At 57.4% G+C, this 112,917-nt stretch carries 107 protein-coding genes (1 of these 107 only partly in view); 56 read left to right on the top strand and 51 right to left on the bottom strand.

Going from position 1 to position 112,917, the window contains the following annotated elements; all coding sequences use genetic code 11:
- The 7 genes in view from arnB to arnF are tightly spaced (at most 1 nt apart) and all read left to right on the top strand, a layout consistent with a single transcriptional unit that may run on beyond the window.
- Positions 1–1,052, top strand: the 3' portion of a protein-coding gene (gene arnB, locus SPG90_RS19305; protein ID WP_047173972.1) for a UDP-4-amino-4-deoxy-L-arabinose aminotransferase. 88 nt of this gene lie to the left of the window's left edge; the window shows 1,052 of its 1,140 coding nt (coding positions 89–1,140); its start codon lies beyond the left edge, outside the window; the stop codon is at positions 1,050–1,052.
- A 1-nt stretch (position 1,053) separates the two neighbouring features.
- Positions 1,054–2,037, top strand: a complete 984-nt coding sequence (arnC, locus tag SPG90_RS19300) for an undecaprenyl-phosphate 4-deoxy-4-formamido-L-arabinose transferase (RefSeq protein WP_047173971.1) — start codon at positions 1,054–1,056, stop codon at positions 2,035–2,037.
- Positions 2,034–4,016, top strand: a complete 1,983-nt coding sequence (gene arnA / locus SPG90_RS19295) for a bifunctional UDP-4-amino-4-deoxy-L-arabinose formyltransferase/UDP-glucuronic acid oxidase ArnA (protein ID WP_063931064.1) — start codon at positions 2,034–2,036, stop codon at positions 4,014–4,016. Before arnC ends, arnA begins: the two co-directional genes overlap by 4 nt.
- Positions 4,013–4,915 carry a 4-deoxy-4-formamido-L-arabinose-phosphoundecaprenol deformylase gene (gene arnD, locus SPG90_RS19290; protein WP_023309538.1) on the top strand — a complete coding sequence of 301 codons (903 nt, stop codon included), beginning with the start codon at positions 4,013–4,015 and terminating at the stop codon, positions 4,913–4,915. Before arnA ends, arnD begins: the two co-directional genes overlap by 4 nt.
- Positions 4,912–6,567 carry a lipid IV(A) 4-amino-4-deoxy-L-arabinosyltransferase gene (gene arnT, locus SPG90_RS19285; protein WP_045403309.1) on the top strand — a complete coding sequence of 552 codons (1,656 nt, stop codon included), beginning with the start codon at positions 4,912–4,914 and terminating at the stop codon, positions 6,565–6,567. Before arnD ends, arnT begins: the two co-directional genes overlap by 4 nt.
- Entirely contained in the window at positions 6,567–6,902 is a 336-nt protein-coding gene (arnE, locus tag SPG90_RS19280) for a 4-amino-4-deoxy-L-arabinose-phosphoundecaprenol flippase subunit ArnE (protein ID WP_039263049.1), read from the top strand. The genes arnT and arnE overlap by 1 nt, the downstream gene beginning before the upstream one ends.
- Complete coding sequence (gene arnF / locus SPG90_RS19275; RefSeq protein WP_126304197.1) at positions 6,899–7,288, top strand: 4-amino-4-deoxy-L-arabinose-phosphoundecaprenol flippase subunit ArnF; 390 nt, start codon at positions 6,899–6,901, stop codon at positions 7,286–7,288. Before arnE ends, arnF begins: the two co-directional genes overlap by 4 nt.
- Here arnF and acpT read toward each other — a convergent pair.
- From acpT to SPG90_RS19175, 20 genes are all read right to left on the bottom strand, one after another.
- Positions 7,236–7,853: a 4'-phosphopantetheinyl transferase AcpT gene (acpT, locus tag SPG90_RS19270; protein ID WP_126304199.1), complete on the bottom strand. Its 618-nt coding sequence runs from the start codon at positions 7,851–7,853 to the stop codon at positions 7,236–7,238. The two genes, arnF and acpT, sit on opposite strands and share 53 nt — an antisense overlap.
- A gap of 2 nt (positions 7,854–7,855) precedes the next feature.
- Positions 7,856–9,085 carry a beta-ketoacyl-ACP synthase gene (locus SPG90_RS19265; RefSeq protein WP_126304201.1) on the bottom strand — a complete coding sequence of 410 codons (1,230 nt, stop codon included), beginning with the start codon at positions 9,083–9,085 and terminating at the stop codon, positions 7,856–7,858.
- Complete coding sequence (locus tag SPG90_RS19260) at positions 9,082–9,813, bottom strand: 3-ketoacyl-ACP reductase FabG2 (protein WP_032662188.1); 732 nt, start codon at positions 9,811–9,813, stop codon at positions 9,082–9,084. The genes SPG90_RS19265 and SPG90_RS19260 overlap by 4 nt, the downstream gene beginning before the upstream one ends.
- Positions 9,810–10,283, bottom strand: coding sequence for a 3-hydroxy-fatty acyl-ACP dehydratase (locus SPG90_RS19255; RefSeq protein WP_126304203.1), 474 nt, complete (start codon positions 10,281–10,283; stop codon positions 9,810–9,812). Before SPG90_RS19255 ends, SPG90_RS19260 begins: the two co-directional genes overlap by 4 nt.
- The gene (locus SPG90_RS19250) at positions 10,280–11,449 is read right to left on the bottom strand and encodes a beta-ketoacyl-[acyl-carrier-protein] synthase family protein (RefSeq protein WP_023309530.1); all 1,170 of its coding nucleotides are present in this window, start codon (positions 11,447–11,449) and stop codon (positions 10,280–10,282) included. Before SPG90_RS19250 ends, SPG90_RS19255 begins: the two co-directional genes overlap by 4 nt.
- Position 11,450: 1 nt before the next feature.
- Positions 11,451–12,029 (bottom strand): DUF3261 domain-containing protein, encoded by a 579-nt coding sequence (locus SPG90_RS19245; RefSeq protein ID WP_023309529.1) that lies wholly within the window; start codon positions 12,027–12,029, stop codon positions 11,451–11,453.
- Positions 12,026–14,350, bottom strand: a complete 2,325-nt coding sequence (locus tag SPG90_RS19240; protein WP_322408277.1) for an MMPL family transporter — start codon at positions 14,348–14,350, stop codon at positions 12,026–12,028. The genes SPG90_RS19245 and SPG90_RS19240 overlap by 4 nt, the downstream gene beginning before the upstream one ends.
- A complete protein-coding gene (locus SPG90_RS19235; RefSeq protein WP_126304207.1) occupies positions 14,319–14,924 on the bottom strand; it encodes an outer membrane lipoprotein carrier protein LolA in 606 nt (201 codons plus the stop codon). Before SPG90_RS19235 ends, SPG90_RS19240 begins: the two co-directional genes overlap by 32 nt.
- The gene (locus SPG90_RS19230; protein WP_023309526.1) at positions 14,921–15,343 is read right to left on the bottom strand and encodes an acyl-CoA thioesterase; all 423 of its coding nucleotides are present in this window, start codon (positions 15,341–15,343) and stop codon (positions 14,921–14,923) included. Before SPG90_RS19230 ends, SPG90_RS19235 begins: the two co-directional genes overlap by 4 nt.
- Positions 15,344–15,346: 3 nt before the next feature.
- Positions 15,347–17,038, bottom strand: a complete 1,692-nt coding sequence (locus SPG90_RS19225) for a glycosyltransferase family 2 protein (protein ID WP_126304209.1) — start codon at positions 17,036–17,038, stop codon at positions 15,347–15,349.
- Positions 17,029–17,382, bottom strand: coding sequence for a hydroxymyristoyl-ACP dehydratase (locus SPG90_RS19220; RefSeq protein WP_045403321.1), 354 nt, complete (start codon positions 17,380–17,382; stop codon positions 17,029–17,031). Before SPG90_RS19220 ends, SPG90_RS19225 begins: the two co-directional genes overlap by 10 nt.
- Positions 17,369–18,730, bottom strand: a complete 1,362-nt coding sequence (locus SPG90_RS19215) for an acyl-CoA synthetase (protein ID WP_126304211.1) — start codon at positions 18,728–18,730, stop codon at positions 17,369–17,371. The genes SPG90_RS19220 and SPG90_RS19215 overlap by 14 nt, the downstream gene beginning before the upstream one ends.
- Positions 18,723–19,310 (bottom strand): hypothetical protein, encoded by a 588-nt coding sequence (locus tag SPG90_RS19210; RefSeq protein ID WP_047173961.1) that lies wholly within the window; start codon positions 19,308–19,310, stop codon positions 18,723–18,725. Before SPG90_RS19210 ends, SPG90_RS19215 begins: the two co-directional genes overlap by 8 nt.
- Positions 19,311–19,316: 6 nt before the next feature.
- Positions 19,317–19,568, bottom strand: a complete 252-nt coding sequence (locus tag SPG90_RS19205; RefSeq protein ID WP_126304213.1) for an acyl carrier protein — start codon at positions 19,566–19,568, stop codon at positions 19,317–19,319.
- Between the two features lie 10 nt (positions 19,569–19,578).
- Entirely contained in the window at positions 19,579–19,836 is a 258-nt protein-coding gene (locus SPG90_RS19200; protein ID WP_008503081.1) for a phosphopantetheine-binding protein, read from the bottom strand.
- Positions 19,817–20,632 carry a lysophospholipid acyltransferase family protein gene (locus SPG90_RS19195; RefSeq protein ID WP_064791229.1) on the bottom strand — a complete coding sequence of 272 codons (816 nt, stop codon included), beginning with the start codon at positions 20,630–20,632 and terminating at the stop codon, positions 19,817–19,819. Before SPG90_RS19195 ends, SPG90_RS19200 begins: the two co-directional genes overlap by 20 nt.
- The gene (locus tag SPG90_RS19190; RefSeq protein ID WP_126304215.1) at positions 20,629–21,351 is read right to left on the bottom strand and encodes a beta-ketoacyl synthase chain length factor; all 723 of its coding nucleotides are present in this window, start codon (positions 21,349–21,351) and stop codon (positions 20,629–20,631) included. Before SPG90_RS19190 ends, SPG90_RS19195 begins: the two co-directional genes overlap by 4 nt.
- 69 nt (positions 21,352–21,420) lie before the next feature.
- Positions 21,421–22,485, bottom strand: a complete 1,065-nt coding sequence (locus SPG90_RS19185) for a methyltransferase (RefSeq protein ID WP_045355946.1) — start codon at positions 22,483–22,485, stop codon at positions 21,421–21,423.
- A 69-nt stretch (positions 22,486–22,554) separates the two neighbouring features.
- Positions 22,555–22,944: a hypothetical protein gene (locus tag SPG90_RS19180; RefSeq protein ID WP_023309518.1), complete on the bottom strand. Its 390-nt coding sequence runs from the start codon at positions 22,942–22,944 to the stop codon at positions 22,555–22,557.
- Positions 22,945–23,281: 337 nt separating this feature from the next.
- Complete coding sequence (locus SPG90_RS19175; protein ID WP_126304217.1) at positions 23,282–24,331, bottom strand: AI-2E family transporter; 1,050 nt, start codon at positions 24,329–24,331, stop codon at positions 23,282–23,284.
- Positions 24,332–24,476: 145 nt separating this feature from the next.
- Between SPG90_RS19175 and SPG90_RS19170 the strand changes: the two genes are divergently transcribed.
- Positions 24,477–25,772, top strand: coding sequence for an MFS transporter (locus SPG90_RS19170; RefSeq protein ID WP_322408276.1), 1,296 nt, complete (start codon positions 24,477–24,479; stop codon positions 25,770–25,772).
- A 4-nt stretch (positions 25,773–25,776) separates the two neighbouring features.
- Here the strand turns inward: SPG90_RS19170 and SPG90_RS19165 are convergent, their stop codons facing one another.
- Both SPG90_RS19165 and SPG90_RS19160 read right to left on the bottom strand, forming a co-directional pair.
- Positions 25,777–26,334, bottom strand: a complete 558-nt coding sequence (locus SPG90_RS19165) for a DcrB family lipoprotein (protein WP_023309515.1) — start codon at positions 26,332–26,334, stop codon at positions 25,777–25,779.
- 72 nt (positions 26,335–26,406) lie between these two features.
- Positions 26,407–27,072, bottom strand: coding sequence for a 7-cyano-7-deazaguanine/7-aminomethyl-7-deazaguanine transporter (locus SPG90_RS19160; protein WP_223605020.1), 666 nt, complete (start codon positions 27,070–27,072; stop codon positions 26,407–26,409).
- A gap of 167 nt (positions 27,073–27,239) precedes the next feature.
- Between SPG90_RS19160 and tusA the strand changes: the two genes are divergently transcribed.
- A complete protein-coding gene (gene tusA, locus SPG90_RS19155) occupies positions 27,240–27,482 on the top strand; it encodes a sulfurtransferase TusA (protein WP_008503071.1) in 243 nt (80 codons plus the stop codon).
- A gap of 64 nt (positions 27,483–27,546) precedes the next feature.
- Here tusA and yhgN read toward each other — a convergent pair whose 3' ends face one another.
- Positions 27,547–28,140: an NAAT family transporter YhgN gene (yhgN, locus tag SPG90_RS19150; RefSeq protein ID WP_003861574.1), complete on the bottom strand. Its 594-nt coding sequence runs from the start codon at positions 28,138–28,140 to the stop codon at positions 27,547–27,549.
- 179 nt (positions 28,141–28,319) lie between these two features.
- Between yhgN and asd the strand changes: the two genes are divergently transcribed.
- From asd to glgP, 6 genes are all read left to right on the top strand, one after another.
- Entirely contained in the window at positions 28,320–29,423 is a 1,104-nt protein-coding gene (gene asd, locus SPG90_RS19145; RefSeq protein WP_033146834.1) for an aspartate-semialdehyde dehydrogenase, read from the top strand.
- Positions 29,424–29,672: 249 nt separating this feature from the next.
- Complete coding sequence (glgB, locus tag SPG90_RS19140) at positions 29,673–31,859, top strand: 1,4-alpha-glucan branching enzyme (RefSeq protein WP_045403403.1); 2,187 nt, start codon at positions 29,673–29,675, stop codon at positions 31,857–31,859.
- Positions 31,856–33,829, top strand: coding sequence for a glycogen debranching protein GlgX (gene glgX, locus SPG90_RS19135; protein ID WP_045403335.1), 1,974 nt, complete (start codon positions 31,856–31,858; stop codon positions 33,827–33,829). The genes glgB and glgX overlap by 4 nt, the downstream gene beginning before the upstream one ends.
- Before the next feature lie 17 nt (positions 33,830–33,846).
- Entirely contained in the window at positions 33,847–35,142 is a 1,296-nt protein-coding gene (glgC, locus tag SPG90_RS19130) for a glucose-1-phosphate adenylyltransferase (protein ID WP_023309510.1), read from the top strand.
- Complete coding sequence (gene glgA / locus SPG90_RS19125) at positions 35,142–36,575, top strand: glycogen synthase GlgA (protein ID WP_023309509.1); 1,434 nt, start codon at positions 35,142–35,144, stop codon at positions 36,573–36,575. The genes glgC and glgA overlap by 1 nt, the downstream gene beginning before the upstream one ends.
- Positions 36,576–36,593: 18 nt before the next feature.
- A complete protein-coding gene (gene glgP, locus SPG90_RS19120) occupies positions 36,594–39,041 on the top strand; it encodes a glycogen phosphorylase (protein ID WP_163354612.1) in 2,448 nt (815 codons plus the stop codon).
- A 95-nt stretch (positions 39,042–39,136) separates the two neighbouring features.
- Here the strand turns inward: glgP and glpD are convergent, their stop codons facing one another.
- Positions 39,137–40,645: a glycerol-3-phosphate dehydrogenase gene (gene glpD / locus SPG90_RS19115; protein ID WP_213751869.1), complete on the bottom strand. Its 1,509-nt coding sequence runs from the start codon at positions 40,643–40,645 to the stop codon at positions 39,137–39,139.
- A gap of 250 nt (positions 40,646–40,895) precedes the next feature.
- Here glpD and glpE point away from each other — a divergent pair, with 250 nt between their 5' ends.
- From glpE to SPG90_RS19100, 3 genes are read left to right on the top strand one after another with little or no spacing between them, the layout of a single operon-like run.
- On the top strand, positions 40,896–41,228 hold the full coding sequence (gene glpE, locus SPG90_RS19110; protein ID WP_045403340.1) for a thiosulfate sulfurtransferase GlpE: 333 nt from the start codon (positions 40,896–40,898) through the stop codon (positions 41,226–41,228).
- 47 nt (positions 41,229–41,275) lie between these two features.
- The gene (gene glpG, locus SPG90_RS19105; RefSeq protein WP_045403342.1) at positions 41,276–42,106 is read left to right on the top strand and encodes a rhomboid family intramembrane serine protease GlpG; all 831 of its coding nucleotides are present in this window, start codon (positions 41,276–41,278) and stop codon (positions 42,104–42,106) included.
- Positions 42,107–42,122: 16 nt separating this feature from the next.
- Positions 42,123–42,881 carry a DeoR/GlpR family transcriptional regulator gene (locus SPG90_RS19100; protein WP_008503060.1) on the top strand — a complete coding sequence of 253 codons (759 nt, stop codon included), beginning with the start codon at positions 42,123–42,125 and terminating at the stop codon, positions 42,879–42,881.
- A 98-nt stretch (positions 42,882–42,979) separates the two neighbouring features.
- On the opposite strand, the gene malT is transcribed toward SPG90_RS19100, so the two are convergent.
- Positions 42,980–45,685 (bottom strand): HTH-type transcriptional regulator MalT, encoded by a 2,706-nt coding sequence (malT, locus tag SPG90_RS19095; protein WP_023309505.1) that lies wholly within the window; start codon positions 45,683–45,685, stop codon positions 42,980–42,982.
- Positions 45,686–46,271: 586 nt separating this feature from the next.
- On the opposite strand from malT, the gene malP reads away from it, so the two are divergent.
- Together malP and malQ are read left to right on the top strand one after the other, a co-directional pair.
- Positions 46,272–48,665 (top strand): maltodextrin phosphorylase, encoded by a 2,394-nt coding sequence (gene malP, locus SPG90_RS19090; protein WP_126304225.1) that lies wholly within the window; start codon positions 46,272–46,274, stop codon positions 48,663–48,665.
- Positions 48,666–48,674: 9 nt separating this feature from the next.
- Positions 48,675–50,753 carry a 4-alpha-glucanotransferase gene (gene malQ / locus SPG90_RS19085; RefSeq protein ID WP_322408275.1) on the top strand — a complete coding sequence of 693 codons (2,079 nt, stop codon included), beginning with the start codon at positions 48,675–48,677 and terminating at the stop codon, positions 50,751–50,753.
- Positions 50,754–50,863: 110 nt separating this feature from the next.
- Here the strand turns inward: malQ and gntT are convergent, their stop codons facing one another.
- The 3 genes from gntT to gntX all read right to left on the bottom strand — a co-directional run bounded on the left by gntT (position 50,864) and on the right by gntX (position 53,817).
- The gene (gene gntT, locus SPG90_RS19080) at positions 50,864–52,180 is read right to left on the bottom strand and encodes a gluconate transporter (protein ID WP_033146827.1); all 1,317 of its coding nucleotides are present in this window, start codon (positions 52,178–52,180) and stop codon (positions 50,864–50,866) included.
- Positions 52,181–52,496: 316 nt separating this feature from the next.
- Positions 52,497–53,072: a Fe-S biogenesis protein NfuA gene (gene nfuA, locus SPG90_RS19075; RefSeq protein WP_008503055.1), complete on the bottom strand. Its 576-nt coding sequence runs from the start codon at positions 53,070–53,072 to the stop codon at positions 52,497–52,499.
- Positions 53,073–53,133: 61 nt separating this feature from the next.
- Complete coding sequence (gene gntX, locus SPG90_RS19070; RefSeq protein ID WP_047173952.1) at positions 53,134–53,817, bottom strand: DNA utilization protein GntX; 684 nt, start codon at positions 53,815–53,817, stop codon at positions 53,134–53,136.
- Positions 53,818–53,853: 36 nt separating this feature from the next.
- Here gntX and bioH point away from each other — a divergent pair, with 36 nt between their 5' ends.
- Positions 53,854–54,627 carry a pimeloyl-ACP methyl ester esterase BioH gene (bioH, locus tag SPG90_RS19065; protein WP_047173951.1) on the top strand — a complete coding sequence of 258 codons (774 nt, stop codon included), beginning with the start codon at positions 53,854–53,856 and terminating at the stop codon, positions 54,625–54,627.
- A gap of 111 nt (positions 54,628–54,738) precedes the next feature.
- A complete protein-coding gene (locus tag SPG90_RS19060) occupies positions 54,739–55,008 on the top strand; it encodes a YdgH/BhsA/McbA-like domain containing protein (protein WP_023309499.1) in 270 nt (89 codons plus the stop codon).
- A gap of 33 nt (positions 55,009–55,041) precedes the next feature.
- Here the strand turns inward: SPG90_RS19060 and feoC are convergent, their stop codons facing one another.
- From feoC to greB, 5 genes are all read right to left on the bottom strand, one after another.
- Positions 55,042–55,278, bottom strand: a complete 237-nt coding sequence (gene feoC, locus SPG90_RS19055; protein WP_126304229.1) for a [Fe-S]-dependent transcriptional repressor FeoC — start codon at positions 55,276–55,278, stop codon at positions 55,042–55,044.
- A 10-nt stretch (positions 55,279–55,288) separates the two neighbouring features.
- The gene (gene feoB, locus SPG90_RS19050) at positions 55,289–57,607 is read right to left on the bottom strand and encodes a Fe(2+) transporter permease subunit FeoB (RefSeq protein WP_322408274.1); all 2,319 of its coding nucleotides are present in this window, start codon (positions 57,605–57,607) and stop codon (positions 55,289–55,291) included.
- A gap of 30 nt (positions 57,608–57,637) precedes the next feature.
- Positions 57,638–57,865: a ferrous iron transporter A gene (gene feoA, locus SPG90_RS19045; RefSeq protein ID WP_008503050.1), complete on the bottom strand. Its 228-nt coding sequence runs from the start codon at positions 57,863–57,865 to the stop codon at positions 57,638–57,640.
- 337 nt (positions 57,866–58,202) lie between these two features.
- On the bottom strand, positions 58,203–60,533 hold the full coding sequence (locus tag SPG90_RS19040) for a Tex family protein (protein WP_322408273.1): 2,331 nt from the start codon (positions 60,531–60,533) through the stop codon (positions 58,203–58,205).
- An 88-nt stretch (positions 60,534–60,621) separates the two neighbouring features.
- A complete protein-coding gene (gene greB, locus SPG90_RS19035) occupies positions 60,622–61,095 on the bottom strand; it encodes a transcription elongation factor GreB (RefSeq protein ID WP_047173947.1) in 474 nt (157 codons plus the stop codon).
- 232 nt (positions 61,096–61,327) lie between these two features.
- Here greB and ompR point away from each other — a divergent pair, with 232 nt between their 5' ends.
- Together ompR and envZ are read left to right on the top strand one after the other, a co-directional pair.
- Positions 61,328–62,047, top strand: coding sequence for a two-component system response regulator OmpR (gene ompR, locus SPG90_RS19030; RefSeq protein ID WP_001157751.1), 720 nt, complete (start codon positions 61,328–61,330; stop codon positions 62,045–62,047).
- On the top strand, positions 62,044–63,390 hold the full coding sequence (gene envZ, locus SPG90_RS19025) for a two-component system sensor histidine kinase EnvZ (RefSeq protein ID WP_023309494.1): 1,347 nt from the start codon (positions 62,044–62,046) through the stop codon (positions 63,388–63,390). The genes ompR and envZ overlap by 4 nt, the downstream gene beginning before the upstream one ends.
- A gap of 163 nt (positions 63,391–63,553) precedes the next feature.
- On the opposite strand, the gene pckA is transcribed toward envZ, so the two are convergent.
- The 5 genes from pckA to SPG90_RS19000 all read right to left on the bottom strand — a co-directional run bounded on the left by pckA (position 63,554) and on the right by SPG90_RS19000 (position 69,717).
- Positions 63,554–65,173 carry a phosphoenolpyruvate carboxykinase (ATP) gene (gene pckA / locus SPG90_RS19020; RefSeq protein WP_023309493.1) on the bottom strand — a complete coding sequence of 540 codons (1,620 nt, stop codon included), beginning with the start codon at positions 65,171–65,173 and terminating at the stop codon, positions 63,554–63,556.
- 357 nt (positions 65,174–65,530) lie between these two features.
- Positions 65,531–66,415, bottom strand: coding sequence for an Hsp33 family molecular chaperone HslO (hslO, locus tag SPG90_RS19015; RefSeq protein WP_161495995.1), 885 nt, complete (start codon positions 66,413–66,415; stop codon positions 65,531–65,533).
- 17 nt (positions 66,416–66,432) lie between these two features.
- Complete coding sequence (hslR, locus tag SPG90_RS19010; protein ID WP_023309491.1) at positions 66,433–66,834, bottom strand: ribosome-associated heat shock protein Hsp15; 402 nt, start codon at positions 66,832–66,834, stop codon at positions 66,433–66,435.
- Entirely contained in the window at positions 66,831–67,514 is a 684-nt protein-coding gene (gene yrfG, locus SPG90_RS19005; protein ID WP_032662264.1) for a GMP/IMP nucleotidase, read from the bottom strand. Before yrfG ends, hslR begins: the two co-directional genes overlap by 4 nt.
- Before the next feature lie 67 nt (positions 67,515–67,581).
- Complete coding sequence (locus tag SPG90_RS19000) at positions 67,582–69,717, bottom strand: intracellular growth attenuator family protein (RefSeq protein ID WP_047173946.1); 2,136 nt, start codon at positions 69,715–69,717, stop codon at positions 67,582–67,584.
- Positions 69,718–70,041: 324 nt separating this feature from the next.
- Here SPG90_RS19000 and nudE point away from each other — a divergent pair, with 324 nt between their 5' ends.
- Positions 70,042–70,602 (top strand): ADP compounds hydrolase NudE, encoded by a 561-nt coding sequence (nudE, locus tag SPG90_RS18995; RefSeq protein ID WP_008503041.1) that lies wholly within the window; start codon positions 70,042–70,044, stop codon positions 70,600–70,602.
- 88 nt (positions 70,603–70,690) lie between these two features.
- Here nudE and mrcA read toward each other — a convergent pair whose 3' ends face one another.
- Positions 70,691–73,243 carry a peptidoglycan glycosyltransferase/peptidoglycan DD-transpeptidase MrcA gene (gene mrcA, locus SPG90_RS18990; protein WP_047173945.1) on the bottom strand — a complete coding sequence of 851 codons (2,553 nt, stop codon included), beginning with the start codon at positions 73,241–73,243 and terminating at the stop codon, positions 70,691–70,693.
- Positions 73,244–73,363: 120 nt separating this feature from the next.
- Here mrcA and SPG90_RS18985 point away from each other — a divergent pair, with 120 nt between their 5' ends.
- The 12 genes from SPG90_RS18985 (at position 73,364) to trpS (ending at position 83,329) form a co-directional block, all read left to right on the top strand.
- On the top strand, positions 73,364–74,140 hold the full coding sequence (locus SPG90_RS18985; RefSeq protein ID WP_047173944.1) for a hypothetical protein: 777 nt from the start codon (positions 73,364–73,366) through the stop codon (positions 74,138–74,140).
- Entirely contained in the window at positions 74,137–74,631 is a 495-nt protein-coding gene (locus SPG90_RS18980; RefSeq protein ID WP_047173943.1) for a PilN domain-containing protein, read from the top strand. The genes SPG90_RS18985 and SPG90_RS18980 overlap by 4 nt, the downstream gene beginning before the upstream one ends.
- A gap of 3 nt (positions 74,632–74,634) precedes the next feature.
- The gene (locus SPG90_RS18975) at positions 74,635–75,090 is read left to right on the top strand and encodes a hypothetical protein (RefSeq protein ID WP_047173942.1); all 456 of its coding nucleotides are present in this window, start codon (positions 74,635–74,637) and stop codon (positions 75,088–75,090) included.
- Positions 75,080–75,484, top strand: a complete 405-nt coding sequence (locus tag SPG90_RS18970; protein ID WP_047173941.1) for a HofP DNA utilization family protein — start codon at positions 75,080–75,082, stop codon at positions 75,482–75,484. Before SPG90_RS18975 ends, SPG90_RS18970 begins: the two co-directional genes overlap by 11 nt.
- A complete protein-coding gene (gene hofQ / locus SPG90_RS18965) occupies positions 75,411–76,634 on the top strand; it encodes a DNA uptake porin HofQ (protein ID WP_322408282.1) in 1,224 nt (407 codons plus the stop codon). Before SPG90_RS18970 ends, hofQ begins: the two co-directional genes overlap by 74 nt.
- A gap of 286 nt (positions 76,635–76,920) precedes the next feature.
- Complete coding sequence (aroK, locus tag SPG90_RS18960) at positions 76,921–77,442, top strand: shikimate kinase AroK (RefSeq protein WP_003861630.1); 522 nt, start codon at positions 76,921–76,923, stop codon at positions 77,440–77,442.
- A gap of 57 nt (positions 77,443–77,499) precedes the next feature.
- Positions 77,500–78,588, top strand: coding sequence for a 3-dehydroquinate synthase (gene aroB / locus SPG90_RS18955; RefSeq protein ID WP_023309482.1), 1,089 nt, complete (start codon positions 77,500–77,502; stop codon positions 78,586–78,588).
- A 92-nt stretch (positions 78,589–78,680) separates the two neighbouring features.
- Positions 78,681–79,979: a cell division protein DamX gene (gene damX / locus SPG90_RS18950; RefSeq protein WP_126304233.1), complete on the top strand. Its 1,299-nt coding sequence runs from the start codon at positions 78,681–78,683 to the stop codon at positions 79,977–79,979.
- 67 nt (positions 79,980–80,046) lie between these two features.
- Positions 80,047–80,859 (top strand): adenine-specific DNA-methyltransferase, encoded by an 813-nt coding sequence (gene dam / locus SPG90_RS18945; RefSeq protein WP_023309480.1) that lies wholly within the window; start codon positions 80,047–80,049, stop codon positions 80,857–80,859.
- Between the two features lie 41 nt (positions 80,860–80,900).
- Entirely contained in the window at positions 80,901–81,578 is a 678-nt protein-coding gene (gene rpe, locus SPG90_RS18940) for a ribulose-phosphate 3-epimerase (protein ID WP_024907923.1), read from the top strand.
- A complete protein-coding gene (gene gph, locus SPG90_RS18935; RefSeq protein ID WP_047173938.1) occupies positions 81,571–82,332 on the top strand; it encodes a phosphoglycolate phosphatase in 762 nt (253 codons plus the stop codon). Before rpe ends, gph begins: the two co-directional genes overlap by 8 nt.
- A complete protein-coding gene (gene trpS / locus SPG90_RS18930; RefSeq protein WP_023309477.1) occupies positions 82,325–83,329 on the top strand; it encodes a tryptophan--tRNA ligase in 1,005 nt (334 codons plus the stop codon). The genes gph and trpS overlap by 8 nt, the downstream gene beginning before the upstream one ends.
- A gap of 143 nt (positions 83,330–83,472) precedes the next feature.
- Here the strand turns inward: trpS and SPG90_RS18925 are convergent, their stop codons facing one another.
- The 4 genes from SPG90_RS18925 to nirB form a co-directional block, all read right to left on the bottom strand.
- The gene (locus tag SPG90_RS18925) at positions 83,473–83,643 is read right to left on the bottom strand and encodes a YhfL family protein (RefSeq protein ID WP_008503029.1); all 171 of its coding nucleotides are present in this window, start codon (positions 83,641–83,643) and stop codon (positions 83,473–83,475) included.
- 143 nt (positions 83,644–83,786) lie between these two features.
- Positions 83,787–85,160 carry a siroheme synthase CysG gene (gene cysG, locus SPG90_RS18920; protein ID WP_047173937.1) on the bottom strand — a complete coding sequence of 458 codons (1,374 nt, stop codon included), beginning with the start codon at positions 85,158–85,160 and terminating at the stop codon, positions 83,787–83,789.
- A 135-nt stretch (positions 85,161–85,295) separates the two neighbouring features.
- A complete protein-coding gene (nirD, locus tag SPG90_RS18915; RefSeq protein WP_023309475.1) occupies positions 85,296–85,622 on the bottom strand; it encodes a nitrite reductase small subunit NirD in 327 nt (108 codons plus the stop codon).
- Positions 85,619–88,162 (bottom strand): nitrite reductase large subunit NirB, encoded by a 2,544-nt coding sequence (gene nirB / locus SPG90_RS18910; RefSeq protein ID WP_126304237.1) that lies wholly within the window; start codon positions 88,160–88,162, stop codon positions 85,619–85,621. The genes nirD and nirB overlap by 4 nt, the downstream gene beginning before the upstream one ends.
- A gap of 240 nt (positions 88,163–88,402) precedes the next feature.
- On the opposite strand from nirB, the gene SPG90_RS18905 reads away from it, so the two are divergent.
- A complete protein-coding gene (locus tag SPG90_RS18905; RefSeq protein WP_126304239.1) occupies positions 88,403–89,704 on the top strand; it encodes a cytosine deaminase in 1,302 nt (433 codons plus the stop codon).
- Between the two features lie 18 nt (positions 89,705–89,722).
- Here SPG90_RS18905 and tsgA read toward each other — a convergent pair whose 3' ends face one another.
- Complete coding sequence (gene tsgA / locus SPG90_RS18900) at positions 89,723–90,907, bottom strand: MFS transporter TsgA (protein ID WP_126304241.1); 1,185 nt, start codon at positions 90,905–90,907, stop codon at positions 89,723–89,725.
- A gap of 279 nt (positions 90,908–91,186) precedes the next feature.
- Here tsgA and ppiA point away from each other — a divergent pair, with 279 nt between their 5' ends.
- The 4 genes from ppiA (at position 91,187) to argD (ending at position 94,352) form a co-directional block, all read left to right on the top strand.
- Positions 91,187–91,759, top strand: coding sequence for a peptidylprolyl isomerase A (gene ppiA, locus SPG90_RS18895; RefSeq protein ID WP_127732464.1), 573 nt, complete (start codon positions 91,187–91,189; stop codon positions 91,757–91,759).
- Positions 91,760–91,865: 106 nt separating this feature from the next.
- A complete protein-coding gene (locus SPG90_RS18890; protein WP_322408272.1) occupies positions 91,866–92,450 on the top strand; it encodes a putative adenosine monophosphate-protein transferase Fic in 585 nt (194 codons plus the stop codon).
- Positions 92,451–92,480: 30 nt separating this feature from the next.
- Positions 92,481–93,044: an aminodeoxychorismate synthase component 2 gene (gene pabA, locus SPG90_RS18885; protein ID WP_045403387.1), complete on the top strand. Its 564-nt coding sequence runs from the start codon at positions 92,481–92,483 to the stop codon at positions 93,042–93,044.
- A gap of 87 nt (positions 93,045–93,131) precedes the next feature.
- Positions 93,132–94,352 carry a bifunctional acetylornithine/succinyldiaminopimelate transaminase gene (gene argD, locus SPG90_RS18880; RefSeq protein WP_171863420.1) on the top strand — a complete coding sequence of 407 codons (1,221 nt, stop codon included), beginning with the start codon at positions 93,132–93,134 and terminating at the stop codon, positions 94,350–94,352.
- On the opposite strand, the gene SPG90_RS18875 is transcribed toward argD, so the two are convergent.
- Positions 94,349–96,436 carry a YccS/YhfK family putative transporter gene (locus SPG90_RS18875; RefSeq protein ID WP_047173934.1) on the bottom strand — a complete coding sequence of 696 codons (2,088 nt, stop codon included), beginning with the start codon at positions 96,434–96,436 and terminating at the stop codon, positions 94,349–94,351. The genes argD and SPG90_RS18875 overlap by 4 nt on opposite strands.
- A 57-nt stretch (positions 96,437–96,493) precedes the next feature.
- A complete protein-coding gene (gene crp, locus SPG90_RS18870; protein WP_000242758.1) occupies positions 96,494–97,126 on the bottom strand; it encodes a cAMP-activated global transcriptional regulator CRP in 633 nt (210 codons plus the stop codon).
- Between the two features lie 311 nt (positions 97,127–97,437).
- On the opposite strand from crp, the gene SPG90_RS18865 reads away from it, so the two are divergent.
- Positions 97,438–97,842, top strand: coding sequence for an OsmC family protein (locus tag SPG90_RS18865; protein ID WP_047173933.1), 405 nt, complete (start codon positions 97,438–97,440; stop codon positions 97,840–97,842).
- Positions 97,843–97,908: 66 nt separating this feature from the next.
- Here SPG90_RS18865 and SPG90_RS18860 read toward each other — a convergent pair whose 3' ends face one another.
- The 4 genes from SPG90_RS18860 to SPG90_RS18845 all read right to left on the bottom strand — a co-directional run bounded on the left by SPG90_RS18860 (position 97,909) and on the right by SPG90_RS18845 (position 102,063).
- A complete protein-coding gene (locus SPG90_RS18860) occupies positions 97,909–98,778 on the bottom strand; it encodes a phosphoribulokinase (protein ID WP_023309465.1) in 870 nt (289 codons plus the stop codon).
- Positions 98,779–98,808: 30 nt separating this feature from the next.
- Complete coding sequence (locus tag SPG90_RS18855; protein WP_008503016.1) at positions 98,809–99,027, bottom strand: YheU family protein; 219 nt, start codon at positions 99,025–99,027, stop codon at positions 98,809–98,811.
- A complete protein-coding gene (locus SPG90_RS18850) occupies positions 99,024–100,046 on the bottom strand; it encodes a hydrolase (protein WP_039263094.1) in 1,023 nt (340 codons plus the stop codon). The genes SPG90_RS18855 and SPG90_RS18850 overlap by 4 nt, the downstream gene beginning before the upstream one ends.
- A 112-nt stretch (positions 100,047–100,158) precedes the next feature.
- A complete protein-coding gene (locus SPG90_RS18845) occupies positions 100,159–102,063 on the bottom strand; it encodes an ABC transporter ATP-binding protein (protein WP_023309463.1) in 1,905 nt (634 codons plus the stop codon).
- Positions 102,064–102,198: 135 nt separating this feature from the next.
- Between SPG90_RS18845 and kefG the strand changes: the two genes are divergently transcribed.
- The 4 genes from kefG to slyD all read left to right on the top strand — a co-directional run bounded on the left by kefG (position 102,199) and on the right by slyD (position 105,457).
- On the top strand, positions 102,199–102,753 hold the full coding sequence (kefG, locus tag SPG90_RS18840) for a glutathione-regulated potassium-efflux system ancillary protein KefG (protein WP_021242220.1): 555 nt from the start codon (positions 102,199–102,201) through the stop codon (positions 102,751–102,753).
- Positions 102,753–104,558, top strand: coding sequence for a glutathione-regulated potassium-efflux system protein KefB (gene kefB / locus SPG90_RS18835; RefSeq protein WP_023309462.1), 1,806 nt, complete (start codon positions 102,753–102,755; stop codon positions 104,556–104,558). The genes kefG and kefB overlap by 1 nt, the downstream gene beginning before the upstream one ends.
- 13 nt (positions 104,559–104,571) lie before the next feature.
- Positions 104,572–104,772: a YheV family putative zinc ribbon protein gene (locus SPG90_RS18830; RefSeq protein ID WP_033146793.1), complete on the top strand. Its 201-nt coding sequence runs from the start codon at positions 104,572–104,574 to the stop codon at positions 104,770–104,772.
- Positions 104,773–104,866: 94 nt separating this feature from the next.
- Entirely contained in the window at positions 104,867–105,457 is a 591-nt protein-coding gene (slyD, locus tag SPG90_RS18825) for a peptidylprolyl isomerase (RefSeq protein ID WP_014833521.1), read from the top strand.
- A 197-nt stretch (positions 105,458–105,654) separates the two neighbouring features.
- Here slyD and SPG90_RS18820 read toward each other — a convergent pair whose 3' ends face one another.
- On the bottom strand, positions 105,655–105,873 hold the full coding sequence (locus tag SPG90_RS18820) for a protein SlyX (RefSeq protein WP_023309461.1): 219 nt from the start codon (positions 105,871–105,873) through the stop codon (positions 105,655–105,657).
- A 238-nt stretch (positions 105,874–106,111) separates the two neighbouring features.
- Between SPG90_RS18820 and fkpA the strand changes: the two genes are divergently transcribed.
- The 9 genes from fkpA to SPG90_RS18775 all read left to right on the top strand — a co-directional run.
- Positions 106,112–106,930 carry an FKBP-type peptidyl-prolyl cis-trans isomerase gene (gene fkpA, locus SPG90_RS18815; RefSeq protein WP_023309460.1) on the top strand — a complete coding sequence of 273 codons (819 nt, stop codon included), beginning with the start codon at positions 106,112–106,114 and terminating at the stop codon, positions 106,928–106,930.
- A gap of 167 nt (positions 106,931–107,097) precedes the next feature.
- Positions 107,098–107,820 carry a helix-turn-helix transcriptional regulator gene (locus tag SPG90_RS18810; RefSeq protein ID WP_003861697.1) on the top strand — a complete coding sequence of 241 codons (723 nt, stop codon included), beginning with the start codon at positions 107,098–107,100 and terminating at the stop codon, positions 107,818–107,820.
- Positions 107,820–108,206 carry a sulfurtransferase complex subunit TusD gene (gene tusD, locus SPG90_RS18805; RefSeq protein WP_023309459.1) on the top strand — a complete coding sequence of 129 codons (387 nt, stop codon included), beginning with the start codon at positions 107,820–107,822 and terminating at the stop codon, positions 108,204–108,206. The genes SPG90_RS18810 and tusD overlap by 1 nt, the downstream gene beginning before the upstream one ends.
- Positions 108,206–108,565, top strand: coding sequence for a sulfurtransferase complex subunit TusC (gene tusC / locus SPG90_RS18800; protein ID WP_045357598.1), 360 nt, complete (start codon positions 108,206–108,208; stop codon positions 108,563–108,565). Before tusD ends, tusC begins: the two co-directional genes overlap by 1 nt.
- A gap of 7 nt (positions 108,566–108,572) precedes the next feature.
- Positions 108,573–108,860, top strand: coding sequence for a sulfurtransferase complex subunit TusB (tusB, locus tag SPG90_RS18795; protein ID WP_023309457.1), 288 nt, complete (start codon positions 108,573–108,575; stop codon positions 108,858–108,860).
- Between the two features lie 124 nt (positions 108,861–108,984).
- A complete protein-coding gene (rpsL, locus tag SPG90_RS18790; protein WP_000246815.1) occupies positions 108,985–109,359 on the top strand; it encodes a 30S ribosomal protein S12 in 375 nt (124 codons plus the stop codon).
- Between the two features lie 96 nt (positions 109,360–109,455).
- Complete coding sequence (gene rpsG / locus SPG90_RS18785; RefSeq protein WP_004106370.1) at positions 109,456–109,926, top strand: 30S ribosomal protein S7; 471 nt, start codon at positions 109,456–109,458, stop codon at positions 109,924–109,926.
- Between the two features lie 96 nt (positions 109,927–110,022).
- Positions 110,023–112,137, top strand: a complete 2,115-nt coding sequence (gene fusA, locus SPG90_RS18780) for an elongation factor G (RefSeq protein WP_008503004.1) — start codon at positions 110,023–110,025, stop codon at positions 112,135–112,137.
- Between the two features lie 69 nt (positions 112,138–112,206).
- Positions 112,207–112,917: elongation factor Tu (locus SPG90_RS18775; RefSeq protein ID WP_322408271.1), on the top strand; the 711-nt coding region annotated here is incomplete at its 3' end.

Here is a 112,917-nt window from a genome sequence, read left to right as displayed (position 1 = left end):
CCACCGGGCCAAAGAATCAGGAACTTGAAGGGGCATTCTGTCAGCTTACCGGGAATCAGCATGCGATTGCCGTCTGTTCAGCCACCGCGGGTATGCACGTCACGCTGATGGCGCTGGATATTGGCCCGGGCGATGAAGTCATTACCCCTTCCCAGACCTGGGTCTCCACGCTGAATATGATCGTGTTGCTGGGTGCCACGCCGGTCATGATTGATGTGGACAAAGATACATTAATGGTGACGCCAGAAGCCGTTGAAGCCGCCATTACCCCGCGTACCAAAGCCATTATCCCCGTTCATTATGCCGGCGCGCCGTGTGAAATCGACGCCATTCATGCCATCGGCGAACGTCACGGTATTCCGGTTATTGAAGATGCGGCCCATGCCGCCGGAACGTACTACAAGAACCGTCATGTGGGCTGGAAAGGAACGGCGATTTTTTCCTTCCACGCCATTAAAAATATGACCTGCGCGGAAGGCGGCTTAGTCGTCACGGATAATGCCCAGCTGGCACAGCGGATCCGCAGCCTGAAATTCCATGGCCTGGGCGTAGATGCCTATGACCGCCAGACGCACGGCCGCGCGCCGCAGGCGGAAGTGATCGCGCCGGGCTATAAATACAATCTGGCGGACATCAACGCCGCGCTGGCGCTGGTGCAGTTAGGCAAGCTGAAAGAGGCTAACAGGCGCCGCCAGGAAATTGCTGAACGCTACCTGCGTGAGCTTGCCGATACGCCGTTCCAGCCGCTCACCATTCCGTCATGGCCGCACGTGCACGCCTGGCACCTGTTTATTATTCGCGTTGACGAAGCGCGCTGCGGGATCTCACGCGACAACCTGATGGCGGCGCTGAAAGAGAAAGGCATCGGTACCGGCCTCCACTTCCGCGCGGCGCACACCCAAAAATACTACCGCGAGCGTTTTCCTGATGTATCGCTCCCGAATTCTGAATGGAATAGCGCGCGTATTTGTTCTCTCCCTCTTTTCCCGGACATGACTCATGACGACACAACCCGCGTCATTACCGCACTCCATCAGCTTGCAGGACATTGATATGTTCAGTGCACCGCCTGTACAAAAAGTTTCCGTTGTAATCCCGGTTTATAACGAGCAGGAGAGCCTGCCCGAACTGATCCGCCGTACAACCGCCGCCTGCGACACGATGGGCAAGGCCTACGAAATTCTGCTGGTGGATGACGGCAGTAGCGACAATTCCGCGCTGATGCTGACCCAGGCCGCACAGGCCGAAGGCAGCCACATTGTGGCTGTGCTGCTCAACCGCAACTACGGCCAGCACTCGGCGATTATGGCGGGGTTTAGCCACGTCACGGGCGATCTGGTCATCACCCTGGACGCTGACCTGCAAAACCCGCCGGAAGAGATCCCGCGTCTGGTCGCCAAAGCCGATGAAGGCTATGACGTGGTCGGCACGGTACGTCAGAACCGTCAGGACAGTCTGTTCCGTAAGCTGGCCTCGCGCACCATCAACCGACTTATCCAGCGCACGACCGGTAAAGCGATGGGCGATTACGGCTGCATGCTGCGCGCCTACCGCCGCCACATTGTCGACGCGATGCTGCACTGCCATGAGCGCAGCACCTTTATTCCGATCCTCGCCAACACCTTTGCCCGCAAGGCAACGGAAATTCCGGTTCTGCACGCCGAGCGCGAGCACGGGGAATCGAAGTACAGCTTTATGCGTCTCATCAACCTGATGTATGACCTCATCACCTGCCTGACCACCACGCCGCTGCGTCTGCTGAGCGTGTTCGGCAGCATCATCGCCGTGGCCGGATTTGCGCTGTCCGTTCTGCTGGTGGTGCTGCGCCTGGTCTTTGGCCCGCAGTGGGCGGCGGAAGGGGTCTTCATGCTCTTTGCCGTGCTGTTTATGTTCATCGGCGCCCAGTTTGTCGGGATGGGCCTTCTCGGTGAATACATTGGCCGTATCTATAACGATGTTCGCGCGCGTCCGCGCTACTTTATTCAACGTGTTGTCCGTCAGGAACACAAAGCATCTCAAGAGGAAATTCACCCATGAAAGCTGTTGTATTTGCCTATCACGATATGGGGTGCACGGGCACGCTGGCCCTGCTGGAAGCGGGCTATGACATTGCGGCAATCTTTACCCATCCGGACACGGCCGGAGAGAATAACTTTTTTGGCTCCGTGGCGCGTATCGCCGCCGAGCGCGGGATCCCGGTTTATGCTCCGGACGACGTCAACCACCCGCTGTGGGTGGAGCGCATCCGCGCGCTCGCGCCTGACGTAATCTTCTCGTTCTACTATCGCAGCCTGCTTTCCGACGAAATCTTAGGTCTGGCCGCAAAAGGCGCCTTTAATCTTCATGGTTCTCTGCTGCCCGCCTACCGCGGCCGCGCGCCGCTGAACTGGGTGCTGGTGAACGGTGAAACGGAAACGGGCGTAACGCTGCACCGCATGGTGCGCCGTGCGGACGCGGGCGCTATCGTGGCACAGCAGAAGGTCGCTATTGATGCGGACGAAACGGCGCTGCAGCTGCATCAAAAGCTGAATGCGACGGCGCAGACGCTGCTGCGTGATGCACTTCCAGGCATCCTCAACGGCACCTTCAGCGAGACCGCGCAGGATGAGAGCAAGGCAAGCTGCTTTGGCCGCCGCGCGCCGGAAGATGGTCGTCTGGACTGGAATAAGCCTGCCCGCCAGCTGCACAACCTGGTGCGCGCTGTGACCGACCCGTGGCCGGGCGCGTACAGCTTTGCTGGCGTAAGCAAATTTATCGTCTGGAAATCCCGCGTGCGTGACGATATTCCGGCTGCCAAACCGGGCACCGTCGTCTCTGTCTCTCCGCTGATTGTGAGCTGCGGCGAGCAGGCGCTGGAGATCGTCACCGGACAAACCGACAACGGCCTGTACGTTCAGGGCACGCAGCTGGCGCAGTCTCTGGGTCTGGTGGCCGGGGCGCTGATTACTAGCGCGCCGGTGGTTGCCATCAAGCGCCGTACCCGCGTGCTGATCCTCGGCGTGAACGGCTTTATCGGTAACCACCTGACCGAACGTCTGCTTAAAGACGACAACTACGAGATTTACGGTCTGGATATCGGCGCGGATGCCATCAGCCGTTTCCTCGACAACCCGCGTTTCCACTTCGTGGAAGGGGACATCAGCATCCATTCCGAGTGGATTGAATACCACATTAAAAAATGCGACGTGGTGCTGCCGCTGGTCGCCATTGCCACGCCAATCGAGTACACCCGTAACCCGCTGCGCGTGTTCGAGCTGGACTTCGAAGAGAACCTGAAGATCATCCGCGACTGCGTGAAATACGACAAGCGCATCATCTTCCCGTCCACGTCTGAAGTGTACGGCATGTGTACCGATAAGAACTTCGATGAAGACACCTCCAACCTGGTGGTCGGGCCGATCAACAAACAGCGCTGGATTTACTCCGTCTCCAAACAGTTGCTGGACCGCGTGATTTGGGCCTACGGTGAGAAAGAAGGCCTGCGCTTTACCCTGTTCCGTCCGTTCAACTGGATGGGCCCGCGTCTGGATAACCTCAACGCGGCGCGTATCGGCAGCTCCCGTGCGATCACCCAGCTGATCCTGAACCTGGTAGAAGGCTCGCCAATTAAGCTTATCGAAGGCGGGAAACAGAAACGCTGCTTTACGGACATCAGCGACGGTATCGAAGCGCTGTTCCGCATCATCGAAAACAAAGATAACCGCTGCAACGGTGAAATCATCAATATCGGTAACCCGGACAACGAAGCGAGCATTCGCGAGCTGGCAGAGATGCTGCTGGCCAGCTTTGAGCGCCATCCGCTGCGCGACAAGTTCCCGCCGTTTGCCGGCTTCCGCGAAGTGGAAAGCAGCAGCTACTATGGTAAGGGCTACCAGGACGTTGAGCACCGTAAGCCAAGCATTCGCAACGCGAAGCGCTGCCTCAACTGGACGCCGACGGTGAAGATGGAGCAGACCATTGACGAAACGCTCGATTTCTTCCTGCGCACCGTGGAGCTTTCGGAACAGGCCTCATGAAAAAAGTCGGTTTACGCATTGATGTCGACACCTTCAGGGGAACGCGTGACGGCGTACCCAAACTGCTGGAACTGCTGAACAAACACGATGTGCGTTCCAGCATTTTCTTCAGCGTGGGGCCTGACAACATGGGGCGCCATTTATGGCGTCTGATTAAACCGGCATTTCTGTTCAAAATGCTGCGCTCGCGCGCAGCATCCCTCTACGGCTGGGATATTTTGCTGGCCGGCACCGCCTGGCCCGGCAGACGTATCGGCGCGGGTAATGAAGCCGTTATCCGCGAGGCGGCGCAGCATCATGAGGTGGGTCTGCACGCCTGGGACCACCATGCCTGGCAAGCCTGGGCGGGCGTCTGGGATATCCCGCGCCTGTCCCGTGAGGTCGAGCGTGGGATGCTGGAGCTGGAGGCCATTACCGGTCAGCCCGTGCGCTGCTCCGCCGTGGCTGGATGGCGTGCGGATCAGCGCGTCGTGAAGGCCAAAGAAGCCTTTGCGTTTCGCTACAACAGCGACTGCCGCGGAACCGGACCTTTTTTGCCGCTGTTAGGCGAAAATCGCTACGGAACGGTGCAAATTCCGGTCACGCTTCCCACCTGGGATGAAGTGGTCGGGCGCGAGGTGAAGGCGGATGAGTTCAATCGCTACATTCTGGACCGCATCCATCGTGACGCCGGCACGCCGGTGTATACCATCCATGCCGAAGTGGAAGGGATTGCGTATCAGCATGATTTCGACGAACTGCTGACGATGGCCGCTCAGGAGGGCATTGAATTTTGCCCGTTGAGCGAGCTGCTGCCGGACGACCTCAGCACCCTGCCCGTGGGTAAAGTCGTCCGTAATGAAATGGCTGGCCGGGAAGGCTGGCTTGGCTATCAACAAACCGTGAGTCCGGTCCCATGAAAACAGCCCGTTATGGCTTAGCGCTTTTCGCACTGTTTATCGTTTACTACCTCATTCCGGTCGATGTCCGCCTGCTCTGGCAGCCTGATGAAACGCGCTATGCGGAAATCAGCCGCGAAATGCTGGCATCCGGAGACTGGGTAGTCCCGCATTTTCTGGGGCTGCGTTACTTTGAAAAACCGATTGCTGGCTACTGGATCAACAGCATCGGGCAGTTGCTGTTCGGGCACACGAACCTCGCCGTGCGCGCCGGGTCTATCTTCTCTACCGGCTTAGCCGCGCTGCTGGTCATCTGGATGGCATGGCGTCTCTGGCGAGATAAGCGGACCGCTATTTTCTCCGGTCTTATCTTCCTGACCCTGTTCCTGGTGTATGGCATCGGCACGTATGCGGTGCTGGATCCTATCATCACCCTGTGGCTGGTGGCGGCGATGTGCAGCTTCTGGCTGGCGTCGCAGGCCCAAACCGTTTCCGGAAAAGCGGGTGGCTATGTGCTGCTTGGGCTGGCCTGCGGGATGGGGGTGATGACCAAAGGCTTCCTGGCGCTGGCCGTTCCGGTGATTGGCGTGCTGCCGTGGGTCATTGCCCGGAAGCGCTGGAAAGAGGTGCTGATTTTTGGCTGGCTCGCGATCCTGAGCTGCGTGCTGATTGTTCTGCCGTGGGGGCTGGCCATTGCGCAGCGTGAGCCTGACTTCTGGCGTTACTTCTTTTGGGTTGAACATATTCAGCGTTTTGCCCAGAGCGACGCGCAGCATAAAGCCCCGTTCTGGTACTACATACCGTTCCTGATTGCGGGCAGCCTGCCGTGGCTGGCACTTTTGCCCGGCGCGATTCGTCTTGGCTGGAATGACCGACAAAACGCGGGTGGCGGGTTCTATCTGCTAGGTTGGGTGGTGATGCCGCTGCTGTTCTTCAGCATCGCCAAAGGCAAGCTGCCGACCTATATCCTGCCCTGCTTTGCCCCGCTGGCTATCCTGATGGCGCGCTATGCCTGCCTCGCGGCGGAAAAAGGTGCCAGAGCGTTACGCATTAACGGCGGGATTAACCTGGCGTTTGGCGTTATCGGCGTGGTGGCGGCGCTGGTGGTCTCGCCGTGGGGACTGTCGAAGCATCCGGTCTGGACGTCGGTTGAACTGTATAAAGTCTTCTGTGCGGTGGTGGCGTTCCTCATCTGGGCCGCGGTAGGCTGGTTTACGTTCAGACAGAGCCAGCAGCGCTGGTGGCTGGCGGCACTGTGCCCTGCAGGGCTGGCGCTGCTGATTGGTTTTGCCATTCCGAACCTGGTGGTGGATTCCAAACAGCCGCAGTCGCTGGTCGATACCGTGCGCGAGCCGCTTCAGGAAAGCCGATTCGTGCTGGCCAATAACGTTGGCGTGGCCGCGGGCCTGGCGTGGGAGCTGAAGCGCAATGACATCACGATGTTCGATCAAAGCGGCGAACTGCGCTACGGACTGGATTATCCCGATGCGAAAGATCGTTATGTTGATAAAGATGACTTCGCGCAGTGGCTGGCGGAGCATCGTCAGCAGGGGCGCGTATCGCTGGTGATTCTTCTGTCAAAACACGATGAAATCGCGCGCGCAAATCTGCCGAAACCGGACAGCCTGTATATTCAGGGGCGTCTGGCCCTGCTGGAGTATCTGCCGAAGTGATGACCTGGATCTGGCTGATACTGGCAAGCCTGCTCAGCTGCGCGGGACAGCTGTGCCAGAAACAGGCCACCCGTCCGGCGAAAGCCGGGCGGCGCGGGGCGCACATCGCGCTGTGGCTTGGCCTGGCACTGCTGGCGCTGGGCAGCGGGATGCTGGTCTGGCTGGTGGTGCTGCAACGCCTGCCTGTCGGTATTGCCTATCCTATGCTGAGCCTCAATTTTGTCTGGGTGACGCTGGCGGCGAAGGCGTTCTGGCGTGAGCACGTTGCTGCGCATCACTGGCTGGGGGTAGGGTTCATCATCATTGGGATTGTTATCCTGGGAGGGAGCCTGTGAAGGGTGCATTCTGGGCCATGTGCAGCGTGCTGTTAGTCAGCGCGGCGCAGCTGCTGCTGCGCAATGCCATGCAGGCACTGCCACCGGTCAGTGAGATCCTGGTGTTTGTTTCCGCGCTGTGGCACTTCTCGTCCGGCACGGGCGCGCTGCTGCTGGGGTTGACGGGGTATGTGGCGTCCATGGGCTGCTGGTATCTTGCGCTACACCGTATGGCGCTCAGCAAAGCCTATGCCCTGCTGAGCCTCAGCTATATTCTGGTGTGGGCCGCCGCGATCCTGCTGCCTGGCTGGGGGGAGCGCTTCTCCTGGCACGGGCTGGCGGGCGTCGGGTTTATTATTCTGGGCGTGTTAGTGATTTTTCTGCCCCGAACGTCCCAACGTGAATAATCGACTCGTGGGTCAGGGTATAAGGGGTCGATGTGCAGACGGCAAGGCTCAGCGAGCCGACCTGTAGCTGACTGACCGCGTGCGTCTGCGCCGTGCTGTCGATGCTGACAATCTGCCATGCGCTGCCGCCACGCTGTTTCACAATCGCTTCTTTCCGCGTCCAGATACGCCAGAACGCGGAAAGCCGTTCCTCGGGCGCTTCATGCTCCAGCTCGTCATGCTCCGTCATGCTGAACACCGCATTAGCCAGCGCCTGCCAGTTCTTCCTCGGGCGAATCACTTCGATATCGCAGCCGACTTCGCCTTCATCGCTCATCAGCAGGGCAATATCGTCACCGCTGTGGCTCAGGTTGAACCACAGCGGATGACCCTTCGCAAAGGCCGGTTTGCCCTGCTCGCCGTAAATGATGTCGGGGAGCGGGCGAGGGGATAACGTTCTGGCGAGCAGCGTCCTCCCGGCCAGCCAGGAGGCCTGTCGGGCACCCTGAGGCGCCCTGTCTGCGAGCGCTGACGCCATCGGGTCCGCGCAAAGAGTGGAGATTTTTCCCAGTAATAACTGGTACATAGCTACGCCCAGCGTTTAATGATAATCGAGGTGTTGATGCCGCCAAACGCGAAGTTATTGCTCTGCAGATACTCGCAGTCAATCTGACGGGCTTCTCCCATAATATAATCTAAAGCACCGCATTGCTCATCCGGCTGCGTTAAATTGAGCGTCGGGGCAAACCAGCCTTCACGCATCATCTGCAGGCTCATCCACGCTTCCAGCGCGCCGCAGGCACCCAGCGTATGGCCAAAATAGCTCTTCAGCGAGGAAACCGGCACGCTGTCACCATAGATAGCGGCGGTGGCCAGGCTTTCGGCGATATCGCCGCGATCGGTGGCGGTACCGTGCGCGGAGATATACCCCATATCCCGGCCGCTTAATCCCGCCATGGACAGCGACTGCTCCATGCAAATCTGCATGGTTTCACGCTGAGGCTGGGTGATATGAGCCGCGTCGCAGTTAGTGGCAAAGCCCACGATTTCGCCGTAGATCGTGGCCCCGCGCGCTTTTGCGTGCTCGAGCTCTTCCAGAATCAGGGTGCCTGCGCCTTCTCCAATCACCAGACCATCGCGCTGCGTATCAAATGGCGACGGGGTGTGCTTAGGGGCGTCATTGCGCTGGCTGGTGGCGAACAGCGTATCAAATACCGCCGCTTCAGACGGACAAAGCTCTTCCGCGCCCCCCGCGACCATCACGGTCTGATACCCGTGGCGAATCGCCTCCCAAGCGTAACCAATCGCCTGGCTGCCGGAGGTACAGGCGCTTGAGGTCGGGATGACGCGGCCGCGTAGTCCAAAGAACAGGCCGGTATTCACCGCCGTAGTGTGCGGCATCATCTGGACGTAGGTTGTCCCGGTGATGTTATTGGTGTGCTTTTCGGTGAGCATGGTCGCGAATTCGCTGACCGGACCGGTGCTGCCTGTCGAAGAACCGTAGGCGATACCGGTTTGACCGTTGGTGAGCACCGCTTCGCCAATCAGCCCCGCCTGCTCCAGCGCCAGCTCGGTGGCGCGGGTCGACATCAACGACACCCGGCCCATGGCGCGAATACGCTTGCGGGTGTAGTGTTCCGGCAGCGAGAAATCGTCGATCGGCGCGCCCAGGAGGGTATGCAGGCCATCATACACCTGCCATTCCGGCATTTTACGCACCGCGTTTTCATACGCCAGCAGCCTGCTGGACACGGAATGCCAGTTTTCGCCAAAGGCGGTCACGCCGCCCATGCCCGTAATCACCACGCGACGCGTCATAGCATTCCTCCGTTAATGGAAATGACCTGGCGGGTAACATAGCCCGCGATATCCGACATCAGATAGCTTGCCAGCCCGGCGACCTCTTCAGCCTGGCCCATACGTTTCATTGGGATGATGGACATGGCTTCCTTCAGGGCGGCTTCTTCCATCTCAATCATGCCGGTATCAATCAGGCCCGGGGCAATGCAGTTGACGGTGATTTTGCGTTTTGCCAGCTCAATCGCCAGCGCTTTGGTGGCGCCGATAATGCCCGCTTTGGCCGCGCTGTAGTTCACCTGTCCGCGGTTGCCCATCACGCCGGAGACGGACGATAAGGTGATAATGCGCCCCCCTTTACGGGTGCCAATCATCGGCATAATGCAGGGGTGAATGACGTTATAAAAACTGTCGAGATTGGTGTGGATAACGCTGTCCCAGTCGTCTTCGCTCAGCGCCGGAAAGGCGCCGTCGCGGGTAATTCCGGCGTTGCTGACCACGCCATACCATGCGCCATGGGCTTCAATCTCCTGCTCCAGCACCTCGCGGCACTGTTCGCGGTTGCCCACATCAAAGGCGAGTAAACGACCGTTGCCACCCGCCTGCGTGATGGCGTCCAGCGTCTCCTGCGCGCCTGCGGCATCACGATGGTAATGCACGCCTACGGTAAACCCGTCGGCGGCGAGCTGGCGGGCAATGGCGCGCCCTATGCCTTTGCTGGCCCCTGTGACCAGTACGGAACGACTCATGCGTTAGATCCCTGATTAAAAAGCGATGTTAATTCTTCTGCGCTCGGCTGGAAGGTGTTGACCCGGCCCGTGGCCAGCGTCTCTTCATTAGCGGAAATCGCGCATTCAAAGCTGCCGAAGCGTTCGTCCTGCATCAGCAGCTTAACGGTGATGTCCAGCGTCAGGCCTGCGGCGAAATGCCCGCTGGCGCAGACCAGCTCGCGCGCGCCGAGCACCATGCCCAGCGCGATATGTTCCTGCCCCTGCTGCTGGCGATGCCAGCCCGACCAGACGCCGACGGTCTGCGCCATCAGCTCGAGCGCGAACCAGCCCGGCAGGTCGCCATCGGCATTGAGAAACGGCGCCAGCACGCTTTGCCCGTTGACGGCCACGCGGCAGACCGCCGTGTCGTCCGTAACGTTCTCAACGGACCCCAGCAGCATCATTGGCGCCTCGTGCGGCAAATAGGCTTCGGGTGATAAGTAGCTCATGAGGCTCTCCCCAGCAGGATGCTGGCGTTATTGCCGCCAAACGCGAACGAGTTAGACAAAATGACCGGTTTTTTCAGAGCGGCGCGCTGGTGCAGCAGGCCGCACGGTGCCAGCGTGTCGTCCGGCGCGTAGCGGGCGAAGTCCTGCGGCGGCAACGGCAGATCGCGCGTCAGAATCAGCCAGCTCAGGGCCGCTTCGGTAATACCGGCGGCGCCCAGCGTATGGCCGGTAAGGTGTTTGGTTGAGCTGCACGGCACGCTTTCCCCGAAGAGATCGTGCACCACCTGCGATTCAATCTGATCGTTGAGCGGCGTGGCCGTGCCGTGCAGGTTGATGTAGCCGATATCCTGCGGCTGCATACCCGCTTCGTTAAGCGCCTGCGCGATCGCCCTTATCGCCCCTTCGCCCTGCGGATGCGGAGCGGAAATATGGTACGCATCGCTGGATTCGCCCGTTCCGAGCAGCGCCACGTCGGCGGGCTCCCGGCTCAATACCATCAGCGCGGCGGCTTCACCGATGGTGATCCCCCGGCGGTCGCGACCAAACGGCTCGCAGAGCGTGGGGGAGAAGGATTCAAGGCTGTTAAAGCCGTTGACGGGCATCCGGCTCAGGGTATCGGCCCCGCCGACGATGGCGATGTCCACCAGCCCGGCTTCAATAAGACGTTTGCCGCCGATCATCGCCCGCGCGCTGGAAGAGCAGGCCGTCGAGATCGTATAGGCCGGGCCTTCGAGCTGAAGCCAGTTGGCGAGGAAGCGGGACGGATCGCCAAGCTCCTGCTGCGGATACTGCCAGCGCGTGCTCGCTTCGCCATGGGTCATGCGGCGCACGTGCTCATCGCCCTCATCCAGCCCAGAGGTGCTGGTCCCCAGCACCACGGCCACCCGGTCGCGGCCGACGCGGGCGATAGCCTCGTCAACGGCGGGCTGAATCTGCGCCAGCGCGGCCAGCAGCAGCTGGTTATTGCGGGTGCGGTGTGCGGAGAAGGCGTCCGGGATGGGCGGAAGCTCGCCTTCCACGCCGCCCAGTACGGCTTCGGGTAAACCCTGCAGCCAGCCGGTCCGGGCGTGCATCCCCGGCGCCACGCCTGCCGTCAGGTTCGCGGCAATCTCGTCAGGCGAGTTGCCCAGCGCGTTGACCATGCCAACAGCGGATATATAAATCATCTCAGTCACCCAGATATTGAATGGTGATGTGGTATTTAAAGACGTGTTGCTCGATGCTGATCGGCTCGCGCTTGCCTTTGCGCTGAAGGTAGACAATCTCCGTCACCAGCTTGCCGCTGGCGTTGCGCAGCTCGCGCCGATCGCCATTGTCCGTTAACGTCCAGCCCTTCGGCAACTGTGGCTGCCAGGCGCTAATCGGCCAGTGGCTGAGCATCACATCGGCCAGCACCTGGCTGGCGGGCGGCAGCTGCGGCACGACGATCGACTGCTCGGTATGAATACCGGTCTCATCGTACGTCGCCAGGAACAGGCGAATGCCCACGGAAGAGAGCCCGGCCAGCGTCACCTTATGCGCATCCGCGTTGAGCATCACCAGCAGGGACTGCGTTTGTCCGTTAAAGCTGCCTGTCAGCAGCTGCTGGGAGCTTACCGCCGGGCTGATGCCGGGCGGCGGCAGCGTAACTTTGGTACCCGGCTGGAGCCAGGCCTGAGGACGCGTCTCTTTGGTATCGGTCGAATGGCTGCAGCCCGCCAGCAGCAGCGCCGCGGCCAGCGCAACGGCGCGATAAAAAGCGTTCATTTACGTTTTCTCTCTTTCTTATCCGGCATCGCCAGCGGAGCCAGCAGGAAGGCGGTAAAAATACCGCTCACCAGCACGATACCAAAGCTGCTGATGGCCTGGGTGGCGCTGAAGACGAGCATGCCCAGCGTCAGCAGCGTGGTCATCATGGCCAGCGTAATCGCCAGCATTGAGGTCAGCGGCGTACCGCGCGGGTTGCTGAAAAACAGCGTGTAGTTAATGCCAATGCCGAGCACCAGTACCAGCGCCAGCAGTGAGAACAGATTCACCGGGTGGCCCGTTGCGGCCAGCACCGCCAGGCCGCAGCTCAGCGACAGCACGGACGGCACCAGGCTTATCAGCCCTTTACGCCAGCCGAGGCGCAGCATCGCCCCGCAGGCAATCACCGCCAGCGCGGCAAACAGTAGCCCCGTCAGCAGCGTGCGGTAGAGGGCAAACAGGCTGTCAAAGCTGGCTTTGCGATCGACCCAGACGACGCCGTCATGGCGCGCGGCCAGTTCACCGAGGTAAGCGCTGTTTTTCGCGCCGTCCACCGGCACCAGCACGCCGCTTTCCCCGTTGGGCAGGGTCAGCCAGAGCAGACGCCAGCCTTCGCTGACCGGGCTTTTAAGCCACGCGTCCACGCTGACCGGCATGGCGTCGAGGTTCGGGGATACGGCGCTGAGCCCGGCGCTTTTTAGCACGTTCGTTACCGCAGGAGCAGCCTCGCGCAGCAGCTTCAGATCGCTTTTCTGGCGCGCCAGCGAGTTCAGCGGCAGGGTACGCCAGCGGGCGATCTCTCCGGCTTTCTGCGCCTGTGCCAGCGCCGGGGTAAAGGCTTCCAGCCGCTCCAGCGTTTGCTGAGGCGAGGCGCCATGGACCACAAACCATTTCTGATCGACGCTCTGTCCGGTCAGGGCGGTAATGACCTTCTCCTGCGCCAGAATATCTTTCGGCAGCGCCTGCAGCTGGGCGATGTCGTCGTCCACCCTCAGGGTGCTCATCCCTACGGCGGAGAGCAGCGCCAGCGCGACGGGCAAACCAACGGACAGTTTTTTATTGCGTCGCCAGGCGGCCAGCCAGCGCAGCATGATAACCATCAGCGGAACCGGGCGCACCGGTAAACCCCGGCACAGCCACGGATGCCAGAAAATCACCGTCAGGCAGGAGGCGCTCAGCCCGACGGCGGCGAACACTGCCATCTGGCGGATCCCGGGGAAGGGGGCCAGCATCATAATCAGGTAGGCGGCGACGGTCGTCAGCAGCGCCAGCAGCAGCGCATTGCGTACTTTGGCCAGGCTTTGCCAGGGGGAATATTCCGCGCCGTGCACCATCCGTTCGGTCAGGTAGTAGAGCGTGTAGTCGGCTGAAATACCGATGATGCTCATGCTCATCACCAGCGTCATCAGGTGCAGTTCGCCAAAGAGCAGCAGCGTCACCACCGTACCCGCCAGCGCGCCGATGGCAATGGAGAGCACGCTCAGCAGCAGCGGGCGCAGAGAGCGGAACACCGCCACGATGAGCAGGAACACGCCAAGCAGGGTGGCGATGCCCAGCGTCGAGACGTCGCGTTTGGCCTGCTGGCTGGCGTAATCGCTGTAGAACACGGTTCCGCGGGAAAGCAGCTGCGCCTGCGGGAAACGCGCTTTTAGCCTCTCCTGCAGCGCGTTAAGCGTCGTCACGAGCCGGTGGGTCTGCTGCATATCAAATGACGAGCCCGCCAGCTCGCCGTGCAGCAGATACCAGTAGTTTCCCGCCTCATCCTGTGTGACCAGCCAGCCGTCCATCAGCCGCAGCTTCTGGCCGTTTTGCGCCAGAGCGAGCTGCGAGCCGCGCATCAGCATCAGGGGATCGTTTTGCAGCTCTTTGCCGCTGACGCCGGAAAAGGCCGAATAGAGCTGAGATAAAATCCACTGCGCCTGCGCTTCTCCGCCGTTTTGCAGGCGGGCGCGGGTGGCGGGATCGATCAGGCCATTTCGGTGCTGCCAGAAGAATTCCCCCCAGGCCTTTTGCCCGGCGGCGTCCATCGGGCCTTTGACCTCGCTGAGCGAATCGCTGCTTTGCAGCAGCGCCAGCCACTGCTGCGCCACGCTCGGATCGGGCTCTTTGCCGGGGCTGACCATCCAGACCAGCTGGCGGTCGAGACGCTGCATAAACCCGTCGTTGAGCGCCGGCGGGATCGCCCCCAACGTCTGCTTCGGCAGCATGGCCAGCACGCTGCTGTTCAGACGCGCGCCGGGCAGCAGGGACAGCAGTACGCCCAGCAGAATCAGGCATAGCGTGGCCCACAGCAGCGCCGGGCGCAGGGATTTACGGTGCGGCAAAGCGTTGGCGTTCGTCATCGGTCAGGCTGGCGGGCGTCAGTTGGTGGCGTGAAAGGGCGATATCGGTACGGTCGCCCTGTTTGTCGTTGAGGCGAATCGTCTCCAGATAGGTCGCGCCGCTCAGATCGAGGGTGGCGAAAATCTTGTCCAGCGGCGTCGTTTTTGGCGTAAGCACCAGCGACCAGCGGCCAGCGCCCAGGTCTTTAAAATCGATGCGGAAGTTCTCTTCAAGCACCCTGCGGTCGGCCTGGAACAGGGCCCGCAGAAGATGGTTGAACTGGAACATCTGCGGATTATTGTCGGCGGTGACGGTCTGCGGCGGCTGGCCGTTAATGGCCTGAACCATCCGCTTGTCGTCCAGCAGGAGCGTCATCGGAAACGGCGCTTTTTGATCCCACAGCAGGCCGCTGTCGCGGGCGATCAGCATCTCGCCCAGCGAGCGCAGCGGCTGCGGCATATCTTTTATGGTGCGAACCTGTTCGAAGTGCGCGCGCACGACGGGCTGCCCGGTGAAGCGCTGCTGCAGTTCATCCAGCGTCACGGCGCTGACCAGCGGGCTGACGATCAGCGCCAGCAAAGGCAACCATCTCATGGCGTCACTCCCATTCGTTCAAACAGTATTGCCGGACTCACAAAGCACATTTCGCGGGTGGCTTCTTCCACCGCCACCTGGATGGTGTAACCGGTGGTTGTGCGTTTGCCGGTCTGCGCATCGAAAATTTGATAGGCAATGCGCAGGCGGTTTTCATACTCTTCAACGTGCGCGCGGACGCGAATACGCTGCTCAAAGGTCACCGCATCGCGGTATTTCACCCGGGTATCGACGACGGGCCAGACGTAGCCGGAGGCCTTCATCTGGCGATAGCCATAGTCAAACTGATTGAGCAGCGCCTCGCGGGCGATCTCAAAGTAGCGGAAATAGTTACCGTGCCAGACCACGCCCATCATATCGACGTCGTGGAACGGAACGGTGATCTCGACTTCAGTCGTAAAGCGGGGATCGGTCAGCACCCTTTACTCCTTTTCACTGGACTCTGGCAGATGCCAGAAATCGAAAAAATTAAACCAGTCGAGCGGCGACATGAGGGCGTAATGCTCCAGCCGCTGCGCGTAGCGATCGACGGTATTCTGCAGCGCCTGCTGGCGTTCACCGCGCGGCAGGTGCAGCGGATCTGCAAACGGTTCACAGTGCAGGACGAGCTTACCCTGCTGGCGCAGGGCAAAAATCAGCACCACAGGGCAGCGCAGGATGGAGGCCAGGATAAACGGCCCCTGTGGGAACGGCGCTGGCTGCCCCATAAACGTACTCCAGATCACCCGCCACTCGCCGCCACGCTGCGGATTCACCGCGATGCGATCGCCCACAATCGCGACCCATTCTCCCCGCTCAAGCTTCTCTTTGATGGCAATCGCGGTGTCCGGGCCGATATCGGTAACCGACATCAAATTCACGCCCGCCTGGGGCGCCATTTCGCTCATGATTTGCTTAAAGCGCTGGGCGTTCTCGCTGAAGACCAGGGCGGTGATAGTTTTGCTGCCGTCCAGCTGGGCCAGCGCCCGGCAGGCCTCAACGTCGCCAAGATGCGAGGCCAGCAGCAGCTTGCCCTGCGGCGCCGCGATATTAAGTGTTTCGCTCGCGCCGGGGGCAAAGACCACGTCGCGATCAAACTTCAGCTCACCGCGCCAGCTGGCGACTTTATCCAGCATCGCGTTGCCGAAGCGCATGAAATGGAAAAAGCTGTTGAGCCGCGGGGGAACGGGCATGTTCCGCTGACGCAGCTCTTGCTTCACCCTTCCAATCCACTGCCGCGAGGCCTGCCGCGCCGGACGCGCGATAAGCCAGTACACGCCGATCACTGGCCAAAGCAGCACGGTAAAGGCCCGCCGACCCAGCAGTTTCCAGACGCGCAGCATCAGGCGCATCCCCCACAGACCCTTGACCTCGTCCTGCTGCGCCCAGTGCTGGCGGCGTCGACGGAAAAGCAGGCCGGGCATGCGGGGCAGCATGCCGAAGAAGAGTCGGGTATGCATCAGGGAGATCCGCACGTTATCTTTTAACGCGTCGAAGTGGGACAACCCGTCTTGCGGGTAGGTGACGCGGGTGGGCAGAAAGATGCTGGTGTTGCCCTGCCAGTAGAGACGAACCATCACTTCGGTGTCAAAGTCCATCCGTTTGCCGAGCGTTTCACGCGCTGCCAGCCGCAGCGTGGGCGAGACCGGATAGACCCGAAAGCCGCACATACTGTCTTTAAGCTGCAGGGATAAGGTCTCAATCCACACCCAGACGTGGGTTATCCAGCGCCCGTAGAGCCGCGAGCGTGGAATGGAATCATCGTAAATGGGCTGGCCGGAAATCAGCGCATCCGGGTGGCGCTCCGCCAGCGCCAGCAGTTTGGGGATATCTTCAATGGCGTGTTGACCGTCCGCGTCCACCTGCACGGCGTGGGTATAGCCCGCGCGCGCGCACTCCTCCAGCCCCCTGATGACCGCGGCACCTTTCCCGGCGTTTTGTGCCAGACGGACCAGCGTCATCTGCGGCTGTTCTGCCGCAAGGCGTTCGAGCTCCTGACGGGTGACCGCTTCGCTGCCGTCATCCACCACCAGGCACGGCAGGCCGAACGGCGCGAGACGCGACAGCACGCGGGCGATCATGGCGCCGTGGTTGTAGCACGGGATCAGCACGCAGGGGCGAAAGGTTACTGACATAGCCGAATTTTCCCGCTGCTGGCGGTATGGCGCTCCGCCCCGGCGTGACGCTGGTAGCTGAAGGTCAGCATCTGACGTTCGGCATGCCACTCAAGCACCAGCGTCACCGTGGTTTCCGGCAGCAGAGGCGCCTGGAACTTCACGTTTTGAATGCTGTGAAAGCGGTAGCCCGGCGCCAGTAACGTTGTGGCGTAGTGCATCACCCAGTCAAGCTGCGCAACGCCGGGCAGCAGCGGCTGTACGGCAAAATGGCCCTGAAACCAGAACAGCGCCGCGTCGAGATGCAAAATGATTTCCAGCTTCTCCGGCTGTGTCTGGTGGCGCTCAATTTCAGGAATTTTCATGAAATAACTCCTCTAACTGCGCATAGACACGCTTGTTCATACTGTTTACCGGCATTTCATCGACAATGCGCCAGTAGCGCGGAACGGCGACCGGCTCAAGCCACGGCAGCAGGGCGCGACGCCAGGCGAACTCCTGCGCTTTTTTATCCTGCATATACCCGCGCTGGCGAACCGCTTCGTCCAGAACCAGCAGGGCGCCAATCCCCTGACGGCCTCCGCGCGTGACCGGCAGCGCCGCCGCTTCGCAAATGCCGTCGAGCTCCAGCAGGCGACGTTCGATCTCGTTAAGCGAGATGCGCTTTTCTTCAATTTTGACCACCCGCCCGCGACGACCGGCGATGCTGAACAGCCCCTCGCTGTCGAAGTGCAGGATATCGTCCAGCTGGAGTCCTTCAGCCTCGTGGATCAGTGGCGACGTGACGCGACAGGCGTCATCTTCCTGATGGAAGATAACGCCGGGGAAGGCAAGCCACGGGACGTTATCCTGCTGGCGATGGCGCCAGGCGAGGATCCCGGTTTCGGTGCTGCCATAAATTTCATCCGGGCAGATGTTAAGCCAGCCCGCGGTGGTGGAAACGTCACACCAGGGCAGCATGCCCCCTGCTGAAATCAGCATTCTGACGGGCGGCGCGGGCAGTTCCGTATCCAGGCGCTTCAGGAACGCCGGGCTGCTGATGAACAGGTAATGTCTGTCATGAGGAAGGGCGGCCAGCTGTTCAGCGTAGTAGAGCATCGCGGCATGCAGCGGCAGCCCCAGCGCCATCGGCAATACGATGCGGAATGTCAGGCCGTACAGGTGTTGCGGTACGACCGAGGCGACAACGCTACAGCCGGTCAGACGTTCGCCGAAGCGGTCAGCCAGCAGACGGGCTTCGCGATCCAGGCTGACGATGTGCTTAATCACCCGGCGCGGGGTACCCGTGGAGCCGGAGGTGAACAGCTCAACGAAGCGGCTTTCGTCAATGGCCGGCAGGGGTGCCCAGCGGCTAGCCGTCTGATGGCTGGAGGCCACCACAATCAGCTTGCCATGGAAACCGAGAGTCCGATCGCTCAGAACGCCGCTAAACAACGACTGCTGTTCTTCAAGCTGCGAGACGCGGCTATGGCCGGGGATGACCGGCGTTTTACCGGCATGCAGCGAGGCCAGCAGCGCAACGATAAACAGGTAGCTGTTTTCAAAGCACAGCGCCCAGCGCTCGCCATCCTGCTGACGCAGGGTGTCGACCAGCAAGGTCACGTCGTGGCGCAGCTGGCCAAGCGTCCAGCTACGATCGTCAAGCCAGGCAACGGGCGTATCGTCAGGGCGGGGCGCATTTAACCACTGGCCCAGCGGAAGGGGGTTAGTCATTGTGCATCTCTTTTTTAATCACCCGCTGGCGCACCAGCCACTCTGTCGCCATCAGCGTCCCCATCAGGATGTAGGCCACCATACCGTTCCACAGCGTCCACAGATGCATGTCGCCGTGGAGCACGGTGAACAGCGCCATCGCGCCGTTACCGATGAAAAAGCCGCACCAGACGAGGGTCACCTTGCGGGTATAGCGCACGCCCTCCGGGGGCAGGTTTGGCTCGAGCAGGCGCGCCAGTCGCTCGACCAGCGGCATCGCGGTCCAGAGCGAACCCCCGAACACGGCCAGCATCACGAGATTGACGACCACAGGGTAAAACAGCAGCCACTGGTGGGTTTTCAGCAGGTAGCTTGCCGCGCAGAGCGCGATGCCCGCGAGCGCCACGCACTGCACCACATACCGCATCGGGCCGGAGTTCCGCCGCGCCTGGCGCAGCCGCAGCAGCAATATCAGCGCCATCACGGGCAGCAGCCACGGCAGGCTGTTATGCGTCAGCCCAAATCCAATCAGGAAGGGCCACGCCAGCAGCATCAGCCCCGTCAGCAGTGGGATGACCGGGAACGTCCGTCCACCACGCACGAGGTCTTACTCTTCGCGCAGAAGCTGTTCGACGGCGTCTACCACATCCTGAACGGTACGAACCGACTTGAAGGTTTCCGGCTTGATTTTCTTGCCCGTTTTCTTCTGCAGATGAACAATCATGTCCACCGCGTCAATGCTGTCCAGCTCCAGGTCTTCGTAAAGACGGGCTTCGGGCGTAATGTCCTGCAGGTCGATTTCAAAGAGCCTGGTCAGCAGGCCGCAGACTTCCTGATAAATGGTTTCTTGTTCAGTCATCGTTCACATCTCAGGCGCGTTGAGCGTTGATAAAGGACGCCAGCGTGGCGACGGAAAAGAAGTGCTGGCGCATCTCTTCGCTTTCGGCAGAAAGCACCACGCCATACTGGTTTTTTACCGCCAGACCCAGTTCCAGCGCGTCAATGGAGTCCAGACCCAGCCCATCGCCAAACAGCGCGGCATCGGTATCAATATCCTCTGCGGTAAGCTCGTCCAGATTCAGCGTGGTGATTATGAGATTCTTAATTTCAAGATAAAGCGCTTGCATCATTAATTCCTGACAAAGATTGAAGGCCTGATGTTAATCGATGCTGCAGATGCCGGTTTAACTGCCTTGCCGCCAGCGCCGGTTCTTGTTCATTTGCATCGTAAAATTCGTCGATGTTCACGCGGTCGCGGACATCCACGGTGAAAACAGGTTTTTCTGGCGGTACATCATACCAGCGGCTTTTTTTATCCAGCAGGTGTTCGCTACAGTGGATCAGCACCACCCGCAGATCGCTGTTACAGCGCACGGCTATATTTGCCGCGCCGCGCTGGAGGGAGATAGCCTCGCCAAACCGGGTACGCGTGCCTTCCGGGAAGATTAACAGCGTGTCGCCCTGAGCCAGACGCTGCTGGCTGGCCGCGAGCAGGGGCTCGGCTTCGCTGTTAATCAGGTAATCCGCCGCGCGGATGACGCCGCTGACAAAGGGATTGCGCAGCAGCGCGCTTTTCACCAGGCAGTCGGTTTCGGGCATCACCGACGCCAGAATCACGTAGTCTATTAACGTGGGGTGGTTAGCCACCACCAGACAACCCCGATCGCTGCGCAGCGCGTCGAGATTGTGAATGCGATAGTCCAGTACGCCGAGGCCGCGCGCTACGGTCAGGAAGAAGCGGAAGCTGGCCGAAATGCTGCGACGCGCCAAGCGACGACGGCTGGCGCGGTCGCGCTGGACGATGAGCAGCAGGTTGAACCAGACCAGCGACAGCAGCAGCCCGCCCACGCCAAACAGCGCGAAGCAGAAGCCGGTCATCGCCAGGCGCCATAGCCAGTTAATTCGGGCAGCCAGGCGGTTCATGCGCGCGTCCATTGCCACAGCAAACGTTCGCCGGGCACCACGAACTGACGCTCCTCGCTGAGATAGCGCTGCAGGAACATCAGGCTTTGCGGCAGGGCGGGTTCTTCACCCGGGCTGCCGCTGCGGGTTTCACACTGCAATCCGTTGCCGGATTCAATCACCAGCGCCAGCGCGTAGGGCCAGGTGGGCATCTGCGGCGGTAGCGCCGGATGGTAAAATTCCGGCAGCGCGCCGTCAAAATCGACCAGCATGACGCGGGAATAGCCCGCCTGCAGCAGGCTCAGCACTTCGCATAAGGCCTGCTGGAAGGTGTCCAGTCCGGCAGAAATGGATGACGAAACGATGGCCTGGCGTGCGGTAATCGTAAGATTGCCCACCGCGGAATTGTGCACGGACATCGCGAAGTCGGTGGGTGAAACGGACTGCCCGGTCGCCAGGGCATGCAGAATACGGTCGTTGCGCTCCAGCTCGCCGTGGCGGCTGGAATAGACGACGGCATCAATGGCGTGGTTTTGCAGCATGGCAAGACCAATATCCACCGCCAGCTTACTGCCTGAGTTGAGGCGGCGCGCGGTCATCATGGGTAAAGCGGACAGGCGGGGAAGCGGGGCCGCTGGATCGACGGTCAGCTGCAGGCGTGACCACGCCTGCCACTCTGTGGCATCGCTGAGTCCTGGCGCTCTCGCCTGCCAGTCGATAATGTTCAGTGAAAATTTCATCTACGCGCGTCCGCGACAAAAAAACCGTATTCAAAGGGCAGGCTGGGCCACCCGGGCAGCTAAGCTGCTCTATTGTTCACGTTTGGTGCATATCAGCAGGGTATGACCGACCCCAAGGTTGTCCAGCCGCTGTTCAACGCTGAAACCTGCGCTCTCCAGGTAGCGATAAAACTTCTCTACGCTGTAAAACCGGCTATTGCCATTCGCCATACAGGTAAAATAGAGCGAGGTGGCATTCAGGCTGAAAGAGGCTGCTTCAAATTTCTGAGCATCCCAGAAAAGCTCCATGATGCACAAACGTGCGCCTGGCTTCATGGCCTGTGCGACGCGCGCCAGCATGGCGACAATCTGATCCGGAGAGAAACAATCCAGGAACTGGCTCATCCACCAGACGTCGGCGTCACCCGGCAATGTTGCTGGGCTAAGCATATCGACAGCATGGAATGCAATACGATGAGAAAAACCTGCTTTTGCGATGTTTTCCTGCGCCAGCGCTATCTGCTGCGGCAGATCGAGGATCGTCACGGCAACATTTTCGTCATAGCGGCAGCAGCGTAACGACCATTTACCCGTATTTCCGCCCACATCGTACAATTTTGTCGGCGAGCTTGCGAATATATATGGCAAAGCAGCGTCAAAAGCGGCGTCAGAATAGTAATGATCGAAGGCGAACCAGCTCTCTTTCGCCGGAGCTGGTAATTGGGATAACGCCGGGTAGATGGTTGGCCAGTTGCCAAACACGGCTAATCCGGCCGGTTTTTCCTCCTGCAGGGCGTCCGCCAGGTGAAATAGCCCCTGATAACAAACGTCCTGGGTGAAATCCATATTTACGCGGGTCATTTCGTCGTGCAGTAAAAAATGGCCCACTTTCGCCAGAAAATAACGTCCATTCTGTTGGGTAACGATTCGACCGCTTAATCCCATATCCAGCAGTACGCTGACGCCATAGCTGCCGAGCGTGCTGTGTTCGGTTATTTCCTCGAGGCTTGCCCCCTCTTTTCCTTGTTTATCGAGCCAGGCGAGAACGCCTGAGTTACGCAGACAAAGCGCAGTCTGGAATAACATCGGGGCAAAGGCGATGCGTTGCGCTTCGGTAATGGCATCCAGTGCGCTGAGTGTGTCCTTTTCGTACATTCCTGCGTAACCTTTGAGGGCAATAAAGAGAGGTTATCGGGCCATACGCGGCCCGACTTTAGAAAAAAATTACAGCGCGGCGCCAGCGGAGAGGTTCAGCTGAATGTCGTGGTCGAGGTTATTCACCCAGCGGTTATAATTTTTGTGGATTTTACCGTCTGCCGCTTTCAGGTTAAGGCTGTTTTCATAGTTGATTGAATAGCTTGTGGCCGTGTACGGAATACTCACCTGGACCGAGTGATCGCGTGACTGCAGACGCCCCTTAATCATTCCCGGGCCGGTTTCCGTCATGATCCAGTCGCGTTTTTGGCCTGCTTTCAAAATTGCCGTTTTTACCTGATCGGCAGTATGGCCCGCGCTTACAATAGAGTGAACCTGAGCGATTGGGGCGGTACGCGCACAGCCTGCCAGCGCGCCAACGAATACGGCAGCAGCACACCATTTAACGATCTTTTTCATCAACAACTCCATATCAATAATAACAATTAAAGGCAGTGGTTTTTACAAATAATACTCATCCGGCTTTTTGTTATCGCCAGGTGTAATTTTTAATCAATATTAATGGTTACATTACGTTGAAGCGAAGGCGGGAATAATAACATGGAAAATAAATAAGGATTTCATTTTTTATAATTTGCGTTAAATCATGAATTGCGTTTGAACGTAATGCGCGCGGCGTAATTAAAACCGGAATGAATATCGCCTTAACGCAAATAAAAATACCGCGACGGATTAGGGACGCGGTAATTTACGGTGTATTACTGACGGTTTAAACCTACCTGTACAGGCAGGTCCGTTACCCGGGTAATCGGCTTTTCGGCCTCCCCGGGCCGAGCAGGATCGCCAGCTTGCTGCCGCCTTTGGTGGTTTCCATCCAGATTTTACATACGCTGGTCAGGGGGACCGACAGCAGCATACCGACCGGGCCCAGCAGCCATCCCCAAATCAGTAAGGATAAAAAGACCACCAGCGTCGACATGCCCAGCCGGTGCCCCATCATGCGCGGCTCAAGAATATTGCCCAGCACCATATGCACCACGAGGAACAGCGCGCCGACCAGCATGCATTCGTAGAAGCCGTTAAACAGAAACGCCTGAATCATCGGCGGCACGGCGGAAAGCACCGCGCCAATATTGGGCACGTAGTTCAGCAGAAAGGCCAGCACGCCCCACATCAGCGCGAACTGCACGTTCATCAGCATCAGCCCCAGCCAGACAATCACCCCGGTCCATACGCTCAGGAGCGTTTTCAGCGCCAGATATTTGGAGACGCCCTTCAGGGCCCGGTGTAAGCCGGCAATGTGAATTTGCGGATTGTTCAGCGCAAAGCGCAGCTTATAGGGGACGTGGCGGACTTCGAACAGCATAAACACTACCGTCATGACCAGCAGCAGAATGCTGGCCATCGCGCCGGAAAGCCCCGTCATCAAGGTGGTGGCGTAGGTCATGACCTTCTCGGAGTCCATCCTGCGCAGCATCCGTTCGGGTGAGATATGCAGATTAAGGAAGGGCACCATCTCCTGCAGCGCGACAATTTTACGCGTCAGCTCTTTGTTGTACTGCGGCAGCATGGTGGAGAATTCGCTCAGCGATGCCGCCAGCACGCCGAAGAGCGCCGTCAGGCCAATCAGCATCACGATGACGACGATGGTGATAGCTACCGGACGGCTGACGCCCCGGCGTAAAAACCAGGTGACCAGAGGATTAAGCACGATGGCAAAAAAGAGCGCCAGCAGGAGCTGAACAATAATGTCAGCGGCAGCATGGATACCCGCAAGGATAACCACCAGACAGGCGAGTTTTAATAAGATGTGGAGTCCTGCTTTGTCGGACGGGTTAGCGATCATGCGTGTTCCTTAATATGATGACCCGATAAGTGTAGTGCCCGGGCTTCGCTTCGTCTGGCACCGTTAATCTGAAAGTCGGGGCTGATTTTCTTATTGCGCCGTGGTAATAGTGAAACACTGTTGTAAAAAATCCAGGTAGAACCCCATGCCCGAACCTGCCGCTGAACCGGCACTGAGCGGACTGCGCCTCAATCTGCGCATCGTTTCCGTTGTGATTTTCAACTTTGCCAGCTATCTGACCATTGGCCTGCCGCTGGCGGTCCTGCCGGGCTATGTCCATGACGTGATGGGCTTCAGCGCCTTCTGGGCGGGGCTGGTGATAAGCCTGCAATATTTCGCCACGCTTCTCAGCCGCCCGCATGCCGGGCGCTACGCGGACATGTTCGGTCCAAAAAGCATCGTGGTGGTGGGACTGTGCGGCTGTTTTCTCAGTGGCCTGAGCTATCTGCTGGCTGCAGTAACCAGCCACTGGCCGTTGGTCAGCCTGGCACTGCTCTGCCTGGGCCGCGTCATTCTGGGCATTGGGCAAAGTCTGGCGGGAACCGGCTCAACGCTGTGGGGCGTGGGGGTGGTAGGCGCGCCCCACATTGGCCGGGTGATCTCCTGGAACGGGATTGTCACCTACGGTGCGATGGCGCTCGGGGCGCCGCTCGGCGTGGCCTGCTATGCGTTGGGCGGGCTGCATGGGCTGGCTATCACCATTATGGCGGTCGCGCTGCTGGCAATTCTCTTTGCACTGCCGCGTCCGAAAGTTAAGGCCAGCAAAGGCAAGCCGCTGCCATTTCGGGCGGTGCTGGGGCGCGTCTGGCCGTACGGCATGGCGCTAGCGCTGGCGACCACCGGCTTTGGCGTAATCGCGACCTTCATTACCCTGTTCTACGACGCCAAAGGCTGGGACGGCGCAGCCTTTGCGTTAACCCTGTTTAGCTGTGCGTTTGTTGGCGCCCGCCTGCTTTTCCCTAACGGCATCAACCGCCTTGGCGGGCTGAACGTGGCGATGATCTGCTTTGCGATAGAGATTGTCGGGCTGCTGCTGACCGGAATAGCGATGGTGCCCTGGGTCGCGAAAGTGGGCGTGTTTCTCGCGGGGGCTGGCTTTTCCCTGGTCTTCCCGGCGCTGGGCGTGGTGGCGGTAAAAGCCGTGCCGCAGCAGAACCAGGGGGCAGCGCTGGCGACCTATACGGTGTTTATGGATATGTCTTTAGGGATTACCGGCCCGCTGGCGGGGCTGGTGATGGCCTGGGCAGGAGTTCCGGTGATCTATCNTATGGATATGTCTTTAGGGATTACCGGCCCGCTGGCGGGGCTGGTGATGGCCTGGGCAGGAGTTCCGGTGATCTATCTTGCCGCGGCGGGGCTGGTGGTGATTGCGCTCCTGCTGACGTGGCGGCTAAAAAAATGGCCTCCGGTGCAGGCACCGGAGGCCACGTCATCATCGTGAAGCGTTACTGGATCACGATGGTGTTAATGATGTTTTCAGCAGCCGTCTGCGCTTTCTGCTGATCTTCGGCTGGCAGGGTGATCTGCAGGGTCAGCAGTTTGTTATCAACCTTGCCCAGCACTACAGAAGAGTATGCGGTCTGGCCTTTTGCAGAGATGATGCTGTCGAGCTGTTGCAGCGTGTGGCCTTTCAGCTCGATGGATTTATTGGTCACGACCTGCAGCTGAGGATCGCGGCCGCGCTGCTGATCTTCCAGACGTTTGGACAGGACGGCCAGATCTTCGCTGGTGTCGTCGCCCACAATCACAATGACCGCTTTCTGCCCGGTTGCGTCGGAGTAAACGTGCATGTTGTTCGCCTGGGTCCCCAGCTTGCCGCTCTGATCGGTCATATCGGCTGGCAGAGAGAAGCTGAGTTTGCCATCCATCAGATTCACCGGCTGGCCGGTCGCGTTGCTCTCTGCGGATGCGCCCTGAGCAGGCGTTTTCGTGTCGCTGTTATCACAGGCTGCAAGACCCACAACCAGCAGGCCAATCCCGACATATTTAACCAGATTGCGCATTGACTTCTTCCTTTCGATAAACGGCCATAACGGCTCATTCGCTCATCTTATCACAACTGATAAAGCGAACCCTTAACCAGCCTGCAATGCCGTGATTTCAGATTTATCTGCCAGCCTTTTCAGCAGCATATTGAGCAGCACGCCGTACATCGGCAGGAAGAACACAATGCTGATGAGGACCTTGAAGCAGTAGTCCACCAGCGCGATTTCCATCCAGTGTTGAGCCATGAACGCATCCGGGCTGCGCCAGAAGGCGATGAAGAAGAAGGCCAGCGTATCGCTCACGTTACCGAACAGCGTGGAGGCGGTTGGCGCCATCCACCAGCGATGATTCTGACGCAGGCGGTTAAACACGTGCACGTCGAGGATCTGCCCCAGCGCGTAGGCCATAAAGCTTGCGGCAGCGATACGGGCAACAAACAGGTTGAAGTGGGTTAACGCCTCAAAGCCCTGCCAGCTTCCCATATAAAACAGAGACGAAACCACGTACGAGATGAACAGCGCCGGGAGCATGACCGAAAAAATAATACGGCGAGCCAGCGGTGCGCCAAAGATACGCACGGTCAAATCCGTCGCGAGGAAAATAAACGGGAAGCTGAATGCGCCCCAGGTGGTGTGAAAACCAAAGATGGAGATCGGCAGCTGCACCAGATAGTTGCTGGAGGTGATCACCAGCAAATGGAAAAGCGAAAGCCAGAACAACGCTTTTACGCGCTGTGATTCAGAAAACGACGTCATATTGTGACCTTTTTATACGTTGGGGTGAGGGAACCCAATAAAAACCGCAGCATGATACTGCTTTGTCAGGACATTGCAATGGTTAGTTTTTACGCAATCGTTAACCTGGTTTGCATTGATTGCAACCGGGCGTAAACTACAGCCGTTTTTACCAGACCGAGAAGACCATGACCGACCTGTTTTCCAGCCCAGACCACACTCTTGATGCCCAGGGCCTTCGCTGCCCGGAGCCGGTAATGATGGTACGCAAAACCGTGCGCAACATGCAGACCGGTGAAACGCTGCTGATCATTGCCGACGACCCGGCCACGACCCGCGATATTCCCGGCTTTTGTACCTTTATGGAGCATGAACTGGTGGCACAGCAGACCGAAGCGCTGCCGTACCGGTATCTGATTCGTAAGGGGTAGATGGGTAGTCCTCTGCGGCCTGATGCCCTCACCCCGCCCCTCTCCCACAGGGAGAGGGAGAAAGTCATCCTTTCATCCACGCCCTGATCCCGTCCAGGAACATCTGCGTTGCCATCATCACCAGAATCAGCCCCATCAGGCGTTCCAGCGCGTTCACCCCTTTCTCACCCAGCAGGCGCAGGAACAGCGACGACTGCAGCAGGATGATAAACGTCCCGCCCCAGGCGATCAGCAGGGCAATCACCAGATGGCTCATCTGGTTCGGATACTGATGCGACAGCAGCATCAGCGTGGCCAGAATCGTTGGCCCGGCGACGAGTGGAATCGCCAGCGGCACGATAAACGGCTCTTCACCCGCGGGCAGGCCGCTGCTGCTGCCTTCCGCGCTCGGGAAAATCATCTTAATGGCAATCAGGAACAGAATAATCCCGCCGGAAATCGAAACGGTTTCGGCGCGCAGGTTGAGGAATGCGAGAATTTTCTCACCGGCAAACAGGAAGATAAACATCACCAGCAGGGCGATGAGCAGCTCGCGGATCATAATCGCCCGGCGGCGCTTCGGCTCGGTGTGCTTCAGCACCGACATGAAGATAGGCAGGTTTCCCAGTGGATCCATAATCAGGATCAATAAAACCGCCGCGGAAATGATTTCACTCATCTTTAAATTATCCCTGATACTTAGTAGTGTTATTTCGATGATTAGCGCTTTTTCTGATTGCCGGGCAATCATCGATTAATTTCGCTTGCGACTTTGGCAGCATTTTGTAATGTGAAGCATATCCCAGTTCAATACTGGCTTGCACAATCAGCACACACCCTCAGCAGGAAAAAAATGCTATGAAAAACGTTGGTTTTATCGGCTGGCGCGGTATGGTCGGCTCTGTACTCATGCAACGCATGGTTGAAGAGCGCGATTTCGACGCTATCCGCCCGGTCTTCTTCTCCACTTCCCAGCTCGGCCAGGCTGCTCCGTCCTTTGGTGGTACCACAGGCACGTTGCAGGATGCTTACGATCTGGAAGCGCTGAAGGCACTCGACATTATTGTGACGTGCCAGGGCGGCGATTATACCAACGAAATCTATCCAAAGCTGCGTGAAAGCGGCTGGCAGGGCTACTGGATTGACGCGGCTTCTTCGCTGCGCATGAAAGACGATGCCATCATCATTCTCGACCCGGTAAACCAGGGCGTCATCACCGACGGCCTCAACAACGGCGTGAAAACCTTTGTCGGCGGTAACTGCACCGTCAGCCTGATGCTGATGTCCCTCGGCGGCCTGTTCGCGCAGGATCTGGTTGAGTGGGTCTCCGTGGCGACCTACCAGGCCGCGTCCGGCGGCGGCGCGCGCCATATGCGCGAGCTGCTGACCCAGATGGGCCAGCTGCACCAGAGCGTTGCGACCGAGCTGGCAAACCCGGCATCCGCTATTCTGGATATCGAGCGTAAGGTCACCCAGCTGACCCGCAGCGGCGAGCTGCCGGTGGATAACTTTGGCGTACCGCTGGCCGGTGGCCTGATCCCGTGGATCGACAAACAGCTGGATAACGGCCAGACCCGCGAAGAGTGGAAGGGCCAGGCTGAGACTAACAAAATCCTCGCGACCGCGAACACCATTCCGGTTGACGGTCTGTGCGTGCGTATCGGCGCGCTGCGCTGCCACAGCCAGGCCTTCACCATTAAACTGAAAAAAGATGTGTCTATTCCGACCGTGGAAGAGCTGCTGGCCGCGCACAACCCGTGGGCGAAAGTGGTACCAAACGATCGCGATATCACCATGCGCGAGCTGACCCCGGCTGCCGTTACCGGCACGCTGACCACGCCGGTTGGCCGTCTGCGCAAGCTGAACATGGGGCCGGAGTATCTCTCCGCGTTCACCGTCGGCGACCAGCTCCTGTGGGGTGCCGCCGAGCCGCTGCGCCGCATGCTGCGCCAGCTGGCGTAATAATTTGTTAACTACCGGGGGTGATTTTCACCCCTTTTTTTTGCGTACTACATGGAGTAACACGCGTATGTCTTATTTTTTATCAGGAGTCATCTAGAGCGTTGGCTATGCTTTAAGGAAGAGTCATTTCTTACCTGAGGTTCGAACGGAGCAGAATGGATGCACATTTTTGTGCTGTCCCGTTCAGGTCACATTAAAAGTCGTCCCGGAGCGCTTAAAAAGGACGACATAAAAAACAGGATGAATACCATGTCCGATCGTGTGGATAGAGACGTGATTAATGCGCTTATTGCGGGTCATTTTGCTGACCCCTTTTCTGTGCTTGGGATGCATCAAACTGAGGATGGCCTTGAAGTTAGGGCACTGTTACCGGATGCCACAGAAGTCTGGGTGATTGAACCCAAAACCGGCCGCAAGGTCGGTAATCTTGAATGCCTCGATTCCCGTGGCTTCTTCTCGGGCGTAATGCCCCGCCGTAAAAATCCTTTTCGCTATCAGCTCGCCGTTCTCTGGCACGGTCAGCAAAACCTGATTGACGATCCTTACAGCTTCGGCCCTCTGCTTAAAGAGATGGACGCCTGGCTGCTCTCCGAAGGAACGCATCTTCGCCCTTATGAAACACTGGGTGCCCATGCCGATACCATGGACGGCATTACCGGCACGCGGTTCTCCGTGTGGGCACCTAACGCCCAGCGCGTCTCCGTTGTCGGCCAGTTCAACTACTGGGACGGTCGCCGCCATCCGATGCGCCTGCGCCGGGAAAGCGGCATCTGGGAGCTGTTTATCCCCGGAGCGCACCCCGGGCAGCTTTATAAATTCGAGATGATCGACGCTAACGGCAAGCTGCGCATTAAAGCCGACCCGTATGCCTTCGAAGCGCAGATGCGCCCGGATACCGCGTCGCTGATTTGCGGCCTGCCGGAGAAGGTCGTCCAGACGGAGGAGCGCAAACAGGCCAACCGCTTTGACGCGCCCATCTCCGTCTATGAGGTACACCTTGGCTCCTGGCGTCGCCACACCGACAACAACTTCTGGCTCAGCTACCGTGAGCTTGCCGACCAGCTGGTGCCCTATGCCAAATGGATGGGCTTTACCCACCTTGAGCTGCTGCCGGTCAACGAGCACCCGTTCGACGGCAGCTGGGGCTATCAGCCTACCGGGCTGTATGCGCCAACGCGCCGCTTTGGCACCCGCGATGACTTCCGCTATTTCATTGATGCCGCGCACGCCGCCGGGCTGAACGTCATCCTCGACTGGGTGCCGGGACATTTCCCATCGGATGATTTCGCGCTGGCAGAGTTTGACGGCACGAAGCTGTACGAGCACAGCGACCCGCGCGAAGGCTATCACCAGGACTGGAACACGCTGATCTACAACTACGGTCGCCGTGAGGTCGCAAACTACCTGGTCGGGAATGCTCTGTACTGGATCGAGCGGTTTGGCATTGACGCCCTGCGCGTCGATGCGGTGGCGTCGATGATCTACCGCGACTACAGCCGCAAAGAGGGCGAGTGGATCCCGAACGAGTTTGGCGGCCGTGAAAACCTGGAAGCGATTGAATTCCTGCGCAATACCAACCGCATTATCGGCGAACAGGTGGACGGTGCCGTGACCATGGCGGAAGAGTCGACCGACTTTGCGGGCGTCTCCCGTCCGCCGTCATCAGGCGGCCTGGGGTTCTGGTACAAGTGGAACCTGGGCTGGATGCACGACACGCTCGACTACATGAAGCTGGATCCGGTTCACCGTAAGTATCATCACGATAAGCTGACGTTCGGGATGCTCTACAACTACACCGAAAACTTCATGCTGCCGCTGTCGCACGATGAAGTGGTGCACGGCAAAAAATCCATTCTTGACCGCATGCCGGGCGACGCGTGGCAGAAGTTTGCCAACCTGCGCGCCTACTACGGCTGGATGTTTGCCTTCCCGGGCAAGAAACTGCTGTTTATGGGCAATGAGTTCGCACAGGGACGCGAGTGGAACCACGACGCCAGCCTCGACTGGCACCTGCTGGAAGGCGGCGACAACTGGCACCACGGGGTGCAGCGTCTGGTGCGCGACCTGAACCTGACCTACCGCCACCACAAAGCGCTGCACGAGCTCGACTTCGATCCGTACGGCTTTGAATGGCTGGTGGTGGACGACCATGAGCGCTCGGTGTTTGTCTTTGTGCGTCGTGACAAGGCCGGTAACGAGATCATCGTCGCCAGCAACTTCACCCCGGTGCCGCGCGAACACTACCGCTTCGGCATTAACCAGCCGGGCAAATGGCGTGAAATTCTGAATACCGATTCGATGCACTACCACGGCAGCAACGCCGGTAACGGCGGGCTGGTACAGAGTGACGCCATAGAAAGCCACGGGCGACCCAACTCACTGAGCCTGACGCTGCCGCCGCTTGGCACCATCTGGCTGATGCGGGAGGGCGAATGACGCAGCTTACGGCAGGTGAACCCGAACCGCTCGGCGCGCGTTTTGACGGAAAGGGTGTCAATTTCACCCTCTTTTCCGCTCATGCTGAGCGGGTAGAACTGTGCGTGTTTGACGGGGAAGGTAACGAGCACCGTTACGATTTACCCGCGCGCACGGGGGATACCTGGCACGGCTACCTGGCCGGAGGACGGCCAGGCGTGCACTATGGCTTTCGCGTACACGGTCCGTGGGATCCGGCGAAGGGCCACTGGTTTAACCCGGCGAAGCTGTTGATTGACCCGTGCGCGCACCGCGTGGACGGCGAATTTAAAGACGACCCGCTCTTCCACGTGGGCTACGGCGAGCCCGACCACCGCGACAGCGCGCCCGTCGCGCCAAAAAGCGTGGTGGTGAACGATCTTTATGACTGGGAAGACGATGCCCCGCCGCAGACGCCGTGGGGCAATACCGTTATTTATGAAGCCCACGTCAAAGGGCTGACGTACCTGCACCCGTCGATCCCCAAAGAGATGCGCGGCACCTATAAGGCGCTCGGGCATCCAACCATGATCGCCTACCTGAAGCACCTCGGCATCACCGCCCTGGAACTGCTTCCCGTCGCCCATTTTGCCAGCGAGCCGCGTCTGCAGCGGCTGGGGCTTAGCAACTACTGGGGCTACAACCCGCTGGCGATGTTCGCGCTTGAGCCGCGCTATGCCGCCCATCCGGAAAAGGCGCGGGACGAGTTTCGCGATGCGGTGAAGGCGCTCCACGCGGCGGGCATTGAGGTCATTCTGGACGTCGTGCTGAACCACAGTGCCGAAAGCGATCTCGACGGTCCGACGCTCTCCATGCGCGGAATTGATAACCGTAGCTATTATTGGATCAGGCAGGATGGTGATTATGAGAACTGGACCGGCTGCGGTAACACGCTCAACCTCAGCCATCCGGCGGTCACGCATTTTGCTTATGAATGCCTGAAATACTGGGTGGAGACGTTCCACGTCGACGGTTTTCGTTTCGACCTGGCGCCCGTAATGGGGCGCACGCCGGCGTTCAGCCAGCAGGCTCCGCTGTTTGAGGCGATAAAAAACTGTCCGGTGCTCTCGCAGGTGAAGCTCATTGCCGAGCCGTGGGACATCGGGGAAGGCGGTTATCAGGTCGGGAATTTCCCGCCGCTGTTTGCCGAGTGGAACGATCACTACCGCGATGCCGCGCGCCGCTTCTGGCTGGAACGGAATCTGTCGCTGGGGGAGTTCGCCGGACGCTTTGCCGCTTCAAGCGATCTCTTTAAGCGCGACGGCAAACGCCCGTCGGCCACCGTCAATCTGTTGACGGCACACGACGGTTTTACGCTCAGGGACTGCGTTTGTTTCAATCAGAAACACAATGAGGCAAACGGCGAAGAGAATCGCGATGGCACTAACAATAACCATAGCTTTAATCATGGTATAGAAGGGTTAGGCGGAAGCCTGGACGTCATCGAGCGGCGACGCGCCAGCGTTCACGCTTTGCTGACAACGCTTTTATTGTCGCAGGGCACGCCGATGCTGCTGGCAGGCGATGAACACGGCCATAGCCAGCACGGTAACAACAATGCGTATTGCCAGGACAACACGTTAACCTGGCTCGACTGGGGTGAAGCCAACAGCGGGCTGATTCATTTTACCGCTGCGCTGATCCATCTTCGCCAGCAGATCCCCGCGCTGACCGCCGACCGCTGGTGGGAAGAGGGTGACGGCAACGTTCGCTGGTTGAATCAAGACGCGCAACCCTTAAGCGCGCAAGAGTGGCAACACGGCGTACCACGCCTGCAAATCCTGCTGTCGGATAAATGGCTGGTCACGCTGAACGCGACGGATGACGTCGCAGCGATTGTTTTACCTGAAGGGGAATGGCGAGCTGTTCCCCCCTTTGCCGGAGCGGATAATCCGGTAGTAATGGCTGTCTGGCACGGGCCTGCGCACGGAGTGTGCGTATTCCAAAGATGATAAAAAAGGAGTTAGTCATGGTTAGATTAGAGAAGAACGATCCCTTAATGTTGGCGCGCCAGCTACCATTAAAAACGGTTGCCCTGATACTTGCGGGTGGACGTGGTACCCGTCTGAAAGATTTGACCATCAAGCGCGCGAAACCGGCCGTTCACTTTGGTGGTAAGTTCCGTATCATCGACTTTGCGCTCTCCAACTGTCTCAACTCGGGCATTCGCCGTATTGGCGTCATTACGCAGTATCAGTCGCACACGCTGGTTCAGCATATCCAGCGCGGCTGGTCATTCTTCAGCGAAGAGATGAACGAGTTTGTCGATCTCCTTCCCGCTCAGCAACGCGTCCACGGCGAGAACTGGTACCGCGGAACGGCGGATGCGGTGACGCAGAACCTCGACATCATTCGCCGCTACAGCGCGGAATACATCGTGATCCTCGCCGGGGACCATATCTACAAGCAAGATTACTCCCACATGCTCATCGACCACGTCGAAAAAGGGGCGCGCTGCACCGTGGCGTGTCTGCCTGTGCCCGTTGCTGAAGCGACGGCGTTTGGCGTGATGCACGTGGATGCCGACGACAAAATTATCGACTTTGTTGAAAAACCGGCGAACCCGCCAACCATGCCCGGCGATGACACCAAATCGCTCGCCAGCATGGGGATTTATGTCTTTGATGCAGATTATCTTTATGAGCTGCTGGAAGACGATGACAAAGACGAAAACTCCAGCCACGACTTCGGTAAAGACATTATTCCGAAAATCACTAAAGCTGGCATGGCGTATGCACATCCTTTCCCGCTGTCCTGCGTGCAGTCCGACCCCAATGCGGAACCTTACTGGCGCGATGTGGGAACCCTGGAAGCCTACTGGAAAGCGAACCTCGACCTGGCGTCGGTCACGCCTGAGCTGGATATGTACGACCAGAACTGGCCGATTCGTACCCATATGGAATCGCTGCCGCCGGCCAAATTCGTGCAGGACCGCTCCGGCAGCCACGGTATGACGCTGAACTCGCTGGTATCCGGCGGGTGCATTATTTCAGGCTCGGTGGTGGTGCAGTCGGTGCTGTTCCCCCGCGTGCGGATAAATTCATTCTGTAATATCGATTCGGCAGTCTTACTGCCTGATGTCTGGGTAGGGCGCTCGTGCCGTCTGCGTCGCTGCGTTATCGATCGTGCCTGCGTCATCCCAGAAGGGATGGTGATTGGTGAGAACGCGGAAGAAGACGCGCGTCGTTTCTATCGTTCGGAAGAGGGGATCGTGTTAGTCACACGGGAAATGTTGCGGAAGCTGCAGATCAAACAGGAGCGATGATGCAGGTTTTACATGTATGTTCTGAGATGTTCCCGTTGTTAAAAACGGGCGGTCTGGCAGATGTTCTGGGCGCATTACCGGCAGCGCAAATCGCCGGAGGCGTGGATACCCGAGTCCTGCTGCCCGCCTTTCCGGATATCCGGCGCGGTATTCCCGATGCAAAAGTGGTGACCCGCCGTGAGACCTTCGCCGGACGCATCACCCTGCTGTTTGGACATTACAATGGCGTAGGGATTTACCTGATCGACGCGCCGCACTTATACGATCGACCGGGCAGCCCGTATCACGATACGAACCTGTTCGCCTACACCGATAACGTGCTGCGCTTTGCGCTGCTCGGCTGGGTCGGGGCAGAAATGGCGACGGGGCTGGATCCGTTCTGGCGCCCGGATGTGGTGCACGCGCACGACTGGCACGCCGGGCTTGCCCCGGCGTATCTCGCGGCGCGCGGCCATCCGGCCAAATCGGTCTTTACCGTGCACAACCTGGCGTATCAGGGGATGTACTATGCCCATCACATGAGTGAAATCGATCTGCCATTATCGTTCTATAACATGCACGGGCTGGAATTTAACGGGCAGATCTCGTTCCTGAAAGCCGGGCTGTACTACGCCGATCACATCACGGCGGTGAGCCCGACCTACGCGCGTGAGATCACCCAGCCGGAGTTTGGCTACGGCATGGAAGGGTTGCTGCAACAGCGCCACCGCGAAGGTCGCCTGTCGGGCATTCTGAACGGCGTGGATGAACAGATCTGGAGCCCGGAGACCGATCTCCTGCTGGCGGCGCGCTATGGACGTGATTCCGTGGAGGACAAAGCGGAAAACAAACGCCAGCTGCAGATTGCGATGGGCCTGAAGGTTAACGACAAAGTGCCGCTGTTCGCGGTGGTCAGCCGCCTGACCAGCCAGAAAGGGCTGGATCTGGTGCTGGAGGCGTTGCCCGGTTTACTGGAGCAGGGCGGACAGCTGGCGCTGCTCGGCGCGGGCGACCCGGTGCTGCAGGAAGGTTTCCTTGCCGCCGCGGCGGAACATCCGGGGCAGGTGGGCGTGCAGATTGGCTACCACGAAGCGTTCTCGCACCGCATCATGGGCGGTGCGGACGTCATCCTGGTGCCGAGCCGTTTCGAACCCTGCGGCCTGACGCAGCTTTACGGCCTGAAATACGGCACGCTGCCGCTGGTGCGCCGTACGGGCGGACTGGCGGATACCGTATCCGATAGCTCTCTGGAAAACCTGGCGGACGGTATCGCCAGCGGGTTTGTCTTTGAGGACAGTAATGCCTGGTCGCTGCTTCGGGCGATTCGGCGTGCTTTCGTCTTGTGGTCCCGTCCATCGCTCTGGCGTTACGTTCAGCGTCAGGCGATGTCCATGGACTTTAGCTGGCATGTCGCGGCGCAGTCATACCGCGATCTCTATCAACGCTTGATGTAACGAGGCGAAGTTACTGATATGAACGCTCCATTTAGCTACTCTTCACCCACGCTCAGCGTTGAGGCGTTAAAGCACTCCATCGCCTACAAGCTGATGTTCACCATCGGGAAAGATCCGGTTATCGCCAACAAACACGAGTGGCTGAACGCCACCCTGTTTGCGGTGCGTGACCGCTTAGTTGAACGCTGGCTGCGCTCAAACCGCGCCCAGCTCTCGCAGGAAACGCGTCAGGTTTACTACCTGTCGATGGAATTTTTGATTGGCCGCACGCTGTCCAACGCGCTGTTGTCGCTCGGTATTTATGACGACGTCAAAACCGCCCTGGAAGAGATGGGGTTAGATTTAGAAGAACTGATCGACGAAGAGAACGACCCGGGCCTCGGCAACGGCGGCCTGGGGCGTCTCGCCGCCTGCTTCCTCGACTCGCTGGCGACGCTGGCGCTGCCGGGCCGCGGCTACGGTATTCGCTACGACTACGGTATGTTCAAACAGAACATCGTCGACGGGCGCCAGAAAGAGTCGCCGGACTACTGGCTGGAGTACGGCAACCCGTGGGAATTCAAGCGCCACAACACGCGTTACAAGGTGCGCTTTGGCGGGCGTATCCAGCAGGAAGGGAAAAAATCCCGCTGGGTGGAAACGGAAGAGATCCTGGCCGTGGCCTACGACCAGATTATCCCCGGCTACGATACCGACGCCACCAACACGCTGCGCCTGTGGAGTGCCCAGGCCAGTAGCGAAATTAACCTCGGTAAATTTAACCAGGGTGACTACTTCGCGGCGGTGGAGGATAAAAACCACTCCGAGAACGTGTCCCGCGTGCTGTACCCGGATGACTCGACCTACTCGGGTCGCGAGCTGCGCCTGCGTCAGGAGTATTTCCTCGTTTCGGCGACCATTCAGGACATCCTCAGCCGCCACCATCAGCTGCACAAAACCTACGCCAACCTGGCGGAGAAAACCGCGATCCACCTTAACGACACCCACCCGGTGCTCTCAATTCCGGAGCTGATGCGCCTGCTGATCGACGAGCATAAGTTCAGCTGGGATGACGCCTTTGAGGTGACCTGCCAGGTGTTTTCATACACCAACCACACGCTGATGAGCGAAGCGCTGGAGACGTGGCCGGTGGACATGCTCGGCAAAATCCTGCCGCGCCATCTGCAGATTATCTTTGAGATTAACGACTACTTCCTTAAGACGCTGCAGGAGCAGTATCCGAACGATACCGGCCTGCTGAGCCGTGCGTCCATCATTGATGAGTCGAACGGTCGTCGCGTGCGCATGGCCTGGCTGGCGGTTGTCATCAGCCACAAGGTCAACGGCGTGTCCGAGCTCCACTCGAACCTGATGGTGCAGTCGCTGTTTGCGGACTTCGCGAAGATCTTCCCGACGCGGTTCTGCAACGTGACCAACGGCGTCACGCCGCGCCGCTGGCTGGCGCTGGCCAACCAGCCGCTCTCTCAGGTGCTGGACGAGAATATCGGCCGTACCTGGCGTACCGACTTGAGCCAGCTGAGCGAGCTGGAACAGCATATTGATTTCCCGACGGTGAACAAAGCCGTGCGCGAAGCCAAGCTGCTGAACAAAAAGCGTCTGGCGGTCTGGCTGGCGATGCACCTCAACGTGGTGGCAAACCCGAAAGCGCTGTTCGACGTTCAGATCAAACGCATCCACGAATACAAGCGTCAGCTGATGAACGTGCTGCACGTGATCACCCATTACAACCGCATCAAGGCCGATCCAACGGCCGAATGGGTGCCGCGCGTGAAGATCTTCGCCGGTAAGGCGGCTTCCGCCTACTACATGGCGAAGCACATTATTCATCTCATCAACGATGTGGCGAAGGTGGTTAACCAGGATCCGGATATTGGCGACAAGCTGAAGGTGGTATTCATTCCAAACTACAGCGTAAGCCTGGCGCAGATGATCATCCCGGCGGCGGATCTCTCTGAGCAGATTTCCACGGCGGGTACGGAAGCATCCGGCACCAGTAACATGAAGTTTGCCCTTAACGGCGCGCTGACCATTGGTACGCTGGACGGGGCGAACGTCGAGATGCTGGAGCACGTGGGCGAAGAAAATATCTTTATCTTCGGTAACACGACGGAAGAGGTGGAGGCGCTGCGCAGGAAAGGCTACTCGCCGCGTCAGTATTACGAAGAGGATGAAGAGTTACGTCAGGTGCTGACGCAGATCGCGACCGGCGTATTTAGCCCGGATGAACCGAGCCGCTATCGCGATCTGGTGGATTCGCTGATTAACTTTGGCGATCACTACCAGGTGCTGGCGGATTATCGCAGCTACGTGGACTGTCAGGATAAGGTGGACGAACTGTACCGTCAGCAGGAGAAGTGGACCAGCGCCGCGATGTATAACATCGCCAATATGGGCTATTTCTCGTCCGACAGGACCATCAAGGAGTATGCCGAGACGATCTGGCATATTGATCCGGTGAGGTTGTAAAAGCAAAACGGCAACCTCGGTTGCCGTTTTTAGTGTTTGTTCCCTCTCCCTGTGGGGGAGGGTCAGAATGAGGGCAACAGCCCGCACCGATCGTATTACGACGCCAGCGACAGCTCACGTTTCCCCGCATTTTGCTGTAACCACTGCGCCACGCGAGACTGCTGCTCGGCGTTGAGCCACATACCTTCTTTGGTACGACGCCAGATAGCATCATCCAGACGACGAACCCACTCGTGCTCAACCAGGTAGCGCAGCTCGGCTTCATACAGCTCGTGGCCGAAATGCTCGCCCAGATCCGCAATGTCCTTCGCATCGCTCAGGAACAGCTCGGTATTGCTGCCGTAGGTGCGGGCATAGTGGCGCGCCATCCCTTCGGTGATGAACGGGAAGCGACGGCGCAGCTTGGCGGCGTAATCATCGCGATTGTCGCCGATATCACCGCCGGGCAGTACCGCGCCTTTGGTCCATGCCGGGCCAATGCCTTTATAGTACGGCGCCAGTTTTTCCAGCGCGTGCTCGGCCAGCTTGCGGTAGGTGGTCAGCTTGCCGCCAAACACGGAAAGCAGCGGCGCCTGGCCGTCAACGTCGTGAATATCGAGCGTATAGTCGCGGGTAATCGCCTGCGGTGAATCAGACTCGTCATCGCACAGCGGACGCACGCCGGAGTAGGTCCAGACCACGTCATCGCGTGACAGCTGCTTCCTGAAGTGCGCGTTATACACTTTGAGCAGGTAGTTCACTTCGCTCTCGTCGATCTCGACGTTCTTCGGATCGCCTTTGTACTCCACGTCGGTGGTGCCGATGATCGAGAATTCGTCCATCCACGGGATCACAAACACGATGCGCTTGTCTTCGTTCTGCAGAATGTAGGCCTGCTTCTGCGTATGCACGCGCGGTACCACAATGTGGCTGCCCTTGATCAGGCGAATGCCGTACGGCGAAGGCAGATGCATGCCGTCGTCGAAGAACTGCTTCACCCACGGGCCGGTAGCGTTCACCAGACCGCGCGCTTTCCAGCTAAATTTCTCGCCGGTATCGATGTCTTCCGCTTCCACAATCCACAGGCCGTTTTCACGACGTGCAGAGGTCGCGCGGGTACGGGTTTTCACCTCGCCACCTTTCTTCTCGACCATCTGGGCATTCGCCAGCACCAGGCGCGCGTCGTCCACCCAGCAGTCTGAATATTCGAAACCGCGCACAATTTCTGGCTTAAGGACCGATTCTGAGCCAAAACGCAAACCTTTCGAACCCGGGAGGCTGGTGCGTTTACCCAGATGATCGTACATAAACAGACCAATACGGATCATCCACGCCGGACGCAGATGCGGGCGATGGGGCAGGCGGAAGCGCATCGGAATCGCCAGATGCGGTGCCATTTTCAGCAACACTTCACGTTCGGCCAGTGCTTCACTGACCAGGCGGAATTCGTAGTGTTCCAGGTAGCGCAGGCCACCGTGAATCAGTTTGGAGCTGGCGGACGACGTCGCGCAGGCGAGATCGTTAGCTTCCAGCATCAGTACGGATAAACCGCGTCCTGCGGCATCGACCGCAATACCGGCACCGTTGATGCCACCGCCTATCACAATCAGATCTTTGGTTTCCATAACACCCTCATGCACTTTCGTTAAAGCTCAGAAATGTTCGATATCGCTCATAATAGCAAAGGAACGCGCTTTTGGTAACATCAAAAAAACAATTTAGAGTGATATGGATAACATAATGGCGTTTACCCGCCGCCAGGACGTACACTACGGGGTAAAATAGTGCGACTAACTTTTCTCCCTCTCCCCGTGGGAGAGGGCTGGGGTGAGGGCATCAGCGCGCACCCAACCTGAACAACAGAAAGAGAACACCATGGATCAGTTTGAATGTATTAACGTAGAAGAAGCCCACCAGAAGATGCACCAGGGAAAAGCGGTGTTGGTGGACATCCGCGATCCGCAGAGTTTTGCGATGGGCCATACGCCGGGCGCGTTTCATCTCACTAACGACACGCTGAGCGCGTTTATGCGCGATAACGACTTCGAGACGCCGGTCATGGTCATGTGCTACCACGGCAACAGCAGCAAGGGCGCGGCGCAGTATCTGCTTCAGCAGGGCTACGACGCGGTATACAGCGTCGACGGCGGCTTCGATGCCTGGCATCGTCATTTCCCGGCAGAAGTGGAATACGCTTTTGAGCGCTGATCCCGCTATACTGTCCCCTTTTGTGTGGAAATAAGCGACCGCTGCCCATGTTGATGATCACCTCTTTTACCAACCCGCGCGTCGCCCAGGCGTTTGTCGACTATATGGCGACGCAGGGCGTTATTCTGACCATTCAGCAACATAACCAGACCGACGTCTGGCTGGCCGACGAGAGCCAGGCCGCGCACGTAAACGAAGAGCTGGCGCGTTTTCTTGAGAACCCCGGCGACCCGCGTTATCTGGCGGCCAGCTGGCAGTCCGGGCAGACCGACAGCGGATTGCACTACAGCCGTTTTCCCTTCCTCGCCACCATCCGCGAGCGCGCGGGTCCGTTTACTTTGCTGCTGATGGCGGCCTGCATTATCGTCTTCATTATCATGAACGTGGTGGGCGACCAGAGCGTGATGATTGCTCTGGCCTGGCCCTATGACCCGTCTCTTGAGTTTGACGTCTGGCGCTACTTTAGCCACGCGCTGATGCACTTCTCGGTGATGCATATCCTCTTCAACCTGCTCTGGTGGTGGTATCTCGGCGGCGCCGTTGAAAAGCGTCTGGGCAGCGGCAAGCTGATCGTTATCACCCTTATTAGCGCCCTGCTCAGCGGCTATGTGCAGCACAAGTTCAGCGGGCCGTGGTTCGGCGGGCTGTCGGGCGTCGTGTACGCCCTGATGGGCTATGTCTGGCTTCGCGGGGAGCGCGATCCGGAAAGCGGCATCTATCTGCAGCGCGGATTAATAACCTTTGCGTTAATATGGCTAATTGCCGGGTGGTTTGATCTGTTTGGTATGTCTATCGCCAACGGTGCACACGTTGCCGGGCTGGTCGTGGGGCTGGCGATGGCCTTTGCCGACACGCTCCATGCGCGAAAACGAACATAATTCTCAGGGATAATTGATGAAACAAACACAACGTCATGACGCTATTATCGAACTGGTAAAAAAACAGGGATACGTCAGCACCGAAGAGCTGGTGGAGCAGTTTGCCGTCAGCCCACAAACCATCCGTCGTGACCTGAACGACCTGGCCGATCAGAACCGCATTCTTCGCCACCACGGCGGCGCGGCGCTGCCGTCCAGTTCGGTCAACACCTCCTGGCACGACCGTAAAGCCACGCAGACGGCAGAGAAAGAGCGCATTGCCCGCAAGGTCGCCAGCCAGATCCCTAACGGCGCGACGCTGTTTATTGATATCGGCACGACGCCGGAAGCGGTCGCCCATGCGCTGCTGGATCACGAGAACCTGCGCGTGGTCACGAACAACCTGAACGTGGCCAATACCCTGATGCAGAAAGATGACTTCCGCATCATCCTCGCGGGCGGCGAACTGCGCAGCCGCGACGGCGGGATTATCGGCGAAGCGACCCTCGATTTTATCTCTCAGTTCCGCCTCGACTTCGGCATTCTCGGGATCAGCGGCATCGACAGCGACGGCTCGCTGCTGGAGTTTGATTATCACGAGGTGCGCACCAAGCGCGCGATTATTGAGAACTCACGCCACGTGATGCTGGTGGTAGACCATTCGAAGTTTGGCCGAAATGCGATGGTGAACATGGGCAGCATCAGCATGGTGGATGCGGTCTACACCGACGTGATGCCGCCAGCGGGCGTGATGCAGGTGATTAAAGATAATAATTTGCAGCTGGAATTGTGCTAGGACTTGTGTCGGGTGGCGCTGCGCTCACCCGACCTACAAAACTTTCTCCCTCTCCCTGTGGGAGAGGGGCGGGGTGAGGGCATCAGGCCGCACAAAACCTAAACGCCATACCCCATCATCTTCAACAGCTGCTGCGCATGCTGTACCGCATCCTGACGATGCGCCACGCCCAGCTTCTGATACAGATTGCGGATATGCGTTTTGATGGTGGTCGCCGCCACCGCCAGCTCGCCGGCAATCTGCTCGTTGCTGTAGCCTGAATAGATCAGCCCCAGAACCTGCCATTCGCGCTGCGTGAGCGGGCTGGTGCGGATAAGCTCCGGCACTTCCGGGTGGTTCAGCAGACGTTCAACGAAGTTCTCATCAAAATGCGCAAACTTGTGCCGATGATGCTGGTTTATCTCGCGCAGAATGCGCTGGGCGCGATGCTGATCCAGCTCCGGCAGCGTGTTGAGCTGAATAAGCTGACGCAGCTGCTGCGCCATCACTTCACCTTCAATCACAAAGTGGCTGATAAACCCTGTGCGGTTAGCCAGCTGCAGCGCTTCCAGCAGCACGCGCTGGGCATCGTTTTTACGACCCGCCTGCCAGTAAAGCTGGTTCAGCAGCAGCAGGTTACGGTTCAGGTCGCTCATCAGACGCAGGCTGCGCGCGTTCTCGTTCAGCTCTTCCAGCACAATCTCTGCGGGCTCTATTTCACCGAGCAGGATCTGCGCGCGGGCAATGTTGCGCCACTGGCTCTGCAGGAAGTGGTTGTTAGCAAATTCCGGTTTTGGCGTCTGACGCAGCCAGTTGGCGGCGGATTTTTTATCGCCGGTCATCTGCCAGTAAATCACCCGGACCTTATCGGCGTTAGAGACCCAGTCGCTATGATACTGACCGTTGCCGAGCAGGTTCTCCAGGCGGTTCAGATGGTTGCGGGCGTTATCGAGATCGCCGCGCGCCAGCGAGCATTGCACCAGCAGCGCCAGGCACTGCAGCTGCTGCTGAGGCTGGAAGCTGGAAAGGACATCCACACCCTGGCGGGCGCAGCTTTCCGCTTCATCCAGACGCGACCAGGCCCACAGCAGCTGAGCGCGAATACGCAACAGGAACTCGTGCATCGGCAGCTGTTCCAGGTGCTGCTCGCGAATCAGCTGGAACGCTTTTTCCTGGTTTTCCCAGGCGGCCTGCAGGAACCCCTGTGCGAATAAAATCTCGCTCTGTTGGATCAGGCTCCACAGCGCGTAATGCCAGACATCATGACGACGCGCCATCTGTTCGGTTTGCTGCATCAGTGAAAGCGAACGCGTGAGGTCGCCTTTGCAGTGCAGCACTTCACCGTGCACCGAGGTCGCAACGATGCGGCTGTAGAAGTTGGCCAGCGGCAGTTCATCCAGCGCGACCATCGCCAGCCGTTCAGCTTCGTCCGGGTCGCCGTCGTTAATGGCCACCTGAGCGCGCAGCGCGTTAAATTCGCCGTGCAGGGTGGTATCCATTTCGCTTTCCATCTCCTGCTCGGCGCGCGCCAGCAGGGTGTTCACTTCGCTGTAGCGGTGCTGGCTCTGCATCAGCCAGGCCTGCAGCAGCACCAGACGCGGGTTCTCCAGCAGGCTTTCCCACGGCAGGGCTTTGAGAGACTCTTCCAGCAGCGTCAGCTCGCTGTGGTTAAACAGGCCCCACGCATGATTGAGGAGGATATCGCGCAGCATGCTGGCATCACCGGCGGCCAGCGCGTGGTGGATGGCCTCGCTCGGAAAGCCTTGCGCCATCCAGCTTTCGGCAGCGGCGCGGTGGATCTCCGGCAGTTCAACCGCCAGTTCCCACTGACAGCGCTGGCGCAGGAAGCTGCCAAACAGCGGGTGATAGCTAAACCACTCGCCGGGATCGTCCATGCGCGTCAGGAAAAGACCCTGACGTTCAATCTCTTCGAGCTGCAGCTGGCCGTTTTCACACCCCGTCACGCGCACGATGAGCGCATCGTTCATGGAGCGCAGCAGAGAGCTTTTCAGCAGGAAATTACGCGTCGAGGGATCGACGCTGTCCAGCACCTCATCCACCAGGTAGTCAGAAAGGTGACTGGCGTTGATGCCCGCCAGACGCCGCGCAGACTGATGCGCCGGACTGTTGTTTTGTCGGGCAGAGAGCGCGATAAGCTGCAGCGCCGTGGCCCAGCCGGCAACGTCATCACACAGACGGCTGCTTTCGGCGGCCTCAATCGGTGATGTCAGGCGGCAGTCAAAGAACTGCTTCGCTTCCTGGTGGGTAAAGGCCAGCTGCTGGCTGCCCACTTCCAGAAGCTGATCGCGCACGCGCAGGTTGGCAATGCCCAGCTGCGGCAGGTTGCGTGACAGCACCACTAAAGTCAGGTTTTCCGGCTGATGGCGGAGGAAGAAACGCATCGATTCATGAATCACCGGATTCGTGATGAGATGGTAATCGTCGATCACCACGTAAAGCGGGCGATGCCATTCGGCCAGTTCGATAAACAGCTGAGAGAAAAGGGAGGACAGGCTGGCGTACTGGCGCTTTTGCACCATCACCTCACTGGCGACGCAGTGTCCATGGGTGGCTTGCTGTATGGCGGCAATCAGATAGCTGGCAAAACGCTCCTGCTGGTTATCGCCCTCGTCGAGGGAGTACCAGCCAAGATCGCTTTTACCCGCGGCCCATTGCGAAATGAGCGTTGTTTTTCCATAGCCTGCAGGACTCGTAACCAGCGCCAGTCGGAAATTATGCGCGCCGGAAAGTTTAGCCAACAGACGCTCGCGGACCACTGTATGGTCAAGACGAACCGGGCGACTTAATTTAGACGGAATCAACATAGGTTTCACTTCACTGTGGGGAACGAGAGATTTTATTTTTTTTGCGCTTCGTAATTAATACGATATAAGGTCGAACAGAAAGAGAACTATTGCAAGTTATGTCTGGGTTTTGTGGTTCTGAATTTGCACTCTGTCACAAAACATTCAGGCAAATGTTGGAACTTTCTCGAAAGGGCCGTAACGCCGCGTCACTGCTGGCTTGTCTGTATACATTGCCGCTGCGCTGAAACTGGTTTCAGAAAGATATAGTGACGTCAAATTTAATAAAGTGCGGGTAAAGTTGAGTGAGAGTAATAGTCTCCGGAGATGTAACCCGATAACTAAATTATTATTCTACGTAAGTAATCATTTCAGAACGGATTAATCTCACCCGAAACTGCATTTCATTTCTTTGACATTCTCCCCGATTACTTTTTTATCTTCCGGGCACACTCGAACTATGCTCTGAGAGTGGCCTCGATCACACTTTTATGCTCATCCCCGCTACTCCTCCCTGTCTAATCCCCCACAGGAGGAGGAAGAGGGGAAATGAGCCAGGCACACTAGCGCCAACTTGTGTTTTCTTTCTAAAGGATGCCGATCCCCTATGTCACAGCCTACCTTCAACAAAGCTCAATTCCAGGCTGCCCTGACGCGTCAGTGGCAGCGTTTTGGCCTTCATGCTGCAAACGAGATGACGCCTCATCAGTGGTGGCAGGCCGTGAGCGGTGCGCTCGCAGAGCAGCTGGATGCTCAACCGGTGGCGAAGCCTGTTAAAGGCCAGCGTCACGTGAACTATATCTCTATGGAATTCCTGATTGGCCGTCTGACGGGCAACAACCTGTTGAACCTTGGCTGGTATCAGGACGTCGGTGACGTCCTCAAAGAACACGACATTAACCTGACCGACCTGCTCGAAGAAGAGATTGACCCGGCGCTGGGCAACGGCGGCCTGGGACGTCTGGCAGCCTGTTTCCTTGACTCCATGGCGACCGTCGGCCAGTCGGCGATCGGCTATGGTCTGAACTACCAGTACGGCCTGTTCCGTCAGTCGTTTGCCGATGGCCATCAGATGGAAGCGCCGGACGACTGGCATCGCAATACCTATCCGTGGTTCCGCCACAACGCGCAGCTGGATGTGCAGGTCGGCATTGGCGGGAAAGTGACAAAGCAGGGGCTCTGGGAACCGGCGTTCACCATCACCGGCGAAGCCTGGGATCTGCCGGTGCTCGGCTATCGTAACGGCGTGGCGCAGCCGCTGCGTCTGTGGCAGGCGAAGCACGCGCATCCGTTTAACCTGACCAAATTCAACGACGGCGATTTCCTGCGCGCCGAGCAGCAGGGCATCGACGCCGAGAAGCTGACCAAAGTCCTCTATCCGAACGACAACCACCTGGCCGGTAAAAAGCTGCGCCTGATGCAACAGTACTTCCAGTGCGCCTGCTCCGTGGCGGACATTCTGCGTCGCCATCACCTGGAGGGCCGCAAGCTGGCGCAGCTGCCGGACTTTGAAGTGATTCAGCTCAACGACACGCACCCGACCATTGCCATCCCGGAGCTGCTGCGCGTGCTGATCGACGAGCATCAGCTGAGCTGGGACGACGCCTGGGCCATCACCAGCCGTACCTTTGCCTACACCAACCACACTCTGATGCCAGAGGCGCTTGAGTGCTGGGATGAGAAGCTGGTGAAAACGCTGCTGCCGCGCCACATGCAGATCATCAACAAAATTAACGACCAGTTTAAAAAGCTCGTGGATAAAACCTGGCCGGGCAACAAGGCGGTCTGGGCGAAGCTGGCGGTGGTTCACGACAAGCAGGTGCGCATGGCGAATATGTGCGTGGTCAGCGGCTTTGCGGTGAATGGCGTGGCGGCGCTGCACTCGGATCTGGTGGTCAAAGATCTCTTCCCGGAATACCACCAGCTGTGGCCAACCAAATTCCACAACGTGACCAACGGCATCACGCCGCGTCGCTGGATCAAGCAGTGCAACCCGCTGCTGGCCGGTCTGCTGGATAAGACCCTGAAGAAAGAGTGGGCCAACGATCTGGACCAGCTCATCAACCTGGAAAAACAGGCTGACGACGCGAAATTCCGCGAGCAGTACCGCGCGATCAAGCTGGAGAACAAGGTTCGCCTGGCTGAGTTCGTGAAAATGCGTACCGGGATTGAGATCAACCCGAATGCCATTTTCGACATTCAGATCAAACGTCTGCACGAGTACAAACGTCAGCACCTGAACCTGCTGCACATTCTGGCGCTGTACAAAGAGATCCGCGAGAACCCGCAGGCCGACCGCGTGCCGCGCGTGTTCCTGTTCGGTGCGAAAGCGGCGCCGGGCTACTACCTGGCGAAAAACATTATCCTCGCCATCAATAAAGTGGCGGCGGCGATCAACAGCGATCCGAAAGTGGGCGACAAGCTGAAGGTGGTGTTCCTGCCGGACTACTGCGTCTCGGCGGCGGAAATGCTGATCCCGGCGGCGGATATTTCCGAGCAGATCTCTACCGCAGGTAAAGAAGCATCCGGTACCGGCAACATGAAGCTGGCGTTGAACGGCGCGCTGACCGTCGGCACGCTCGACGGGGCCAACGTCGAAATCGCCGAGAAGGTGGGTGAAGAGAACATCTTTATCTTCGGCCACACCGTGGAAGAGGTGAAAGCCATCAAGGCTAAAGGCTATGACCCGGTGAAATGGCGTAAGAAAGACAAGGTGCTCGACGCGGTGCTGAAGGAGCTGGAAAGCGGTAAATACAGCGACGGCGACAAGCACGCGTTTGACCAGATGCTGCACAGCATGGACAAACACGGCGGTGACCCGTATCTGGTGATGGCGGACTTCACGGCCTACGTTGAAGCGCAAAAGCAGGTCGACGTGCTGTATCGCGACCAGGAGGCCTGGACCCGCGCGTGCATTCTGAACACTGCGCGCTGCGGTATGTTCAGCTCTGACCGTTCAATCCGTGATTATCAGGCCCGTATCTGGCAGGCAAAACGCTAAGGAAGCGCGATGGAGAGTAAACGTCTGGACAGCGCCGCGCAGGCGGCGGGGATCAGCCTCAGTTACATTAATGCGCACGGCAAACCGCAGTCTATTGGCGCCGACACCAAAAGACGTTTGCTGGATGCCATGCACAAGGCCGACGCGAAAGCGTCGGTTGCGCCGGTGCCGAACGTGAAGGTGTTCACCGCAGGCAAAAAGATGCCGCTGGCGGTGGAGGGGCGCGGCGAGTTTAGCTGGCTGCTTACCACCGAAGAGGGGCATCAGCACAAAGGCCACGCCACCGGCGGCAAAACGTTAAACCTTCCGGCGAAGCTGCCGGAGGGGTATCACACCCTCACGCTCACCCAGGATGACCTGCGTTTCCATTGCCGGGTGATCGTCGCGCCAAAACGCTGCTACGAGCCGCAGGCGCTACTCGAAGGCAAAAAGCTGTGGGGCGCCTGCGTGCAGCTCTACACCCTGCGCTCCGACAGCAACTGGGGCATCGGTGATTTTGGCGATCTGAAAAAGATGCTGGTGGATGTAGGCGAGCGCGGCGGCGCGTTTATCGGGCTCAACCCGATCCACGCGCTCTATCCGGCCAACCCGGAGAGCGCCAGCCCTTATAGCCCGTCGTCCCGCCGCTGGCTGAACGTGATTTATATCGACGTTAACGCGTTAGATGACTTCAAAAACAGCAAAGAGGCGCAGGCGTGGTGGAAACTCAGCACCACGCAGCAGGCACTGAAGCAGGCGCGCGACGCGGACTGGGTGGACTATTCCACCGTCACGGCGCTGAAAATGGCCGCTCTGCGTCTGGCGTGGAAAGGCTTTTCGCAGCGTGATGACGAGCAGATGGCCGCGTTCCGCCAGTTTGTAACGCAGGAGGGCGAGAGCCTGTACTGGCAGGCGGCGTTTGATGCGCTGCACGCGTATCAGGTGAAAGAGGACGAAATGCGCTGGGGCTGGCCGGTCTGGCCGGAAGCGTATCAGTCCGTCGACACGCCTGAAGTAAAAGCGTTCTGTAAAAAATATGCCGATGAAGTGGACTTCTACCTGTGGCTGCAGTGGCTGGCGTACAGCCAGTTTGCCGCCTGCTGGCAGGTGAGCCAGGGCTATAAGATGCCGATTGGCCTGTACCGCGATCTGGCCGTGGGCGTGGCGGAAGGCGGCGCGGAAACCTGGTGCGACCGCGAGCTTTACTGTCTGAAAGCCTCCGTCGGCGCGCCACCGGATATCCTTGGCCCGCTCGGCCAGAACTGGGGATTGCCGCCGATGGATCCGCACGTCATGGCGGCGCGCGCCTACGAGCCATTTATCGACCTGCTGCGCGCGAACATGCAGAACTGCGGGGCGCTGCGTATCGACCATGTGATGTCCGTGCTGCGTCTGTGGTGGATCCCGTACGGTGAAACGGCCGATCACGGCGCGTACGTGCAGTATCCGGTTGACGATCTGCTGTCGATCCTGGCGCTGGAAAGTAAGCGCCATCAGTGCATGGTGATCGGTGAAGATCTCGGTACCGTGCCGGTGGAAATTGTCAGCAAGCTCCGCGACAGCGGCGTCTACTCCTATAAAGTGCTCTATTTTGAAAACGACCATGAGAAAACCTTCCGCGCGCCGAAAGCGTACCCTGAACAGTCAATGGCAGTCGCGACGACGCATGACCTTCCTACGCTTCGTGGCTATTGGGAAAGCGGTGATCTGACGCTCGGTAAAACGCTGGGTCTGTATCCTGATGAAGAGGTTTTGCGCGGCCTGTATCAGGATCGCGAGCTCTCTAAGCAGGGGCTGCTGGATGCGCTGCACAAGCAGGGCTGTCTGCCGAAACGTGCCGGACATAAGGCGTCATTGATGTCGATGACCGCGACCCTCAATCGCGGCCTACAGCGCTATATTGCCGACAGCAACAGCGCGCTGCTGGGCCTGCAGCCTGAAGACTGGATTGATATGGCGGAGCCGGTGAACATTCCGAGCACTAGCTATCAGTACAAGAACTGGCGTCGCAAGCTGTCCACAACGCTTGAGAAGATGTTTGCCGATGACGGGGTTAACAAGCTGATTAAGGATTTGGACAAGCGGCGAAAAGCAGCCGCGAAGAAGTGATAAAAAACCCGCCAGTGGCGGGTTTTTTATTGCCCGGTGGCGCTACGCTTACCGGGCCTGCATGGATCGAGTAGGCCGGGTATGCGTCAGCGCCACCCGGCTTTTTTACATCAAACCACCATATTCAACAGCAGCACCCCGACCAGACCACACACCGAAATAATGGTTTCCAGCGCGGACCAGGACTTGATGGTTTCACCGATAGTCAGGTTGAAGTACTCCTTGAATAGCCAGAAGCCAGGGTCGTTAACGTGAGAGAAAATCACGCTACCGGAACCGACGGCGATAACCATCAGTTCAGGGCTTACGCCCGTGGTCGCAATCAGCGGGGCAACGATACCGCCTGCGGTGATCGCCGCAACGGTCGCTGAACCCAGCGCAATACGCAGAACCGCGGCAATAGACCAGGCCATCAGGAGCGGCGATACGTTGGTTTCATGCATCATGGCGGCGATGTATTTGTCCACGCCGCTGTCGACCAGAACCTGCTTGAATGCACCGCCACCGCCGATGATCAGGAGCATCATGGCAATGATTTTGATGGAAGAGGTCAGCGTATCGTTGATCTGATCCATTGAACGGCCGCGGTTCAGGCCGAAGGTGAACATCGCGATCAGCACGGCAATCAGCGTTGCCATCACCGGGTCACCCAGGAATTCCGCCACGGACAGGAACGCATGACCTTTAGGCAGGATCATCTCTGCCACGGCGCGCATCGCCATCAGGATCACCGGTACCAGGGAGGTCCAGACGCTGACGCCAAAGCCCGGCATCTCTTCTTCGGTGAAGGTTTTGGCGCTGTACAGACCTTCCGGAATCGGCTTATCAATGCCTTTCAGGAAGCGGGCATAAACCGGGCCCGCCAGAATCACGGTTGGGATCGCCAGAATCGTACCGAACAGCAGGGTTTTACCCATATCCGCGTGGAAGATGGTTGCGATAGCGGTTGGACCCGGGTGCGGCGGCAGGAAGCCGTGAGTCACGGACAGCGCCGCAGCCATTGGCACACCGACATACAGCAGCGGGATGTTTGCCGCAGCCGCGATGGTGAACACCAGCGGCAGCATCAGCACGAAGCCCACTTCATAGAACAGCGCGAAGCCGACGGTAAAACCGGTTAATACCACCGCCCACTGGATGTTCTTCTTGCCAAATTTGGCAATCAGCGTGGTGGCGATACGCTGCGCGCCCCCGCAGTCTGCCAGCATTTTGCCGAGCATGGCGCCGAAGCCCATGATCAGCGCCAGGCTGCCGAGCGTGCCGCCGACGCCGGCTTTGATGGAACTTATAACTTTAACCAGCGGCATACCCTGCATCAGACCGACTGCAAGTGCCACCAGAACCAGAGCGATAAATCCGTTCATTTTGAAGCGGATCATCAAGAGCAGTAATAACACAACACCGATAGCAACGATGACTAATGGCATGATTTACCTGGCCTTTGAATTGTTATGGGTAACGTCATTGTTTCAACGACAAATTCCGATTGTCCCAACCGGGAACAGAGAAGTAACGGCACTAATACTGATGCCTTTTAAACGATTAAGTTTAGTCGGCTGTTATGGGTGTGCTTAGTGCCCATGAGAATGATACGGGTAACATGACGTGATTGAGAATCACCCTGGCAGGCAAAATGTGAATTATGAGACGCAGGTCAACATATAGAGGGGAGCGAAGAGGGGGAGCAGGGTTTTGTAGGCCCGGTAAGCGCAGCGCCACCGGGCAATACAGATGGGCAATGAATCAGTAGTAAGAGTGCTCGCCGCGCTGGTGCTCGGTCAGGTCACGCACGCCTTTCAGTTCAGGGAACTCGTTCAGCAGCTGCTTCTCGATCCCTTCTTTCAGCGTCACATCGACCATAGAACAGCCGTTACAGCCGCCGCCAAACTGCAGAATGGCAAAACCTTCGTCGGTGATTTCCATCAGGGAAACACGACCGCCGTGGCCCGCCAGCTGTGGGTTGATCTGGGATTGCAGCAGATACTCAACGCGCTCCATCAGCGGGGCATCGTCAGAGACTTTACGCATTTTCGCGTTCGGTGCTTTCAGGGTCAGCTGAGAACCCAGCTGGTCGGTGACGAAGTCGATCTCCGCATCTTCAAGATACGGTGCGCTCAGCTCATCAACGTAGGCGGTGAGCTGCTCAAATTTAAGGGCAGTGTCGGTGGCTTCCACAGCGTCCGGAGGACAATAAGAAACACCACATTCTGCATTCGGAGTGCCTGGATTAATCACAAACACGCGGATCTGCGTCCCTTCTTCCTGATTTGCCAGCAGTTTGGCAAAGTGCGCTTGTGCAGAATCGGAAATACGGATCATAGCTTTGGCCTAATAGTTGACTAAATTACCTGGGTATAATCATACGCCCATTGAAGAAGGGCTACAAGGTACGGCACAGACACCATACCTGAACCGACGCGGCGCCGCTTCGCAAAAGCAGTCGGGAAAGTTCAGCAACGGTACTGCCCGTGGTGACGACATCATCCACAATCGCGATATGGAGACCGTCGACCGGCAATTCAAGGCGAAAGGCATTTTTGAGGTTTCTTTTGCGAAGCCGGGCGCTGAGCTGATGCTGGATGGCGGTGGCATGAACGCGTGTCAGCGCGTGGGCCTCATACCGGCAGCCGAGCCACCGCGCGAGGGGACGGCAGATCAGGTCACTCTGGTTATAGCCGCGCCGCCAGTGCCGACGCCGGTATAAGGGAACATTCACTACCATGTCAATTTTCGGCAATGCCCGGTGACGTCGCGCTTGCAGAACCGCCAGCAACAGCAGTCGGGCAAGGGGCTGTGCCAGCGAGCTCTGCCCGGAAAACTTCAGCGCATGAACCAGTCTGCTCAGCGGGGGGACATAATCATCCACGGCCACCAGGGCGCTCCACGGCGGGGATTTTTTCAGGCAGCGGCCACAGGGCAACGAGGGGTTTGTGGCCGGTAAACCACATTGTGGACAGATCCCGATACGCCATTGCAGCGATCGCGTGCAGACGGAGCAGACGCCCCACCCGCTGAGCGCCAGCGGCATTTGGCATAGCCAGCACAAGCCGGGTACTGTTAGCATGTGCAACCTCCATGTGAAAAAAGAGAACAGTAACTGATGAAGAGGCTGTGGTGGCAGACCGTAGGGACAGGAAATTGCCATCTTGTGCTGCTGCACGGATGGGGCCTGAACGCGGAGATATGGCATTGCATACGTGAGGAACTTGCCTCGCATTTCACGCTGCATCTGGTGGACTTACCCGGCTTTGGCCGCAGCCGCGGGTATGGCGCGTTGTCGCTTGATGAGATGGCGCAGCAGGTTCTGGACGCTGCGCCGCAAAACGCGGTTTGGCTGGGCTGGAGCCTGGGCGGGCTGGTGGCAAGCCAGATTGCGCTGTCGCACCCTGACCGCGTAAAAGCGCTGGTGACGGTGGCGTCATCGCCCTGTTTTAGCGCGCAGGAAGAGTGGCCGGGGATCAAGCCTGACGTGCTGGCGGGCTTCCAGCAGCAGCTGAGCGACGATTTCCAGCGGACAGTAGAGCGGTTCCTGGCATTGCAGACAATGGGCACTGACACCGCGCGTAAGGATGCCCGAACGCTGAAGCAGACCGTGCTTTCGCTGCCGATGCCGGAGGTTGAGGTGCTTAACGGCGGTCTTGAGCTCCTGAAAACGGTTGATCTGCGCGAGCCGCTGGCAGCTCTGACGGTGCCGCACCTGCGTATCTACGGTTATCTCGACGGGATTGTGCCGCGCAAAGTGGTTCCGCTGCTGGATTCGCTCTGGCCGGACAGCGAATCGCAGATTATTGCCAAGGCCGCGCATGCCCCGTTTATCTCTCATCCGACGGAATTTTGTTCAGCGCTCATTGCGTTAAGTCAACGTTTCGACTGATTATTTTCTATCCATCCTGGAAAAAATAACACACCGCAACCATACTCCAGATGTCGTTGCGGTTGTTCTGCCTACGATAATCAAAACAACAATCCTATGGAGAGTCAGGCTATGAAACTTGTTACAGGTATTGTCACTTCTCTGGTTATTGGGTCACTGTCATTTGGCGTCTTTGCGGCAAAAGAGCTGGAAAAAGATAAAGTTGCCGGCATGAATTTGACGAAAATTGGTGAGATTTCTACGTCTGACACCACCGCGCCGATGGACGCGAGAAAAGAGCTGTCGAAGAAAGCGGATGAGCTGGGCGGAACGTACTACGTCGTCACCAGCGCTGAAAAGCAGACCAAAAACGTGCGCGCAACGGCGGACGTCTACAAGTAATACGATAAAGCCGGGCAGCTATGCCCGGCTTTATTAACGCAGCGCCCACCACTCCCTGAGGCAGGCCTTTCCTTCCGGACAGCTTTTACAGCTGCCGGAGAGACAGCCCTCCGCGTCTTCCTGAATCCGTACGGCTTTCCCCATGGCTTCCAGTCTTTCCAGCATGGCATCGATCATCGGCTGCGGCGTATGCAGGCTGAGGCTCAGCTGTTTCGCCTGCATTCGCCCCTGCAGCGCCAGCAGATCACGAACCTGAATCAACGATGCCATAGGTTGCTCCTTAGTGACAGTCGCCCGCCGGGCTGCTGCAGCAGGTTGCGGCGGTTTTACGGTTTGCCAGCAGGTCGATGTCGACGCGGCTGCGCGCACGCCGCAGCAGGCCGAGCACTAACACGTTAAACAGCACAACCGCGAGAATGCAGACCAGGCTGTAGCGCGGATGCTGGCTGAAGTTAACGATTTGATAAAACAGCGTCGCCAGCGAGTAGGCAATGTTTAACCCCCACAGGATGGAGAAGCCCATCCAGCCGCGGCTGGACTCGCGGGCAATCGCCCCCATCACGGAGATGCACGGAATGTAGAGCAGAACAAAGATGAGGTAGCTGTAGGCCGCGGACGCGCTGCCAAATTTCTCGCCCATCACGCCCATGGCACCCGTCGCCATTTCGCCGTCACCTTTGCTGGCCTCAATCGGGTTCGCCAGCACGCTCAGGCTAAAGGTGTCCTTCAGGCTCTGCCAGGTTTCCTCTACGGCACCCAGCAGTTCATGACCGAGATGAAACTCTGCCGGATTAAATTCCTGTTCCTGAATGTTCTCTGCGGTGTAAAGCGTGTTCAGGGTGCCGACAACCACCTCTTTCGCCATCGCGCCGGTGAACAGCCCGACGGTCGCCTGCCAGTTATCCTCATGCACGCCAATCGGTTTGAAGACCGGCGTGATGACGCGGCTGACGGAGGCGAGGGCAGAGTCGTCAATGTTATCCGCTGCCTGTCCACTCAGGGTAAAGCTGTTCAGGGCGCTCAGGAAAATGCTGACGATGACAATCACCTTACCGGCGCGCAGCACAAACCCTTTCAGACGCTGCCAGGTCTGGATCGCCAGGCTTTTCAGGTGCGGCACGTGATACACCGGCAATTCCATCACAAACGGTGACGCTTCACCGCGCATGATGGTGTGCTTCAGCATTAAACCGGTGAGGATCGCCATCACGATGCCCAGCACGTACAGCGAGAAGACCGCCAGCGCGCCCTGCTGACCAAAGAAGGCTGCGGCAAAGACCGCAAAAATGGCCAGACGGGCACCGCAGGACATAAATGGCGCCATCATGATGGTCATCAGACGTTCACGCGGCGCATCCAGGGTGCGGGCTCCCATCACCGACGGCACGTTACAGCCGAAGCCGACAATCAGCGGGACGAAGGATTTACCCGGCAGACCCAGCGCCTGCATCAGACGATCCATCACGAACGCGGCGCGCGCCATGTAGCCGGAATCTTCCAGGAACGAGAGGAACAGGTACATCATGCCGATCTGCGGCACCAGCGGCAGAACGGTATTGATACCGCCGCCGATCCCCTGCGCGAGGAAGATGGTCAACCATTCCGGGAAGTGAAGGGTATACCCTACCCACTGAATTCCGTGGACGAAGACCGCGACGGAACCGGCGTCGAAAATGGGCTGGAGGGCGCCGCCGATGTTAATGGCGAGCAGGAACATCACGTACATGACCAGCAGGAAGATGGGCAAACCGAGGAAGCGGTTAAGCACAACCTTGTCCACCGCCGCCGTAAAGCGGCTGGGCTCTGCCGTCAGGGCGTTGCTGACAACGTCGCAAATCGAGGCGATGGCCTGGTAACGTGCATCGGCGATGTGCAGCGCCGGGTCGTCCAGCTCGTCGCTAAGACGGGCCACCGTGGCGTCCAGCTTATCGGCCGCATGCCCGGCGTAAGCGCGGCTGTAGATATCCCCTTCCAGCATCTGCAGGCCAAGCCACAGGCGCTGTTTTGCTGGCATACCGGTGTCCATTTCCTGCGCCAGCACGTTGGCTTCGCGCAGGAGAGGCTGCGCGTAATGCACCAGCTCAATGTCATGATTGCCCTGGTGACGGTCAATGGCCAGCTTCAGCGCATCAATACCGCGAGCGCGCGTCGAGACCAGCGGAACGACCGGGCAACCCAGGCGCGCGGAGAGGGCATCGACGTCGATACGCAGCTTTTGTTTCTCCGCAATGTCGAGCATGTTGAGCGCCACAATGCAGGGGATCCCCAGCTCCAGCAGCTGCAGCGTCAGATAAAGGTTACGCTCGAGATTGGAGGCGTCGACCACGTTGATCAGCAGGTCCGCGTCGCCGCCAAGAATATAGTGGCAGGCAATCTGCTCATCGAGCGAGGTTTGCGACGAAATGGTGGTTAAGGAGTATGTGCCGGGAAGGTCGACCAGCGTCACCTGGTTGTCTGTTGTCGTGAACTGGCCCTCTTTACGCTCAACCGTCACGCCCGCCCAGTTGCCCACGCGCTGGCGTGCGCCGGTCAGCTGGTTAAAAAGGGTGGTCTTGCCGGAATTAGGATTGCCAATTAAGCCAATAGTTAACTTTTTCATTTTTTTAGACTCACTGAAACCGCTGGCTTGTTATCGGGATAAGGCTTCGACTTCTATTAACGCGAGGTCTTTCTTACGCAGCACCAGATTCACGCGGCGGGTTTCGATGTGAACCGGATCGCCCAGCGGCGCCACGCGCACGACCTGGAATGACGAGCCGGGCAGCATGCCCAGCGACAGCAGCTTTTGCCGATAGGCCGGGCTAATTTCGCGGGTAAAACCGGTAATCTTCCATGCACTGTCTGGAGTGAATTGCATAACGCCTGATTCCACGAAAGGTTAAATTATCTACTATGGGATGATAATGAGAATAGTTTTTATCAGCAATATTAAAACTGTGACGGAATGTTGTTTACGGTATTAATTTACGGCCTGTTTGACCTTGCTCAATATTTGCTGAATTGCCTGGAAAACGAAAAGGGGAGTATTTGTTAACGGGGTGATAATTCGTGGTTTAAATATGGCTATGCAATCGGTTTCATATATTTCGATATGAATTTATTCCCCCCACCTATGAGGACGAGGGGAAAAGACCGCACCGTGCGATCCCCTCTCCCCTTTGGGGAGAGGGTTAGGGTGAGGGGCATTGACAGCCTTAGCGTTTCTTACCCATCGCAGCCGCCAGCGCATCCATCATCGCGCTGTTGCCAGCAGGCTGAGCATCACGTCCGCGCGGTTTTGCCGCTTTCGCGGCCGGGCGCTGCTGCTCGCGGCCACTGCCATTGCCGCCGCGGCGCGCGCTGGTGTCGCCCGGCTGCTCGTCCAGACGCATGGTCAGCGCGATACGCTTGCGCTGCAGATCCACTTCCAGCACTTTGACCTTCACGATGTCACCCGCTTTAACCACGGTGTGCGGGTCTTCAACGAACTTGTCGGCGAGGGAAGAGATATGCACCAGACCGTCCTGATGCACGCCGATATCCACAAACGCGCCAAAGTTGGTGACGTTGGTCACCGCGCCCTCCAGCACCATGCCCGGCAGGAGGTCGTTCATGGTTTCCACGCCGTCAGCAAAGGTCGCCGTTTTGAACTCAGGACGCGGATCGCGGCCCGGCTTTTCCAGCTCTTTGATGATGTCGGTGACGGTTGGGACACCAAACTTGTCGTCGGTGAAATCAACGGCTTTCAGGTTGCGTAGGGCGCTGCTGTCACCCATGAGATCTTTCAGCGCCTGCTGGGTGGCGGCCAGAATGCGTTCCACCACAGGGTACGCTTCCGGGTGAACGGTGGAGGCATCCAGCGGGTTATCGCCGTGGTTGATTCGCAGGAAGCCTGCACACTGCTCAAAGGCTTTTGGCCCCAGACGGCTCACCTTCAGCAGCTGCTGACGGTTCTGGAACTGGCCGTTCTCATCACGCCAGGCGACGATGTTCTGCGCCATCATGCGGGTTAAGCCCGCCACGCGGGTCAGCAGGGGAACGGAGGCGGTGTTCAGGTCAACGCCGACGGCGTTTACGCAGTCTTCCACCACCGCATCCAGCTTGCGCGCCAGCTGAGTCTGGCTCACGTCGTGCTGATACTGGCCCACGCCGATGGATTTCGGGTCGATCTTCACCAGCTCCGCCAGCGGATCCTGCAGGCGGCGTGCGATAGAGACCGCACCGCGCAGGGAAACGTCCAGGTCCGGGAACTCCTGGGCCGCCAGCTCGGACGCGGAATAGACGGATGCCCCCGCTTCGCTGACGATCACTTTCTGCGCCGTCACTTTCGGGAACTGCTTCTGCACGTCGAGGTAGAAACGCTCGGTTTCGCGTGAGGCCGTACCGTTGCCGATGGCAACCAGCTCGACGTTGTATTTTTCGCACAGCGCCGCCACCACGACGGCCGCTTTCGCTGCCTGGCCGGTGTGCGGATAGATGGTATCGGTCGCCACCAGCTTGCCGGTACCGTCCACCACAGCGACCTTCACTCCGGTACGCAGGCCCGGATCGAGACCCATGGTCGCGCGCAGGCCGGCAGGGGCGGCCATCAGCAGGTCGTGCAGGTTACGGGCGAAGACGTTAATCGCTTCATTTTCGGCGCGCTCGCGCACGGTGCCCATCAGCTCGGTTTCGAGGTGCATCAGTACCTTGATGCGCCAGGTCCAGCTCACCACGCCTTTGCGCCAGCTGTCCGCCGGGGCGTTGTTCAGGCGCAGGCCGAGATGGTCGATAATGATCTGCTCGCAGTGGCTCTCTTTCGGCGGCTCGTCAAACTGCGGGTCGGCGTTCAGGGAGAGCTGGAGCACGCCTTCGTTGCGGCCGCGGAACATCGCCAGCGCGCGGTGTGAAGGGGCGGTAGAGATCGGTTCGTGGTGATCGAAGTAGTCGCGGAATTTCGCGCCTTCTTCCTCTTTACCCGCGACGACGGTAGAGACGATGTGGGAATTCTTCCACAGGTAATCACGCACTTTAGCGAGCAGGGCGGCGTCTTCGGCGAAGCGCTCCATCAGAATGTAGCGCGCGCCGTCGAGGGCGGCCTTGGTGTCCGCTACGCCTTTGTCGGCGTCGATGAATTTCGCCGCTTCGGTTTCCGGGTCGTGGGACGGCTCGTTCCACAGCAGGTCGGCCAGCGGCTCAAGACCCGCTTCAATCGCAATCTGCCCGCGCGTGCGGCGCTTCGGTTTGTACGGCAGATAGAGATCTTCGAGTTCGGTTTTGCTCAGGGTGCCGTTGATGGCGCTTTCCAGCTCGCTGGTCAGCTTGCCCTGTTCGCCGATGGATTTGAGGATCGCCTGACGACGTTCTTCCAGCTCGCGCAGATAGCCCAGACGGGTCTCCAGGTTACGCAGCTGCGTGTCATCCAGACCGCCGGTGACTTCCTTACGATAGCGTGCAATAAACGGCACGGTGTTCCCTTCATCAAGCAGGCGAACGGCAGCTTCTACCTGTTCGGCTCTGGCCTGAATATCACCCGCAATAATGCGGCAGAGCGAATCTTTCATCATGGCTTTATCATCTGTTGAGTCGAAAAAATCAGGGGATAGTTATACGGGCTGACACGGCAAAATGCCAGCCGGGGAGGGCGCTCTCGGACTATTTTACGTAGACGATCTCATTGACGTACCAGCTGGCTTCACCACCAGGGGTCTGAACGACGGCCAGATCGCCCACTTCCTTTTTCAGCAGCGCGCGGGCCATCGGGGAGTCGATGGAGATGTAATCCTTACAACCAAAAATTTCATCGTAGCCGACAATGCGAAAACGCAGGGTGTCGCCATCGTCGTTTTCAATCTCCACCCACGCGCCGAAGAACACTTTGCCCTCCTGCTGCGGGGAGTAATCGACAATTTTGAGATTCTCGAGGCACTTCGTCAGATAGCGAACCCGGCGGTCAATTTCGCGCAGCCGCTTTTTGTTGTACTGGTAGTCAGCGTTTTCGCTGCGATCGCCCAGGCTTGCCGCCCAGGTCACCTTTTTGGTTACTTCAGGACGCTCTTCGCGCCAGAGGTAATCCATCTCTTTTTTGAGCTTTTCGTACCCTTCGCGGGTGATCAGGGGCGTTTTCATGGTAAAGCCTTTGCTGCCTGCCGGTTAACTGTCTTGCGCACAATACGTACCACACAGTGTAACAGACAGGATTAATAATGATTTATGTGATGAAATGAGCAGATAAGCTGCTGTTAAATATGCTTTGTAACAATTTCGACTAGAATTTATACCAGAATTAACTGGTCGAATACGTGCACTTTTTTAGAATACGCTGTTACAAAGACTATCCGAACCTTTGGGAGTACACACAATGCAAGAGAACTACAAAATTCTGGTCGTGGATGACGACATGCGCCTGCGCGCGCTGCTGGAACGTTATCTGACCGAGCAGGGCTTCCAGGTTCGTAGCGTCGCGAACGCTGAGCAGATGGACCGTCTGCTGACCCGTGAATCTTTCCACCTGATGGTTCTCGACCTGATGCTGCCTGGCGAAGACGGGCTTTCTATTTGCCGCCGTCTGCGCAGCCAGAGCAACCCGATGCCGATCATCATGGTGACGGCGAAGGGCGAGGAAGTTGACCGTATCGTGGGCCTCGAAATCGGCGCGGACGACTATATTCCAAAACCGTTTAACCCGCGTGAACTGCTGGCGCGTATTCGCGCTGTTCTCCGCCGTCAGGCGAACGAACTGCCTGGTGCACCGTCGCAGGAAGAAGCCGTCATCGCCTTCGGCAAGTTCAAGCTGAACCTCGGCACGCGCGAGATGTTCCGTGAAGACGAGCCAATGCCGCTCACCAGCGGCGAGTTTGCGGTACTAAAAGCGCTGGTCAGCCACCCGCGTGAACCGCTTTCCCGTGACAAGCTGATGAACCTGGCGCGCGGTCGCGAATACTCCGCAATGGAACGCTCTATTGACGTGCAGATCTCTCGCCTGCGCCGCATGGTGGAAGAAGATCCTGCTCATCCTCGTTATATTCAGACCGTATGGGGTCTGGGCTACGTGTTCGTCCCGGACGGCTCTAAAGCATGAGGCGAATGCGCTTCTCGCCGCGTAGCTCGTTTGCCCGCACCCTGTTACTGATCGTCACCCTGCTGTTCGTCAGCCTGGTGACGACCTATCTGGTGGTGCTGAACTTTGCGATCCTGCCGAGCCTCCAGCAGTTTAATAAGGTCCTGGCCTACGAAGTCCGTATGCTGATGACCGATAAACTGCAGCTGGAGGACGGCACGCAGCTCGTCGTTCCCCCGGCGTTTCGCCGTGAAATCTACCGTGAGCTGGGCATTTCGCTCTACTCCAACGAAGCGGCGGAAGACGCTGGCCTGCGCTGGGCGCAGCACTACGAATTTCTCAGCCAGCAGATGGCGCAGCAGCTGGGCGGCCCGACGGAAGTGCGCGTTGAGGTCAACAAAAGCTCGCCCGTCGTCTGGCTGAAAACCTGGCTGTCACCCAATATCTGGGTGCGCGTTCCGCTGACCGAAATCCATCAGGGCGACTTCTCGCCGCTGTTCCGCTACACCCTGGCGATTATGCTGCTGGCGATAGGCGGTGCGTGGCTATTTATCCGTATACAGAACCGACCGCTGGTCGACCTGGAGCACGCCGCGCTGCAGGTCGGTAAAGGGATTATTCCACCTCCTCTGCGCGAGTATGGCGCCTCGGAGGTCCGTTCGGTGACGCGCGCGTTTAACCATATGGCGGCAGGCGTGAAGCAGCTGGCGGACGATCGTACGCTGCTGATGGCGGGCGTAAGCCATGACCTGCGCACGCCGCTGACGCGTATTCGTCTGGCGACGGAGATGATGGGGGAAGAGGACGGTTATCTCGCAGAGTCCATCAACAAAGACATCGAAGAGTGTAACGCCATCATCGAGCAGTTCATCGACTACCTGCGCACCGGGCAGGAGATGCCGATGGAGATGGCGGATCTGAACGCGGTGCTGGGCGAGGTGGTGGCTGCGGAAAGCGGCTACGAGCGTGAAATTGATACCGACCTGCAGGCGGGTGAGATTCAGGTACGCATGCACCCGCTCTCCATTAAGCGTGCAGTGGCGAACATGGTGGTCAACGCGGCGCGCTACGGCAATGGCTGGATTAAAGTCAGCAGCGGGTCTGAACTCAACCGCGCCTGGTTCCAGGTGGAAGACGACGGTCCGGGCATCAAGCCCGAGCAGCGTAAGCATCTGTTTCAGCCGTTTGTGCGCGGCGACAGCGCGCGCAGCACCAGCGGCACGGGCTTAGGTCTGGCAATTGTTCAGCGTATCATCGATAACCACAACGGACTGCTGGAGATTGGCACCAGCGAGCGGGGTGGGTTGAGCATTCGCGCCTGGCTGCCGGTACCGGTGACGCGGGGGCAGGTGAAAGAGAGTTAAAAAAAGGGTGGCAATTGCCACCCTTTTTTATAGGTCGGGTAAAGTGAAGCCGCCACCCGACAAAATGCGGTCTCTGCGGTCTGATGCCCTCACCCCGCCCCTCTCCCACGGGAGAGGGAGAAAACATTAAAAAAGGCAACTTTCGTTGCCTTTTTGTTTTTACCTACAGCTTCGGTCCTGCGCTCACCAGCGCAGCACCCGCCGGGGTATCGGTATACTTCTCGAAGTTCTCGATAAACAGCTTCGCCAGCGATTCCGCTTTCTCGCGCCACTGCTCCGGAGAACCGTACGTGTTGCGTGGGTCGAGGATATGCGTATCCACACCCGGCAGCGACGTTGGGATCGCCAGGTCAAACATCGGCAGCGTAAAGGTTTCGGCGTCGTCCAGAGAACCATCCAGAATGGCGTCGATAATCGCGCGGGTATCTTTGATAGAGATACGTTTGCCGGTACCGTTCCAGCCGGTGTTCACCAGGTAGGCCTGCGCGCCGGATGCCTGCATGCGTTTCACCAGCACTTCAGCGTACTGCGTCGGGTGCAGCGACAGGAAAGCCGCGCCGAAGCAGGCGGAGAAGGTTGGGGTTGGCTCCGTCACGCCACGCTCGGTACCCGCCAGCTTGGCGGTGAAGCCGGAGAGGAAGTGGTACTGCGTCTGGCTGGCCGTCAGGCGAGACACCGGAGGCAGCACGCCGAACGCATCCGCCGTCAGGAAAATGACCTTCGTGGCATGACCCGCTTTTGACACAGGCTTCACGATATTGTCGATGTGGTAGATCGGGTAAGAGACGCGGGTGTTTTCCGTTTTCGACGCATCGTCGAAGTCGATGGAGCCGTCGGCACGCACGGTGACGTTTTCCAGCAGCGCATCGCGACGGATCGCATGGAAGATATCCGGCTCGGCCTCTTCAGACAGGCGAATGGTCTTCGCGTAGCAGCCGCCTTCAAAGTTGAATACGCCGTCGTCATCCCAGCCGTGTTCGTCATCGCCAATCAGGCGACGTTTTGGATCGGTGGACAGGGTGGTTTTCCCGGTGCCGGACAGGCCGAAGAATACCGCCACGTCGCCTTTTTCACCGACGTTAGCCGAGCAGTGCATGGAGGCGATACCGCGCAGCGGCAGCAGGTAGTTCATGACCGAGAACATCCCTTTCTTCATTTCGCCACCGTACCAGGTACCGCCGATCAGCTGGATACGTTCGGTCAGGTTGAAGGCCACAAAGTTTTCGGAGTTCAGACCCTGCTCTTTCCACTGTGGGTTAGTGCATTTCGCACCGTTCATCACGATGAAATCCGGGGTGAAATCCTGCAGCTCTTCGTCGGTTGGACGAATAAACATGTTTTTCACGAAATGCGCCTGCCAGGCCACTTCAGTGATAAAACGCACGGAGAGACGGGTATCGGCGTTAGCGCCGCAGAAAGCGTCGACAATAAACAGACGCTTGCCGGAAAGTTGATGGGTGACGAGCCCTTTCAGGTGCTGCCAGGTTTCCGGGGAGAGCGGTTTGTTGTCGTTCTTCCCTTTGCCCTTGTCAGCCCACCACAGCGTATCGCGGGTGGTTTCGTCTCGGACGATATACTTATCTTTCGGCGAACGACCGGTAAAGATACCGGTATCGACGGCGATAGCACCAAGATTCGTCAACACACCACGCTCGTATCCTTCCAGTGCTGGATTGAGCTCTTCCTGATACAGCGTATCGTAGTCGGGGTTGTAGACGATTTCCTGGACGTCGTGAATACCATAAGCCTTGAGATCTTGCGGGGTTAAACCAGTAACACGCATATCACTGCTCCTTAGCCAATATGTACTGCCTGAAATTGTAGGGTTTTTCTGAGGTTGTTAACCGCGACGGGGCTCATAGATTTACGCATCTGGACAAAACCCTTACTAACGGAAAACGCTGCGACTCCAGTCACAGCGCAGGCGGATTATCGCAGGAATCGCTTTTTGGTTGGGGAAAATGTTCCGAAAAGGTTAAAGAGTGGTGATTTTATCGGAAAGAATGTGAATGTAATCGCATACACGTAAGAAAATTACGTAAGAGTTACATAAGGAAAACGATTCAGCTTAAGCGGGGGTTTTTGCCCCTCACACCAGCCTCTCCCAAAGGGGAGAGGGTTAGGGTGAGGGGAAAGGGGTTTAGTGAACCTGCGGATCCGCCGGGGAGGCGTTATTGCGGATCTCAGCGATATCCATCGAATTGAACACGTAGTGCGTACCGCAGTAGTCACAGTGCATATCAATTTCGCCGTCTTCCGCCATGATGCTGTCGATCTCTTCATCCGGCAGGGTTTTCAGCGCGCCAGCGCAGCGCTCGCGGGAGCAGGTGCACTTAAATTCCACGGACTGCGGATCGTAAACCGTCACTTCTTCTTCGTGGTACAGACGCCACAGCACGTCGGTCGCCGACAGGTTGAACAGCTCTTCCGCTTTGATGGTTTCGGTCAGCGTCGCCAGGTGCTCAAAGTCATTGGTCTGTGCGTCCTGCGCAGGCAGAACCTGCAGCAGCATACCGCCGGCAGCAGGCTGACCGTCCACTTCACCGGTGCGGATGAAGAGACGCGTCGGCAGCTGTTCAGAACGCATGAAGTAATCTTCCAGGCAAGCTGCCAGGGTATCGCCTTCCAGGCCCACCACGCCCTGATAGCGCTCGCCTTCCTCAGGGGAGATGGTGATCACCAGGTAGCCATTACCCACCAGCGTTTTGAGGTCTGCATTTTCAGGCACGTCGCCCTGAACGCGCGCCACGCCGCGCATCTGCTGCTGGTTATTGCCGTTGATTACCGCCAGCGTCATCGGGCCGTCACCCTGCAGCTGCACGGTGATATCACCGGCAAACTTCAGCGTCGCCGTCAGCAGGCTGGTGGCAACCAGCAGTTCGCCCAACAGGGTCTTCACCGGCAGCGGGTAGTTGTGGTTTTCCAGAATCTGTTTCCAGGTTTCGGATACGGTGACCAGCTCGCCGCGCACGGCGAATTGTTCAAACAGATAGCGGTGTAATTGGTCGTGTTGGGCCATTTTCATCTCTCGTGCGGGTGAGGTTAATCAGTCTCACCGTGTTTAAATTTCATCAGGTCGCGGCGCTCTTTTTTATCCGGTCGCCGGTCCGGGTGGGGCATCGTCAGCGCGTTCATTTTGCGCGCCAGCGCGGTCTTCTCGCGCTTTTCAATGCTCTCCGCCGTCTCTTCATAAAGCAGTACGGCTTCCGCTGCAGGTCGACGCTGTTCGGTAACGGCTTTAATCACCACAGTACGTTCATCGTTGCCCTGACGCAGCGTTAAGGTGGCATTCAGCTCAACCAGCTTGCTCGGTTTGCTGCGCTGGCCGTTGTAATGCACTTTTCCGCCGTCAACCATCTCGCGGGCAAGGGCGCGTGTTTTATAAAAACGCGCTGCCCACAGCCATTTATCCAGTCTTACCCCGTCAGAGGGTTTTTCTTTCATGGCGTCTCCTTCACGGTCAGTGAGGGGATCATCTGGCGATAGTCGTTTAGTCCAGGGTGGCGCAGATAGCTTTTTTCAGCCAGGCCAGAGTCAGGATTGGTCACGCCCAGACAGTAGCGAATGCCAAATCTTGCCGCGGAATCCAGAATGGGCTCGCTGTCATCAATGAACAGCGTACGTTCTGGCTGCAAACCCGTCTCTTCCCTCACCGCATGCCACAACCGCTGATCCTCTTTCGGATAACCAAATGTGTGGGTGGAAAGTAATAAATCAAGGTGCGATGCCAGGCCCGTATGCTCCAGCTTCACCGCCAGATTATGTGGATGCGCGTTGGTCAGCAAAATACGGCGCTTGCCGCTTGCTTTCAGCGCATCCAGAAAGGGCACGGTGTCCTCGCGCAGAACGGCGCGCGGGCCCTGGGCGGTGGTCATGGCACAAATATCCAAACCGAGGCGCTCGCTCCAGTAGTCAAGACAGTACCAGTTTAGCGTATGTTGCACCGCGCTATATTGCGAACGAATGAATGCCTGCGCTTCTGCCGGGGAGATCCCCTGCTGCTCGCCATAGGTTTCAGGCACCAGCGTTTGCCAGAAATAGTTATCAAAGGCGAGATCGAGCAGCGTGCCGTCCATATCCAGCAGAACGGTATCTACCTCCTGCCAGGCGATATCAAGATGCATAAGGGGGAACTCCAGCCAGAAGAAACGTGCGCGACAGGGTAGCACATCTTGCCGCGCAACGACGTTATCAGATCAGGCTCTCAGACGAGGGGATCAGCTTAGGATTGAGGCAGTTTTCATAATACTGCTGGATGTCGGCAAGCCGGGTGCGCGAGCGCTGGTAGCGGCGCAGGGCCATAAAGCCGTTCCAGAAAATGGCGATCAGCATCGCGGTCATTAGCAGAGAGGTGCCGATGTAACGCCACAAGCCTGCGCTATCCGGCATCCGGTGCAGGCCGATATGGCGAGTGCCGTTGGCGTCGGTATAAATACTCGTGACAATCCCTTCGGCGCTGAACGGCGTTTGCATCAGCATCTGCGCCAGGCGCTGGAACTGGCTCCACTGCTCCTGAGCCGGGTAGTCATAAAGCGCAACCTGCGGGTAGGGCTGATCGACCAGGTCGCTGCCTTCATCGCTTGCTATCACAAAGCCGCCCGGCGCCGGGCTGTTCAGCGCCTGAGCCGCGCGGGTGGTCTCGCGCATCATGAACGGCGACGTCGAGGTGGCAACCAGGTTATCCAGCGATTCAGCGCTCACCGGACGCAGCAGGACATTAACGCCATCCAGTCGTCCCGCTTCGGCGCGTTTCACCAGCGAGTCCCAGTCTTTGCTGTTCCCCAGGTTTACCAGGGCGTTTTTAAGGCGTATGCACTCATCCTGAGAGGAGCATAAATCCTGCGTTTTCAGGACGATGTCACCAAAATCATCCAGCAGAACCATGCCTGATTTCTGAATGGCCGAGCGCAGCGCGGGGCTGACGCGCGAATCATCGTCCGGTTTCGGGTGCAGCTGGCGGTTAACCGTCTGGGTGAGAGCCGTGGCCTTGTTCACCACTTCGGATTCCGGCAGCGGCAGCGGCGGCGCGTCGTTCCAGATAATTTGCGAACAGTCGAACGGCATGAACGGCGAGTTCTGACGCGTGTTCCACGCCCCCGGCGTGTGAATATTACACATCCCGGTCCCCTTCAGGCGCAGCGTGTCCCCCACGCGTACACCGGCTTCATCCAGTTTATTGACGCTGCTCGCTTCAATGGTTTGCGCCCCTTTGATCCACGACAGGGTGAATTTAATGGGCATATCCAGCGGCACGAAAAGCAGCAGCATGGCTAAGACCAGCGCGGCGCCGCCAGCAATGACCGTACTGCGTAGCCAGTGCTGAAGCGGGAAATTTTTCACTTCATCATGCAGGGATAAGAAGCGCCCCTGGCGCACAACGTGGCGGTCAAGGTAGATATCAATGTCGGTTTTCTGCCCTAAGTCCTGCGCGATCCACGGCTGCCAGTGGCGCGGGTAGATCAGGTCGATAATACCGAGCGAGATATTGTTGAGATGCTCCTGATCGTTTTCACCGAACAGGCCCCAGCGCTTTGGCGTCCCGCGCAGGCAGTGGATCTCGCGCAACGAGGTTTTGGCCGGGGGGGCAAAGAGACCCCAAAGCCCGCCGGCCAGCAGCAGCACCGCACCGCCAGCCAGCCAGGGGACAAACACATCCGGCGTGAGCAGGCAGATAAAAAAGAGCAGGAAGGCAGCAACGATCAGAATGGCTTCACGGATGCCGTCCGGGCGGCTCAGGGCGTACTCTTCATGCGTCTCCTGGCGAATGTTCAGCAGTTCGATCTGCTCTGTCTCTTCGCCACGAATGGACGCCTGTGTTGAACTCGCGCGTTCCAGCGCAAAACGCGGGGCTTCCTGAAGGTATTCATTCAGCGTATGGCCGTTAAGCGTGATAACCAGAGGCAATGAATCGGTGTGAATCAGCTCAACGCTGTTTTCGTCATTAATGTACTGCTCCCAGGACGGGGGCAGATGCACTTCGACGGAATCAAGGTAATAACGCCATTTGTTGGGGTCATCAGTGGTGATGCCATAGCGCGTGATGGAGCGCGTCACGCAGAGCACGGTATCACTTTGCGCATTAAGCTTTAGCGCGACGGGCGCAGCAGTGGCTCCCGTTGGGCCAGGCGTTAACTGGGTACGGTTCAGGATTTCGAGATAGTTTTCAACCGCATCGCGCTCGTCCTGCGTGAGTTTACGCGTGCTCGCACCCGCAAATGCATTTAAAAAGGGCAGACGATAACGGCGCTGTACGCGGCGCCTGTACAACCATCCTGCAACAAACGCGCCGGCCAGCATAGCAGCGAGAACAATCAAAATGGTGCTCATGCTTTCCCCATCTTACTTATCTTCTTACAGGTGTAGTCAGTAGCACCTTTACATTGAATGAGAGTCTGTGGCTGGCTATCGGCAAGTATGGAGTCGAACTTGAGCATTCTGAAGCGCATCCCAGTGACCGGTGATGATAGCAAAGCCTGTTATGGCGCGATATCAGCAAATTCCTGGAAACATTTCAACCTCTTGACATTTGTTTTGAATTGAGGATTGATCCCAGTTACGTTGCATAAATGTAAATAAAGAGCGATTGACATTGCCGAAACCGTGCGGCATATCGCACAATAACGCCAGTTCTCACTGCTAAGACCCATCAAGATGAGCAAACCACTACAAAAACCCACCATTCTGAATGTAGAAACTGTCGCCAAATCGCGCCTGTTTAATGTCGAAAGTGTGGACCTGGAGTTCAGCAACGGTGTGCGTCGCGTTTATGAACGTATGCGCCCCTCTTCGCGCGAAGCGGTGATGATTGTTCCCATTGTCGACGATCATCTGATTTTGATCCGCGAATACGCTGTGGGAACGGAATCTTACGAGCTTGGGTTCTCGAAAGGGCTTATCGACCCGGGTGAAACCGTCTTTGAAGCGGCAAACCGCGAGCTTAAAGAAGAGGTGGGCTTTGGTGCGAATGAGCTTTCATTCCTGAAAAAGCTGAGCATGGCGCCGTCCTATTTTTCCAGCAAAATGAATATCGTGGTGGCTGAAGACCTCTATCCTGAATCGCTGGAAGGGGATGAGCCGGAGCCGCTGCCGCAGGTTCGCTGGCCGCTAGCGCACCTGATGGATCTTCTGGAAGACCCTGACTTTAATGAGGCTCGCAACGTGAGCGCGCTGTTCCTGGTACGGGAATGGTTGAAGGGGCAGGGGCGACTGTAGTGGCCTGATGCCCTCACCCCAACCCTCTCCCACGGGAGAGGGAGCAAACACAAAAACGGCAACCAGAGGTTGCCGTTTTGCTTTGTTGTCAGAACAGCTCGTGCGTCTCGCCGTTATCAATAATCTCTGTCCCCACCTCGTGCACCGCCTGCGTGGTTGGCTGCGTGCCCTCGATGAAATACTCTTCGCGACTATTACCGCCGTTGGCGAGCTGACCCGTGCTGCGGTCGATATTAACCGTCACCACGCCTGGCGGTGGCGTTAACGGCTGCTCCGGCACGCCTTCAAGAACGGACTTCATGTAGGCGTCCCAGGCCGGCTGCGCGCTCTTCGCACCGCCTTCGTAGCCGGAGATCTGATCCTTAATCGCGCCGGAGGCCGTTGTACGACCTAAGTCACGGCGGTGATCGTCGAAACCGATCCAAACCGATGTCACCACGCCCGGGCCGTAGCCGGAGAACCACGCGTCTTTCGAGCTGTTGGTTGTCCCCGTTTTACCGCCGATATCATGGCGCTGCAAATCACGCCCTGCGCGCCAGCCTGTGCCCTGCCAGCCCGGTTCACCGAAGATGTTGGTGTTCAGCGCGCTTTTGATCAGGAAGGACAGCGGCGTGTTGATCACATGCGGGGCATACTCCGGCGCGCCGGTCTGTGCCACCAGAGACTGGTTAGCCTGCTCGAGCTGCGGCTGCGGCACGACGCCGTTCTGCTGCTCCTGAGACACGGCAGGGTCTTCCATGTCCTTGTTTTCAAGCACGTCGGATTTCGGCGTATTGCCATAAATGACCGGAATATCGCAGTCAGGGCAGGCAATCTTCGGCTTCGCTTCGAACAGCACGCCGCCCTGATCGTTTTCAATCTTGCTGATGAAGTACGGATCAATCAGGAAGCCGCCGTTGGCCATCACCGAGTACCCGCGTGCGACCTGAAGCGGCGTAAACGAGGCGGAGCCTAACGCCAGCGACTCGGTGCGAACGATGTTCTGCGCCGGGAAACCGAAGCGCTGCAGATACTCTGCGGCATAGTCGACGCCCATCGCGCGCATGGCGCGCACCATCACCACGTTTTTCGACTGTCCCAGGCCCTGACGGAGACGAATTGGGCCGGCATACTCCGCAGGGGAGTTCTTCGGCTGCCAGTCGGAACCGGCACCGGCATCCCAGCGGGAGATTGGCACGTCGTTAAGGATGCTGGCGAGGGTCAAGCCTTTATCCATCGCTGCCGTGTAGAGGAACGGTTTGATATTGGAACCGACCTGACGCAGCGCCTGGGTGGCGCGGTTAAATTTGCTCTGGTTGAAATCAAACCCGCCGACCAGGGCCAGGATGGCACCGTTCTGTGGATTGATAGAGACCAGGGCCGAGTTGACGTCCGGCACCTGTGCCAGCCACCAGGATTCGCCTACCTTCCGCACCCAGATTTGCTGTCCGGTCTGCACGGCATCGGTCACTTTACGCGGCGTTGCGCCCTGCAGGGTATCCGAGCGGTAAGGACGCGCCCAGCGGATACCGTCCATACGCAGCGAGACGGAAGTACCGTCCGCGAGCGTCGCAACGGCTTCCTGAGGATCGGCCTGCGTCACCACGGCAGGAAGGAGGGGACCATAGGTTGGCAGCGCCTTCAGCGTACTGGTGATTTTTTTACTGCCCCACGCGCTTTCGCCCACTTTCCAGAGCACGTTTGACGGGCCGCGATAGCCGTGACGCATATCGTAGTCCATCACGTTGTTCCGCACCGCTTCCTGAGCCGCCTGCTGGACCTTACGGGTGACGGTGGTGTACACGCGATAGCCATCTTCATAGGCCTTGTCACCATAGCGATTCACCATCTCCTGACGAACCATTTCGGTCAGGTAAGGGGATGCGAAGGCGATTTCAGGGGCGTGGTAGTTAGCGTCAATCACATCGTTACGCGCCTGGTCGTACTCGCTCTGGCTGATGTAGCCTTCGCTCAGCATGCGTGACAGAACGACGTTACGGCGCGCGGTGGCGCGATCGAGCGAGTAGAGCGGGTTAAACGTGGACGGCGCTTTCGGCAGACCAGCAATGGTTGCCATTTCGCTTAAGGTGAGTTGCTCAACGGGCTTACCGAAGTACACCTGTGCGGCAGCCCCCACGCCATAGGCTCGGTAACCCAGGTAGATTTTGTTGAGGTACAGCTCAAGGATTTCGTCTTTGCTCAGCAGCTGCTCAATACGGATCGCGAGGAACACCTCTTTGATCTTACGTATCAGCGTCTTTTCAGGGCTGAGGAAGAAGTTACGCGCCAGCTGCTGCGTGATGGTACTTGCCCCCTGAGAGGCGTGACCAGAGAACAACGCAATGCTCGCGGCACGGAAAATCCCCACCGGATCGACACCGTGGTGCTCGTAAAAACGGCTGTCCTCCGTGGCGATAAAGGCTTTTACCATCACGGGTGGAATTTGGTTTAAGGTCAGCGGAATACGACGCTTCTCGCCATACTGCGCCATCAGCTCGCCATCGGCGCTATAGACTTGCATCGGGATCTGGAGGCGCACATCGCGAAGCGTGGCGACATCAGGTAGCTGTGGCTCAATATATTTGTACAAACCGTAAATCGAGCCTGCTCCCAGCAGAATGCAACAGACTGCAAGGATGAATAAATACTTTACGAACTTCACCGGAGATTTCCCATTTGGTTTCACTTGGGCAGTTTCTAAACAATCGCGCGGTAGTATAAAGGCAAGCCTGATTCATTGATATAGCCGTCAACCCGACGGGCGATAAGGAGATCGTGAAGCATGGCTTTCAAAATATGGCAAACGGGCGTTCATATTCAACAGGATAGGGTGCTGATCGTCGCCCTGGCCCGGGAGAAGTTGGGCTGGTGCATGCGCCGCTGGTGGGCGATTCCTCTGGACGAGGGCATCATTCGTGACGGCAAAATTTGTCAGCCAGAACAGCTGGTTGATGCGTTACGCGACTGGCGCAAAACGCTGCCGCACTACCATCGGGCATTCCTTTCTTTCCCGGCAGCACGCACTCTGCAACGGGCGCTCCCCCGCCCGACCGTTGCGCTGCGCGACAGCGAGCAGCTCTCATGGCTTGGTGCGGCGCTCGCGCGCGAACTGGAGATGTCTGCTGATACGCTCTGTTTCGATTACGCGCAGGATACCTTCAGCAATACCTTTCACGTGACCGCCGCGCAAAACAACGAGATCGACACCCTACTGGCGCTGGCGAAAACGCTGCGTTTGCGGCTGGTGGCCGTTACGCCGGATGCCAGCGCGCTGGCGAATCTTCTTCCCGCGGTGGCGCCAGCGACGTGCGTCGCCTGGCGGGACGATCGGCAGTGGCTGTGGGCGATGCGCCACCAGTGGGGACGCCGCATTACCACAGAAGCCGAAAACGTGTCTGAGCTTTCAGCGCTGCTGGGGCTTGGTTCGGATGACATCGCGCTGTTTGATAGCCGACGTGATCCGTGGGAAATCCTGGAACGCTGCCATGCCCCGCTACCGGACTGCGGCGCTGATTATACCGTTGCGCTGGCGTTGGCCATGAGCGAGGTGCCCGGATGAGCATCATGAACTTTCTGCCCTGGCGACAGCAGAGACGCGCGCGATGCCTGCACTTCTGGGGCGGAATGTGTGTCGGCACCGTGCTGTTAATGTTCGCGATCATTTTCTGCCTGCGGATAAACCCTCTTATGAGGCTGCACGCGCTGCAAACGGAGCTGACGGGAACGCAGACCGTGCAGCACGCGCTTGCCTCCCGGCAGAAACTCGCCTCACAGGCGCAGAAGCCAGCGCAGACCCTTCAACGACGCGCATGGCAACCGGTGCTGGAGTCCCTTTCCCGCGCCACTCCTTCACAGGTCTGGCTGACAGAGCTTCGCTATCAGCCTCCTGCTCTGACGCTGAGCGGGTATGCCATAACCCTGCCAGCCCTGTCTGCTCTGCGCGATGCGCTGGGCCAAATAGCGGGTTTTACGCCCGGAACGGCGGGTGAGCTTCGGCAGGACAGCCAGGGGCGGTGGATGTTCACCCTCCATCTTAAAAGCGAGGGGTAATGCATGGATACCCTGTTAGAACGCTGGTGCGAAAGCCGTCCCTGGTCTCGGGTGCTTTTTTGGTGTCTGGGGAGTCTCCTGGCAGGACTGGCCGCGTGGGGCACCTTGCTCAGACCGCTAGACAGACAGTGTGCTGAACGACAGCGACAGATGATTCAGGACGCAAGGACGAACGCGGCGTTATGGCCTGCCGTCAGAAAGGTGCCGTTTCGTCCGGAAACAACGGACACACTGGCGCTGACGGCGTTTTCCCCGCTCGATTTTCAGGGCGATAACGCGACGCTGGTTCACTGGAAGCCGCTGCAGAACGGAGGGGAACTGATGCTGGAGGTGAAGTGGCAGGCTCTCCCGGCGCTTTTTTCCCGGCTGGCGCAGCGGGATGTGCAGATCGCCGCTTTCGCGATTGCACCACAAGGTACAGCGTTGCGCCTGCGGCTGGAGCTGGAACATGCGAAATAGCGCGCGATATTTGCTGGTTTGCTCAGCGCTGCTATTGACCGGCATGCGCGATCCGTTTCGCCCGCCGGACGATCCCTGCGCCATAGGCGAGCTGGCGCAGTGGCGCTACTGCGGCATGGTGGGAGGACAGCAGGCTATCGGCATTTTACAGGATGGGCAAAAGCGCTGGTACCGCCTGAAAATGCATGAGCGCTTCCCGGCAGGCTGGACGATAACAGCCATCAATGAAACGGAACTGGTTGTTGATGTGGGTGACACATGTGAACCAGGAACATGGACGTGGCAACGAGAAGGAACGAATAAGAATGAATTTACGGATAATGCTGTGGCTGCTGGCGTTCAGCCATCCGCTGTGGGCCGCCGCGCCAAAACCGGTCACGCTGGTGGTGGATGACGTGCCTGTAGTCCAGGTGCTGCAGAGCCTGGTTGCACAGGAGAACCGAAATCTGGTGATATCGCCTGACGTCGGCGGCACGCTTTCGCTCAACCTGACGCGCGTCCCCTGGCGTCAAGCGTTACAGACGGTTGCCACCAGCGCTGGCCTTGTTTTGCGAGAGGAGGACGGCATTTTTTATGTGCATACCGCGGCCTGGCAGCGTGAGCAGCAGGAACGTTCAGAACAGGAGCGAACGCGTCGACAGCTTGATGCGCCGCTGGTGTCTCACAGCATCGCTTTGTCCTATGCCGATGCCGGAGAGCTGCAAAAAGACGCGGAAAAGCTCCTGAGCCCAAAGGGAAGTTTGTCTCTCGACAAACGCACCAACCGGCTGCTGATTCGGGATAACCAGACGGTGGTGGAGACGCTGCAGCGCTGGGCCGCTCAGATGGATATTCCCGTCGAACAGGTCGAGCTGGCGGCGCATATTGTGACCATTAATGAAAAACGCCTGCGTGAGCTGGGGGTGAAGTGGAATCTCGCCGACGCCGCCGACGCGGGCAAGGTTGGCCAGCTCACCACGCTTGGCAGCGATCTATCCGTCGCCAGCGCCACCAGCCACGTGGGTTTTAACATCGGACGGATCAATGGTCGGCTGCTGGATCTGGAGCTCTCTGCGCTGGAGCAAAAACAGCAGGTCGATATCATCGCCAGCCCGCGGCTGCTGGCCTCGCATATGCAGCCGGCCAGCATCAAGCAGGGGAGTGAAATCCCGTATCAGGTCTCAAGCGGTGAAAGCGGGGCAACCTCCGTTGAGTTTAAAGAGGCGGTATTAGGAATGGAGGTCACACCGGTGGTCTTACCGGGTGGGCGCGTGCGCCTGAAATTGCACATCAGCGAAAATATGCCGGGACAGGTTCTGCAGCAGGCTGACGGCGAAACGCTGGCGATCGACAAACAGGAGATAGAAACCCAGGTGGAGGTAAAAAGTGGAGAAACGCTGGCGTTGGGCGGAATTTTTTCGCAGAAGAACAAAACCGGCAGCGACAGCGTGCCTGGGCTGGGGAAAATCCCCTGGCTTGGACAGCTTTTTCGCCACGATGGTAAGGATAATGAACGGCGCGAGCTAGTGGTGTTTATTACACCACGTCTGGTCGGTATTCGCTGACGGGTAACGATCCCCGCAATGATTTTGCATTCAGTTTGTTGCAGATGTTTGACGTGGGGCATGAATTAGCATACAAGGAGTACCGATTTGAGTTGGACTTACGTCTTATTACCTTATGCGCCCGACGCGGTGATTTAATCAGTTGCCAAACAAGCCGGAGTATTGAGATAATTTTTAGTCTGACTCTCGCTCTATTGCATATGAGGTTTCAGTTCATGTCCTGCTACGCTGGGTGTCTGCGAAGCGGGGATTACCATTAACGAATAGTCTTAGTAGTACCGATAAAATGGCAGAGAAACGCAATATCTTTCTGGTTGGGCCTATGGGTGCCGGCAAAAGCACTATTGGGCGTCAGTTAGCTCAACAACTCAATATGGAATTTTACGATTCTGATCAAGAGATTGAGAAACGAACCGGAGCTGATGTGGGCTGGGTTTTCGATGTAGAAGGCGAAGAAGGTTTCCGTGACCGAGAAGAAAAAGTGATCAACGAACTCACGGAAAAACAGGGCATCGTTCTGGCAACAGGCGGCGGTTCTGTGAAATCTCGCGAAACCCGTAACCGTCTCTCCGCCCGTGGCGTAGTGGTCTATCTTGAGACGACTATCGAGAAACAGCTGGCACGTACGCAGCGCGATAAAAAGCGCCCGCTGCTGCAGGTTGAAACGCCACCACGCGAAGTTCTGGAAGCATTGGCCGATGAACGCAATCCGCTGTATGAAGAGATTGCCGATGTGACCATTCGTACTGACGACCAGAGCGCTAAAGTGGTTGCAAACCAGATTATTCATATGCTGGAAAGCAACTGATTCTGGCTTTATATACACTCGCCTGCGGGTAAAAGCATTAAAGGTGGATGTCGCGTCATGGAGAGGATTACAGTTACTCTCGGGGAACGTAGTTACCCTATCACCATCGCGGCTGGTTTGTTTAACGACCCAGCTTCCTTTTTACCACTGAAAGCGGGTGATCAGGCGATGCTGGTCACCAATGAGACGCTGGCTCCGCTTTATCTCGACCGCGTACGCCATCTGCTTGAGCAGGCGGGCGTAAAAGTCGACAGTGTGATTCTCCCCGATGGCGAGCAGTATAAAAGCCTGACGGTACTGGATACCGTCTTTACCGCATTGCTGCAAAAACCGCACGGTCGCGATACAACACTGCTTGCCCTGGGTGGCGGTGTTGTGGGCGATCTGACCGGTTTTGCGGCCGCAAGCTATCAACGTGGCGTCCGTTTTATTCAAATCCCGACCACGTTGCTGTCCCAGGTCGACTCCTCTGTGGGTGGCAAAACGGCAGTCAACCATCCGCTCGGCAAAAACATGATTGGCGCGTTCTACCAGCCCGCATCGGTGGTGGTCGATCTCGACTGTCTGAAAACGCTGCCGAAGCGCGAGCTGGCTTCGGGTCTGGCGGAAGTGATCAAATACGGCATTATTCTTGATGGCGAGTTCTTTAGCTGGCTTGAAGAGAATATGGATGCGCTGCTGTGCCTGGATGAGGCTAAACTGGCATACTGCATTCGTCGTTGTTGTGAACTGAAAGCAGAAGTTGTTGCAGCAGACGAGCGTGAAACGGGCTTACGTGCTTTACTGAATCTTGGGCATACGTTTGGCCACGCCATTGAAGCCGAGATGGGTTACGGCAACTGGCTGCACGGTGAAGCCGTCGCGGCCGGTATGGTCATGGCAGCCCGCACCTCTGAACGTCTGGGGCAGTTTAAACCTGAAGAGACGGCGCGCATCATTGCGCTGCTTGAACGTGCAGGTTTGCCGGTAACCGGGCCGCAGGAGATGTCGGCGCAAGCGTATTTACCCCACATGATGCGCGATAAAAAAGTATTGGCAGGTGAGATGCGTCTTGTACTCCCGCTTGCAATAGGGAAGAGTGAAGTGCGCGGCGGAGTGCCGCACGATGTCGTTCTTGGCGCTATCGCTGATTGTCAGCAGGCGTAACAACTAGAAAGGTCAGGCCACTGTCGCAGGTGGTCGTTTAGCTTCAGGTGAAATGCAAAGTCGTTAGCATAAGCCTTTGAGTGGGGTGTTAAATGGATGAATTCAAACCAGAAGACGAGCTGAAACCCGATCCCAGCGATCGTCGTACTGGTCGTTCTCGTCAATCTTCAGAACGTGATAACGAGCCGCAGATCAACTTTGACGATGTTGATCTGGATGCAGACGATCGTCGCCCTTCGCGCAGCCGCAACGCGCACGAAGAGCGAGCAGAAGAGGATTATGAGTCCGAAGAAGATTCAATGGACGAACAGCCTGTAGAGCGTCGCCCGCGTAAACGTAAAAAAGCCGCTGCGCCGAAACCGGCTTCCCGCCAGTACATTATGATGGGTCTTGGCGTTCTGGTGCTAGTGCTGCTGATTGTCGGCATTGGCTCCGCGCTTAAAGCACCGTCAACGAACTCAACCGAGCAAACTGCTTCCGCTGAGAAGAGCATCAACCTGTCCGGTAACGATGCGACTAATCAGGCGAATGGCGCACAGCCTGCGCCGGGTGCGACTTCCGCAGAGCAGACCGCAGGTAACACCACAGCGCCGCAGGATGTTTCTCTACCGCCCGTTTCTTCAACCCCTGCTCAGGGTCAGGCACCTGCTACGCCTGAAGGTCAGCAGCGCGTAGAAGTTCAGGGAGATCTGAACAATGCGCTGACGCAGCCGCAGAACCAGCAGCAGGTTGATAACGTCGTGGTTAACTCTACGCTGCCAACTGAGCCGGCAACCGTTGCCCCGATTCGCGGTGGTAACGCTCAGCCACAAACGGCTGCGACGGAAACCAAACCGCGCCAGACGCAAGCTGCGACGCGTCCTGAACGTAAGCAGGCGGTGATTGAGCCTAAGCGTGAAACCAAACCTCAGGCAGTCGTGAAAGCGCCTGAAGTGAAAGCTGCACCGGCACAGCCGAAACACACCGAAACGGCTGCGGTGAGCGAGCCTGCTAAAGCGCCAGTCACGCAGACCGCGCCGAAAGCAACGGCGACCACAGCTGCACCTGCAGCAACAGCTCCGGCAGCCACGGCAGCAGCCTCCAGCGACGCAGCAGGCAAAACGGCAGGTAACGTTGGCTCGCTGAAGTCTGCGCCATCCAGCAACTACACGCTGCAGCTGAGCAGTTCGTCTAACTATGACAACCTCAACGGTTGGGCGAAGAAATCAAATCTGAAAAACTACGTTGTTTATCAGACGACCCGCAACGGTCAGCCGTGGTATGTGCTGGTCAGCGGCGTTTATTCGTCCAAAGATGAAGCGAAACGTGCCGTAGCGGCACTGCCAGCTGATGTTCAGGCGAAAAACCCGTGGGCGAAGCCGATTCATCAGGTTCAGGCCGATCTGAAGTAATGTTTAAAGCGCAGGATGCTGTCGGAGCTTTCTCCACAGCCGGAGAAGGTGTAATCAGTTAGTCAGCATGAAAAAAAATCGCGCTTTTCTGAAATGGGCAGGGGGGAAATACCCCCTGCTCGATGATATTAAAAAGCACCTGCCAAAAGGCGAGTGTCTAATCGAGCCTTTCGTAGGTGCGGGATCGGTGTTCCTCAACACCGATTTTTCTCGTTATATCCTGGCGGATATCAACAACGACCTTATCAGCCTCTATAACATTGTTAAGCTGCGTACCGAAGAGTATGTCGCAGAGGCGCGCAAACTGTTTACGCCGGAGAATAATCACCCGGACGTTTACTACCAGTTCCGCACCGAGTTTAATCAGAGCCAGGATCCGTTCCGCAGAGCGTTGCTGTTCCTCTATCTCAACCGTCATGGTTACAACGGCCTGTGCCGCTATAACCTGCGCGGGGAATTTAACGTGCCGTTTGGTCGCTATAAGCGTCCGTATTTCCCGCAGGACGAGCTGTACCACTTTGCCGAAAAAGCGCAGAACGCAGAGTTTCATTGCCTCTCATATGAAGAGTGTATGGAACTGGCAGGCGTAAACTCGGTGGTTTACTGTGACCCGCCTTACGCACCACTGTCTGCAACGGCGAATTTCACCGCTTATCACACCAACAGCTTCAGCCCGGCCGAGCAGGCTCGTCTGGCGGAGATGGCGGAAAAGCTGGTCAGCAAAAGAATTCCGGTGTTAATTTCGAATCACGACACGCCTGATACGCGCGAATGGTACAAAGCCGCGAAGCATTTTCAGGTCAAAGTGCGGCGTAGCATTAGCAGCAACGGCGGCACACGTAAAAAGGTGGACGAACTTCTGGCTCTTTATCGCCCCTGAGCCGTTTTGCCCGCCGGTAAACACATTTCAAGGAGAAGCGGATGAAACAGTTTTTGATTGCTCCCTCAATTCTGTCGGCCGATTTTGCCCGCCTGGGTGAAGACACCGCCAAAGCTCTCGCGGCTGGCGCAGATGTGGTCCATTTCGACGTGATGGACAACCACTACGTCCCTAACCTGACCATTGGCCCAATGGTGCTCAAGGCGCTGCGTAACTACGGCATTACCGCCCCGATCGACGTCCACCTGATGGTGAAGCCTGTCGATCGCATCGTGCCTGATTTCGCCGCAGCGGGTGCCAGCATCATCACTTTCCATCCGGAAGCCTCTGAACACGTGGACCGCACGCTGCAGCTGATCAAAGAGAACGGCTGCAAGGCGGGCCTGGTGTTTAATCCGGCCACGCCGCTGAGCTATCTCGACTATGTCATGGACAAGCTGGATGTGATTCTGCTGATGTCCGTTAACCCGGGCTTTGGCGGTCAGTCGTTTATCCCCCACACGCTGGATAAGCTGCGTGAGGTGCGCCGTCGTATTGACGAGTCAGGCTACGATATTCGTCTGGAAGTGGACGGCGGTGTGAAAGTGAATAACATTGGTGAAATTGCGGCAGCCGGTGCGGATATGTTTGTTGCCGGTTCAGCCATTTTCGACCAACCGGATTACAAAAAAGTCATTGATGAAATGCGCCGCGAGCTGGCGAAGGTAAGTCATGGATAAATTGCAGGCAATTCGGGGTATCGCATTTGACCTCGACGGCACGCTGGTCGACAGCGCGCCGGGCTTAACGAGCGCCGTAGACCAGGCGCTGTACGCCCTTGAACTCCCCGTTGCGGGGGAAGAGCGCGTGGTAACGTGGATTGGCAACGGTGCCGATGTTCTGATGGAGCGCGCGTTGACGTGGGCGCGTCAGGAGCGCGCGTCGCAGCGTTCCGCGCAGGGTAAACCGAGCGTTGACCACGCTGACATCCCTAAGGATGAGCAGCTGCGGATTCTGCGCAAACTGTTCGATCGTTTCTACGAAGAGACCGTCGAGGAGGGCAGCTTCCTGTTCCCGGACGTTCAGGAAACGCTGAGCGCGCTGCACGCGAAGGGCATTCCGCTGGGGCTGGTGACCAACAAACCGACGCCGTTTGTTGCGCCTCTGCTGGAAGCGCTCGATATCGCTAAGTATTTCTCCGTGATTGTGGGCGGCGACGACGTGCAGAACAAAAAGCCGCATCCGGAACCGCTGTTGCTGGTGGCAGGAAAATTATCCTTAACCCCTGCGGAGCTGCTCTTTGTTGGGGATTCGCGCAATGATATTCTGGCTGCCCGAGCGGCAGGGTGTCCTTCCGTCGGATTAACCTATGGCTACAACTACGGTGAAGCCATCACGCTAAGTGAGCCGGATGTGGTCTTCGACCACTTCAAAGATTTGTTGCCCGCACTCGGGCTTTCGCACAGTGAATATCAGGAATTGAATAATGACTAAGCCCATCGTTTTTAGTGGCGCACAGCCTTCAGGTGAATTGACCATTGGTAACTACATGGGTGCGTTACGTCAGTGGGTCAGCATGCAGGATGAGTACCATTGCATTTACTGCATCGTCGATCTCCATGCGATTACCGCGCGTCAGGATCCTGAGAAGCTGCGTAAAGCCACCCTGGATACGCTGGCGCTGTACCTGGCCTGCGGCATCGATCCTGAGAAGAGCACCATTTTCGTTCAGTCTCACGTGCCGGAGCACGCGCAGCTGGGCTGGGCGCTGAACTGCTACACCTATTTCGGCGAGCTGAGCCGCATGACGCAGTTCAAGGATAAATCCGCACGCTACTCTGAAAACATCAATGCCGGTCTGTTCGACTATCCGGTGCTGATGGCGGCAGACATCCTGCTGTATCAAACCAACCAGGTGCCGGTGGGTGAAGACCAGAAGCAGCATCTGGAGCTGAGCCGCGATATCGCCCAGCGCTTTAACGCGATTTACGGCGATGTGTTCAAAGTGCCAGAGCCGTTTATTCCGAAGTCCGGCGCGCGCGTGATGTCGCTGCTGGAGCCGACCAAGAAGATGTCCAAGTCTGACGATAACCGCAACAACGTTATCGGCCTGCTGGAAGATCCGAAATCCGTCGTCAAAAAGCTCAAGCGCGCGGTCACCGACTCTGACGAGCCGCCTGTGGTGCGCTACGACGTGCAGAACAAAGCGGGCGTTTCCAACCTGCTGGATATCCTCTCCGGCGTGACTGGCCAGAGCATTCCTGAACTGGAAAAACACTTCGAAGGCAAGATGTACGGCCACCTGAAAGGTGAAGTGGCAGACGCCGTTTCCGGTATGCTGACCGAGCTGCAGGAGCGTTATCACCGCTACCGTAACGACGAAGCTTTCCTGCAGAAGGTGATGAAAGACGGCGCGGAAAAAGCCAGCGCGCGTGCGTCCGAAACCCTGAAAGCGGTGTACGAAGCGATTGGGTTTGTGGGTAAACCGTAGGTAAAAGCAAAACGGTAACCACGTTACCGTTTTTAGGGTTTGTTCCCTCTGCCTGTGGGAGAGGGTCAGGGTGAAGGCATCAGACCGCACTTCCCTAAACTAAAAAACCGGGAAATCCCGGTTTTTTTACGCCTGAAAATCGCTTACTGCTGCGCCGCCGGGCCGCAACCGCCGATGATCTTCGAAATGGAGATCGCCGGGTGCAGCAGGTAATCGTAGCTGCAATTATTTTTGGTGTTCTGTACATGACCGGTGCAGGCAGTCAGAGTCGATAACAGGCCAACCAGAACGGCGGCTTTTGCCAGTTTGAACATACGCATTCCTTGTCTTAAAAACGAAAGTTGGATGTAACTCAAGGGAATAAAGGGAGAAATTCCACTTCGGGGCGGTATGTTATCGACAGCGGTAAGAGGGGAGTAGTCCACATAAGGACTACTCCGCAAAGGAAGAGTATGCGTTAGTGATTCGAGAACCAGTTCAGCTTATCGCGCAGCTCAACCACGCGACCCACCACAATCAGCGCCGGGCTTTCGACCTGCTGCGCCAGTTCACCGAGCTGCGTCAGTACGCCATCCACCACGCGTTGCTTGATGGACGTACCGTTTTCCACCAGCGCAACCGGCATATCAGCCTCCATGCCGTGCTCCAGCAGCTTCGCCTGAATCGTAGCGGCCTGGTTTAGCCCCATGTAGAAGACCAGCGTCTGCTTTTCCGCGGCCAGATTATGCCAGTCCAGCTCGCAGCCGGTTTTCAGATGGCCCGTTACCAGACGCACGCTCTGGGCATAGTCACGGTGGGTCAGCGGAATGCCAGAGTAAGCTGAGCAGCCGGATGCCGCCGTAATGCCCGGCACCACGGAGAACGGAATGCCCGCGTCACACAGGGTTTCCAGCTCCTCGCCGCCGCGACCAAAGATAAAAGGATCGCCACCCTTAAGGCGCACCACGCGCTTACCTTTCTGCGCCTCGCGCAGCAGGATCTGGTTAATCTCCTCCTGCGGAACGCAGTGATAGCCCGCCCGTTTGCCTACGAAGACGCGGTCGGCATCGCGGCGTACCAGGTTCATGATGTCATCAGAGACCAGGCGATCGTAAACCACGGTATCGGCCTGCTGGATCTGCTGTAGCCCTTTCAGCGTCAGCAAGCCTGCATCGCCGGGGCCTGCGCCCACCAGCACCACTTCGCCGCGATGGTCCAGCGGCTCGCTCAGCAGCTGTTCGGTCGTCTCTTCAACGGCTTTGGTGTCCTGATTCGCCAGCGACTGCGCCAGCCTGTCGTTCACAAAGAATTTTTCCCAGAAGCGACGGCGCTCGCCAACGGTCGAGAAGGTTTGCTTCACGCGGGAGCGGAGCTGCCCGGCGTAATGGGCAATCTGACCAAGGTGCTGCGGCAGCACGGCCTCCAGCTTTTCCCGCAGCAGGCGGGCGAGAACCGGCGAGCGTCCGCCGGACGATACCGCAATCATCAGCGGCGAGCGGTCGATAATCGACGGCATGATAAAGCTGGCCTCTTTCGGCGCATCCACCACGTTACAGAAGATTCGGCGCACTTCGCAGGCGTCGCTGACGCGCTGGTTCACTTCATCATCATCCGTCGCGGCAATCGTCAGCCAGCAGGTATCGAGCAGAGATTCATTAAACTCACCCTGTTCCAGCGTGAGCATCCCTTCCTGGGCCCAGACCTCAAACTGTGGGGCGAAGGTGAGGGCGTTGACGGTGAGCCGGGCGCCAGCCTCTAACAGCAGGCGCGCTTTGCGTTCAGCCACGTCGCCGCCGCCCACGAGAAGGCAGTCGCGGTTGCGTAATTGACAGAAAATCGGCAGGTGATCCACGACGTTACCTCGCAGCTTTCATGGAGGGGGTAAGAATTGACGTCAGGATAACAGCAGGAATCGTACAAAACATACGGTTTTTCCTGCCGTTACCCATAAGGGGTCATAAGCTTTTCGTATTGAAAAGGCGGAGGATTAGCCTTTCAGCTGCACCTTGCCGTCCTTCACGCGGACATCATAGTGCTTCACTGAATGACTCTCATCTTCCATGCAGTATCCGTCGCTTAAGCGGAAACGCTGCTTTTTCAGCGGGCTGGCGACCCACAGTTCGCCCTGATGCTCGGCAATCAGTCCGCGGGAGAGCACGCTGGCCTCGAAGAACGGGTCGATATTGCTGATGGCAAAAACCTGTTCATCGTGGCGAGGGCGGAAAATCGCAACCTGCTCGCTTCCCAGCAGCGCGCATACGCCGGTGGCCGGGATGATGTCGTTAATATCGCAAATGTTTATCCACTGGCTCATGCGTTTTCCTCCACCAGCGTGACCGGAATTCGTTCATACGGTGTCGCTGGACGATGCTGTTCACGCTCCGGCACAACCTGTACGTTCGGGTCGCGCTGGGCGCTGTTGATGAAGTGTTTGAAGCGCGTCTGCGCCGCCGGGGTGTTGACGGTTTCAGTCCACTCGCAGATCACCGCCTCGCGCAGGCGCGCCATCTCCGCTTCCAGATGTTCGTTCAGACCCAGCTTGTCTTCGATGATCACCGATTTCAGGTAATCGATGCCGCCTTCCAGATTATCGAGCCAGGAAGCGGTACGGGTCAGCTTATCGGCGGTGCGGATATAGAACATCATGAAGCGGTCGAGATACTGAATCAGCGTGTCGCGATCGAGATCCGCCGCCAGCAGGTCTGCATGGCGTGGCTTCATCCCGCCGTTGCCGCAGACGTACAGGTTCCAGCCTTTCTCGGTGGCGATGATACCCACGTCTTTACCCTGCGCTTCCGCACATTCGCGGGTACAGCCGGAGACGCCAAACTTCATTTTGTGCGGGGTGCGGATGCCTTTGTAGCGGTTTTCCAGCTCCACGCCGAAGCCCACGCTGTCGCCCACGCCGTAGCGGCACCAGGTGCTGCCCACGCAGGTTTTCGCCATGCGCAGCGCTTTGGCATACGCGTGACCGGTTTCGAAGCCGGCTTCAATCAGCTGACGCCAGATTTCCGGCAGATCGTCTTTCTGCGCGCCAAACAGGCCGATACGCTGGGAGCCGGTGATTTTGGTGTACAGGTTAAATTCACGGGCGATACGGCCCACGGCGACCAGCCCTTCCGGCGTGATTTCGCCCCCAGCGGAACGCGGGATCACGGAGTAGGTACCGTCTTTCTGGATGTTCGCCAGGAAGTTATCGTTGGTGTCCTGCAGCGGCGTATGCTCGGGCTTGAGCACGTACTCGTTCCAGCAGGAGGCCAGCAGGGAGCCGACGGTCGGTTTACACACTTCGCAGCCGTAGCCCTGACCGTGCTTCGCCAGCAGCTCGTCAAAGGACTTAATGCCCTCCACGCGGATCAGGTGGTACAGCTCCTGGCGAGAATACGCGAAGTGCTCGCACAGGTTGTTGTTCACTTCGATGCCCTGTTTTGCCAGCTCGGCGTTCAGCACCTGAGTGACCAGCGGAATACAGCCGCCGCAGCCGGTACCGGCTTTGGTTTCCGCTTTCAGCGCCGCCACGGTGTGGCAGCCTTTGTTGATGGCGGAGATCAGCATGCCTTTGGTGACGTCGAAGCAGGAGCAAATTTGCGCGCTGTCCGGCAGTTTATCCACGCCGATAGACGGCTTGCCGCTGGACGCGTGCGCCGGGAGGATCAGCGCGTCCGGGTTTTCCGGCAGCTCGATGGCGTTCAGCACCATCTGCAGCAGGTTGCCGAAGTCGCTGGTGTCGCCCACCAGCACCGCACCGAGCAGAGTTTTGTTGTCCTGGCTAACGATGAGGCGTTTGTAGACTTCTTTGCTTTCGTCGAGATAGACATAGCTGCGAGCGCCGGGCGTGCGGCCATGCGCATCGCCAATGCCTCCCACGTCCACGCCCAGCAGCTTCAGCTTGGCGCTCATGTCTGCACCGGTAAACGCGTTTTCGCTGCCGAGGATATGGTCCACGGCGACCTGCGCCATTTTGTAGCCCGGCGCTACCAGACCGTAGACGCGGTTATTCCAGCTGGCGCATTCGCCAATCGCGTAGATATCCGGATCGGAGGTCTGGCAGGTGTCGTTGATCATGATCCCGCCGCGCTGCGCCACGGCCAGACCGCACTGGGTCGCCAGCTTGTCGCGCGGACGAATACCGGTGGAGAAGACGATGAAGTCCACTTCCAGCTCGCTGCCGTCGGCAAAGCGCATGGTTTTGCGCGCTTCAGTCCCTTCCTGAACGATCTCTTTGGTGTTCTTGCTGGTGTGAACCTTCACGCCCATGCTTTCGATTTTACGACGCAGCTGGTCACCGCCCATGTGGTCGAGCTGTTCGGCCATCAGCATCGGGGCAAATTCGATGACGTGGGTTTCAACGCCAAGGTTTTTCAGCGCGCCTGCCGCTTCCAGACCCAGCAGACCGCCGCCGACGACCGCGCCGCGACGGCTGCGACGGGCGCAGGATTCGATGGCGTTGAGGTCTTCAATGGTACGGTAGACGAAGCAATCCTGAGTTTCCGAGCCTTTGATCGGCGGGATCCACGGATAGGAGCCCGTCGCCATGATCAGCTTGTCGTAAAAAACCGTACGCCCGGCGCTGGAGTGGATCACTTTTTCCTGACGATTGATGGTGATAGCGCGTTCGCCCACCAGCACTTTTACGCCATGCTTCTCGTAGAAACCTTCGCGCACCAGAGAGAGCTCTTCGGCGGTATGATGGGAGAAGTAGGAAGACAGGTGCACACGGTCGTACGCCTTGCGGGGTTCTTCACAGAACACGGTAATATCGAACTGCTCAGCATCGGCCTTATCGAGAAGATCCTCAATAAAGCGGTGGCCGACCATGCCGTTACCGATGATAGCGAGTCTGAGTTTGCTCATTATTGCCTCGATTTCTTTTCTATTATTGCCTACCTTAACGATTCAGCAGGGGCGCTCATTGATGCAAATCAAATACGTCTTAGCCTACTCCTTAGGTGGTATGCGACTGATTTGTCAGGATTTTTATAAGTGGCGGAAATCGCAGGCTTTTCGTGCTCGTTGAATTTGTGTACAAATCAGGAGATGGTTTTGCCAAAATCGATACGCCTGAAAATCAGCGGCGTTTTTTAGGGGAAGGGTATGTCTACAACACCGTTATGGCTTGTTCAGAATGTTCGTTTACCGGGTCGGGAAGGGCTGTGGCAGCTCGCCATTGAGAACGGGCGATTTGGTGACATCACCCCGATGGACGACACCCACGCCGAAAGTTATGAAGTATTGAATGCGCGCGGTGGGCTGGCTATCCCGCCGTTCATTGAGCCGCATATCCATCTTGATACGACCCAGACGGCGGGCGAACCGAACTGGAACCAGTCCGGCACGCTGTTTGAGGGCATTGAGCGCTGGGCGGAGCGCAAGGCGTTGCTCAGCCATGACGACGTGAAAGCGCGCGCCTGGAAAACGCTGAAGTGGCAAATCGCTAACGGCATCCAGTTTGTCCGCACCCATGTGGATGTCTCAGACCCGACGCTTACCGCCCTGAAGGCGATGCTGGAGGTGAAGCAGGAGGTGGCCCCGTGGGTAACGCTGCAAATCGTTGCGTTTCCGCAGGAAGGGATTCTCTCTTACCCGAACGGCGCGGCGCTGCTGGAAGAGGCGTTAAAGCTGGGCGCCGACGTGGTGGGGGCGATCCCACACTTCGAATTTACCCGGGAATATGGCGTCCAGTCGCTGCACATCGCTTTTGAACTGGCGAAGAAGTATGACCTTCCGCTGGATATCCACTGCGATGAAATCGACGACGAGCAGTCGCGATTTGTCGAGACGGTGGCAGCGCTGGCGTATGAGGCCGGCATCGGCCCGCGCGTGACGGCCAGCCATACCACCGCCATGCACTCCTACAACGGCGCTTACACCTCGCGGCTCTTCCGTCTGCTGAAGATGTCGGGGATTAACTTCGTCGCTAACCCGCTGGTCAATATCCACCTGCAGGGGCGCTTTGATGACTATCCGAAGCGCCGCGGCATCACCCGGGTAAAAGAGCTGCAGGAAGCGGGCATAAACGTCTGCTTTGGTCATGACGACGTCTTCGACCCGTGGTACCCGCTCGGCACCGGCAATATGCTGCAGGTGCTGCATATGGGGCTGCACGTCTGTCAGATGATGGGGTATCCGCAAATCGACAATGGCCTAAACCTGATCACCCACAACAGCGCCCGTACCTTCGGCCTGAGCGATTACGGTATTGAAACGGGGAATCCGGCAAACCTGATTATTCTGCCTGCGGAGAGCGGGTTTGAAGCGGTGCGCTGTCAGGTGCCGGTGCGCTGGTCGATTCGTCAGGGGCGGATTATCGCCACCACGCAGCTGGCGCAAACCTGGATCCAGATGGATACCGGAGGAGAAGAGGTGAGTTTTGCCAGAAACAGCCCCTCTGCGTAATGCAAAGGGGCGCAGGGTTTAGTGCGATGCCGCTACCGCGTTGTGCTGGCGGTGGCGGGTCACGAAGCCCAGAACGAAGCACATGATGAACACCACGGCGTACAGACCGTTCGCGGTTTGCAGCGCGGCCAGCGGGCCGCTGTGGGCAACGATCGGGCCCGTCACCACGAAGGTCAGCATGGTGCCGATGGTGCCGCAGGTCAGAACGAAGTTAACCAGCTTCGGCGAGGCCACTTTGGTCTGCAGGGAGCCCAGGGTAATGATCGAGGTATAAATGGCGCTGGAGAAGAAGCCCAGGGTCAGAATGAACCACGGCATATGTTCCGGGGAGCCGTTGATGAACAGATACATCAGCACGGTCGCCAGGCCCGCCAGCACGGTCAGAATGCGCTGCAGGTCGAAGAAGCGCAGGATGAAGCTAAACGCCCACATGCCGAACATGTAAGACATCCAGAAATCGCTCACCAGTTTGCCTGCGTCGTTCAGGCTCATGCCCAGACCTTTGGCGTATTCCGGTACCCAGGAGATAAATCCCAGCTGGCCCAGGATGTAGCACAGGGCGGCGATGGAGAGGAACAGCACGCCGATACCCCATTTCTCTTTAGCGACGGGTTCTGCAGTGGTTTGCGCTTTTTTGCCCAGCACCGGGAACTCGCAGCCGAAGGTCAGAATAAAGATCGCCACGTAGACCAGACCAATGCAGGCATAGACCCAGTACCACTCGATGCTGCGGGCCAGCAGAACGGCCGCGACCATTGGGAAAATCATCCCGGCCATGCTGAAGAAGGAGTCAGTAAACAGCAGACGCGCGCCGCGCTGGCGGCCTTCATACATATGGGTAATCAGGAACGTACCGATCGACATGGTGATCCCGCTGACCAGACCGAGCACGAACATGGCGGCGGAGAACAGGGCGATGCTGTGGCTTAGCATCAGACCCGCCACGGCGGCGACCATCAGCACAAAGCCAAAACGCAGCTGGGTTTTCAGCGGGACGATTTCCATCAGCCAGGCATTCAGGAAGATAGAGATCAGGATCCCCGCGTTGAGGAAGGTGAAGGTGTTACTCATACTGGAAACGGGCAGCTGGAAGTAGTCTGCGATATTCCCCATCACCATCCCGGTGACGATCACCAACGCGCCGGTCAGAGCGTAGGAGAAGAAGCTGATCCATGTGAGCTTGATGCGATTGCTGTTAGTCATGTCTGGCCTGTTCAGAAAAAGAAAAGCGCCCAGGAGGGCGCTGAGAGCGGGCAGATTTTAGACATTAAAGTGATCTATTCATATCTTTTAAGAGAAATTAGAACTTCATTGCATGTTTTTGTGTGATCTAGATCACACAAAATGGCGCCAAAGCCAACCGTTTGCGCGGTTACAACTGTTTCAACTTCGTAAAATTAGGTAAAAGGCTGGTCTCCGTTCATACTGCTCTTTAGAATCAAGCCATTCGCTTTTTATACTGCGCTTTGTTAAGGAATTCTCATGCTCAAATCAACACTGGCGGCTGTCGCAGCTGTGTTTGCTCTTTCTGCCGTTTCCCCTGCTGCGCTGGCAGCAAAAGGGGACCCTCACGTTCTGCTGACCACCTCCGCCGGGAATATTGAGCTGGAACTGAATAGCCAGAAAGCCCCTGTTTCCGTGAAAAACTTCCTCGACTATGTGAACAGCGGTTTCTATAACAACACCACTTTCCACCGCGTAATCCCAGGCTTCATGATTCAGGGTGGCGGTTTCAACGAACAAATGCAGCAGAAACAGCCAAACCCGGCTATTAAAAACGAAGCGGACAACGGCCTGCTGAACAAACGCGGTACCATCTCAATGGCGCGTACCGCGGACAAAGATAGCGCGACCAGCCAGTTCTTCCTCAACGTAGCGGATAACGCCTTCCTCGACCACGGTCAGCGCGACTTTGGCTATGCGGTCTTTGGTAAAATCGTGAAAGGGATGGACGTGGCTGACAAGATTTCTCAGGTGCCTACTCACGACGTCGGTCCGTATCAGAATGTCCCGTCAAAACCAGTGGTTATCCTCTCCGCCAAAGTTCTGCCGTAACTCTTCTGAGCGCGGGCTTCTCCGGCCCGCGTTATGTAGCCCTCCCTGCGAAAGCGCGTTTTGCTGCTTATACTTGTGGCAAACGGACTATTCAGGGAGGCGTTAAGTGAAAAAACTCACCGACAAGCAAAAATCCCGTCTCTGGGAACAGCAGCGTAACGTCAATTTACAGGCCAGTTGTCTCCTTGAAAAAGGTAATGGTCCCTCAGAACCCCATATTGAGACGCTGGAGCTTGGGCCTTCCGCGCCCGGGCTACCCCATCTGTGCCTTATTCATCGTCATTTGTACCGCAGTGAGATGAAGCGGGCAGGTGAGCTCCGTACCGAGGATATTTTTAAAGGTGACATTCCCTTCTGCCATTTTGAGTACATCGAAAAGATGGGGAACGAGCTGATGGCGGCGCTGGAAAGCGAAAAATATCTTGTGGGTCTTGAGAAAGCGGCGTTTGTTGACAGAGTTAGCCACTACTACTGCGAAATCAACATGCTGCATCCGTTTATGGGCGGCAACGGCATTGCCCAACGCGTTTTCTTCGAGCAGCTGGCGCTCCACGCGGGCTACTCGCTGGACTGGCGTGATATCGACCCCGACCAGTGGGTGGCGGCTAACCGAAGCGGCGCAACGGGAGATTTAGCCGCGCTAAACGCTATCTTTGCCAAAGTAGTGAGCGAAGCGTGGGAATCTGAGTAGAATAGGGCGGCATTTTTTTCGGGAGCCGCCATGATTCTGCTGATTGATAACTACGATTCCTTCACCTGGAACCTTTACCAGTATTTTTGTGAATTGGGCGCAGAGGTGGTTGTCCGCCGTAACGACGAGATCGGACTGGCCGATATCGGGACGCTGGCTCCGCAGAAAATCGTGATTTCTCCTGGGCCGTGTACGCCCTCGGAATCGGGTATTTCTCTGGATGCTATCCAGTACTATGCCGGCAAGCTGCCGATCCTGGGCGTCTGTCTGGGCCATCAGGCGATTGCCCAGGCGTTTGGTGCCACCATCGTGCGCGCCGAGAAAGTGATGCACGGTAAAACCTCTCCGGTCACCCACGCCGGCACCGGGGTATTCACGGGGCTCAATAATCCGCTAACCGTGACGCGCTACCATTCCCTGGTGATTGACCCGTCGACCCTGCCCGACTGCTTTGAGGTGACCGCCTGGAGCGATACGCAGGAGATCATGGGGATTCGCCACCGCGAATGGGACCTCGAAGGCGTGCAGTTCCACCCGGAAAGCATCCTCAGCGAGCAGGGGCACGCGCTGCTGGCAAATTTCCTCAATCGCTGAATATCTGTTGCCTTGCTGTGATTTTTTATGCATATTTTGTGATTATATTTTCACAATAACTGTGACATAAAAATGGATGGTCATGACATGGCAACTGAACAACCAGCAATAACCCGCGCGACATTCGATGAAGTGATCCTGCCGATTTATGCACCGGCTGAGTTTATCCCGGTGAAGGGAAAGGGCAGCCGCGTCTGGGATCAGCAGGGGAAAGAGTATGTGGATTTCGCGGGCGGTATTGCGGTCACGGCGCTGGGTCATTGCCATCCCGCGCTGGTTGAGGCGCTGAAAACCCAGGGCGAAACCCTGTGGCACACCAGCAACGTGTTCACCAACGAACCGGCGCTGCGCCTGGGCCGCAAGATCATTGATGCGACCTTTGCCGAGCGCGTGCTGTTTATGAACTCCGGCACCGAAGCCAACGAAACCGCTTTTAAGCTGGCGCGCTACTACGCAACAACGCGCCACAGCCCGTACAAAACCAAAATCATCGCCTTCCACAATGCCTTCCACGGACGCTCCTTCTTTACCGTCTCCGTTGGCGGCCAGCCAAAGTATTCTGACGGGTTTGGCCCGAAGCCAGCCGATATCGTCCACGTGCCGTTTAACGATCTGCACGCGGTGAAAGCGGTCATGGACGATCACACCTGCGCGGTAGTCGTTGAGCCGATCCAGGGTGAAGGCGGCGTGACGGCGGCAACTCCGGAATTCCTGAAAGGGCTGCGCGAGCTGTGCGACGAACATCAGGCGCTGCTGGTCTTTGATGAAGTGCAGTGCGGGATGGGGCGTACCGGCGATCTGTTCGCGTATATGCACTACGGCGTTACGCCGGACATCCTGACCAGCGCCAAAGCGCTCGGCGGTGGTTTCCCGGTGAGTGCGGTACTGACGACGCAGGAGATCGCCTCCGCGTTCCACGTCGGCTCTCACGGCTCTACCTACGGCGGTAACCCGCTGGCGACCGCCGTGGCGGGCGCTGCATTCGACATTATCAACACGCCGGAGGTGTTGAACGCCGTGAGCGCGAAGCGCGAGCTGTTCGTAAAACACCTGCAAAAGATTGATGAGCAGTACGATGTGTTCAGCGAAATCCGCGGGATGGGGCTGTTGATTGGCGCCGAGCTGAAGCCGCAGTACAAAGGTCGCGCGCGCGACTTCCTGCACGCCGCCGCGCACGAAGGAGTGATGGTGCTCAATGCCGGGCCGGACGTGATGCGCTTTGCGCCGTCGCTGGTGGTAGAAGACAAAGACATCGAAGAGGGGTTAACCCGCTTTGCCTCGGCGGTCGCGAAGATCGTTAAAGGCTAATACTCGGTTCGCTTTAACCGGCGCGTTAACCAAATGCCGTGATGCGGACGCTGACGCCATGCCACCGACGAAATGGTGTGCATGGTGTTCAGATGCCCCAGAACGCGCTGCAAATGCTGCTCCAGCGTGCTCATTGGCCCGTGGGTTAACGTGTCCGGCGCTTCCAGAATGTTTGAGTCGCCCGACTCGCCCGGCGCGTCATACTCCAGACGCTGCTGACACCTCTGCAACGCAATTTCACACGACTGCAAATAGCGCTGCGCCAGATCCGGCGTCAGCATCGTGTGCTCGCGCGCCAGCGTGGTCATGGCGTTAATGTGCTCGACGATAAACTGGCTGTGCGTCACCCAGAGCTTCATGTCTGCCAGATAGTGCGAGTTAAAGCCCGGCTCCTGCATCGCCTGGTTGAGCGAGTTAAACAGGGCGTTGTGCGCCTGGTTGACCTTCATCCGCTGATAGGCCAGCGGGGAGGGCTGCGGGTCGTCGCTCAGGATCAGGCGAATAGCCTGCTGGTCGGCTTCCAGCGCGTCGTGGGCGTTCTGCCTCAGCAGCCCGCTCTGCCACTGCGGCCACAGCCAGACCATTCCGCCAAAGGCAATCAGGCAGCCGATCAGGGTATCAATCAGCCTGGCGACAATAAACTGTTCGCCATTGAGCGTGAGCAGCTGCAGGGTATATACCGCCGTCACCGTAAAGCCCACCATCGCCCAGCCGTAATTTTTGCGGATAATCAGGTAGCTCACCAGCGTGATCGCCAGCATGCCTGCCAGAGTATAGCCTTCCGGCACGTGGAAGTGCAGCGTCACGCCCGCAATGATCAGCCCGGCCATGGTGCCGCCTGCCCGATGCAAAATACGCACCCGCGTGGCGCCGTAGCCGTTCTGGGTGACAAACAGCACGGTCATTAAGATCCAGTACGGTTTCGGCAGGTGCAGCGCCATGCCCATCAGGCTGGCGGTACTGAGCATAACGCTAATCCTGGCGGCGTTGCGCAGGGCGGACGATTTAAGGGAAAGATAGCTTTTGAGCGCGGGCAATAACGGAAGCCGTTTTTGCTTATCCGCCATCAGGTCGCGGGGATAAAGCGGGCGCTGCGTGCGCAACACGCGGGCGATGCGGCTGAAGTGCCAGGCGGCAAACTGGCCGACCGGGTTATCGGGATGCTGGCGGGCGATTTTCTCCAGCGCGCCCAGCTGTTTTTCCATGTTAAAGCGCGTGGGGTAGCGGTGATAAAGAATATCGTCAGCCAGCACGCGCAGACGTGCGGACACGGTTTGTGCGTTCCAGCGGATCACCGCTTCGGCGTGGCTGCGCTCGACCAGCTTTTGCACCTCCTGCGGGTGATGAAGGCTTACGGAGATGTGCTCCTGCAGATCCAGCCCGACCTGGAAGGTGCGCAGCAGCCGTTTGTATTCGTGGTTCTTGTTGGCGGCGAGCATATGCAGCTGCTGATAGCACTGGCTTATGAGATCCACCACCTTCTGCTGGCGCGTCAGCAGCGGCGGTAAGGATTTTTCCGGGTCGGTATGCTGGGTGAGCAGGGTATATTTGGCCTCGCAGTAATCCGCAAGCTGCACATAGAGCAGGCTCAGGGATTCACGCAGCGGCTGTTCGCGCCACAGCCAGAACCAAAACCAGTTAAACAGCCCGTACCATAATGTTCCCAGGGCGTAGATCAGCAGCGGCTCCCACACCGGCATGTTCCCGGCGAGGCTCAGCGTGAAAATAGCCGCAATCAGCGAGGCGGGAAGCAGGCGGGCGTGCAGCGAACTGATTTCCGCCGTGACGCCGAGCGTCATCGCCAGCACGGTCAGGATCAGCGGCAGCGGGATATCCCGGGCAAGCAGAAGCTGCACGGCGAGGCTACAGCCGGCAAACAGGCAGCCACCGATAATCAGGCGTTTGAAAAAGCGCTTATGCGGCGTGTCCAGACCGGCGATGTTGCAGCAGGCGGGTACGAGGGAAAACAGCAGGCCTTGCTGAAGATGTCCGAGGATCAGGCCTATGGCCACAGGAAGACACAACACCAGCGTTTGCCGCAGTGCGTAGTTAACTTCCGGGTGATAGATCAGCCTGCGCCACATGGGGAGTAGAGACAAAAACGGCGTGACACCTTGCGATGGCACGCCGTTTAAGCGGAATTAACGCGTTCCGTAGACCACGATGGTTTTACCGTGGGCGGAGATCAGGTTTTGATCTTCCAGCATTTTCAGGATACGGCCCACTGTTTCACGGGAGCAACCGACGATCTGACCAATTTCCTGACGGGTAATTTTAATTTGCATGCCGTCCGGGTGGGTCATAGCGTCTGGCTGTTTCGCCAGGTTCAACAGGGTTTGTGCGATACGTCCGGTAACGTCCAGGAAGGCGAGGTTACCCACTTTCTCTGACGTGACCTGCAGACGGCGCGCCATCTGGGAAGAAAGACGCATCAGGATGTCAGGGTTAACCTGAATCAGCTGACGGAACTTCTTGTAAGAAATTTCAGCCACTTCACATGCTGTCTTTGCACGAACCCAGGCGCTACGTTCCTGGCCCTCTTCAAACAGGCCCAGTTCACCGATGAAATCGCCCTGGTTCAGATAAGAAAGGATCATCTCTTTCCCTTCTTCATCTTTGATCAGCACTGCCACCGAGCCTTTAACGATGTAATACAACGTTTCCGCTTTTTCACCCTGGTGAATCAGCGTGCTCTTCGATGGGTACTTATGAATGTGGCAATGAGACAAGAACCATTCGAGAGTCGGGTCTGTTTGCGGTTTGCCAAGCACCATGCGCTGTTATCCTCTGTTATAAGCTGTCACCAGAGTCATCAGATGCATCCGGACTCTGGGGTTGCAATCGAATTCTTACCCATACCCTGGGAAGTCGGCTACCGTAACGTTTCGCAGCCAGTAAAGTTTGATGTCCTCTGCATACATGTGTAACGTCAATGTATTACTGTAGCATCCAGAGTGTTTTAGCATAGCTTTCGCCGCGTGTCTCCTGGTGTCTCGCTTCAGCATGATGCAGGTCGCCTTCCATTGCGAGAAATGTAACGCACGCGTAATCTGTCACCAAAAATGCAACGTTGGAGTTTAAGAATATGCAAGCGCGCGTGAAATGGGTTGAAGGTTTAACGTTCCTGGGCGAGTCCGCGTCAGGGCACCAGATTTTGATGGACGGTAACTCCGGCGATAAAGCACCCAGCCCAATGGAAATGGTGCTGATGGCGGCAGGCGGATGCAGCGCAATTGACGTGGTGTCGATTCTGCAGAAAGGACGTCATAACGTGACGGATTGTGAGGTTAAACTCACGTCAGAGCGTCGCGAAGAGGCGCCACGCCTGTTCACCCATATTAACCTGCACTTTGTGGTCATCGGTAAAGAGCTGAAAGACGCGGCGGTCTCACGTGCGGTGGACCTGTCTGCGGAGAAGTACTGCTCAGTGGCGTTAATGCTGGAGAAAGCGGTAAAAATCACGCATTCGTATGAAGTGATCGAGGCGTGATTGTTGGGGCATCGTGCGTGTTGATGCTCTCACCCTAACCCTCTCCCACAGGGAGAGGGAACATGCTCACGCGATCTGCTTCCCTTCCATCAGTCGCTCCACCAGCGGCGTCATGATGAGCTCCATCGCCAGCCCCATTTTTCCGCCCGGCACGACTAACGTATTCATGTGCGAAATAAACGAGCCCTGCAGCATTGCCAGCAGCCACGGGTAATCAATGCCTTCGAGATTGCGGAAATGGATCACCACAAAGCTCTCATCCAGCGACGGGATGCTTTTGGCCGCGAACGGGTTGGAGGTGTCCACCGTCGGCACGCGCTGAAAGTTGATATGGGTGCGGGAGAACTGCGGCGTCAGGAAGTTAATGTAATCCTCCATGGAGCGCACCACGGAGTCCATCACCGCCTCTCGCGAATGGCCGCGCTCGCTCATGTCGCGCGTCAGCTTCTGGATCCACTCCAGGTTAACGATAGGGACCACGCCGACCAGCAGATCCACGTGGCGCGCCACGTCGTGTTGAGGGGTGACCACGCCGCCGTGCAATCCTTCGTAAAACAGGACGTCGGTGGGTTCCGGCAGCGGCTGCCACGGGGTAAAGGTTCCCGGCACCTGATTCCAGGGTACGGCTTCATCATAGGTATGCAGATACTTACGGGACTGCCCTTTGCCGCTCTTACCGTACTCTATAAAGGTTTGTTCCAGCAGGCCGAAGTCATTGGCTTCCGGGCCGAAGTAGCTGATGTGTTTACCCGAATCGCGCGCCTTACGAATGGCCATGTCCATCTCCGGACGCGTGTAGCGGTGAAAGCTGTCGCCTTCGACCTCCGCCGCACGGAGATTCAGCTGGGCGAAAATCTTGCGAAATGCGAGGCTGGTGGTGGTGGTTCCCGCACCACTCGACCCCGTAACGGCAATAACCGGATGTCTGGCAGACATAGCAACTCCCTGACTGAAAAGGGTGGAAGATCAGCCGTGAAACGCGTTGCGGGGCATGATATTGACCGTCTCATGCAGTTCTGACCACACCAGCACCACGTCGCCGCTTTTCAGCTGGCGCTTAACATCGTTGACCTTTTGCTCAAGCGAGCGTTCCTGTTCACCATAATCGGTGCCTTCGCGTAATACAAAGCTTTCAATCAGATTATCGAGCGTTTCGGGAGCCAGATCCTGCCAGGGAATAATCATTTTGCACCGTCCAGATAAGGGGTCAGCCAGTCAGGAATACGCGCCTCAAGCCACATTTTCGGGCGGCGCAGCGTGCCGCCGATAAACCCGACGTGGCCGCCATGCTCGGTCAACTGATAGTGAACGTTGTCGGGCAGGAATTCCTGAGCGGGGATCGAGTGATGATCCATAAACGGGTCATCTTTGGCATGAATAATCAACGTTGGCTGCGTGATCTTGCTGAGCAGCGGCATGGCGCTGCACTGACGATAATAGTCAATCGCATCGGCGAAGCCGTGGATTTTCGCGGTGATCAGGTCGTCGAACTCACGGATACGACGCACCTTTTTCAGCTGGCGCAGGCTGACCGGCAGGGTATCCGGGTAGGCCTTCAGCTTACGCGCCGCGTTGGCCTTCAAAAGGTTGAGCAGGTAGCGCTGATAGACGCGGGAAAAGCCCTTATCCATGTGGTAGCTGCACTGCTCGAGCATAAACGGCGCGGAGACAATGACGGCGGCATCCAGCGGGACGCTTTCGCCCTCTTTGGCCAGCAGACAGGCCAGCATATTGCCGCCCAGCGAGTAGCCCACGGCGGCCGTTGGCACGGTGCCATAATTTTCCCGCAGCCAGTGTAAAAACCACGTCCCGTCTTCGGTTTCACCCGAGTGATAAATGCGTTTCTGACGATTCGGTTCGCCGCTGCAGCCGCGAAAATGCATCACCACGCCGAGCCAGCCGCGCGCTTTTGCCGCCTCAATTAGCCCATGCGCATACGGGCTGTGCAGGCTGCCTTCCAGACCGTGGAAAACCACCAGACGCGGCTTATGGCGAGCCTGTTCAGGCGCTTCGCTCCAGGCGAGATCCAGAAAATCACCGTCTGGCAGGTCAAGCCGTTGCCAGTGCGGGGTGAACTGAACCTTGCGGCGGATCAGTCGCGGCAGCATGGTCTGCAAATGGGGATTGGCCACGCCGCGCATAGGCACGAACTCAGTGCTGTCTTCGGCCGCAATGTCGAAGTCTGATGGAATGATTTGGGTCATAAGCGCGATGCTGATTCTTGTCGGAAATTTACGAGACTTTCCGAATTGTACCCCGTTTAAGCTGGATTTCCGAACCCGGTACGGATTCTGTTCTTCAAACGGGGTAAACAGGTCAGTCAGCCTGCAGCATCGCTTCCAGCTGTTCCTGCGCGTCGAGCCACGCCATCTCGCACTCTTCGAGACTGGATTTGGTCTTCGCCTGGGTTTGCAGGCAGTCGGTCAGCTCCGCTTTGCGGCTCTGGTCATACAGGCCGCTATCGCCAAGCTTCTCTTCAACGACAGCCAGCGTGGCGTTGAGTTTTTCCATCTCTTTTTCGAGACGGGTAATCTCTTTACGCAGCGGCTGCGTCTGGGTGCGAAGCTCCGCTTCACGGCGCTTCTGGTCTTTACGCGCCTGCGCGCTGTTGGCGTTGTCTTTCGCTGACTCTTCCGGCTGGTTTTCCTGCTTCTGCACGTCCGTCAGCCACTGCTGGTAGTCTTCCAGATCGCCGTCGAACGGTTCAACTTTGCCGCCGTGCACTAAATAGAGATCGTCCGTGGTGGAGCGGATCAGGTGACGGTCGTGCGAAACCACAACTAGCGCGCCTTCGAACTCGATCAGCGCTTCGGTCAGCGCCTGGCGCATGTCGAGATCCAGATGGTTGGTCGGTTCATCGAGCAGCAGCAGGTTCGGGCGCTGCCAGACGATCAGCGCCAGCACCAGGCGGGCCTTTTCGCCGCCGGAGAAGCGCTCGGTGTTTTCAGTCACCTTATCGCCCTGGAAGCCAAAGCCGCCGAGATAGTCGCGCAGCTTCTGCTCCATCTCCTGCGGCGCCAGACGCGCGAGGTGCTGAATCGGCGATTCATCCGCGCGTAAAAATTCCAGCTGATGCTGGGCGAAGTAACCCAGCTTGATGCCCTTCGCGAGGCCGATTTCGCCGCTGACCGGGTTAAGCTCGCCCGCCAGCAGTTTGATCAGCGTCGATTTACCGGCGCCGTTACGCCCCAGCAGGCCAATGCGTGAACCCGGCACCAGGTTGAGCTTGATGGAATCGAGAATAATGCGGTCGGCATAGCCCGCGCTGACTTTCTCCATCTTCAGCAGTGGGTTAGGCAGGCTTTCCGGCTCGCGGAAGCTGAAGTGGAACGGGTTATCCACGTGCGCCGGGGCGATCATCTCCATACGTTCCAGCATCTTGATGCGGCTCTGGGCCTGCTTGGCTTTTGAGGCTTTGGCCTTAAAGCGATCCACAAAGCTCTGCAGGTGCGCCACGCGCTGCTGCTGGCTTTCGTACATGGACTGCTGCTGGGCGAGACGCGTCGCGCGCTGGCGCTCGAAGGAGCTGTAGTTGCCGGTGTACTCGAACATCGTTTGCTGTTCGATATGAATGATTTTATCCACTACCGGGTCAAGGAAGTCGCGGTCGTGGGAGATCAGAATCAGAGTGCCCTGATAGCTCTTGAGCCACTTCTCCAGCCAAATAACCGCATCGAGATCGAGGTGGTTGGTCGGTTCGTCAAGCAACAGCAGGTCAGAGCGGCAGATCAGCGCCTGCGCCAGGTTAAGACGCATACGCCAGCCGCCGGAGAAGTCGCTGACCGGGCGTTCCAGCTGTTCGTTGCTGAAGCCCAGGCCGTGCAGCAGGCTGGAGGCGCGGGAGCGAATGGTCCACGCGTCGATGGCGTCCAGCTTGCCGTGAACGGTGGCGATGGCGTGGCCGTCGTTGCGCTCGTTAGCAGCATGAAGTTCCGCTTCGAGCTTGCGGTATTCACGGTCGCCGTCGATAACATAGTCGAGTGCCGGTTCGCTCAGCGCCGGCGTCTCCTGGTTTACCCAGGCGAGCTGCCAGTTCCCCGGGAAGGTAAAGTTACCGCCATCCGCGCTAATCTCGTTTTTCAGCAGCGCCAGCAGGGTGGATTTACCGCAGCCGTTTTTGCCGACCAGACCCACTTTTTGGCCCGGGTTGATGGTAGCAGTGGCGTTATCCAGCAGGACGCGCACGCCGCGACGAATTTGTAACGAGGAGAAAACAATCATAGAAGCGCCGTATGTTCCGACTATGTTAATTTGTCATTATGATAATGTAAGGTGTGGGCCATTTTCCGCACCGGGCCGCCATGGTAGCCCAAAACAGCGACGATACACAAAAACAGAAACAAGACCGGGAGGGGAATGATGTCTCAGACAGCAAAAGTGCTGCTGCTGTATGCCCATCCGGAATCTCAGGACTCGGTGGCAAACCGGGTGCTGCTTAAGCCGGCCACACAGCTTAGTAACGTAACGGTGCACGATCTCTACGCGCACTATCCTGATTTCTTTATTGATATCCCTTACGAGCAGGAACTGCTGCGTCAGCATGACGTGATTGTGTTCCAGCATCCGCTTTATACCTATAGCTGTCCGGCGCTGCTGAAAGAGTGGCTGGACCGAGTGCTGAGCCGGGGCTTCTCCAGCGGGGTGGGGGGCAACCAGCTGGCGGGAAAGTACTGGCGTAGCGTGATTACGACCGGTGAACCCGAAAGCGCTTACCGCCACGACGGGCTGAACCGTTATCCGATGAGCGACATCCTGCGGCCATTCGAGCTGACGGCGGCCATGTGCCGTATGCACTGGATGAGCCCGATTATTGTCTACTGGGCGCGGCGTCAGGATCCGAAAGAGCTGGCAAGCCACGCCAGAGCCTATGGTGAATGGCTGGCGTCACCCATTCCGGCAGGAGGTCGTTAATGGAAGGATCGAATTTGCTCCTCGCCGGGGTGCTGTTTTTATTTGCGGCCGTCGTCGCGGTGCCGCTTGCTGCACGGATTGGTATCGGCGCGGTGCTGGGGTATCTGCTGGCGGGGATCGCGATTGGCCCCTGGGGGCTGGGATTCATCAGCGATGTCGATGAGATTCTCCATTTCTCCGAGCTGGGCGTGGTGTTCCTGATGTTCATCATCGGCCTTGAGCTGAATCCTTCGAAATTGTGGCAGCTTAGACGCTCTATCTTTGGCGTGGGCGCCGCGCAGGTGTTGTTCAGCGCCGCGATTCTGGGTGGCCTGTTAATGCTGACGAATTTCTCCTGGCAAGCGGCGGTGATAGGCGGAATCGGCCTTGCGATGTCGTCGACGGCAATGGCGCTGCAGCTGATGCGCGACAAAGGGATGAATCGCAACGAAGCCGGTCAGTTGGGCTTTTCGGTGCTGCTGTTCCAGGATTTGGCGGTGATCCCGGCGCTGGCGCTGGTGCCGCTGCTGGCGGGGTCCGGAGACGATCACTTCGACTGGGCTAAAATCGCCATGAAGGTGTTGGCCTTCGCGGGCATGCTGATTGGCGGTCGTTTCCTGCTGCGTCCCGTGTTCCGCTTTATTGCCGCGTCTGGCGTTCGCGAGGTGTTTACCGCCGCGACGCTGCTGCTGGTGCTGGGATCGGCGTTGTTTATGGACGCGCTGGGGCTGTCGATGGCGCTCGGGACCTTTATCGCCGGGGTGCTGCTGGCGGAGAGCGAGTATCGTCACGAGCTGGAAATTGCCATCGATCCCTTCAAAGGGCTGCTGTTAGGCCTGTTCTTTATTTCGGTCGGGATGGCGCTTAACCTCGGTGTGCTCTATACCCATCTGCTGTGGGTGGTCGTGAGCGTCGCCATCCTGGTGGCGGTGAAGATGCTGGTGCTGTACGTGATGTCACGTATCTACGGGCTGCGCAGTTCGGAACGCATGCAGTTTGCCAGCGTGTTGAGCCAGGGAGGCGAGTTCGCGTTTGTGCTGTTCTCCACCGCATCTTCCCAGAAGCTGTTTAAAGACGATCAGATGGCGCTTTTGCTGGTGACGGTCACGCTGTCTATGATGACCACGCCGCTGCTGATGAAGCTGGTGGATAAACTGCTGTCGCGTCGCCTGAATCCAACTGACGATGAAGACGAAGCGCCGTGGGTGGAAGACGACAAGCCGCAGGTGATTGTGGTGGGCTTTGGCCGTTTCGGACAGGTTATCGGGCGTTTGCTGATGGCGAACAAAATGCGCATTACGGTACTGGAGCGGGATATCAGCGCGGTCAACCTGATGCGTAAATATGGCTACAAGGTTTACTATGGCGACGCGACCCAGCTCGAGCTGCTGCGCTCGGCGGGGGCCGAAGCGGCAGAGTCCATCGTAATTACCTGTAACGATCCGGAAGACACGATGAAGCTGGTGGAGCTGTGCCAGCAGCATTTCCCGCATCTGCATATTCTGGCGCGTGCGCGGGGACGTGTTGAAGCTCACGAATTGTTGCAGGCGGGTGTGAAACACTTCTCCCGTGAGACGTTCTCCAGTGCGCTGGAGCTGGGCCGTAAGGCGCTGATCTCGCTCGGCATGCATCCGCATCAGGCGCAGCGCGCCCAGATGCACTTCCGCCGGCTGGATATGCGGATGTTGCGCGAGCTGATGCCGGTACATACCGATACGGCGCAGATCTCCCGCGTGCGGGAAGCGCGTCGCGAGCTGGAGGAGATCTTCCAGCGAGAGATGCAACAGGAACGACGCCAGCTTGATGGCTGGGATGAATTTGAATAAAGGGTAACGAAAGATGGCTGTACGTAAACGCTTTATCGCGGGTGCAAAATGCCCGACCTGCCAGGCGCAAGATACCCTGGCGATGTGGCGGGAAAATAATGTTGATGTTGTTGAGTGTGTTAAGTGCGGTCACCAGATGCGTGAGGCCGATAAAGAGGCCCGCGATCACGTTCGCAAAGAAGAGCAAGTTATCGGGATTTTTCATCCGGACTAGCGATATGCCCTGAGTTTTTTTAAGCTAAAGGGTACACGGGTGCAGATTTCCGCTACAATCTGCGCCAGCAATTTTCCCACGCTCAGGAGATATCATGAAAGTAGCAAAAGACCTGGTGGTCAGCCTGGCCTATCAGGTACGTACAGAAGACGGTGTGTTGGTTGATGAGTCTCCGGTGAGTGCGCCGCTTGACTACCTGCATGGTCACGGTTCCCTGATTTCTGGCCTGGAAAACGCGCTGGAAGGTCATGAAGTTGGCGACAAATTTGACGTTGCTGTAGGCGCGAACGACGCTTACGGTCAGTATGACGACAATCTGGTTCAGCGCGTTCCTAAAGACGTGTTCATGGGCGTTGACGAACTGCAGGTTGGCATGCGCTTCCTGGCTGAAACTGACCAGGGTCCGGTTCCTGTTGAAATCACCGAAGTGGAAGATGACCACGTCGTGGTTGACGGTAACCACATGCTGGCTGGCCAGAACCTGAAGTTCAACGTAGAAGTTGTTGCGATCCGTGAAGCGACCGAAGAAGAGCTGGCTCATGGCCACGTTCACGGTGCACACGGTCACGACCATGATCACGATCACGGCCACGACGGCTGCTGCGGTGGTCACGGCCACGATCACGACCATGGTCACGACCACGGTAAAGGTGGTTGCGGTAACGGCGGCTGCGGCTGCCACTAATACCCGTCGTCTTTCAAGTCGCAGGTGCGTTGGCTGCGCTTTCAAACCCCTGTCACATAGTTATCTATGCTCCCGGGGATTTTCAAGCTTGCCGCCTTCCTGCGACTCGAAATCCATAGGGTATTTGGTATGTAGGCCCGGTAAGCTTCGCGCCACCGGGCACAAAAAAAGCGGGATTATCCCGCTTTTTTTACGCCTCAATAATGAGGAGGTGGCGTCTCTTCTGACTGAGAGGCAATGTTTGACGGCTGTGTAGCCTTCAGCTTTTCCGTCAGCAGGCGCATATGATCCCGCAGTTTTGCCATTTCGAGCTCATGTGCGGTCACGGTCTGGTTTAGCTCTTCGATGGTGATGTCCTGAAAAGCCAGGCGGCTTTCCAGCTCAGCCATTCTCGCTTCTATTGCTGTATCCTTCATCATTCACCTCGTTTGTTTCAGATTCGCCATAATGGCCCTGCGGCGGCGCAGTTTAACTGAGTTTATCCTTAAGTACAGTCTGCATCCCTTTGGCAGGAAACTTATTTAAACAAAAATAGTCTGAAAAGTGGCGAGAATTGGAAGTGTCTGTCTGTAGATTTCTTCCGCAACGTTTTATAGTACGTAACTCATTTACGTTTAACGCTGGGGTGAGAGTCCCCAGGCCCTGGAGATATGGATGAAATCACTGTTTAAAGTAACGCTGCTGGCGACGACGATGGCTGTTGCGCTGAACGCGCCGCTGTCATTCGCTGCTGATACTGCTGCGAAGCCTGCTGCCACTGCAGACAGCAAAGCGGCGTTCAAAAATGACGACCAGAAATCCGCCTACGCACTGGGCGCATCTCTGGGTCGCTACATGGAAAACTCTCTGAAAGAACAAGAGAAACTGGGCATCAAACTGGATAAAGCTCAGCTGATCGCGGGCGTTCAGGACGCATTTGCTGATAAGAGCAAGCTGTCTGACCAGGAAATTGAACAGACTCTGCAGGCGTTCGAAGCGCGCGTGAAGGGTGCCGCGCAGACCAAGATGGACGCGGACGCTAAAGACAACGAAGCGAAAGGTAAAGCCTACCGCGACACCTTTGCCAAAGAGAAAGGTGTGAAAACCTCTTCTACTGGCCTGGTGTACAAAGTTGAGAAAGAAGGCACCGGCGATGCGCCTAAAGACAGCGACACCGTTGTTGTGAACTACAAAGGTACGCTGATCGACGGTAAAGAGTTCGATAACTCTTACACCCGCGGTGAGCCGCTCTCCTTCCGTCTGGATGGTGTGATCCCGGGCTGGACTGAAGGCCTGAAAAACATCAAGAAAGGCGGCAAGATCAAGATGGTTATCCCACCGGATCTGGCCTATGGCAAAACCGGCGTTCCGGGTATCCCTGCTAACTCTACGCTGGTCTTTGACGTAGAGCTGCTGGATATCAAACCGGCACCGAAAGCGGATGCGAAAGCAGACGCACCGGCTGACGATAAAGCCGCTGCTGCTAAGAAGTAATGTTGAAAAAAAACCGCCGCCTTTAAGGCGGCGGTTTTTTTATTGTGGGGCAGATATAATTAACACTGGAAAGCGCTACGCACGCTGTATTAATTTAGTTGTCCGTGTAGATAATGAGCCTGCCCTGAAAACCTAACGACAGGCTCCTGAAAAGGAGTGTTTTTTTCATGTCCAGGTCGCTTTTAACCAACGAAACCAGTGAACTTGATTTGCTGGATCAACGTCCTTTCGATCAGACCGACTTCGATATTCTGAAATCCTACGAAGCGGTAGTGGACGGGTTAGCGATGCTCATTGGCTCCCACTGCGAAATCGTATTGCACTCCCTGCAAGATCTGAAGTGTTCCGCCATCCGCATTGCGAATGGTGAGCATACTGGCCGTAAAATTGGTTCGCCAATTACCGACCTTGCATTGCGTATGCTGCATGACATGACCGGCGCGGACAGCAGCGTCTCCAAATGCTATTTCACCCGCGCCAAAAGCGGCGTGCTGATGAAATCAGAAACCATCGCGATTCGAAACCGCGAGCATCGTGTTATTGGGCTGCTGTGCATCAACATGAACCTTGATGTGCCATTCTCGCAAATCATGAGCACCTTTATTCCACCAGAAACGCCGGATGTTGGCTCTTCTGTTAACTTTGCCTCCTCTGTTGAAGATCTGGTGACGCAGACGCTTGAGTTTACGATTGAAGAGGTGAATGCCGATCGCAACGTCTCGAACAACGCCAAGAATCGTCAGATCGTGCTCAATCTTTATGAAAAAGGGATTTTTGATATTAAAGACGCCATCAACCAGGTGGCCGATCGTCTGAACATCTCCAAGCACACGGTCTACCTCTACATTCGCCAGTTCAAAAGCGGCGATTTCCTGGGACAAGACAAGTAATGCGTTTTGCGTTAATGGTGACAGGCCCGGCGTACGGTACTCAGCAGGCCAGCAGCGCGCTGCAGTTTGCGCATGCGCTACTGGCGGCCGGACACGAGCTGGCGAGCGTCTTCTTCTATCGGGAAGGGGTGTATAACGCGAATCAGTTTACGTCACCGGCGAGCGACGAGTTCGATCTGGTGCGTTCCTGGCAGGCATTAAACGAAAAGCAGGGCGTAGAACTGCACATCTGCGTGGCGGCGGCACTGCGCCGCGGCGTGACCGATGCAACCGAAGCCGCGCGTCTTGGTTTATCGGGTTCTAACCTGCAGCCCGGCTTTTCGTTGAGTGGCCTGGGTGCACTGGCACAGGCGGCATTGACCTGCGACAGAGTGGTGCAATTCTGATGAAGCGTGTCGCGTTTGTTTTTTCCTCCGCACCGCACGGCAATGCGTCAGGCAGAGAAGGGCTGGATGCGCTGCTCGCGACCTCAGCATTGACCGAAGATATCGGTGTCTTCTTTTTGGGCGACGGCGTATTTCAGCTTCTGGCGGGGCAACAGCCTCAGGCCATTCTGGCGCGTGATTACATCGCAACGTTCAAAGTGTTACCGCTTTACGATATCGAAACCTTCTATGTCTGTGCCGACTCCCTGGCCGCGCGCGGTTTAAACGAGGCAACGCCTTTCGTGCTGGATGTGACAGTCATGTCTTCTGCTGCATTGCGCGAACACCTTTCCCACTACGACACCGTTCTGACTTTCTGAGGCTGACATGCTCCATACTCTGAGCCATTCACCGTGGCAATGTGATATCGACGCGTTACTGAGTATGCTGCGCGAAGGTGATGATCTGCTGCTGATTCAGGATGGCGTGCTTGCCGCACTGGAAGGCAGTCGTTTCGTTGAAATTCTCACGAATGCCCCCATAACAGTCTCTGCGCTGAAGGACGATCTGGATGCGCGGGGTCTTTCTGGTCAAATTTCAACCAAAATTGACGTGGTTGGCTATACTGATTTCGTCAATCTTACTGTGACGCACGCCAGTCAAATGAACTGGTGATTTGAGATCGCTGTATATTTCTTGACACCTTTTCGACGTAGCCCTAAAATTTCGCGTCCTCATATTGTATGAGGTCGTTTTATTACGTGTTTACGAAGCAAAAGCTAAAACCAGGAGCTATTTAATGGCAACAGTTAACCAGCTGGTACGCAAACCACGCGCACGCAAAGTTGCAAAGAGCAACGTGCCTGCGCTGGAAGCCTGCCCGCAGAAACGTGGTGTATGTACTCGTGTATATACCACCACTCCTAAAAAACCAAACTCCGCACTGCGTAAAGTATGCCGTGTGCGTTTGACTAACGGTTTCGAAGTGACTTCCTACATCGGTGGTGAAGGTCACAACCTGCAGGAACACTCCGTGATCCTGATCCGTGGCGGTCGTGTTAAAGACCTTCCGGGTGTTCGTTACCACACCGTTCGTGGTGCGCTCGACTGCTCAGGTGTTAAAGACCGTAAGCAGGCTCGCTCCAAGTACGGCGTGAAGCGTCCTAAGGCTTAATGGTTCTCCGTTAAGTAAGGCCAAACTGATTTATCTTAATGTCAAACTAAACTCTTTGAGTTTTGGACAATCCTGAATTAACAACGGAGTATTCCCATGCCACGTCGTCGCGTCATTGGTCAGCGTAAAATTCTTCCAGATCCGAAATTCGGATCAGAACTGCTGGCAAAATTTGTAAATATCCTGATGGTAGATGGTAAAAAATCTACTGCAGAAGCAATCGTATACAGCGCGCTTGAGACCCTGGCTCAGCGTTCTGGTAAAAATGAACTGGAAGCTTTCGAAGTCGCTCTCGACAACGTTCGCCCAACCGTAGAAGTTAAGTCCCGCCGCGTTGGTGGTTCTACTTATCAGGTTCCAGTTGAAGTTCGTCCGGTTCGTCGTAATGCTCTGGCAATGCGTTGGATCGTTGAAGCTGCTCGTAAACGCGGTGATAAATCCATGGCTCTGCGTCTGGCGAACGAACTTTCTGATGCTGCAGACAACAAAGGTACTGCAGTTAAGAAACGTGAAGACGTTCACCGTATGGCAGAAGCCAACAAGGCGTTCGCACACTACCGTTGGTAATCCCTTCGGAGTATTAGTCACCAGGCGGGCGCTTCAGAGAAGCCGCCCGCTCTGGGTAACTTAACTGAACGCCTAAAGATATAAACGAGGAATCAAATGGCTCGTACAACACCCATCGCACGCTACCGTAACATCGGTATCAGTGCGCACATCGACGCCGGTAAAACCACTACTACCGAACGTATTCTGTTCTACACCGGTGTAAACCACAAAATCGGTGAAGTTCATGACGGCGCAGCCACCATGGACTGGATGGAACAGGAGCAGGAGCGTGGTATCACTATCACCTCCGCAGCGACTACTGCATTCTGGTCAGGTATGGCTAAGCAGTACGAACCGCATCGCGTAAACATCATCGACACCCCAGGGCACGTTGACTTCACCATCGAAGTAGAACGTTCCATGCGTGTTCTTGACGGCGCGGTAATGGTTTATTGCGCAGTTGGTGGTGTTCAGCCACAGTCTGAAACCGTATGGCGTCAGGCGAACAAATATAAAGTTCCACGCATCGCGTTCGTTAACAAAATGGACCGTATGGGTGCTAACTTCCTGAAAGTTGTTGGCCAGATCAAAACCCGTCTGGGCGCGAACCCTGTTCCGCTGCAGCTGGCAATTGGTGCTGAAGAAGGCTTCACCGGCGTTATCGACCTGGTGAAAATGAAAGCCATCAACTGGAACGATGCAGACCAGGGCGTTACCTTCGAATACGAAGATATCCCAGCTGCAATGCAGGACCTGGCTGACGAATGGCACCAGAACCTGATCGAATCCGCTGCTGAAGCTTCTGAAGAGCTGATGGAGAAATACCTGGGTGGTGAAGAACTGACTGAAGAAGAGATCAAAAAAGCTCTGCGTCAGCGCGTTCTGAACAACGAAATCATCCTGGTAACCTGTGGTTCTGCGTTCAAGAACAAAGGTGTTCAGGCGATGCTGGATGCGGTAGTTGACTACCTGCCATCCCCGGTTGACGTTCCTGCGATCAACGGCATCCTGGACGACGGTAAAGATACTCCGGCTGAGCGTCACGCAAGCGACGAAGAGCCATTCTCTGCACTGGCGTTCAAAATTGCTACCGACCCATTCGTGGGTAACCTGACCTTCTTCCGCGTTTACTCTGGTGTGGTTAACTCCGGTGACACCATCCTGAACTCCGTGAAAGCGGCGCGTGAACGTTTTGGCCGTATCGTACAGATGCACGCTAACAAACGTGAAGAGATCAAAGAAGTTCGTGCGGGCGACATCGCTGCAGCTATCGGTCTGAAAGACGTGACCACTGGTGACACCCTGTGTGACCCGGATCACCCGATCATTCTGGAGCGTATGGAATTCCCTGAGCCGGTAATCTCCATCGCAGTTGAACCAAAAACCAAAGCTGACCAGGAAAAAATGGGTCTGGCTCTGGGCCGTCTGGCGAAAGAAGACCCATCATTCCGCGTATGGACTGATGAAGAATCTAACCAGACCATCATCGCTGGTATGGGTGAACTGCACCTGGACATCATCGTTGACCGTATGAAGCGTGAATTCAACGTTGAAGCGAACGTGGGTAAACCTCAGGTTGCTTACCGCGAAGCGATTCGCGCGAAAGTTACCGACATTGAAGGTAAGCACGCTAAGCAGTCTGGTGGTCGCGGTCAGTACGGTCACGTTGTGATCGACATGTACCCACTGGAGCCGGGCTCTAACCCGAAAGGTTACGAGTTCATCAACGACATCAAAGGTGGTGTAATTCCTGGCGAATACATCCCAGCCGTTGATAAAGGCATCCAGGAACAGCTGAAAGCGGGCCCTCTGGCTGGCTATCCGGTTGTTGATATGGGTGTTCGTCTGCACTTCGGTTCTTACCACGACGTTGACTCCTCTGAACTGGCGTTTAAACTGGCTGCGTCTATTGCCTTTAAAGAAGGCTTTAAGAAAGCAAAACCAGTTCTGCTTGAGCCAATCATGAAGGTTGAAGTAGAAACTCCTGAAGAGAACACCGGTGACGTTATCGGTGACTTGAGCCGTCGTCGCGGTATGCTGCGTGGTCAGGAATCCGAAGTAACTGGCGTTAAGATCCACGCTGAAGTTCCGCTGTCTGAAATGTTCGGATATGCAACTCAGCTGCGTTCTCTGACCAAAGGTCGTGCATCATACACCATGGAATTCCTGAAGTATGATGATGCGCCTAACAACGTTGCTCAGGCCGTTATTGAAGCCCGTGGTAAGTAATCCACAGGATTAAAACCTAAGTCCCGTGCTCTCTCCACAGGGGAGAGCACTATAGTAAGGAATATAGCCGTGTCTAAAGAAAAATTTGAACGTACAAAACCGCACGTCAACGTTGGTACTATCGGCCACGTTGACCATGGTAAAACTACCCTGACTGCTGCAATCACTACCGTTCTGGCTAAAACCTACGGTGGTTCTGCTCGTGCATTCGACCAGATCGATAACGCACCAGAAGAAAAAGCTCGTGGTATCACCATCAACACTTCCCACGTTGAATATGACACCCCGACTCGCCACTACGCACACGTAGACTGCCCAGGCCACGCCGACTATGTTAAAAACATGATCACCGGTGCTGCGCAGATGGACGGTGCGATCCTGGTTGTTGCTGCGACTGACGGCCCAATGCCTCAGACTCGTGAGCACATCCTGCTGGGTCGTCAGGTAGGCGTTCCTTTCATCATCGTGTTCCTGAACAAATGCGACATGGTTGATGACGAAGAGCTGCTGGAACTGGTAGAGATGGAAGTTCGTGAACTGCTGTCTCAGTACGATTTCCCGGGCGACGATACCCCAATCGTTCGTGGTTCTGCTCTGAAAGCGCTGGAAGGCGAAGCTGAGTGGGAAGCGAAAATCATCGAACTGGCTGGCTTCCTGGATTCCTACATCCCAGAACCAGAGCGTGCGATTGACAAGCCATTCCTGCTGCCAATCGAAGACGTATTCTCCATCTCCGGTCGTGGTACCGTTGTTACCGGTCGTGTAGAGCGCGGTATCATC

The sequence above is a fragment of the Enterobacter sp. D2 genome, from assembly GCF_034427575.1.
GTDB classification, from domain to species: domain Bacteria; phylum Pseudomonadota; class Gammaproteobacteria; order Enterobacterales; family Enterobacteriaceae; genus Enterobacter; species Enterobacter cloacae_M.
Note: the sequence above shows the minus strand (reverse complement) of the source record. Positions and strands in the feature narration are given on the sequence as shown.

Excerpts from the sequence above, each read along its gene's own strand:
- malT (WP_023309505.1), bottom strand. The coding sequence starts at position 45,685 with ATGTTGATTCCGTCTAAATTAAGTCGCCCGGTTCGTCTTGACCATACA.
- SPG90_RS19200 (WP_008503081.1), bottom strand. The coding sequence starts at position 19,836 with ATGCAAGCGCTTTATCTTGAAATTAAGAATCTCATAATCACCACGCTG.
- SPG90_RS18810 (WP_003861697.1), top strand. The coding sequence starts at position 107,098 with ATGTCCAGGTCGCTTTTAACCAACGAAACCAGTGAACTTGATTTGCTG.
- SPG90_RS19185 (WP_045355946.1), bottom strand. The coding sequence starts at position 22,485 with ATGTACGAAAAGGACACACTCAGCGCACTGGATGCCATTACCGAAGCG.
- trpS (WP_023309477.1), top strand. The coding sequence starts at position 82,325 with ATGACTAAGCCCATCGTTTTTAGTGGCGCACAGCCTTCAGGTGAATTG.
- glgC (WP_023309510.1), top strand. The coding sequence starts at position 33,847 with ATGGTTAGATTAGAGAAGAACGATCCCTTAATGTTGGCGCGCCAGCTA.
- SPG90_RS19235 (WP_126304207.1), bottom strand. The coding sequence starts at position 14,924 with ATGAGATGGTTGCCTTTGCTGGCGCTGATCGTCAGCCCGCTGGTCAGC.
- glgB (WP_045403403.1), top strand. The coding sequence starts at position 29,673 with ATGTCCGATCGTGTGGATAGAGACGTGATTAATGCGCTTATTGCGGGT.
- SPG90_RS19240 (WP_322408277.1), bottom strand. The coding sequence starts at position 14,350 with ATGACGAACGCCAACGCTTTGCCGCACCGTAAATCCCTGCGCCCGGCG.
- SPG90_RS18830 (WP_033146793.1), top strand. The coding sequence starts at position 104,572 with ATGGCTGTACGTAAACGCTTTATCGCGGGTGCAAAATGCCCGACCTGC.
- SPG90_RS19180 (WP_023309518.1), bottom strand. The coding sequence starts at position 22,944 with ATGAAAAAGATCGTTAAATGGTGTGCTGCTGCCGTATTCGTTGGCGCG.
- SPG90_RS19100 (WP_008503060.1), top strand. The coding sequence starts at position 42,123 with ATGAAACAAACACAACGTCATGACGCTATTATCGAACTGGTAAAAAAA.
- SPG90_RS19260 (WP_032662188.1), bottom strand. The coding sequence starts at position 9,813 with ATGAGTCGTTCCGTACTGGTCACAGGGGCCAGCAAAGGCATAGGGCGC.
- envZ (WP_023309494.1), top strand. The coding sequence starts at position 62,044 with ATGAGGCGAATGCGCTTCTCGCCGCGTAGCTCGTTTGCCCGCACCCTG.
- crp (WP_000242758.1), bottom strand. The coding sequence starts at position 97,126 with ATGGTGCTTGGCAAACCGCAAACAGACCCGACTCTCGAATGGTTCTTG.
- glpD (WP_213751869.1), bottom strand. The coding sequence starts at position 40,645 with ATGGAAACCAAAGATCTGATTGTGATAGGCGGTGGCATCAACGGTGCC.
- glgX (WP_045403335.1), top strand. The coding sequence starts at position 31,856 with ATGACGCAGCTTACGGCAGGTGAACCCGAACCGCTCGGCGCGCGTTTT.
- SPG90_RS19190 (WP_126304215.1), bottom strand. The coding sequence starts at position 21,351 with ATGAAATTTTCACTGAACATTATCGACTGGCAGGCGAGAGCGCCAGGA.
- gntX (WP_047173952.1), bottom strand. The coding sequence starts at position 53,817 with ATGCTAACAGTACCCGGCTTGTGCTGGCTATGCCAAATGCCGCTGGCG.
- glpE (WP_045403340.1), top strand. The coding sequence starts at position 40,896 with ATGGATCAGTTTGAATGTATTAACGTAGAAGAAGCCCACCAGAAGATG.
- hslR (WP_023309491.1), bottom strand. The coding sequence starts at position 66,834 with ATGAAAGAAAAACCCTCTGACGGGGTAAGACTGGATAAATGGCTGTGG.
- SPG90_RS18850 (WP_039263094.1), bottom strand. The coding sequence starts at position 100,046 with ATGACCCAAATCATTCCATCAGACTTCGACATTGCGGCCGAAGACAGC.
- dam (WP_023309480.1), top strand. The coding sequence starts at position 80,047 with ATGAAAAAAAATCGCGCTTTTCTGAAATGGGCAGGGGGGAAATACCCC.
- arnC (WP_047173971.1), top strand. The coding sequence starts at position 1,054 with ATGTTCAGTGCACCGCCTGTACAAAAAGTTTCCGTTGTAATCCCGGTT.
- nirB (WP_126304237.1), bottom strand. The coding sequence starts at position 88,162 with ATGAGCAAACTCAGACTCGCTATCATCGGTAACGGCATGGTCGGCCAC.
- SPG90_RS19220 (WP_045403321.1), bottom strand. The coding sequence starts at position 17,382 with ATGAAAATTCCTGAAATTGAGCGCCACCAGACACAGCCGGAGAAGCTG.
- malP (WP_126304225.1), top strand. The coding sequence starts at position 46,272 with ATGTCACAGCCTACCTTCAACAAAGCTCAATTCCAGGCTGCCCTGACG.
- kefB (WP_023309462.1), top strand. The coding sequence starts at position 102,753 with ATGGAAGGATCGAATTTGCTCCTCGCCGGGGTGCTGTTTTTATTTGCG.
- gntT (WP_033146827.1), bottom strand. The coding sequence starts at position 52,180 with ATGCCATTAGTCATCGTTGCTATCGGTGTTGTGTTATTACTGCTCTTG.
- SPG90_RS18865 (WP_047173933.1), top strand. The coding sequence starts at position 97,438 with ATGCAAGCGCGCGTGAAATGGGTTGAAGGTTTAACGTTCCTGGGCGAG.
- fusA (WP_008503004.1), top strand. The coding sequence starts at position 110,023 with ATGGCTCGTACAACACCCATCGCACGCTACCGTAACATCGGTATCAGT.
- slyD (WP_014833521.1), top strand. The coding sequence starts at position 104,867 with ATGAAAGTAGCAAAAGACCTGGTGGTCAGCCTGGCCTATCAGGTACGT.
- SPG90_RS19165 (WP_023309515.1), bottom strand. The coding sequence starts at position 26,334 with ATGCGCAATCTGGTTAAATATGTCGGGATTGGCCTGCTGGTTGTGGGT.
- SPG90_RS19160 (WP_223605020.1), bottom strand. The coding sequence starts at position 27,072 with ATGACGTCGTTTTCTGAATCACAGCGCGTAAAAGCGTTGTTCTGGCTT.
- SPG90_RS19205 (WP_126304213.1), bottom strand. The coding sequence starts at position 19,568 with ATGACTGAACAAGAAACCATTTATCAGGAAGTCTGCGGCCTGCTGACC.
- feoA (WP_008503050.1), bottom strand. The coding sequence starts at position 57,865 with ATGCAATTCACTCCAGACAGTGCATGGAAGATTACCGGTTTTACCCGC.
- SPG90_RS19215 (WP_126304211.1), bottom strand. The coding sequence starts at position 18,730 with ATGACTAACCCCCTTCCGCTGGGCCAGTGGTTAAATGCGCCCCGCCCT.
- glgP (WP_163354612.1), top strand. The coding sequence starts at position 36,594 with ATGAACGCTCCATTTAGCTACTCTTCACCCACGCTCAGCGTTGAGGCG.
- aroB (WP_023309482.1), top strand. The coding sequence starts at position 77,500 with ATGGAGAGGATTACAGTTACTCTCGGGGAACGTAGTTACCCTATCACC.
- SPG90_RS19060 (WP_023309499.1), top strand. The coding sequence starts at position 54,739 with ATGAAACTTGTTACAGGTATTGTCACTTCTCTGGTTATTGGGTCACTG.
- pabA (WP_045403387.1), top strand. The coding sequence starts at position 92,481 with ATGATTCTGCTGATTGATAACTACGATTCCTTCACCTGGAACCTTTAC.
- nudE (WP_008503041.1), top strand. The coding sequence starts at position 70,042 with ATGAGCAAACCACTACAAAAACCCACCATTCTGAATGTAGAAACTGTC.
- SPG90_RS18975 (WP_047173942.1), top strand. The coding sequence starts at position 74,635 with ATGGATACCCTGTTAGAACGCTGGTGCGAAAGCCGTCCCTGGTCTCGG.
- SPG90_RS18985 (WP_047173944.1), top strand. The coding sequence starts at position 73,364 with ATGGCTTTCAAAATATGGCAAACGGGCGTTCATATTCAACAGGATAGG.
- yrfG (WP_032662264.1), bottom strand. The coding sequence starts at position 67,514 with ATGCATCTTGATATCGCCTGGCAGGAGGTAGATACCGTTCTGCTGGAT.
- SPG90_RS19175 (WP_126304217.1), bottom strand. The coding sequence starts at position 24,331 with ATGATCGCTAACCCGTCCGACAAAGCAGGACTCCACATCTTATTAAAA.
- aroK (WP_003861630.1), top strand. The coding sequence starts at position 76,921 with ATGGCAGAGAAACGCAATATCTTTCTGGTTGGGCCTATGGGTGCCGGC.
- hofQ (WP_322408282.1), top strand. The coding sequence starts at position 75,411 with ATGCTGTGGCTGCTGGCGTTCAGCCATCCGCTGTGGGCCGCCGCGCCA.
- tusB (WP_023309457.1), top strand. The coding sequence starts at position 108,573 with ATGCTCCATACTCTGAGCCATTCACCGTGGCAATGTGATATCGACGCG.
- hslO (WP_161495995.1), bottom strand. The coding sequence starts at position 66,415 with ATGAAAATGGCCCAACACGACCAATTACACCGCTATCTGTTTGAACAA.
- rpe (WP_024907923.1), top strand. The coding sequence starts at position 80,901 with ATGAAACAGTTTTTGATTGCTCCCTCAATTCTGTCGGCCGATTTTGCC.
- glpG (WP_045403342.1), top strand. The coding sequence starts at position 41,276 with ATGTTGATGATCACCTCTTTTACCAACCCGCGCGTCGCCCAGGCGTTT.
- feoB (WP_322408274.1), bottom strand. The coding sequence starts at position 57,607 with ATGAAAAAGTTAACTATTGGCTTAATTGGCAATCCTAATTCCGGCAAG.
- nirD (WP_023309475.1), bottom strand. The coding sequence starts at position 85,622 with ATGAGCCAGTGGATAAACATTTGCGATATTAACGACATCATCCCGGCC.
- pckA (WP_023309493.1), bottom strand. The coding sequence starts at position 65,173 with ATGCGTGTTACTGGTTTAACCCCGCAAGATCTCAAGGCTTATGGTATT.
- SPG90_RS18860 (WP_023309465.1), bottom strand. The coding sequence starts at position 98,778 with ATGTCTGCCAGACATCCGGTTATTGCCGTTACGGGGTCGAGTGGTGCG.
- fkpA (WP_023309460.1), top strand. The coding sequence starts at position 106,112 with ATGAAATCACTGTTTAAAGTAACGCTGCTGGCGACGACGATGGCTGTT.
- damX (WP_126304233.1), top strand. The coding sequence starts at position 78,681 with ATGGATGAATTCAAACCAGAAGACGAGCTGAAACCCGATCCCAGCGAT.
- arnD (WP_023309538.1), top strand. The coding sequence starts at position 4,013 with ATGAAAAAAGTCGGTTTACGCATTGATGTCGACACCTTCAGGGGAACG.
- SPG90_RS19245 (WP_023309529.1), bottom strand. The coding sequence starts at position 12,029 with ATGAACGCTTTTTATCGCGCCGTTGCGCTGGCCGCGGCGCTGCTGCTG.
- arnA (WP_063931064.1), top strand. The coding sequence starts at position 2,034 with ATGAAAGCTGTTGTATTTGCCTATCACGATATGGGGTGCACGGGCACG.
- SPG90_RS19255 (WP_126304203.1), bottom strand. The coding sequence starts at position 10,283 with ATGAGCTACTTATCACCCGAAGCCTATTTGCCGCACGAGGCGCCAATG.
- kefG (WP_021242220.1), top strand. The coding sequence starts at position 102,199 with ATGATGTCTCAGACAGCAAAAGTGCTGCTGCTGTATGCCCATCCGGAA.
- SPG90_RS18855 (WP_008503016.1), bottom strand. The coding sequence starts at position 99,027 with ATGATTATTCCCTGGCAGGATCTGGCTCCCGAAACGCTCGATAATCTG.
- tusC (WP_045357598.1), top strand. The coding sequence starts at position 108,206 with ATGAAGCGTGTCGCGTTTGTTTTTTCCTCCGCACCGCACGGCAATGCG.
- SPG90_RS18905 (WP_126304239.1), top strand. The coding sequence starts at position 88,403 with ATGTCTACAACACCGTTATGGCTTGTTCAGAATGTTCGTTTACCGGGT.
- SPG90_RS19225 (WP_126304209.1), bottom strand. The coding sequence starts at position 17,038 with ATGTCAGTAACCTTTCGCCCCTGCGTGCTGATCCCGTGCTACAACCAC.
- greB (WP_047173947.1), bottom strand. The coding sequence starts at position 61,095 with ATGAAAACGCCCCTGATCACCCGCGAAGGGTACGAAAAGCTCAAAAAA.
- SPG90_RS18970 (WP_047173941.1), top strand. The coding sequence starts at position 75,080 with ATGCGAAATAGCGCGCGATATTTGCTGGTTTGCTCAGCGCTGCTATTG.
- glgA (WP_023309509.1), top strand. The coding sequence starts at position 35,142 with ATGCAGGTTTTACATGTATGTTCTGAGATGTTCCCGTTGTTAAAAACG.
- ppiA (WP_127732464.1), top strand. The coding sequence starts at position 91,187 with ATGCTCAAATCAACACTGGCGGCTGTCGCAGCTGTGTTTGCTCTTTCT.
- SPG90_RS19250 (WP_023309530.1), bottom strand. The coding sequence starts at position 11,449 with ATGATTTATATATCCGCTGTTGGCATGGTCAACGCGCTGGGCAACTCG.
- SPG90_RS19040 (WP_322408273.1), bottom strand. The coding sequence starts at position 60,533 with ATGATGAAAGATTCGCTCTGCCGCATTATTGCGGGTGATATTCAGGCC.
- yhgN (WP_003861574.1), bottom strand. The coding sequence starts at position 28,140 with ATGAGTGAAATCATTTCCGCGGCGGTTTTATTGATCCTGATTATGGAT.
- acpT (WP_126304199.1), bottom strand. The coding sequence starts at position 7,853 with ATGTACCAGTTATTACTGGGAAAAATCTCCACTCTTTGCGCGGACCCG.
- SPG90_RS18820 (WP_023309461.1), bottom strand. The coding sequence starts at position 105,873 with ATGAAGGATACAGCAATAGAAGCGAGAATGGCTGAGCTGGAAAGCCGC.
- arnE (WP_039263049.1), top strand. The coding sequence starts at position 6,567 with ATGACCTGGATCTGGCTGATACTGGCAAGCCTGCTCAGCTGCGCGGGA.
- SPG90_RS19195 (WP_064791229.1), bottom strand. The coding sequence starts at position 20,632 with ATGAACCGCCTGGCTGCCCGAATTAACTGGCTATGGCGCCTGGCGATG.
- tusD (WP_023309459.1), top strand. The coding sequence starts at position 107,820 with ATGCGTTTTGCGTTAATGGTGACAGGCCCGGCGTACGGTACTCAGCAG.
- SPG90_RS18875 (WP_047173934.1), bottom strand. The coding sequence starts at position 96,436 with ATGTGGCGCAGGCTGATCTATCACCCGGAAGTTAACTACGCACTGCGG.
- SPG90_RS19000 (WP_047173946.1), bottom strand. The coding sequence starts at position 69,717 with ATGAGCACCATTTTGATTGTTCTCGCTGCTATGCTGGCCGGCGCGTTT.
- tsgA (WP_126304241.1), bottom strand. The coding sequence starts at position 90,907 with ATGACTAACAGCAATCGCATCAAGCTCACATGGATCAGCTTCTTCTCC.
- SPG90_RS19265 (WP_126304201.1), bottom strand. The coding sequence starts at position 9,085 with ATGACGCGTCGCGTGGTGATTACGGGCATGGGCGGCGTGACCGCCTTT.
- tusA (WP_008503071.1), top strand. The coding sequence starts at position 27,240 with ATGACCGACCTGTTTTCCAGCCCAGACCACACTCTTGATGCCCAGGGC.
- rpsG (WP_004106370.1), top strand. The coding sequence starts at position 109,456 with ATGCCACGTCGTCGCGTCATTGGTCAGCGTAAAATTCTTCCAGATCCG.
- ompR (WP_001157751.1), top strand. The coding sequence starts at position 61,328 with ATGCAAGAGAACTACAAAATTCTGGTCGTGGATGACGACATGCGCCTG.
- arnT (WP_045403309.1), top strand. The coding sequence starts at position 4,912 with ATGAAAACAGCCCGTTATGGCTTAGCGCTTTTCGCACTGTTTATCGTT.
- bioH (WP_047173951.1), top strand. The coding sequence starts at position 53,854 with ATGAAGAGGCTGTGGTGGCAGACCGTAGGGACAGGAAATTGCCATCTT.
- SPG90_RS18980 (WP_047173943.1), top strand. The coding sequence starts at position 74,137 with ATGAGCATCATGAACTTTCTGCCCTGGCGACAGCAGAGACGCGCGCGA.
- gph (WP_047173938.1), top strand. The coding sequence starts at position 81,571 with ATGGATAAATTGCAGGCAATTCGGGGTATCGCATTTGACCTCGACGGC.
- SPG90_RS18925 (WP_008503029.1), bottom strand. The coding sequence starts at position 83,643 with ATGTTCAAACTGGCAAAAGCCGCCGTTCTGGTTGGCCTGTTATCGACT.
- nfuA (WP_008503055.1), bottom strand. The coding sequence starts at position 53,072 with ATGATCCGTATTTCCGATTCTGCACAAGCGCACTTTGCCAAACTGCTG.
- feoC (WP_126304229.1), bottom strand. The coding sequence starts at position 55,278 with ATGGCATCGTTGATTCAGGTTCGTGATCTGCTGGCGCTGCAGGGGCGA.
- malQ (WP_322408275.1), top strand. The coding sequence starts at position 48,675 with ATGGAGAGTAAACGTCTGGACAGCGCCGCGCAGGCGGCGGGGATCAGC.
- asd (WP_033146834.1), top strand. The coding sequence starts at position 28,320 with ATGAAAAACGTTGGTTTTATCGGCTGGCGCGGTATGGTCGGCTCTGTA.
- rpsL (WP_000246815.1), top strand. The coding sequence starts at position 108,985 with ATGGCAACAGTTAACCAGCTGGTACGCAAACCACGCGCACGCAAAGTT.
- argD (WP_171863420.1), top strand. The coding sequence starts at position 93,132 with ATGGCAACTGAACAACCAGCAATAACCCGCGCGACATTCGATGAAGTG.
- SPG90_RS18845 (WP_023309463.1), bottom strand. The coding sequence starts at position 102,063 with ATGATTGTTTTCTCCTCGTTACAAATTCGTCGCGGCGTGCGCGTCCTG.